The 115,343-nt window shown below is 36.7% G+C and carries 118 protein-coding genes and 1 pseudogene (2 of these 119 only partly in view); 76 read left to right on the forward strand and 43 right to left on the reverse strand.

Annotated features, from left to right (window positions below):
* From O7776_RS08050 to spoIIP, 4 genes are all read left to right on the forward strand, one after another.
* On the forward strand, positions 1-43 hold the 3' end of the coding sequence (locus O7776_RS08050) for a rhodanese-like domain-containing protein (RefSeq protein ID WP_274310081.1). It extends 326 nt beyond the left edge of the window; the window shows 43 of its 369 coding nt (coding positions 327-369); its start codon lies beyond the left edge, outside the window; the stop codon is at positions 41-43.
* Between the two features lie 11 nt (positions 44-54).
* The gene (locus O7776_RS08055; protein ID WP_274310082.1) at positions 55-792 is read left to right on the forward strand and encodes an alpha/beta hydrolase; all 738 of its coding nucleotides are present in this window, start codon (positions 55-57) and stop codon (positions 790-792) included.
* Positions 793-1,252: 460 nt separating this feature from the next.
* Entirely contained in the window at positions 1,253-1,792 is a 540-nt protein-coding gene (locus tag O7776_RS08060; RefSeq protein WP_274310083.1) for an RNA polymerase sigma factor, read from the forward strand.
* Positions 1,782-2,684 (forward strand): stage II sporulation protein P, encoded by a 903-nt coding sequence (spoIIP, locus tag O7776_RS08065; RefSeq protein WP_274310084.1) that lies wholly within the window; start codon positions 1,782-1,784, stop codon positions 2,682-2,684. The genes O7776_RS08060 and spoIIP overlap by 11 nt, the downstream gene beginning before the upstream one ends.
* Positions 2,685-2,807: 123 nt before the next feature.
* Here spoIIP and O7776_RS08070 read toward each other — a convergent pair whose 3' ends face one another.
* Both O7776_RS08070 and O7776_RS08075 read right to left on the reverse strand, forming a co-directional pair.
* Positions 2,808-4,223: a phospholipase D-like domain-containing protein gene (locus tag O7776_RS08070; RefSeq protein ID WP_274310085.1), complete on the reverse strand. Its 1,416-nt coding sequence runs from the start codon at positions 4,221-4,223 to the stop codon at positions 2,808-2,810.
* A gap of 215 nt (positions 4,224-4,438) precedes the next feature.
* Positions 4,439-6,121 carry a methyl-accepting chemotaxis protein gene (locus O7776_RS08075; protein WP_274310086.1) on the reverse strand — a complete coding sequence of 561 codons (1,683 nt, stop codon included), beginning with the start codon at positions 6,119-6,121 and terminating at the stop codon, positions 4,439-4,441.
* A 250-nt stretch (positions 6,122-6,371) separates the two neighbouring features.
* Between O7776_RS08075 and O7776_RS08080 the strand changes: the two genes are divergently transcribed.
* Complete coding sequence (locus tag O7776_RS08080; protein WP_274310087.1) at positions 6,372-7,382, forward strand: hypothetical protein; 1,011 nt, start codon at positions 6,372-6,374, stop codon at positions 7,380-7,382.
* 49 nt (positions 7,383-7,431) lie between these two features.
* On the opposite strand, the gene O7776_RS08085 is transcribed toward O7776_RS08080, so the two are convergent.
* Entirely contained in the window at positions 7,432-7,842 is a 411-nt protein-coding gene (locus O7776_RS08085) for a GNAT family N-acetyltransferase (protein WP_274310088.1), read from the reverse strand.
* A gap of 155 nt (positions 7,843-7,997) precedes the next feature.
* On the opposite strand from O7776_RS08085, the gene O7776_RS08090 reads away from it, so the two are divergent.
* From O7776_RS08090 to O7776_RS08105, 4 genes are all read left to right on the forward strand, one after another.
* Positions 7,998-8,855 carry a hypothetical protein gene (locus O7776_RS08090; RefSeq protein WP_274310089.1) on the forward strand — a complete coding sequence of 286 codons (858 nt, stop codon included), beginning with the start codon at positions 7,998-8,000 and terminating at the stop codon, positions 8,853-8,855.
* 11 nt (positions 8,856-8,866) lie between these two features.
* Positions 8,867-9,418 carry a ribonuclease FAU-1 family protein gene (locus O7776_RS08095; protein WP_274310090.1) on the forward strand — a complete coding sequence of 184 codons (552 nt, stop codon included), beginning with the start codon at positions 8,867-8,869 and terminating at the stop codon, positions 9,416-9,418.
* A gap of 177 nt (positions 9,419-9,595) precedes the next feature.
* The gene (locus O7776_RS08100; RefSeq protein WP_274310462.1) at positions 9,596-10,375 is read left to right on the forward strand and encodes an alpha/beta fold hydrolase; all 780 of its coding nucleotides are present in this window, start codon (positions 9,596-9,598) and stop codon (positions 10,373-10,375) included.
* 19 nt (positions 10,376-10,394) lie between these two features.
* On the forward strand, positions 10,395-10,598 hold the full coding sequence (locus O7776_RS08105) for a hypothetical protein (protein ID WP_193740390.1): 204 nt from the start codon (positions 10,395-10,397) through the stop codon (positions 10,596-10,598).
* Positions 10,599-10,801: 203 nt separating this feature from the next.
* Here O7776_RS08105 and O7776_RS08110 read toward each other — a convergent pair whose 3' ends face one another.
* Complete coding sequence (locus tag O7776_RS08110; protein WP_274310091.1) at positions 10,802-11,002, reverse strand: cold-shock protein; 201 nt, start codon at positions 11,000-11,002, stop codon at positions 10,802-10,804.
* 607 nt (positions 11,003-11,609) lie between these two features.
* Between O7776_RS08110 and O7776_RS08115 the strand changes: the two genes are divergently transcribed.
* On the forward strand, positions 11,610-13,205 hold the full coding sequence (locus O7776_RS08115) for an acyl-CoA dehydrogenase family protein (RefSeq protein ID WP_274310092.1): 1,596 nt from the start codon (positions 11,610-11,612) through the stop codon (positions 13,203-13,205).
* Positions 13,206-13,228: 23 nt separating this feature from the next.
* Entirely contained in the window at positions 13,229-14,719 is a 1,491-nt protein-coding gene (locus O7776_RS08120) for a class I adenylate-forming enzyme family protein (protein WP_274310093.1), read from the forward strand.
* Positions 14,720-15,130: 411 nt separating this feature from the next.
* Here the strand turns inward: O7776_RS08120 and O7776_RS08125 are convergent, their stop codons facing one another.
* Positions 15,131-15,694 (reverse strand): TetR/AcrR family transcriptional regulator, encoded by a 564-nt coding sequence (locus tag O7776_RS08125; RefSeq protein ID WP_274310094.1) that lies wholly within the window; start codon positions 15,692-15,694, stop codon positions 15,131-15,133.
* A 346-nt stretch (positions 15,695-16,040) separates the two neighbouring features.
* On the opposite strand from O7776_RS08125, the gene O7776_RS08130 reads away from it, so the two are divergent.
* Entirely contained in the window at positions 16,041-16,985 is a 945-nt protein-coding gene (locus O7776_RS08130; RefSeq protein WP_274310095.1) for a c-type cytochrome, read from the forward strand.
* A gap of 46 nt (positions 16,986-17,031) precedes the next feature.
* On the opposite strand, the gene O7776_RS08135 is transcribed toward O7776_RS08130, so the two are convergent.
* Entirely contained in the window at positions 17,032-17,718 is a 687-nt protein-coding gene (locus O7776_RS08135) for a response regulator transcription factor (RefSeq protein WP_274310096.1), read from the reverse strand.
* A gap of 915 nt (positions 17,719-18,633) precedes the next feature.
* Between O7776_RS08135 and O7776_RS08140 the strand changes: the two genes are divergently transcribed.
* The 10 genes from O7776_RS08140 to O7776_RS08185 all read left to right on the forward strand — a co-directional run bounded on the left by O7776_RS08140 (position 18,634) and on the right by O7776_RS08185 (position 28,825).
* On the forward strand, positions 18,634-20,244 hold the full coding sequence (locus O7776_RS08140; RefSeq protein WP_274310097.1) for a glutathione ABC transporter substrate-binding protein: 1,611 nt from the start codon (positions 18,634-18,636) through the stop codon (positions 20,242-20,244).
* Between the two features lie 79 nt (positions 20,245-20,323).
* Positions 20,324-21,247 carry a nickel ABC transporter permease gene (gene nikB, locus O7776_RS08145; protein WP_274310098.1) on the forward strand — a complete coding sequence of 308 codons (924 nt, stop codon included), beginning with the start codon at positions 20,324-20,326 and terminating at the stop codon, positions 21,245-21,247.
* Between the two features lie 12 nt (positions 21,248-21,259).
* Entirely contained in the window at positions 21,260-22,153 is an 894-nt protein-coding gene (locus O7776_RS08150; protein WP_420802157.1) for an ABC transporter permease, read from the forward strand.
* 12 nt (positions 22,154-22,165) lie between these two features.
* Complete coding sequence (locus O7776_RS08155; RefSeq protein WP_274310099.1) at positions 22,166-23,152, forward strand: ABC transporter ATP-binding protein; 987 nt, start codon at positions 22,166-22,168, stop codon at positions 23,150-23,152.
* On the forward strand, positions 23,145-24,140 hold the full coding sequence (locus O7776_RS08160) for an ABC transporter ATP-binding protein (protein ID WP_420802158.1): 996 nt from the start codon (positions 23,145-23,147) through the stop codon (positions 24,138-24,140). The genes O7776_RS08155 and O7776_RS08160 overlap by 8 nt, the downstream gene beginning before the upstream one ends.
* Positions 24,141-24,152: 12 nt before the next feature.
* Positions 24,153-25,049: a sugar phosphate isomerase/epimerase family protein gene (locus O7776_RS08165; protein ID WP_274310101.1), complete on the forward strand. Its 897-nt coding sequence runs from the start codon at positions 24,153-24,155 to the stop codon at positions 25,047-25,049.
* On the forward strand, positions 25,046-26,122 hold the full coding sequence (locus tag O7776_RS08170; protein WP_274310102.1) for a Gfo/Idh/MocA family protein: 1,077 nt from the start codon (positions 25,046-25,048) through the stop codon (positions 26,120-26,122). Before O7776_RS08165 ends, O7776_RS08170 begins: the two co-directional genes overlap by 4 nt.
* Positions 26,100-26,984, forward strand: a complete 885-nt coding sequence (locus tag O7776_RS08175) for a sugar phosphate isomerase/epimerase family protein (protein WP_274310103.1) — start codon at positions 26,100-26,102, stop codon at positions 26,982-26,984. Before O7776_RS08170 ends, O7776_RS08175 begins: the two co-directional genes overlap by 23 nt.
* A gap of 15 nt (positions 26,985-26,999) precedes the next feature.
* Positions 27,000-28,157, forward strand: coding sequence for an ROK family transcriptional regulator (locus O7776_RS08180; protein ID WP_274310104.1), 1,158 nt, complete (start codon positions 27,000-27,002; stop codon positions 28,155-28,157).
* A 326-nt stretch (positions 28,158-28,483) separates the two neighbouring features.
* A complete protein-coding gene (locus O7776_RS08185; protein ID WP_274310105.1) occupies positions 28,484-28,825 on the forward strand; it encodes an ATPase in 342 nt (113 codons plus the stop codon).
* 289 nt (positions 28,826-29,114) lie between these two features.
* On the opposite strand, the gene O7776_RS08190 is transcribed toward O7776_RS08185, so the two are convergent.
* The gene (locus O7776_RS08190; RefSeq protein WP_274310106.1) at positions 29,115-30,224 is read right to left on the reverse strand and encodes an ABC transporter ATP-binding protein; all 1,110 of its coding nucleotides are present in this window, start codon (positions 30,222-30,224) and stop codon (positions 29,115-29,117) included.
* Positions 30,225-31,040: 816 nt separating this feature from the next.
* On the reverse strand, positions 31,041-31,940 hold the full coding sequence (locus tag O7776_RS08195; protein WP_274310107.1) for a PucR family transcriptional regulator: 900 nt from the start codon (positions 31,938-31,940) through the stop codon (positions 31,041-31,043).
* Positions 31,941-32,187: 247 nt separating this feature from the next.
* Here O7776_RS08195 and O7776_RS08200 point away from each other — a divergent pair, with 247 nt between their 5' ends.
* From O7776_RS08200 to O7776_RS08270, 15 genes are all read left to right on the forward strand, one after another.
* Positions 32,188-33,495: an ABC transporter substrate-binding protein gene (locus O7776_RS08200; RefSeq protein WP_274310108.1), complete on the forward strand. Its 1,308-nt coding sequence runs from the start codon at positions 32,188-32,190 to the stop codon at positions 33,493-33,495.
* 58 nt (positions 33,496-33,553) lie between these two features.
* Positions 33,554-34,453, forward strand: a complete 900-nt coding sequence (locus O7776_RS08205) for a carbohydrate ABC transporter permease (protein WP_274310109.1) — start codon at positions 33,554-33,556, stop codon at positions 34,451-34,453.
* Positions 34,454-34,464: 11 nt separating this feature from the next.
* On the forward strand, positions 34,465-35,298 hold the full coding sequence (locus O7776_RS08210) for a carbohydrate ABC transporter permease (RefSeq protein ID WP_420802170.1): 834 nt from the start codon (positions 34,465-34,467) through the stop codon (positions 35,296-35,298).
* A gap of 50 nt (positions 35,299-35,348) precedes the next feature.
* Positions 35,349-36,866, forward strand: a complete 1,518-nt coding sequence (locus O7776_RS08215; protein WP_274310111.1) for a DUF4127 family protein — start codon at positions 35,349-35,351, stop codon at positions 36,864-36,866.
* 41 nt (positions 36,867-36,907) lie between these two features.
* A complete protein-coding gene (locus tag O7776_RS08220; RefSeq protein WP_274310112.1) occupies positions 36,908-38,485 on the forward strand; it encodes an FAD-dependent oxidoreductase in 1,578 nt (525 codons plus the stop codon).
* Between the two features lie 16 nt (positions 38,486-38,501).
* Positions 38,502-39,680: an alpha amylase family protein gene (locus O7776_RS08225; RefSeq protein ID WP_274310113.1), complete on the forward strand. Its 1,179-nt coding sequence runs from the start codon at positions 38,502-38,504 to the stop codon at positions 39,678-39,680.
* Positions 39,681-39,735: 55 nt separating this feature from the next.
* Positions 39,736-40,443: an alpha/beta hydrolase gene (locus O7776_RS08230; protein WP_274310114.1), complete on the forward strand. Its 708-nt coding sequence runs from the start codon at positions 39,736-39,738 to the stop codon at positions 40,441-40,443.
* Positions 40,444-40,786: 343 nt separating this feature from the next.
* Entirely contained in the window at positions 40,787-41,482 is a 696-nt protein-coding gene (locus O7776_RS08235) for an N-acetylmannosamine-6-phosphate 2-epimerase (RefSeq protein WP_274310115.1), read from the forward strand.
* Positions 41,483-41,529: 47 nt separating this feature from the next.
* Positions 41,530-42,408, forward strand: a complete 879-nt coding sequence (locus O7776_RS08240; RefSeq protein ID WP_274310116.1) for an ROK family protein — start codon at positions 41,530-41,532, stop codon at positions 42,406-42,408.
* A 17-nt stretch (positions 42,409-42,425) separates the two neighbouring features.
* On the forward strand, positions 42,426-43,280 hold the full coding sequence (locus O7776_RS08245; RefSeq protein WP_274310117.1) for a MurR/RpiR family transcriptional regulator: 855 nt from the start codon (positions 42,426-42,428) through the stop codon (positions 43,278-43,280).
* Between the two features lie 524 nt (positions 43,281-43,804).
* On the forward strand, positions 43,805-44,599 hold the full coding sequence (locus O7776_RS08250; protein WP_274310118.1) for a hypothetical protein: 795 nt from the start codon (positions 43,805-43,807) through the stop codon (positions 44,597-44,599).
* The gene (locus tag O7776_RS08255; protein ID WP_274310119.1) at positions 44,596-45,159 is read left to right on the forward strand and encodes a hypothetical protein; all 564 of its coding nucleotides are present in this window, start codon (positions 44,596-44,598) and stop codon (positions 45,157-45,159) included. Before O7776_RS08250 ends, O7776_RS08255 begins: the two co-directional genes overlap by 4 nt.
* Positions 45,160-45,217: 58 nt before the next feature.
* Complete coding sequence (locus O7776_RS08260) at positions 45,218-45,742, forward strand: P-loop nucleotide/nucleoside kinase family protein (protein ID WP_274310120.1); 525 nt, start codon at positions 45,218-45,220, stop codon at positions 45,740-45,742.
* A gap of 200 nt (positions 45,743-45,942) precedes the next feature.
* Positions 45,943-46,698 (forward strand): glycosyltransferase, encoded by a 756-nt coding sequence (locus O7776_RS08265; RefSeq protein ID WP_274310121.1) that lies wholly within the window; start codon positions 45,943-45,945, stop codon positions 46,696-46,698.
* 189 nt (positions 46,699-46,887) lie between these two features.
* Positions 46,888-48,366 (forward strand): amidase family protein, encoded by a 1,479-nt coding sequence (locus O7776_RS08270; protein WP_274310122.1) that lies wholly within the window; start codon positions 46,888-46,890, stop codon positions 48,364-48,366.
* A 207-nt stretch (positions 48,367-48,573) separates the two neighbouring features.
* On the opposite strand, the pseudogene O7776_RS20310 reads toward O7776_RS08270, so the two are convergent.
* The 4 genes and pseudogenes from O7776_RS20310 to O7776_RS08290 all read right to left on the reverse strand — a co-directional run.
* Positions 48,574-49,116: pseudogene (locus O7776_RS20310) on the reverse strand (methyl-accepting chemotaxis protein); the annotation flags it as partial.
* Between the two features lie 722 nt (positions 49,117-49,838).
* The gene (locus O7776_RS08280) at positions 49,839-50,225 is read right to left on the reverse strand and encodes a hypothetical protein (protein ID WP_274310124.1); all 387 of its coding nucleotides are present in this window, start codon (positions 50,223-50,225) and stop codon (positions 49,839-49,841) included.
* Between the two features lie 166 nt (positions 50,226-50,391).
* Positions 50,392-50,715, reverse strand: a complete 324-nt coding sequence (locus O7776_RS08285) for a hypothetical protein (RefSeq protein ID WP_274310125.1) — start codon at positions 50,713-50,715, stop codon at positions 50,392-50,394.
* A 217-nt stretch (positions 50,716-50,932) separates the two neighbouring features.
* The gene (locus O7776_RS08290; RefSeq protein WP_274310126.1) at positions 50,933-51,175 is read right to left on the reverse strand and encodes a spore protein Tlp; all 243 of its coding nucleotides are present in this window, start codon (positions 51,173-51,175) and stop codon (positions 50,933-50,935) included.
* Positions 51,176-51,355: 180 nt separating this feature from the next.
* On the opposite strand from O7776_RS08290, the gene O7776_RS08295 reads away from it, so the two are divergent.
* The 3 genes from O7776_RS08295 (at position 51,356) to O7776_RS08305 (ending at position 53,806) form a co-directional block, all read left to right on the forward strand.
* The gene (locus tag O7776_RS08295; RefSeq protein WP_274310127.1) at positions 51,356-52,189 is read left to right on the forward strand and encodes an aminoglycoside phosphotransferase family protein; all 834 of its coding nucleotides are present in this window, start codon (positions 51,356-51,358) and stop codon (positions 52,187-52,189) included.
* 99 nt (positions 52,190-52,288) lie between these two features.
* On the forward strand, positions 52,289-53,050 hold the full coding sequence (locus O7776_RS08300; RefSeq protein ID WP_274310128.1) for a hypothetical protein: 762 nt from the start codon (positions 52,289-52,291) through the stop codon (positions 53,048-53,050).
* A gap of 81 nt (positions 53,051-53,131) precedes the next feature.
* A complete protein-coding gene (locus tag O7776_RS08305; protein WP_274310464.1) occupies positions 53,132-53,806 on the forward strand; it encodes an HAD family hydrolase in 675 nt (224 codons plus the stop codon).
* Positions 53,807-53,867: 61 nt separating this feature from the next.
* Here O7776_RS08305 and abc-f read toward each other — a convergent pair whose 3' ends face one another.
* The 6 genes from abc-f to O7776_RS08335 form a co-directional block, all read right to left on the reverse strand.
* Positions 53,868-55,328, reverse strand: coding sequence for a ribosomal protection-like ABC-F family protein (gene abc-f, locus O7776_RS08310; protein WP_274310129.1), 1,461 nt, complete (start codon positions 55,326-55,328; stop codon positions 53,868-53,870).
* Positions 55,329-55,685: 357 nt separating this feature from the next.
* The gene (locus O7776_RS08315) at positions 55,686-57,071 is read right to left on the reverse strand and encodes a HAMP domain-containing sensor histidine kinase (RefSeq protein WP_274310130.1); all 1,386 of its coding nucleotides are present in this window, start codon (positions 57,069-57,071) and stop codon (positions 55,686-55,688) included.
* Positions 57,068-57,742 (reverse strand): response regulator transcription factor, encoded by a 675-nt coding sequence (locus tag O7776_RS08320; RefSeq protein WP_274310131.1) that lies wholly within the window; start codon positions 57,740-57,742, stop codon positions 57,068-57,070. The genes O7776_RS08315 and O7776_RS08320 overlap by 4 nt, the downstream gene beginning before the upstream one ends.
* A 32-nt stretch (positions 57,743-57,774) precedes the next feature.
* Entirely contained in the window at positions 57,775-58,455 is a 681-nt protein-coding gene (locus O7776_RS08325; protein WP_274310132.1) for an ABC transporter ATP-binding protein, read from the reverse strand.
* 1 nt (position 58,456) lies between these two features.
* Complete coding sequence (locus tag O7776_RS08330) at positions 58,457-59,488, reverse strand: ABC transporter permease (protein ID WP_274310133.1); 1,032 nt, start codon at positions 59,486-59,488, stop codon at positions 58,457-58,459.
* 146 nt (positions 59,489-59,634) lie between these two features.
* On the reverse strand, positions 59,635-60,573 hold the full coding sequence (locus O7776_RS08335) for a phosphotransferase (protein ID WP_274310134.1): 939 nt from the start codon (positions 60,571-60,573) through the stop codon (positions 59,635-59,637).
* A gap of 297 nt (positions 60,574-60,870) precedes the next feature.
* Between O7776_RS08335 and O7776_RS08340 the strand changes: the two genes are divergently transcribed.
* Entirely contained in the window at positions 60,871-61,419 is a 549-nt protein-coding gene (locus O7776_RS08340; protein WP_274310135.1) for a GNAT family N-acetyltransferase, read from the forward strand.
* A gap of 97 nt (positions 61,420-61,516) precedes the next feature.
* Here O7776_RS08340 and O7776_RS08345 read toward each other — a convergent pair whose 3' ends face one another.
* The 3 genes from O7776_RS08345 to O7776_RS08355 are packed head-to-tail and all read right to left on the reverse strand — an operon-like array spanning position 61,517 to position 63,692.
* The gene (locus tag O7776_RS08345; RefSeq protein WP_274310136.1) at positions 61,517-62,005 is read right to left on the reverse strand and encodes a GNAT family N-acetyltransferase; all 489 of its coding nucleotides are present in this window, start codon (positions 62,003-62,005) and stop codon (positions 61,517-61,519) included.
* Positions 61,995-62,816 (reverse strand): DUF2785 domain-containing protein, encoded by an 822-nt coding sequence (locus tag O7776_RS08350; RefSeq protein ID WP_274310137.1) that lies wholly within the window; start codon positions 62,814-62,816, stop codon positions 61,995-61,997. The genes O7776_RS08345 and O7776_RS08350 overlap by 11 nt, the downstream gene beginning before the upstream one ends.
* A 9-nt stretch (positions 62,817-62,825) precedes the next feature.
* On the reverse strand, positions 62,826-63,692 hold the full coding sequence (locus O7776_RS08355) for a GNAT family N-acetyltransferase (RefSeq protein WP_274310138.1): 867 nt from the start codon (positions 63,690-63,692) through the stop codon (positions 62,826-62,828).
* A gap of 167 nt (positions 63,693-63,859) precedes the next feature.
* Between O7776_RS08355 and O7776_RS08360 the strand changes: the two genes are divergently transcribed.
* Genes O7776_RS08360 through O7776_RS08370 form a run of 3 tightly spaced genes read left to right on the forward strand, consistent with a single transcriptional unit; the run spans position 63,860 to position 65,462 of the window.
* Positions 63,860-64,597: a DUF2087 domain-containing protein gene (locus O7776_RS08360; protein ID WP_274310465.1), complete on the forward strand. Its 738-nt coding sequence runs from the start codon at positions 63,860-63,862 to the stop codon at positions 64,595-64,597.
* A gap of 11 nt (positions 64,598-64,608) precedes the next feature.
* Positions 64,609-64,956, forward strand: a complete 348-nt coding sequence (locus O7776_RS08365) for a DUF6176 family protein (protein ID WP_274310139.1) — start codon at positions 64,609-64,611, stop codon at positions 64,954-64,956.
* 44 nt (positions 64,957-65,000) lie between these two features.
* A complete protein-coding gene (locus O7776_RS08370; protein ID WP_274310140.1) occupies positions 65,001-65,462 on the forward strand; it encodes a GNAT family N-acetyltransferase in 462 nt (153 codons plus the stop codon).
* 217 nt (positions 65,463-65,679) lie between these two features.
* Here O7776_RS08370 and O7776_RS08375 read toward each other — a convergent pair whose 3' ends face one another.
* The 4 genes from O7776_RS08375 to O7776_RS08390 all read right to left on the reverse strand — a co-directional run bounded on the left by O7776_RS08375 (position 65,680) and on the right by O7776_RS08390 (position 68,463).
* On the reverse strand, positions 65,680-66,141 hold the full coding sequence (locus tag O7776_RS08375) for an NUDIX hydrolase (protein WP_274310141.1): 462 nt from the start codon (positions 66,139-66,141) through the stop codon (positions 65,680-65,682).
* Between the two features lie 64 nt (positions 66,142-66,205).
* Positions 66,206-67,195 carry a S66 family peptidase gene (locus O7776_RS08380; protein ID WP_274310142.1) on the reverse strand — a complete coding sequence of 330 codons (990 nt, stop codon included), beginning with the start codon at positions 67,193-67,195 and terminating at the stop codon, positions 66,206-66,208.
* A gap of 18 nt (positions 67,196-67,213) precedes the next feature.
* Positions 67,214-67,693 (reverse strand): GNAT family N-acetyltransferase, encoded by a 480-nt coding sequence (locus O7776_RS08385; protein ID WP_274310143.1) that lies wholly within the window; start codon positions 67,691-67,693, stop codon positions 67,214-67,216.
* Between the two features lie 14 nt (positions 67,694-67,707).
* Positions 67,708-68,463, reverse strand: coding sequence for a CPBP family intramembrane glutamic endopeptidase (locus O7776_RS08390; RefSeq protein WP_274310144.1), 756 nt, complete (start codon positions 68,461-68,463; stop codon positions 67,708-67,710).
* 222 nt (positions 68,464-68,685) lie between these two features.
* On the opposite strand from O7776_RS08390, the gene glsA reads away from it, so the two are divergent.
* Positions 68,686-69,597 (forward strand): glutaminase A, encoded by a 912-nt coding sequence (glsA, locus tag O7776_RS08395; protein ID WP_274310145.1) that lies wholly within the window; start codon positions 68,686-68,688, stop codon positions 69,595-69,597.
* 40 nt (positions 69,598-69,637) lie between these two features.
* Here the strand turns inward: glsA and O7776_RS08400 are convergent, their stop codons facing one another.
* The 4 genes from O7776_RS08400 to O7776_RS08415 form a co-directional block, all read right to left on the reverse strand.
* Positions 69,638-70,087 carry a hypothetical protein gene (locus O7776_RS08400; RefSeq protein WP_274310146.1) on the reverse strand — a complete coding sequence of 150 codons (450 nt, stop codon included), beginning with the start codon at positions 70,085-70,087 and terminating at the stop codon, positions 69,638-69,640.
* A 10-nt stretch (positions 70,088-70,097) separates the two neighbouring features.
* Positions 70,098-70,772 (reverse strand): hypothetical protein, encoded by a 675-nt coding sequence (locus tag O7776_RS08405; RefSeq protein WP_274310147.1) that lies wholly within the window; start codon positions 70,770-70,772, stop codon positions 70,098-70,100.
* Positions 70,765-71,286 (reverse strand): sigma-70 family RNA polymerase sigma factor, encoded by a 522-nt coding sequence (locus tag O7776_RS08410; protein WP_274310148.1) that lies wholly within the window; start codon positions 71,284-71,286, stop codon positions 70,765-70,767. The genes O7776_RS08405 and O7776_RS08410 overlap by 8 nt, the downstream gene beginning before the upstream one ends.
* A 374-nt stretch (positions 71,287-71,660) precedes the next feature.
* Entirely contained in the window at positions 71,661-72,968 is a 1,308-nt protein-coding gene (locus O7776_RS08415; protein ID WP_274310149.1) for a helix-turn-helix domain-containing protein, read from the reverse strand.
* 178 nt (positions 72,969-73,146) lie between these two features.
* On the opposite strand from O7776_RS08415, the gene O7776_RS08420 reads away from it, so the two are divergent.
* The 6 genes from O7776_RS08420 (at position 73,147) to O7776_RS08445 (ending at position 79,782) form a co-directional block, all read left to right on the forward strand.
* The gene (locus O7776_RS08420) at positions 73,147-74,400 is read left to right on the forward strand and encodes an MFS transporter (protein WP_274310150.1); all 1,254 of its coding nucleotides are present in this window, start codon (positions 73,147-73,149) and stop codon (positions 74,398-74,400) included.
* Positions 74,401-75,870 carry a M20 family metallopeptidase gene (locus O7776_RS08425; protein ID WP_274310151.1) on the forward strand — a complete coding sequence of 490 codons (1,470 nt, stop codon included), beginning with the start codon at positions 74,401-74,403 and terminating at the stop codon, positions 75,868-75,870.
* 195 nt (positions 75,871-76,065) lie between these two features.
* On the forward strand, positions 76,066-76,584 hold the full coding sequence (locus O7776_RS08430) for a GNAT family N-acetyltransferase (protein WP_274310152.1): 519 nt from the start codon (positions 76,066-76,068) through the stop codon (positions 76,582-76,584).
* Between the two features lie 30 nt (positions 76,585-76,614).
* Positions 76,615-77,457, forward strand: a complete 843-nt coding sequence (locus tag O7776_RS08435; RefSeq protein WP_274310153.1) for an alpha/beta hydrolase — start codon at positions 76,615-76,617, stop codon at positions 77,455-77,457.
* A gap of 449 nt (positions 77,458-77,906) precedes the next feature.
* Positions 77,907-78,596: a hypothetical protein gene (locus tag O7776_RS08440; RefSeq protein ID WP_274310154.1), complete on the forward strand. Its 690-nt coding sequence runs from the start codon at positions 77,907-77,909 to the stop codon at positions 78,594-78,596.
* 697 nt (positions 78,597-79,293) lie between these two features.
* Positions 79,294-79,782, forward strand: a complete 489-nt coding sequence (locus tag O7776_RS08445) for a VOC family protein (RefSeq protein ID WP_274310155.1) — start codon at positions 79,294-79,296, stop codon at positions 79,780-79,782.
* 28 nt (positions 79,783-79,810) lie between these two features.
* Here the strand turns inward: O7776_RS08445 and O7776_RS08450 are convergent, their stop codons facing one another.
* Positions 79,811-80,152, reverse strand: coding sequence for a hypothetical protein (locus O7776_RS08450; protein WP_274310156.1), 342 nt, complete (start codon positions 80,150-80,152; stop codon positions 79,811-79,813).
* A 209-nt stretch (positions 80,153-80,361) separates the two neighbouring features.
* Between O7776_RS08450 and O7776_RS08455 the strand changes: the two genes are divergently transcribed.
* The 3 genes from O7776_RS08455 (at position 80,362) to O7776_RS08465 (ending at position 82,330) form a co-directional block, all read left to right on the forward strand.
* Positions 80,362-80,823 carry an NUDIX domain-containing protein gene (locus tag O7776_RS08455; RefSeq protein ID WP_274310157.1) on the forward strand — a complete coding sequence of 154 codons (462 nt, stop codon included), beginning with the start codon at positions 80,362-80,364 and terminating at the stop codon, positions 80,821-80,823.
* A 173-nt stretch (positions 80,824-80,996) separates the two neighbouring features.
* Positions 80,997-81,647 (forward strand): hypothetical protein, encoded by a 651-nt coding sequence (locus tag O7776_RS08460; protein ID WP_274310158.1) that lies wholly within the window; start codon positions 80,997-80,999, stop codon positions 81,645-81,647.
* 26 nt (positions 81,648-81,673) lie between these two features.
* The gene (locus O7776_RS08465) at positions 81,674-82,330 is read left to right on the forward strand and encodes a Type 1 glutamine amidotransferase-like domain-containing protein (RefSeq protein ID WP_274310159.1); all 657 of its coding nucleotides are present in this window, start codon (positions 81,674-81,676) and stop codon (positions 82,328-82,330) included.
* A 125-nt stretch (positions 82,331-82,455) separates the two neighbouring features.
* Here the strand turns inward: O7776_RS08465 and O7776_RS08470 are convergent, their stop codons facing one another.
* Positions 82,456-83,019, reverse strand: a complete 564-nt coding sequence (locus O7776_RS08470; RefSeq protein ID WP_241370522.1) for a nitroreductase family protein — start codon at positions 83,017-83,019, stop codon at positions 82,456-82,458.
* Positions 83,020-83,607: 588 nt separating this feature from the next.
* Here O7776_RS08470 and trxA point away from each other — a divergent pair.
* Complete coding sequence (gene trxA / locus O7776_RS08475; RefSeq protein WP_274310160.1) at positions 83,608-83,922, forward strand: thioredoxin; 315 nt, start codon at positions 83,608-83,610, stop codon at positions 83,920-83,922.
* Between the two features lie 154 nt (positions 83,923-84,076).
* Positions 84,077-84,676 carry a class I SAM-dependent methyltransferase gene (locus O7776_RS08480; RefSeq protein ID WP_274310161.1) on the forward strand — a complete coding sequence of 200 codons (600 nt, stop codon included), beginning with the start codon at positions 84,077-84,079 and terminating at the stop codon, positions 84,674-84,676.
* Positions 84,677-84,802: 126 nt separating this feature from the next.
* Here O7776_RS08480 and cydC read toward each other — a convergent pair whose 3' ends face one another.
* Together cydC and cydD are read right to left on the reverse strand one after the other, a co-directional pair.
* Entirely contained in the window at positions 84,803-86,467 is a 1,665-nt protein-coding gene (gene cydC, locus O7776_RS08485; RefSeq protein WP_274310162.1) for a thiol reductant ABC exporter subunit CydC, read from the reverse strand.
* The gene (gene cydD, locus O7776_RS08490) at positions 86,436-88,166 is read right to left on the reverse strand and encodes a thiol reductant ABC exporter subunit CydD (protein WP_274310163.1); all 1,731 of its coding nucleotides are present in this window, start codon (positions 88,164-88,166) and stop codon (positions 86,436-86,438) included. Before cydD ends, cydC begins: the two co-directional genes overlap by 32 nt.
* Before the next feature lie 222 nt (positions 88,167-88,388).
* Here cydD and O7776_RS08495 point away from each other — a divergent pair, with 222 nt between their 5' ends.
* From O7776_RS08495 to O7776_RS08525, 8 genes are all read left to right on the forward strand, one after another.
* Positions 88,389-89,423, forward strand: a complete 1,035-nt coding sequence (locus tag O7776_RS08495; RefSeq protein ID WP_274310164.1) for a sensor histidine kinase — start codon at positions 88,389-88,391, stop codon at positions 89,421-89,423.
* Positions 89,416-90,051 carry a response regulator gene (locus tag O7776_RS08500; protein WP_274310165.1) on the forward strand — a complete coding sequence of 212 codons (636 nt, stop codon included), beginning with the start codon at positions 89,416-89,418 and terminating at the stop codon, positions 90,049-90,051. Before O7776_RS08495 ends, O7776_RS08500 begins: the two co-directional genes overlap by 8 nt.
* Before the next feature lie 359 nt (positions 90,052-90,410).
* On the forward strand, positions 90,411-91,745 hold the full coding sequence (locus tag O7776_RS08505) for a cytochrome ubiquinol oxidase subunit I (protein ID WP_274310166.1): 1,335 nt from the start codon (positions 90,411-90,413) through the stop codon (positions 91,743-91,745).
* Positions 91,742-92,770 (forward strand): cytochrome d ubiquinol oxidase subunit II, encoded by a 1,029-nt coding sequence (locus O7776_RS08510; RefSeq protein ID WP_274310167.1) that lies wholly within the window; start codon positions 91,742-91,744, stop codon positions 92,768-92,770. The genes O7776_RS08505 and O7776_RS08510 overlap by 4 nt, the downstream gene beginning before the upstream one ends.
* Positions 92,771-92,782: 12 nt before the next feature.
* Entirely contained in the window at positions 92,783-92,878 is a 96-nt protein-coding gene (gene cydS, locus O7776_RS20315; protein WP_408641627.1) for a cytochrome bd oxidase small subunit CydS family protein, read from the forward strand.
* A gap of 181 nt (positions 92,879-93,059) precedes the next feature.
* On the forward strand, positions 93,060-93,488 hold the full coding sequence (psiE, locus tag O7776_RS08515) for a phosphate-starvation-inducible protein PsiE (protein WP_274310168.1): 429 nt from the start codon (positions 93,060-93,062) through the stop codon (positions 93,486-93,488).
* A 131-nt stretch (positions 93,489-93,619) separates the two neighbouring features.
* Positions 93,620-94,045, forward strand: a complete 426-nt coding sequence (locus O7776_RS08520; RefSeq protein WP_274310169.1) for a hypothetical protein — start codon at positions 93,620-93,622, stop codon at positions 94,043-94,045.
* Between the two features lie 78 nt (positions 94,046-94,123).
* On the forward strand, positions 94,124-94,390 hold the full coding sequence (locus O7776_RS08525; RefSeq protein WP_274310170.1) for a hypothetical protein: 267 nt from the start codon (positions 94,124-94,126) through the stop codon (positions 94,388-94,390).
* Between the two features lie 211 nt (positions 94,391-94,601).
* Here O7776_RS08525 and O7776_RS08530 read toward each other — a convergent pair whose 3' ends face one another.
* On the reverse strand, positions 94,602-95,462 hold the full coding sequence (locus O7776_RS08530) for an AraC family transcriptional regulator (RefSeq protein ID WP_274310171.1): 861 nt from the start codon (positions 95,460-95,462) through the stop codon (positions 94,602-94,604).
* Between the two features lie 853 nt (positions 95,463-96,315).
* Here O7776_RS08530 and O7776_RS08535 point away from each other — a divergent pair.
* A complete protein-coding gene (locus O7776_RS08535) occupies positions 96,316-97,974 on the forward strand; it encodes an S-layer homology domain-containing protein (protein WP_274310172.1) in 1,659 nt (552 codons plus the stop codon).
* An 84-nt stretch (positions 97,975-98,058) separates the two neighbouring features.
* Here O7776_RS08535 and O7776_RS08540 read toward each other — a convergent pair whose 3' ends face one another.
* Entirely contained in the window at positions 98,059-98,754 is a 696-nt protein-coding gene (locus tag O7776_RS08540; RefSeq protein WP_274310173.1) for a response regulator, read from the reverse strand.
* Positions 98,751-101,441 (reverse strand): sensor histidine kinase, encoded by a 2,691-nt coding sequence (locus O7776_RS08545; protein WP_274310174.1) that lies wholly within the window; start codon positions 101,439-101,441, stop codon positions 98,751-98,753. Before O7776_RS08545 ends, O7776_RS08540 begins: the two co-directional genes overlap by 4 nt.
* Positions 101,442-101,780: 339 nt before the next feature.
* Here O7776_RS08545 and kdpA point away from each other — a divergent pair, with 339 nt between their 5' ends.
* Genes kdpA through O7776_RS20320 form a run of 4 tightly spaced genes read left to right on the forward strand, consistent with a single transcriptional unit; the run spans position 101,781 to position 106,509 of the window.
* The gene (gene kdpA, locus O7776_RS08550; RefSeq protein ID WP_274310175.1) at positions 101,781-103,598 is read left to right on the forward strand and encodes a potassium-transporting ATPase subunit KdpA; all 1,818 of its coding nucleotides are present in this window, start codon (positions 101,781-101,783) and stop codon (positions 103,596-103,598) included.
* Positions 103,599-103,652: 54 nt separating this feature from the next.
* On the forward strand, positions 103,653-105,674 hold the full coding sequence (gene kdpB, locus O7776_RS08555; RefSeq protein ID WP_420802171.1) for a potassium-transporting ATPase subunit KdpB: 2,022 nt from the start codon (positions 103,653-103,655) through the stop codon (positions 105,672-105,674).
* A gap of 35 nt (positions 105,675-105,709) precedes the next feature.
* On the forward strand, positions 105,710-106,315 hold the full coding sequence (kdpC, locus tag O7776_RS08560; protein ID WP_274310177.1) for a potassium-transporting ATPase subunit KdpC: 606 nt from the start codon (positions 105,710-105,712) through the stop codon (positions 106,313-106,315).
* Between the two features lie 23 nt (positions 106,316-106,338).
* Positions 106,339-106,509, forward strand: coding sequence for an S-layer homology domain-containing protein (locus O7776_RS20320; RefSeq protein ID WP_420802159.1), 171 nt, complete (start codon positions 106,339-106,341; stop codon positions 106,507-106,509).
* Between the two features lie 117 nt (positions 106,510-106,626).
* Here the strand turns inward: O7776_RS20320 and O7776_RS08565 are convergent, their stop codons facing one another.
* From O7776_RS08565 to O7776_RS08575, 3 genes are all read right to left on the reverse strand, one after another.
* Positions 106,627-106,989 (reverse strand): hypothetical protein, encoded by a 363-nt coding sequence (locus tag O7776_RS08565; protein WP_274310178.1) that lies wholly within the window; start codon positions 106,987-106,989, stop codon positions 106,627-106,629.
* Complete coding sequence (locus tag O7776_RS08570) at positions 106,986-107,345, reverse strand: hypothetical protein (protein WP_274310179.1); 360 nt, start codon at positions 107,343-107,345, stop codon at positions 106,986-106,988. The genes O7776_RS08565 and O7776_RS08570 overlap by 4 nt, the downstream gene beginning before the upstream one ends.
* Positions 107,346-107,496: 151 nt before the next feature.
* Positions 107,497-107,691 carry a hypothetical protein gene (locus O7776_RS08575; protein ID WP_274310180.1) on the reverse strand — a complete coding sequence of 65 codons (195 nt, stop codon included), beginning with the start codon at positions 107,689-107,691 and terminating at the stop codon, positions 107,497-107,499.
* Positions 107,692-107,906: 215 nt separating this feature from the next.
* On the opposite strand from O7776_RS08575, the gene O7776_RS08580 reads away from it, so the two are divergent.
* Positions 107,907-108,542 carry a pentapeptide repeat-containing protein gene (locus tag O7776_RS08580; RefSeq protein ID WP_274310181.1) on the forward strand — a complete coding sequence of 212 codons (636 nt, stop codon included), beginning with the start codon at positions 107,907-107,909 and terminating at the stop codon, positions 108,540-108,542.
* 15 nt (positions 108,543-108,557) lie between these two features.
* The gene (locus O7776_RS08585; RefSeq protein WP_274310182.1) at positions 108,558-108,725 is read left to right on the forward strand and encodes a hypothetical protein; all 168 of its coding nucleotides are present in this window, start codon (positions 108,558-108,560) and stop codon (positions 108,723-108,725) included.
* Positions 108,726-109,005: 280 nt separating this feature from the next.
* On the opposite strand, the gene O7776_RS08590 is transcribed toward O7776_RS08585, so the two are convergent.
* Together O7776_RS08590 and O7776_RS08595 are read right to left on the reverse strand one after the other, a co-directional pair.
* Positions 109,006-109,713, reverse strand: coding sequence for a class I SAM-dependent methyltransferase (locus O7776_RS08590; RefSeq protein ID WP_274310183.1), 708 nt, complete (start codon positions 109,711-109,713; stop codon positions 109,006-109,008).
* Between the two features lie 205 nt (positions 109,714-109,918).
* A complete protein-coding gene (locus O7776_RS08595) occupies positions 109,919-110,485 on the reverse strand; it encodes a DUF5412 family protein (protein WP_274310184.1) in 567 nt (188 codons plus the stop codon).
* A 119-nt stretch (positions 110,486-110,604) separates the two neighbouring features.
* Here O7776_RS08595 and O7776_RS08600 point away from each other — a divergent pair, with 119 nt between their 5' ends.
* The 5 genes from O7776_RS08600 (at position 110,605) to O7776_RS08620 (ending at position 113,367) form a co-directional block, all read left to right on the forward strand.
* On the forward strand, positions 110,605-110,928 hold the full coding sequence (locus O7776_RS08600; protein ID WP_274310185.1) for a hypothetical protein: 324 nt from the start codon (positions 110,605-110,607) through the stop codon (positions 110,926-110,928).
* A gap of 196 nt (positions 110,929-111,124) precedes the next feature.
* A complete protein-coding gene (locus tag O7776_RS08605) occupies positions 111,125-111,604 on the forward strand; it encodes a hypothetical protein (RefSeq protein WP_274310186.1) in 480 nt (159 codons plus the stop codon).
* A 51-nt stretch (positions 111,605-111,655) separates the two neighbouring features.
* Positions 111,656-112,150 carry a hypothetical protein gene (locus O7776_RS08610; protein ID WP_274310187.1) on the forward strand — a complete coding sequence of 165 codons (495 nt, stop codon included), beginning with the start codon at positions 111,656-111,658 and terminating at the stop codon, positions 112,148-112,150.
* Positions 112,151-112,171: 21 nt separating this feature from the next.
* A complete protein-coding gene (locus O7776_RS08615; RefSeq protein ID WP_274310188.1) occupies positions 112,172-113,014 on the forward strand; it encodes a DUF1835 domain-containing protein in 843 nt (280 codons plus the stop codon).
* On the forward strand, positions 113,011-113,367 hold the full coding sequence (locus O7776_RS08620; RefSeq protein WP_274310189.1) for a hypothetical protein: 357 nt from the start codon (positions 113,011-113,013) through the stop codon (positions 113,365-113,367). The genes O7776_RS08615 and O7776_RS08620 overlap by 4 nt, the downstream gene beginning before the upstream one ends.
* A 70-nt stretch (positions 113,368-113,437) precedes the next feature.
* Here the strand turns inward: O7776_RS08620 and O7776_RS08625 are convergent, their stop codons facing one another.
* The gene (locus O7776_RS08625; protein WP_274310190.1) at positions 113,438-114,718 is read right to left on the reverse strand and encodes an RNA-binding domain-containing protein; all 1,281 of its coding nucleotides are present in this window, start codon (positions 114,716-114,718) and stop codon (positions 113,438-113,440) included.
* A 236-nt stretch (positions 114,719-114,954) separates the two neighbouring features.
* Positions 114,955-115,343, reverse strand: partial view of an AAA family ATPase gene (locus O7776_RS08630; RefSeq protein WP_274310191.1) — the 3' portion only. Its footprint extends 172 nt past the window's final position; the window shows 389 of its 561 coding nt (coding positions 173-561); its start codon lies beyond the right edge, outside the window; its stop codon occupies positions 114,955-114,957.

Here is a 115,343-nt window from a genome sequence, read left to right on the forward strand (position 1 = left end):
TGGCATTAGTGCGTACAATGAGCGCGGGTTGGACGATAAATAAGGAGTTTTTACATGCAACAGGTTGAAGATATTTATAAACATAACGGTGAGCAGGCCGTGTTATTACTGCATAGTTTTACGAGTAACGCGAAAGAAATGAAACATTTAGCGCATATTCTTTTTGAAGCGGGCTACACGGTCTACGCACCAAATTTAGCAGGTCATGGTGCCGCGCCAGAGCGATTATTCGCTTCGTCAATGGATCAAATCTGGCAGGGGGCTAAGCAAGCATTTGAACATCTAGTAGATGATGGATACAAACAGATTGCCGTCATTGGGCAATCGCTTGGTGGCGTGCTAGGAATGCGCCTTGCGAACCGATACATGACGTGTAATGCATTGGCACTCCTATCATCACCTGTTTTGGAGCGTCCGATTGCCGGTCTAGAAAAGCGTGTAGAATTCTACTCACAGCGTTACCTCCAAAATAATGGGGCAACGGAAGAGGAACTTGAAAATTTTCTAAATGAGCATTTCCCTCGCCCAACAGAAAAAATGATTGCCCTGCAGCAGTTTATCGTCGGCTCACAGCGCGAAATGAGTGAACTTAAGCAGCCATTGTTTTTAGCAAAAGGGATGCTGGATGAAGTCGTATTTCATGAAAGCATTGACCTGATTGCCAGTGCCGCGCAAAGTGACCGAATCGTAAAGATAAGCTACGAAAAAAGTGGTCATTTAATAACACTTGGTAAGGAACGCGAAAAGATTGCGCAGGATTTACTTGATTTTTTAGCGAATAGGAAAAGATAAATATTTTCAAGGAAATCTACATATGAAAAGACATCATTTCGCGCTGTATGGCGCGGAATGTATTTTTTTAAGCGATGCTGTTAGGGAAGTCAATCATACAAGCGAAGCAATCACCTATATCGTTTTCACAAAAACACCAAAATAATGGCTCATCTTCGAAATATGGGCTTGATTTTCCAAGTCGGCTTTAATACATGCTTTGGAGGACTAACGCATAATCGGAGTGCGTGGATACGTGCGATTTTTCAGGTTTTATGTGCGAATTCACGCAAGATACGTGCGAATTTTAGAGGTTTATGTGCGAATTCAGGGCATTTGCGTGCGATTTCCCCCAAAAAAGGAGCACTGCACTTACTTTTCGGTAGAAAATTTACTCATTGTTAGTGTCAAAACAAAATAAGTGTAACCTTTTTAATGCTTCATACGAATAATAAGTGAATACAGAATAAGGGGGGACAGCGTGATTGATTTAAAGAACTTAGAGTCGAGTATTGTTGCTATTTACAATGAGCATTATTTAGACGTGTATCGGTTTCTCGTTTGTTTTTCAGGAAATCAAAACGATGCAGAGGACATGACCCAAGAAGTGTTTATTCGAGTATTAAAAAGCTTACACAATTTTCATAACGGAAATAGTATAAAAACATGGATTTTCTCTATAGCAAAACATGTAGCAGTGGATCATTATCGAAAAAAGAAGTTTGCTTCCGTTTTTAAAGACGGATTTTTTAAATTATTGGAATCGAATGACAACACGCCCGATGAAGAGTTTGAAATTTCGGAAACTAAACAGATTGTACATGGAGCGATTTCTAAGTTAAAGCCGAATTATCGAGCGGTCGTAATACTACGTGGAATAAATGAATTTTCCATCAAAGAAACTTCCGAAATTCTACAATGTACGGAATCAAAAGTAAAAGTTGATTATCATCGCGCATTAAAAGAACTCAAAAGAAAACTCAATCTTGATGCCGAGGAGGTTTTGATCAATGCAAAATGAAAAGGATTTGTTTGAAACGATGAAGGAGACCTACCCTCAAAATCCGAGTAAAGATTTCATCGTATCAACTGAAATGAAACTAAGACAAAAGGCGCGAAGCATGAACCGAAAAGGAATGATTAAAAGGATAACGGCCATTTCAAGTGGCGCTTTACTTTTTGTCGCTGCATTTTCATGGTTCTTCTTTTTTAGTGAAAAAGAGATAATGACTGAAGTTCAAAGTAACATAGGAAATCAATCATTCGCTTCGGCTGTTGAAGAACAAGATCCATTAGTGTTCATTTATCATTCGCATAATACGGAGTCGTTTATTCCAGAGCTTAACGAAACCGATCCTAGAAAAGCATTTAGCGATTCAAAAAATGTAACATTAGTAGGGAAGGAATTCAGTGAAAAGTTAAAAGAGCATCATATTAACACGATCTTAGATGATAGCGATATATCAAAAATCTTAGAGGAACGGGGATTATCATTTAAAGATTCCTATGTCGTATCAAGAGAGAAATTACAAGAAGCATTAACTGAGTATGAGAGTATAAAAATGGTATTTGACATACACAGAGATTCACAAAAAAGATCAGATACAACGATCAATATTGATGGAAAAGATTATGCCAAAATTGCATTTGTTGTATCAACAACATCCAATAATTATGACCAAAATAGGGAATTCGCGACTCGCCTTCATGATAAATTAGAAGAATTATATCCTGGACTATCTAGAGGGGTATTTAAAAAAGGTGAAAATCCACAAAACACATATAATCAGCATCTTCAAAACAATTCTGTGCTATTAGAAATTGGCGGCGTTGAAAATACGTTGGAAGAAACGTTTAGAACTACGGATGTTTTTGCTAAAATCGTTAAAGAAGTTATTGAGAAGGAAAAATAAACTAAACAGGTTAGTATAGTCATGCTGAAATGTTTCGCGCAGCTTACATTGGAAGAAGGGTTAGGAATGAAATTTAAATAAGCGCGGTTTTGTATTTTGTACAAAACCGCGCTTTACATCAAGTTAAAATGTAGAAAGCCCCGTCGTTTCTTGAATGAAATACGGGATTTTTTTCCATAGTGCAGGATCTTCATACACTTCAAAATCAACCGTATATTGTCCGTTTTCATTCAGCCATAGACGCTCAAAATAAGTTTCTACCGTTGTCGCTAGCTCGCTTGATGCCGGCATTTTCATATATAAATTGGTTTCTAGGTTATAGTCTGCAATATTTCGTCGAGTGAAGTTGGCTGAACCACCTAGCAGCTCGGCTTGTTCACCCGATTTTACATAAAGAAATTTACTATGGTATTGCTCACCTTGTGTGTTATAAAAACGAATCTCGGCGCCACTTTTTTTAAGCTCTGCAGCGACTTGACGATTTGGAATCCCGTTTTTTTCTAAGCCAAATGCGTCCTTGTTAGGGTCTACAATTACCTGGACAGTAGCACCTTCTTTTGCTGCTTTCTTAATCGCCTTTACGACATCACGATCTGCTAAATAAAACACACCGATTTTAATTTCACTGTTTGCATCTGCGTCATCGAGCATCGTAAGCATCGTTTTTTTTATTTTACCCTCTGTTACAATTTTCGTCTGAATATCAGATGCCTCGTTTGTATAGTTCCAATCAACATCTTGAAGTGTAATGTTTGATAGCTTTGCAACTGCTTGCTCAGAGGCGTACAAATCTTCTAAAATCGCACCTGTTACAACAAAGCCAATATTCGAGTGATAGCTACTTCCATCATGTGTAATGTTAGCAGATGTTACAAGTGCCTGCTGCTCATTTAACACAATTTTGCGGTGATTTGCTTTAAAGTTGAATAAATCGAAATATGAGCCAAAGGAAGCCTTTGCACCGTCTGGGTTAAAGGCATTTGGTAAAAAGCCATTTTGTGACGTCGGCCACCATTGTAAATACGAGCGCCAAATGCTTGAGTACAATGGATTTGAATCAGGAAGTGGCTCCATATTGGTGAAAATCACTTCTGCACCAGCCTCTTGTAATTTAGAAAAGTTTTCAGGTAATGTCGAGCCATACACTGTATTAATAGCGTCGGTGATGATTGTGACATTTAATGTCGGATTTTCATCGATGGCAGCTAGCACCGCGTTCGTAATATCATGGGCGCGCGTTGGATAGTCACCTTTAGAGCGGTCGTAATCATCGTTGAATAAAAACATATCGATGACAAGTGTATGCTCTGCTTCATCAATAATTCTCAGCATTTCATCATATAAATGCTGTTCCATAACGCGACCGTTGTTGTCATACGTTAAATCATACACGAAACGTACATCACTATCCGTATGTAGCTCGCCATCGACCGAAACGCCATTTGGCATTGGTTTTTGCGCATAAATAATACCAACAATAAGTGGGATGATAAGAAGAAGTATAATGAGTGCAAATAATTTTTTTCTTAATCTTTTCAAAAAGTTCCCTCATTTCAAAATAAGTAATATCTATTAATATTTGGAATTAATACCTACTACTAAAATACGTATGAAGACGGAAAAAGTTTCATAGTTTGCTAAAATTATTATTTTCGAATAAAGAAGGGGACGTCAGAACAATAATTCTGAAACGTCCCCTAAGGAGCCTATTGAATGAAAAAGTTTCTACTTTTTGCGCAGCTCCTAATGCGTGATTACACGCGGAATTGTTGAATTTGTGTTTGTAATTCCTGTGAGCTTTCTGTTACAGAAATCGCAACATGGTTTACTTGCTCCATGCTTGCCGATTGCTCTTCCATTGCTGCGGCAATCATTTCGACGCTTTCTGATGCTTTGTTAGCACCGATGGCAATTTCATTAACTGATGCGGTAACTTCCTCAGCACTTGCTGATAATTGCTCGGAAGTTGCCGAAACATCCTGAATTGAATTTTTCATTTCTTCTACGTCTAACTCAATTTGGTTGAATGATTTGCCAGCTTTCTCGATAATCAAGACGCCTTCTTTAACAGAGGCTAATGAGTTTCGAACAGCTTCTTCTACATCTGCTGTGTCACGCTTAATTTCTTGAGTAAGCGCAACGATAGATGTTGCTGAATTTTTCGACTCCTCAGCAAGCTTTCGAACTTCATCTGCTACGACTGCGAAGCCTTTGCCATGTTCACCTGCACGCGCCGCTTCGATTGCAGCGTTTAATGCTAGTAGGTTTGTTTGATCGGTAATCGCAGTAATTACTTGTGAAATACTGCTGATTTCTTCTGTTTGTTTAGCGAGTTTCGTCACTAACTCATTGACAGTGACAGTCGAACCATCGATTGTTGTCATTTGATCTTTAGCTTCGGTAATAATTTTACGACCACTAGCTGCCGCTTCACTTGCCGTTAACGCTTTACTGTGTAATGTTTGTGTTGTTTCGGCAATGCGTTGTACGCCAATCGCTGTTTCTTCCATCGCTATTGCACTATCTGAGGCAATTTGGCTAGAGCTTTGTGCGGCTTCTGCTGTTTCTAAAACGCGATGTGTGACATCATTAGTTGTTGCTGTTATTTCCTGTGTACTTGCAGATAATTCTTCTGAAGCGGCACTTAATTGCTCTGTATTTTGCTGTACATTAAAGACTAAATTACGTAAGTTTGAGCGCATTGTATTGAAGGTATTTGCTAAGTTGCCGATTTCATCCTTAGAGATTACCTGGATGTCCTGACCAGTTAAATCGCCGTCTGCAATTTTTGTCGCCTCATCTGAAACTTGAACAAGTGGTTTTATAATGCGTTTGCGAATGTATAAAACAGCTGCTGCGCTAATTATCAAACTTATGATTAACACAACAACCGATGTAATTTTTGAAACACGGATGTCGTTAGCAGTTTCCACTTTAATGTCTTCTAAACGTTGCTTTTCAATTTTCTCCATTTCTAAAGCTGTTGTTAAAATACCGACATTCGCCGTTTGTAGTTTATTATTTACGATATTTTTTGCCTCAGCAGCATTCGTTTTATAGTTTGCAATTACTTGTTCAGCTTGCGCATTAAAGTCTTCATTGAATGCGCTTGCTTGCTGCACGAGTTGCTTCATTTCATCTGTGTCGGCATGTTCTTGCATGTAGGTGATACTGTTATCTAAATTTTTTGCATATTTACGTAAATTTTCTTCGTTTGCTTGACTTGGGTCAACAATGATGGCACGTGCGTATAAGCCCTGCATCGCTAAATTAAAGCGAATATCATCAATCATAGCCACCTGTGTCATACGATTATCCATCGCTTCTTTCGTACTTTTTTGAATGTTGTTATAACTGTTAAAACTAATAACTGTTGAAAGTGCAATGATTGCAATTAAAATAGAAAGCATTGTATTCAATTTTTTTCCAATACTCATAAATTCACCCTATCTTTTTAAAATATCATTTAGAATTATGACAGATTTGTGTAGTTTTTTGTCGGAAAATATAGAAAAATAGGGAATGCAGCGATTAAATAAGGGATTTGTTATTTGAAGCAGAAATTTACTGAAATGGGTAGTATTTTTGTGTCAAATAGCAAATGTCACTGTTTTGGTAATACAGGGGAAATATAACAATAATTATAGTATAATAAGAATATATTGAGTTGAAAATGGGGGAGAAAAGTTGTTTGTTGAAAAGTTAGGGCATAATAAATGGCTCATTACAGCTTTTATCATTTTACTAGCTAATATTACAGCCTACCAACTGTCATTTATCGATACCTTATCAGTAGAGCAAGTACGCGGTATGGTTGTTGGCTCATTGGTAGATTGTGCCATTGTGGCACCAGCACTTGTATTACTTCATACGAGAAACTGGTCAATAAAAAGGGCGATTATTTTTGCAGCTGGTGGCATTGTTATCGCACGCATCATTATTCCAACAAGTTTTATTGAACCATTTCGCTATTTAACATGGTCAGCTTTTGCGGTTGAAGCATGTTTAATCGCGTTTGAGCTCATGTTACTTATTATTGTTGTGAGATATGTTCCAACAATCATTAATACGGTCAAAGGGCAGCACGAGCAATTACTTTTTGCATTTCCAAGGTTAGTAGCTGAAAAAGCAAAAGGCAATCCCATTATTCAAGTGCTGGCGTCGGAAATGCTTGTATTTTACTATGCCTGCTTAAGTTGGCGCAAAAAGCCTGATACGGAAGGGTATACCGTTTATAAAAATACGATGTATATCCCTATGCTTATCATGATTTTTCATGCGGCGACGTTTGAAGCGGTCGCGTTCCATTGGTTTTTCCATGATCGCATGCCAATACTTGCATGGGGACATACGATTTTGTCGATATACGGGATCATTTTTTTAATTGCTGATGCACGAGCGCTTATATTAAATCCAACAAAAGTGGATGGACAAAAGCTCTATCTTTCAAACGGCTTGATGAAGCGTACGAATTTTTACGTGGGGCATATTGAAGCGATTCATAATGAGCTTGACTTGGATGAAGTCTATCATATGAAGGTACTTGGTAATACCGATGAAAAGCCCGCATTTGTATTGGAGTTTACGGTGCTACAAACGATTCATTTTGTAGGTGGCTTTGAGAAAAAGGTAAAGTATTTAGGTGTGTATGCGGATGATGCGCACGGGTTAAGGAAGCAACTTGAAAGTTATATGTAGATAAAAAATCCAGCAAGCACGCAAGTTTGTGTTTGCTGGATTTTTATATTTAGATTAGTTTACCTGACTGCATTTTATAATTACGCTTTAACATCGCATTACCTTTAAACATACCGAAGTTTTCATAATACGGTACTAAATCTTCGTCGCAGCACAAATCGATCATATATATGTTTTGAAGCTGTGCTAGCATTTGCTCAACTAATTGTTTGCCAATACCTTGATTTTTGTATGCTGGTAATACTTCAAGCAGCGGAATATAAGCACTTAGCACGCCATCACTAATTGCTGTAATAAAGCCAACAACTTGATTTTTAGCTTCATCAATTGCTAATACAATATGAGCACTATTTTGTAATAACGTTAAATGCGTTTCTGCACTTGGCGGACTTGGCCAATCGACAAAAAAGCCGTTTAACATCGTTTCTGTAATACTTTCAGTGTTTGTTTGAAATTTCATTTGCTTTCAGCTCCTTTTTGAATGTGAGGTTGAAAGCGTTTTTCAATTATAAAGTAACATCGTACGTTACCTCCTGTTAAAGTTATTACAATTTTACCATATTTTATAATATTTTTCATTATATAATTAGAATAAAAGTTTTTGGGGGAGATATGATGGAAAATGTATCGCTTCAACAAGTAGATTCACTAGAGGATGTGCAGCTAAATGCATTACTAATAGAGCCATTACAAGCAGTAAAATGGCGAATTGATGCACGACACTTTATCGAGCTGTTTATTGTAAAAGAACAAAATCAAGTGGAAGGCATCGGCATCAGCTGGACGAATCCAAATCATCCAACAGCGAAATATATTCAAATCATCGCAACAAGCTATATGCCCAAATTAATGAAAAAGTTACTTCAAAGCATTACGCCATACAATAAAACTATATTATCGTGCTGGGAATATGAAACAGAAAAATTGGCCTATATGAAAAACTTTGGCTTTCATTTATTTCGAAAAACGTATATAGAAAGCTATGCGATCAATGAATTACTCCAAAAACTGCAACATATTAAGGAAATATCAAATAGCTATTCATTACAGCAAATTACCTCGAATTCTAGGCTAGAAAAGGAACTGTTTTCATTCGTTAAAACAAATTATGAGCAGACACATTTACATAATGAAGCAAAGAACAAAAGCTGGGAACTTTGGCGTGATACGGTCATAGAGGATACACCTGATATGAAAGCACCGTGCATTATTGTCGATGAGGATAAGATATCTGCGTATATGTTTGTGCATCCGGTTGGAGAGAATCATGTAGAAATCGGTTGGATGGGAAAAGCCAATCATGTGGAAATGCAGCGCTTATTAAAAACTGTGTTGCTCTATTTAGTAGAAGCGTCTGTTGAAACAGTAGAATTTGAAATTGATACGACTGACTATTTTGCTTACGAATTAGCAGACTTACTAGAGCTTGAAAATAAAGCAAGCTGGCATTCTTATATGTATCATCAAAAATAGGGGGCAATAGTATGTTGAAAAAACGTTATTTACATCGAAATGATTGGAGGAGAATAACCTGTCGTCATTATTCGCAGAAGTGGGTAGAGGAACCGGGTTTTACAGGCTATATTGCGCTCATCGTAATGAATGAAGTAAAGGAGCCACTTGTGACATCGCAAGCGGGACAAGAGCTACGTATTGTAGACAAAGATTACTCATGGCTACAGCAGCTTCCAATGAACGAGCACTATGTGGTAACGACAATGTTCGATGACAAAGGGGAAGTTGTTCAGTGGTATATCGATATAACCAATGTGAATGGTGTCGATCAAGGCGAGCCCTATATGGAAGATTTGTTTTTAGATATTATCGTACTTCCAACAGGGGAAGTAATAAAAAAGGATGAGGATGAAATAGAGCAGGCGCTAGAGAACGAATGGATCTCAAAAGCACAATATGACCTTGCTTATGCGACGTTTTATAAGCTGCTAAAACAGATAAAGCAAGGGGAGTTCGAACTTTTAGCAAATAGTAAGAAGCATCGGGAATATTTGTTTCAAAATCATCCCACACCAAAATAGTTTAGCGACAAATAAATGAAAGCAACAAGGATGTTCTTAATGAGTTAACTGACTGGAGAGTTCAATAAATCCCGTAATTTTTCGTTTCTCTAACCTACAAATGGGATGGGTACTCATCTATATTTACCAAGATGAATATCTTATTGTTGAAACCATATTAACTAGGGAGGAATCCTAATAGGCTATTTTGTTCCTGTAGAGCCAGGTGTGAATTTATATGTAGAAGATATTAATCCAGGTGGAAATAAGACCATCGTGTTTTTACATGGCTGGCCGTTAAGTCATAATCAGTTTGAATATCAGTTTAATGTTCTTCCTGCTATGGGTTATCGCTGTATAGGTATTGATTGGAGGGGCTTTGGTAATTCGGATAAACCAATGAGTGGCTATACGTTTAACAGACTGGCAGATGATATTCGTACATTGGTTGGAACACTTCAATTAAACAATTTTACGCTCGTAGGTCACTCAACAGGTGGGTCTATCGCAATTCGATACATGTCTCGCCACAACGGTTTTGGGGTATCGAAGCTCGTACTTGTTGATGCGGCAGCTCCAACTGGATTTACCGCGGAAACTGCTAATAACTTTCTAAAAGAAACCTTAAATGACCGTCCTAAGATGATGCAGGACGTAACAGATGGCTTTTTCTTTCAGTATATAACTAAACCGTTCTCGGACTGGTTTTTACAAATGGGATTACAAGCAGCAAGTTGGTCGACAGCTGCGATAATAATTACATTAAGAGATGAAAATTTGCATGCGGATCTTCCACAAATTAATGTCCCTACTTTAATCATTCATGGTATTCATGATAAAGTTATTCCATTTGCACAAGCTCACGAACTCAATGAAAAAATAAGAAATTCACAGCTTGTTCCATTCCAATATAGTGGGCACGGTGCTTTCTGGGAAGAACGAGACAAGTTTAACCAGCTATTGACACAATTTATTTAGTGAAAACAGGGGGCATTTTATGATTAAGTCGTTAAAAGGGCAATTTATCTTGTCTATATTTGTTGCTATTGGCTTTGTTTATGTTAATTTTTCTAGTATTGAGTTTATTGCTGACAAGAGGGATCCAACCGTTCGGGTAATATTTTTTTTCATCATGATTTTATCGGTGTTTAATGCAGGATTATTGACAGAAAAATACATTCAAACAAGAAAGAAGAAATAACTTTATCCAACTAACGGGGGCTTTAGTTGAATATTCACATACCGGAATAATCAAATTTTATTCAAAAGCTACATTAATCTGAATTTCTTCTATTATAAGATCAACGTTTATAGCCAATTTTTATCAAACTTTACTTCAAACAAATAACAAAAAGAGGTTCTCTAATGAAAGAGAACCTCTTTTGGTCGTTACTTCAATAAAAATTAAAGTTTAACGATGTTAGCAGCTTGTGGTCCGCGTTGACCGTCTTCTACTGAAAACTCAACTTTTTGACCTTCTTCAAGTGATTTGAAACCTTCACCTTGGATAGCTGAGAAGTGTGCGAATACGTCTGCTCCGCCTTCAACTTCGATGAAACCGAAACCTTTTTCTGCGTTAAACCATTTAACTGTACCTTGTGCCATAATAAATGACCTCCATATTCGAATATTTATTTAATAAGATCATTTACTACTAAAAAGAAGAAAATTCACATATTGCAAAAAGTACCAACTAAAACGCGAATACTCTTTGTAATAGGTGAATTAATTATTTTTTGTAATTTGACTTATTGATATCAGTATACATTGAAATATTACAAATGTCTACTATAAAATAAACATTATTTTTGTAAGGGTTACTTTATACAATGTTTAAATTTTTCTCCGTGAAAAATAACTGTCCCACATTCAAATTCTGTTTAATCCAGCTAGGTAACGATTCGATTGCCAAGCGATCTTAGAACATACCAACGCTTTTTTGAATTGCATCAATTGTGCACGAGAAATCAGTGATGAAATTTGAGCTTTTAACGGCTGTTATTATTTACAGTGTAACTACATAGTTGTTTTCAAGTAAATGTGAAAATATTGTAACGAATTCGTCTCTTATAGTCTAAGTGATAATAGCGATTTTTAGTTTATTTAACGATAAAACTAATTTAAATAGAAAAATAAGTATAAATAAAAATAAACACTGTTTACTTTTGATGGTGCTATTGTTAGAATATTTTTAAAATAGGGGGTGCATTAAATGGAAATGGTAACGAAAATAAATGAATATTCTTTTCAACAATTTATTAAATTACGAAACAATTTGAATGATTGGGATAATCCTTTTTTGCAAAAAATGTTTCGAAAACTACTGCAAAATGATTATGAACAACTTGAAGCAGAGCTAGAGCCATACACAAAAAAATTATCCTCAACATGGCGAAGTGCTACAAATGAAATTGCGCGACCTGAAAATGCACCAACGATTCGCCAATATAATGCCTACAATGAACGAATAGATCGAATTGTACGTCCGTTAGAGGCGATTCAGTTAACAGAAGAAATTTTTAATGATGGTTTATTTAGCGCAAATCAACAGCCATTTAAGGGTATAGTGAAACGCTATTTTTTACATGGCAATGGGGAAGCGGGAATAACGTGTCCACTTGCATGCACCGATGGACTGATTGCATTGATTGAAATGTTTTATGATGAAGTGCCTCAAGCGGTTCGAGATATTTATGAACATGCGAAAAATGGACGGAATGGACAATTTGCAATTGGAGCGCAATTTATGTCTGAAATTCAAGGTGGATCGAATATCCCAGCAAATGTATTGCGCGCGGTTGCGCATGACGACCATTATTTATTATATGGTAATAAGTTTTTCTGTTCCGCTGTTCATGCAGACTATTCTGTTGTAACTGCACGAATCGAAGGAACCGATGATATCGCCGTATTTGTTGTACCGACTTGGTTACCGGGAGATAAGGAACACGAGCGACGCAATCACCATACGGTTAATCGTTTGAAATGGAAGCTTGGAACAAGTGAATTGCCATCAGGGGAAATAGATTATAATGGGGCAATTGCTTATCGTATAGGGCCACAAAATCGAGGGGTTGCGCTTGCGGTAAGTGTTGTTTTAACACGCTCTCGTTTAGATATTGGTTTTTCGAGTGCGGCCTTTGTGATGCGAGCAGCACGTGAAGCTATGTTGTACGCGCGATTCCGTCAAGTATTTGATCGAAAAATTGACGAGTTTCCAATGGCAGCAGCTCAGCTAGAAGATTTACAAGATGCGGCAAAGCGTATGGCAGCAACAGCTTTTGCCGTATATGAGCGCTTTTTACAAACGGACAATGAAGATGCCGTTCAAGCTTTTGCAACACGTGAAATTATTTTACTACAAAAGGTTTTTGCCTCAAAAGAAGCAGTTGATAAATTACGTCTTGCCATTTCCATTTTTGGCGGGCACGGTGCAATTGAAGACTTTTCTTCGATTCCGAGATTATTCCGAGATAGTATGGTCAATGAGTTATGGGAAGGACCGCGTAATGTATTGCTCGCACAAATTTATCGAGATTTACACAAAATGACGAAAACTGTATCATTGCAACGTATTTTACAAGCCATGTTTCCAAATGTATCATTGGAGCAATTACAAGTAGCTCAGCAAGAATTGCAAAGTATTATGCAAATCGATTTAACCGCATTGCCTACAATGGAAAACCGACAAGCAGCACGAAGATGGGAGCAAATTTGGGAAGAGTTATTTTTTACCTATCAACAAAATATAGTAGGTAACTTAGAAGAAACAACGATATTGCCAGACCAATTGTTAGCACAAATTTAAATTCATTAAAGGGGTGTCTTTAGATGGGAATTAATATTGGACAAATTTTAGCAAGTCGCGCTTCATTAACAGGTGGAAAAGTTGGGTTTATTAACGGAGAAAATCACATTACATTTACTGAAATGAACAATCGTGCCAATGCGTTTGCGGCATATTTGCAACGACAAGGTTTACAAAGCGGAGATAAAATAGCGCTTCTTTGTAAAAATAATGAAGATGTGATCGCAACATTTTTCGGAGCTGCCAAAATTGGGGTAGTTACGGTCGTAATGAATTATCGTTTACAAGCACAGGAACTTGATTATATTTATTCGCATAGTGATGCGCAGTTGTTAATTCATGATGTTGCGTTTCAAGAGCTTGTCGATCAATTAACAGTTGTGTCTCAAACAATTTCCCATCAATCAACGCCAAGTTTAACGGAGATTTATGAAGAAGTAGCGGTTGAACCAGTTCAGCATACCTTTGCAAATGATCCGATATTAATGATGTATACTTCAGGCACTACTGGTCGTCCAAAGGGTGCGTTAATTTCGCATAACAATTTACAGGCGGCTTCAATTGGCTTATCACATACGATTGATTGGTGGGAGCAAGATCGCTTTTTAATGGTTGCTCCATTTTTCCATATTGGAGGTTTCGCCCCATTAATTACGAATGTGCATATTGGCGCAACAATGGTATTAATGGAAGATTTCCATCCAGTTGAAGCTTGGAAGCTTATTGAAAAAGAAAAAGTTACGACTTCAATGACCGTTCCTGCAATGCTCGCATTTTTACTACAAACGTATCCAATGGTGAAATCAGATATTTCGTCGTTGCGCTATATTACTTGTGGCGCTTCTGCCGTTCCAGCTCCACTTATTTTAGGCTGTCGTCAGCTTGGTATTCCAGTGCAGCAAGTATATGGCATTACAGAATATACTGGGGCCGTTTCGTTTTGGAAGCCGAGTCAAGGGGAAGGAAAATTCGACTCGATGGGCAAAATAGTGATGCAAGGTTCGGTACAAATTAAAGATTTAACAACGAAAGAGGTATTACCAGCAGGGGCAATTGGTGAAATAGTATTAAAAGGTCCACAAATTTTTGTTGGCTACTATAAAAATGATGAAGCATATCATACTGTTATTGAAAACAATGAATTTTACACAGGGGATGTTGGCTACTTAGACCAAGACGGATTTTTATATGTAGTGGACCGCGTAAAGGATATGATTATTAGCGGCGGCGAAAATATATATTCGGCAGAGCTAGAGCTTGTACTTGCGCAACACGAAGCAGTACAAGAGGTTGCTGTTGTTGGTAGACCTGATGAAAAATGGGGGGAAGTACCTGTTGCATATATTGTGAAAAAGGCAGAGAGTGAAGTAAACGAAGAAGACATTGTTGCGCATTGCAAATCTAAGCTCGCTTCCTATAAAGCAGTGAAGGATGTTGTGTTCTTAGAAGCTTTACCGCGCAATGCAGTAGGAAAAATTTTAAAAATGCAGTTAAAGGAATTACAAAATATTTGATACTGAAGGGAATGTCCGAGAAGTAATTCTCGGACATTTCCTTTGCGCCGAGGATGGAGGCTAGCACGATGCTAGTCATGAATGCGTTGTCACAGGATGTGACGGTTTTAGCATTCGTTCTTTAATTCTGACCACCGCAGAAGCACCGCCTAAAGCGGATAATTAATACATGAGGAGGCATCTGTCTAAAAAGTTTTGACTTTTTAGACAGACCCTTTGCACCGAGGATGGAGGCTAGCACGATGCTAGTAATGAATGCGTTGTCACAGGATGTGACAGTTTAGCATTCGTTCTTCTATGACCACCGCAGAAGCACCACCTACAGCGGATTATTAATACACGAGCCGAGCACTGTCCAAAAAGAACTTTTTTGGACAGCACCTTTTATTTTCATGAAAAAACTCTTCCATATTATTTTGTAGGGATTTTTTGAAGTGAATGTTCCACTAACGATAAAATGAGTGCCAATGATTGCTCTTTTGAATATTGCGGTAAGTTTTTATAAGTAATCAGCAGACCATTTAACGTTGAAAATAACAGTTGTGTTTCGACTTGAAGCTGTTCTTTTGATGCAACTTTTGATAGTGCTTTTTTGAATATCTGAAATAACTTTGAAGTTTCCTCAACGAAAATTTGTGATGTTTCATAGCCCTTTGGTTGAAGCATAAAGTGTGACATCATTTGGAACAATGTATCATGCTCGAAAAAATAGGTGATATAGCCTTTCGCTACATCATCAATTGTTGAGTATTGCGAAAGCTCCTGTAATAACTTTGAATTTTCATGTTGCATTGCGATTAAAAATAAATGTTGCTGATCATCAAAATATTGATAAAGGAGCGCGGGAGAAACATTCGCCTTTTTTGTAATGTCACGCACACTCACTTCTGAGAACGGTTTTTTACTAAATAGTTCAATTGCAGCCTGAATCATTTGCTGGCGATTTTGTTGTTTTTTTAACGCACGTTTTGACATCTAGTTCACCTCATTACGAGCATTATAGCAAATATTTGAAATGCTAGTAGATGAATTTATGTCTATACCGACAATGCAAATTGCAGTAAGAAAACAAACCGAAAATTCGATGCAATGTAATTAGGAGTTAATAATAGAACGAAATTATTTAGTATTTCAAATGGGGAAATAGTAGAGGGAATTTCAGCGTATCTAAAAAACAATACTCCCTTAATGTGAAAATATGATGAAAATTCCGTTATTGAAATAACATTGTAATATTCTCTTGAAAGCATTGCGACGACTTAAAAATTTTGCCCCTTTTTGTTACATCGTTTCGTAAACTATGGTCAAAGGAGGGAGCGCAATGAAAAGTGTAGTTGCAGCTATTATAGGTATATTTATTTCCATAGGGTTAGGTGTAGGAGTGTACAACACATTTATTAGCGTTGATCCGGCACTAACTACTGAGCTTGTAGAACAAAAAAATGCAATGGCATTGGCACAAGAAAGAGAACCAAAATTCCCGGAAATTAATATGGCAGACATTCCAAAAGATCATGAAAATTTAGATGAAATTATTTACGGTTATAATTTAGTGAATGAGACTCATGTTTATGCGGAAGACAAGGTAGGCGCGAATTTATCTTGTACGAGCTGTCATGCGGGTGCAGGGTTACAGGAAGTAGCATCATTAGTTGGGGTACAGGCTGATTATCCAAAATATATCGCACGCGCAGGGGATATTGTGACAATTGAAAAACGAATTAATGGCTGTATGGTGCGTAGTATGAACGGTAAGCCATTTGAAGCGGATTCTAAGGAATTAGAAGCAATGGTCGCTTACTTTGATTATATTTCTGAAGATGTAGAGCTAGGGCAAAAACGTCCATGGGCAAAATCAGTCGATATGAAGCAAGTACCAACACCGAATGTACAAGACGGGGAGCAATTATACAATAAATCATGTATTTCATGTCACGCAGCAGATGGTTCAGGTATTGGTGCCAATGCAGGTCCGGCACTTTGGGGCGAAACATCCTTTAACGACGGAGCAGGCATAGCGCGTATGTCGAAAATGGCAGGCTTTATTCAGGCTTATATGCCAGTTGGTCAGGAGATGACATTAACAGATCAAGAAGCATCGGACTTAGCGGCCTATATTTTAACGCAAGACCGTCCAGAGTGGGGCAAGCATGATAAAGACTGGCCAAAAGGGGATAAACCGTCAGATATTATGACGAAGGAACGCCGTGAGCAAGCACAAAATGGCACGATTGATTGGGCAGAAGTTTTAGTAGATTATCAATAAAGAAAATAAAGGCTGTGCAAATCGAATTCGTTTGCACAGCCTTTTTTTATTCATCTGGTATGTATTTATAGCCCTCACCACGAACGGTTACAATGCGTTTGGGCTGTTTGCGGTCTACTTCAATTTTGGCACGCAATTTTTTAATATGTGCATCGATTGAACGTTCGAAAATTTCCTTTTCAATATTCGGATATAATTGTTCTATTAACGCCTCACGTGAAATAATCTGATTAGGATGGTCCATTAAATAATATAGAAGCATAAATTCATGTTTTGTTAACTGAATCGGTGCGCCATTTAAATACACCTCACCTTTGCGTGGTTTGATGCACAGCCCATTGTGAATAATTTTTTGGCAAAATAAACCGGTACGGCGTAGTACAGCATGCATATGTGCCAGCAATTCCTCTAAATACACGGGCTTTGTTAAATAATCGTCTGCACCAATTGTTAAGCCATTAATTTTATCTTCCACATGATTTTTTTCGGTTACCATAATAATCGAAACATCGGCTGTTTGATTGGCACGAATCCACTTACAAAACATCTCGCCCGAACCGTTTGGCAAATTTAACTCCATAATAACCATGCAAGGATAAGATTGATGGAATATTTTCATCGCCTCTTCGGCAGAGGAGGTAATGATGACAGTAAAACTATTTTCACTTAAAAAAGCCGCTAACTTATCCGTCCATTGTGTATTTGGATCGACAAGTAAAATCTGTTGTTGCATTAAAATCCCTCATTCATTTCAGACACTATTTATAGTCTAACATAATAATTATTAAATTTCCTAAAAGAGTTAAAATTAGGAATTACCAAATGGTACACGAAGAAATATAACAAAAAATAGATTAAGTTCAGTATTATTTTTTTTTGCGGGCTACGGCATGACAGCATTACGGCCACGTGGTACGTGACCATACTACTGTCTTTAATGCCGCATGCAAGGCCCGCCAAACTAAAATTTTACTTTTCCCTATGTAGTTAAGAGCGTAAAATGCTGCCGCTTGCGCTATCGCGAGGCGGCGGTGATGAATAAAATATTAGGCTGTTTTCTATGATATTTCTATCAATCAAATTAAGCAGTGTAATCAAATTGGCTACTTTGATTGTGTCGAAAGTAAAATCATTTTTATTCTAATATTGACTTCATTTCAACAAAAGTGATTGAATCAGCACACTTTATTCAAATTCTTTGTATTAGAAACCAATTTTAACTTTATAGTTTAGTGCAGCGAAGTGAAGGGGGCGACTCCTAGAGGATTAAGCGTGTGCGGAAAATCCACTTGTATGTGCCACCGTAAGAGGCACATACAAGTTAGTTGTAGCCACGCCCTCAGGAAAGCGTCCCCCGTAGCGTAGCAGAACGGATTTTATTAGATAAATGCACTTGGTTCCAGATTTTTTATTTAAATGTGCTCATTATTTATCATACTTATTAATTTTAAAGGTTTTTAAGTTGAGATATGTATAGTGAGAAAACTATTAATTTTAAATATTCTAAAAATAGTTGATATTCTGTTTTTGTTATGCTAATTTATTGTTAATTAATTATTTTCTTCACTGGAATAAATTAATATTAGGTATTTATATTTCTGCTTTACGTAGGAATATTTATATAAAATTACTAAGGGGTGTAGGAGAAATGAAGTATGTAAAAAATTTAGCATGGCTACTTGTTGTAATGTTATTTTTAGTTGCATGTTCTTCTGATGACAGCAATAGTGCATCAAATGATAGCTCTACTGATTCAGGCACAAACAGTGAATCAACTTCTTCTAACGATACAACTTCAGGCGAGAATTCCGATGAAATTGTTATCGCAGTGAATGAAAATTTCATTTCAATGGATCCACATAACACAGGGGATACGAACTCTAACTCAGTTCAAAGTGCGATGCTAGAGGGCTTACTTGGTTATGATGGCGAAGGAAATATTATTAACGTGTTAGCTACTGAATATAATGTAAGCGATGATGCATTAGAATATTCATTCAAATTACGTGAGGGCGTTCAATTCCATGACGGTGAAGCATTCAATGCAGAAGCAGTAAAAGTGAACGTGGAACGAATTATGAATGATGAAAAATTACGTTTGTATTCACGTGGATTTAATATTGTAAAGTCAGTGGATGTTGTAAGCGATTACGAAGTGAAAGTAACGCTAACAGAACCATACGGACCGATGATTACGCGCTTTGCTGCAGCGAAGATGATTAGTCCGAAAATGATAAAGGAACAGGGTGCTGAAATTCCAAAGTCAGTTGTTGGAACAGGTCCATACAAATTTGTTGAATGGATTCAAGGGGATCACTTAACAGTTGAGCGCAACGAAGATTATTGGGATGGCGCAGATCGTGTGTCAAAAATTACGTATAAACCCGTACCTGAAAATGGTTCACGTGTAGCAATGTTAAAAACAGGTGAAGCAGATGTTATTTATCCTGTACCACCTCAAAATATCACTGAATTAAATAGCAACAAAGATGTTGAAATTAATCAGGTGCCTTCAACAATTGCACGCTATGTATCTTTAAATACATTTAAAGAGCCATTAAATAATGAAAAAGTGCGTCTTGCTTTAAACTATGCTGTGGATAAAGATGCCTTTTTAAAAGTAGTAAATTCAGGCTTAGGTTTACCTTTAGATTCAATTATTCCATCAAAAACGATTTTCTATAAAAAGCAAGAAATGTATAACTTTGATATTGAAAAAGCGAAATCATTATTAGCAGAAGCTGGCTATCCAGATGGTTTTGAAATCGAAATCTGGGGCAATACCAACTCGGATACGATGAAAGGTATGCAATTCATTCAACAACAATTAAGTCAAATTAACGTAAAAGTTGAGATTAAATCAATGGAGGAAGCAACATTATCAGACGAAATTTATGGTGCACAAACACCAGAAGAAGCAAAACTGATGATGTGGTATGTAAGTTGGTCTGCTTATCCATCTGATGTGACAAATGCAACAAAACCATTATTCCATAGTAGCTCGTTCCCTCCTAACAGTGCAAACACTGCATATTACAACAATCCAACAGCAGATAAGCTAATGGATGAAGCAAACTCAATTTCAGATCAATCGAAGCAAGAAGACTTGTATGGACAACTGCAAGAGGAAGTTTATGCTAGTGCACCATGGATTTTCTTAGGGGTTGATGAAATTGTCTATGGAGTACGTTCGGATGTAAGTGGCGTAATTGTGAATCCTGGCGGTGGCTTAGACGTTCGAGATGCAAAAGTTAAATAGTCATTAACGTTTAAAGGAGGCGGTAGCAGTAGCTTCCGCCTCTTACATACACAGCTAGTAAACAAGGGGGGGATTATCGGTGCTTAAGTTTATTTCTCGAAGATTGGTAGAGGTTATTCCAATTTTAATTGTTGTGTCTATTGTGACATTTTTATTTATTCATTTAATTCCTGGGGATCCGGCACGTTTAGTAGCTGGAAAGGATGCCACGCTTGAAGAAGTAGAAAATGTTCGACAAGAATTAGGCTTGAACGAACCAATTATTACACAATATTTCGACTTTATGAAGAACATGGTTACGGGCAATCTTGGCACATCTTTAACGACGGGCTTACCTGTAATTGACATGTTTAAAACAAGATTTATGCCGTCTGTTTATTTAACATTTTTCGCAATGATTTGGGCAACGATATTTGGGTTGTTAATCGGTGTATTAACGGCTGTATTTAAAAATAAATGGCCTGATTATTTGGGGATGATTGTAGCTGTATCCGGTATTTCTATTCCAGGGTTCTGGTTAGGGTTATTATTAATTCAATTTTTCTCAGTGCAGTTAGGTTGGCTACCGACTGGTGGAATCGACAGCCTAAAGAGCTATATTTTACCCTCGATTACATTGGGTGCAGGTATTATGTCTATGATTGCCCGTTTTACTAGGTCTTCATTATTAGAAACATTACAAGCGGATTATATTCGAACGAGCCGTGCAAAAGGCTTATCTGAAAAAACAGTGATTTTTGGTCATGCATTACGAAACTCTTTAATTTCCGTAGTAACGATTGCTGGTTTACAATTCGGCTTTTTATTAGGTGGTTCCGTTGTTGTTGAAACCGTATTTAGTTTCCCAGGAATGGGACGTTTATTAATCGATTCCATCGCATTCCGTGATTATCCTGTTATCCAGTCTGCGTTATTATTATTTGCTTTGGAATTTATTTTAGTGAACTTAATTGTAGATGTACTCTACAAAGTTTTAAATCCGAAAATTCAGTTGAATTCATAAGGAGGCTTACTTGTGTCAACTACTATTATAGAAAATCAAGAACGCCAACAAAAGGTAATAAAATACTCACCTGTGAAAGAATTTTGGAAAAATTTCCGACAAAAAAAAGTAGCATTAATCGCAAGCAGCTTCATTTTATTATTGATAGCCATTGCTTTTATTGGGCCATATGTAGCGCCATATGACCCGTACGAACCAAATTACGATGCAATTTTAGAAGGTCCGAGCATAGCTCATTTTGCAGGGACTGACGAATATGGGCGCGATATTTTCAGTCGCCTTATTGTCGGGTCAAAAATTTCACTTCTTGTCAGCTTTAGTGCGGTATTTTTAGGCTTAATCTTAGGGACAATTATTGGATTAATTAGTGGATTTTTCGGTGGATGGGTAGACAAAATCATTATGCGTTTTTGTGATGTATTGTTCTCATTCCCGGATTTATTATTAGCCATTGCCATCGTAGCCATTTTAGGACCAGGCATTAACAACGTAATAATTGCCGTAATGATTTTTAGTATTCCGTCCTTTGCGCGATTAGTGCGTGGGGCTACATTAAATGCAAAAGAGAATGTCTATGTAGAAGCGGCACGTTCGATGGGTGCTTCACGAACACGGATTATTTTTAAGCATATTTTTCCAGAAACAATAAGTGAGCTAATAATATTTGTAACAATGCGTGTAGGTACAGCTATTTTAGCAGCATCAAGTTTAAGCTTTTTAGGTTTAGGCGCAAGCCCTGAAACACCTGAATGGGGTGTGATGCTAAGTAGTGGGCGAGATTATTTAGGAACGAATACTCATCTTGTCTTAATGCCGGGAATTGCCATCTTTATAACTGTTTTGGCATTTAACTTAATAGGTGATGGCCTACGTGATGTACTAGATCCTAAAACAAAGAATAGTTAAAGGAGGATGCAAATGGCACAATCTTTATTAGAAGTTCAACAATTAGAGACATCCTTTCAACGTGATAAACAACAAATCAAAATCTTACGTGGTGTCAATTTTTCGATTCGAAAAGGTGAAGTGCTTGGCTTAGTAGGCGAATCGGGTAGCGGAAAAAGCATTACATCCTTATCAATTATGCGCCTATTTCATGGTACAACCGGAAAGATAAACAAAGGCTCGATAAAATTTGACGGTCAAGAACTTACTACCTTATCAGAAAAGGAAATGCGAAAACTTCGTGGGAAAAATTTATCAATGATATTTCAGGAGCCGATGACGTCATTAAACCCTGTTATGAAAATTGGTAGACAACTAACAGAAGTCATTCAATTGCATTTAGGACTAAGCAAAAAGGAAAGTGAGCTCCATGCGATTGATATGCTTAAAAAAGTGGGTATTGGGCGTGCAGAGGAAATAATGAATGAGCACCCTCACCAATTATCAGGGGGGATGAGGCAGCGTGTAATGATTGCCATTGCAATGGCATGTCATCCAAGCTTGCTAATTGCCGATGAACCAACAACGGCTCTTGACGTAACGATACAGGCACAGATATTGCAGTTAATGCGAAATTTAAAGGATGAAAATGAAACTGCCATATTATTAATCACGCATGATTTAGGTATTGTTGCTGAAATGTGTGACCGTGTAGTTGTCATGTATGCAGGTGAAGTTGTAGAAGAAGCAAGTGTATTTGAGCTTTTTGCTAATCCAAAGCATCCGTACACACAAGGGCTCATTGCATCTGTGCCAAAGCTAGGAGAGAAAAAGGAAGAATTAGATTCCATTAAAGGCCAGGTTCCATCACCGATGAATATGCCAATGGGCTGTAAATTTGCACCACGCTGTGACAAGTCAATTGAAAAATGCTTAAAACATGAGCCCCCCGTGTATAGCGTAGGCAGCGATGCGAAGTGTGCATGCTGGCTCTATGAACCAAAGGATGTGAATGGTTAATATGACGAATATTATTTCAGTTCAAAGTTTGAAAAAGCAGTTTCAAGTGGCAGGGGGATTATTTGAAAAGAAGGAATTCGTCAATGCTGTATTAGATGTATCCTTTGATATTAAGGAAGGGGAAACGTTTAGTTTAGTAGGCGAGAGTGGGTGCGGTAAATCCACGACGGGTCGACTGATTACTAGATTGATTGACCCAACAGAAGGTAAAATTTTCGTAAACGGCAATGATATCGCCAATGCAAAATACAGTGAGCTAACACAACTACGTGAAACGGTGCAAATGATTTTCCAAGATCCGTATGCGTCATTAAATCCGCGAATGAAGGTAAAGGATTTAATTGCAGAGCCATTAGTAATTCATACGAAGCTGAATAAGCAAGAACGAGAAAAGCTGGTCTATGAAATGCTGGAAATCGTTGGGCTGAATGTAGAACAGGCAAATCGTTATGCCCATGAATTTAGTGGAGGTCAGCGTCAGCGTATCGGCATTGCACGGGCACTAATTACAAAGCCGAAATTAATTATTGCAGATGAACCTGTTTCAGCGCTTGATGTGTCGATTCAATCACAAATATTAAATTTATTAAAGCGCTTGCAGCAAGAATATAATGTTTCCTATTTATTTATCTCCCATGATTTAAGTGTTGTCGAACATATTAGCCATCGTGTAGGAGTAATGTATTTAGGAACAATTGTGGAACAAGGGGATAAGGAAGCGATATTTAATAATCCACTTCATCCCTACACAAAAGCATTATTATCATCTGTTCCAATCGCAGACCCAACATTGCGCCGAGAAAAAATCATTTTAACTGGGGATATCCCAAATCCAAAAAATCCACCACCGGGTTGTACATTCCACACGAGATGCCCATATGCGATGGATATTTGCAAAAGTAAAGTTCCGGAAATACAGCAAGTAAATTCACAGCAGGCGGTTGCTTGTCATCTAGTTAATGAACAGAAAGCACAAATTACAAACTGAGGAGAGAGAAATATGAAAATTGGATTAAGTACTTACAGCATGGTAAAAAAAATGCGCTCAGGAGAAATGAACGTAATCGATGTTCTACATTGGGTGAAGGAAAATGGCGGAGAGCATGTTGAATTAGTGCCATATGAATTTACAGTAGTTGATAACTATGAATTAGCAGAGCAAATTAAAGATACAGCTGCAGAGCTAGGTTTAGAACTATCAGGCTATTCATTACCAGCTAACTTTGTACATGATACAGAGGAAGCGTTACTTGAAGAAGTAGAACGTTTAAAGAAACATATCGATGTTATTAATTTCATGGGCATTAAAGTACTGCGCCATGATGTGACGTTGTTTACAATTCCTAAAGAAGATACATCCATTCATTTTTACAATAAGCATTTTGATAAAATGGTACGCGGTAGCCAATTGCTGGCTGATTATGCGAAGCAATTTGGCATTACAACGACAATTGAAAACCATGGCTTCAATGTGCAAACAAGCGACCGTGTGCAATCATTGATCCACGCAGTCAATCGCGATAATTTCAAAACAACGCTTGATGTAGGAAATTTCCTATGCATTGATGAAGAACCGTTAGTAGGTGTACAGAAAAACATACCGTATGCAGCACGCGTGCATTTTAAAGATTTTTACATCCGCCCATATTATGAAAATCCAGGTGGTGGCGAATGGTTCCATACTGTACAAGATAACTATATTCGCGGCGCAATTATCGGTCATGGGGATATCAAAATGCGTGAAGTGATTAAAATTGTAAAAGGTTCAGGCTACGATGGGTATTTAACAGTTGAATTTGAAGGAATGGAAGATTGCGCGCTAGGTTCAAAACTTGGCATGGAAAACTTAAAGCGTTTATGGAATGAATGTGTAATTGCGGAGGAAGTGAAGGCATGAGTAAATTAAAAGTTGCAGTAATCGGTACGGGTTCGATTTCAGATTTTCATTTAGGGTCTTATGAAAAAAACGAAGACGCTGAACTATTCGGTGTTTACGATGTATCCGTTGAACGAGCAAAAGAAAAGGCACAGCAATTCGGTGCAACAAAAGTTTATGAGAGTTTAGATGAATTGTTTTCAGATGAAGCACTTCAAGCAGTTAGCATTTGTACATGGAATAATACGCATGCAAACTTGGCCATTCGCGCGTTAGAAAGCGGTCTCCATGTGTTAGTCGAAAAGCCACTCTCGATGACATATGCCGAAAGCTTAGAAATTCAAGCGGCTGCGCAAAAGGCACAAAAAGTATTCCAAGTTGGCTATGTACGTCGATTTGCAACAAATACAAAAGTGTTGAAGCAATTTGTTGATGCGGGAAGACTTGGAGAAATTTATTATGCAAAAGCAACTTGTACACGACGTTTAGGTAATCCGGGTGGCTGGTTTGCCGATGTCGAAAAATCGGGTGGCGGACCGTTAATCGATTTAGGTGTCCATATTATTGATATTTGTTGGTACTTAATGGGGAAACCAAAAGTAGCAAAAGTTTCTGGCAACACGTATAAAAATTTAGGTAACCGAAGCAATGTCAAAAATCTTTCGTTTTATAAGACAGCGGATTATGATGCCTCAAAAAATTCAGTTGAGGATTTGGCGAATGCCATCATTACGTTTGAAAATGGTGCATCGTTAATGGTCGATGTTTCCTATACATTGCATGCAACGCAAAATGAACTTAGTGTGAAATTATTCGGTACAAAAGGTGGAGCCGAGCTAGAGCCAGAGTTAAAGATTGTTGCGGAAGAATTCGATACAATATTAAATGTTCATCCACAAATCGATTATTTATCGTTTGACTTTAACGCGGCATTCCAAAGTGAGATAGATAGCTTTGTTAACGCAATATTAGAGAACAAACCTTCTGAAGCACCGGTGGAAGATGGAGTAGAAATTATGAAAATTCTTGAAGGCATCTACACTTCAGCACAAACAGGGAGGGAAGTATATTATGAGCTTGAAACTTCAAAATAAAATCGGTGTCATTGTTGATAGCTTACAACTCCCTCTAAAAGAAGGTTTACAAGCTGCAAAAGAAATGGGTGCGGATGGTGTTCAAATTTATGCAGTAAGTGGTGACTTAGATCCAGATGTAATGAACGAAGCAGCGCGACTTGAATTAAAAGCCTATATCGATTCACTAGAATTAGAAATTTCTGCACTATGTGGTGATTTAGGTGGTCATGGTTTTCAAGATGCAGAAGCTAATCCAGAAAAAATTCGTAAATCGAAAAAAATATTAGATCTAGCAATTGATTTGGGAACAACAATTGTCACAACGCATATCGGGATCATTCCAGAAGATGAAAATGACCCAATTTATGCAACAATGTTAGCGGCCTGTGAAGAATTAGGAACATACGCAAACGAAAAAGGGGCTTATTTTGCAATTGAAACAGGTCCAGAAACAGCGCAAACATTGAAAAAGTTTTTAGATAAGCTATCGACAAAGGGCGTATCGGTAAACTTTGACCCTGCCAACATGGTTATGGTAACAAAGGATGACCCAGTTGCAGGCGTGAAATTATTAAAGGATTATATTGTGCATACTCATGTCAAAGATGGCATTCAACTAAAGCCAACGAACCCAAAAGATGTATACGGCTATTTGCATAATGATGTCGAAACATCTCATGAAAATATAGCAGAAATGGTAGCAAACGGTGACTTTTTTAGAGAACTACCATTAGGCCAAGGTGATGTGGATTTTCAAAAATATTTTGCGATGCTAGAGGAAATCGGATATACAGGGTATTTAACAATCGAACGAGAAGTGAAAAATAACCCTATACAGGACATTTCGGAGGCAGTAAAATTTATACAGATGTATAAATAAAGAGGTGACGCAACAATGTTCAAGCATGATCAAGTACAAATGAAAAAACAAAATCGAAAAATTGTACTTGATAGAATTCGAAATCATGAACCGATTTCTCGAATTCAACTAGCCAAAATAACGAAAATGAGTCCAACAACAATTACGCGTATTGTCCAAGAGCTAATTGAGGAAGATTATATTATCGAAGCAATGAGTGAAGAAACTGCAATTGGCAGAAGACCGACGTTAATCAATGTTAACCCAGAAGCTCGGTACTCAATCGGTGTAGAAATAGACCGTTCAAAGTTACGAATTGGTTTATTAAACTTCATTTGTGAACTGGTAGATTTTGTTGAAATTCCATTAATGCGTAGTGAAAGCTATGAATTGATTATTGAAAATTTAGTTCTAGAAATTCAAAAACTTATTTTGAACAATCAAATCTCTCAAGAACGTTTACTCGGAATTGGTATTGGTATACCGGGGCGAATCGATCAGGAGCGCGGTATTGTAATCATTTCAGAACAATTTAATTGGAAGAATAAGCATGTTAGGGACGATTTGGCACAGCATTTTCAATGTACAATTGCAATCGACAACGAATTAAAAATGCAAATATTTGCGGAATCCGGTAAGATATATAAGCCAATTCAAAGAAACAGTATATTAATTGGGGTCGGAAGTGGTATTGGTGCAGCGATTATTTTAAATGGAGAAATTTACCGAGGAATAAAAAATAACGCCGGTGAAATTAGCCATTTAACAATTAATCCGTTTGGCGAACAATGTAGCTGTGGCAATCGTGGCTGTTTATCGAATTATACGCGCGAAACTACATTACAACAATTTATTCCAGAAGCACAAAGGTCTGAATACAACACACTTGAAAAAATTGTGGAGGGAATACATGCAAACGAAGAGTGGTCGATTCCACTCATCGATCATATTGCCACGTATTTAGCGATTACAATCAATAACTTAATCTGTATCTATGAGCCAGACGAGGTCATTGTAACCGGTGAAGCATTAGAAAAAAATATTAAAATACAAAACGTCGTGCTTGATAAATGCGAAAAGCACATATGGCGTGAAATAGGAACAGAAATTCAAATTAAATTTTCCGAATTAAATGAAACTGGCGTCGTAAAAGGGGCAGCCATGTTTGTACAAAAGGTTGAAATGGAAATTTAATTTAACATTTTAGCCATTTATCTATTATTGGATAAATGGCTTTTTTTTTATTGCCCATAACTATAGTTGAAAGTATTTGAATACTGTTCAGTTGCCTAATTTACTCTTACCAGATTAGGTGTATATACTACGGTAATATGTCTTGGTATATTCGCTCACCTTTGTTTACAGATTTCCATTGATACATTTTCTACTAAACAAACCACAAATTTTTATTTTTTATAAAAACATGAGTAATAAGACTAGAGTATGTAACAAAGTACTGCATACTATGAAAATATAATCTGCAGATTATGAACCTTTACTTTTGAGGAGGTGAATTTAACATGCCTTTAACTACTGGTCCAATTGAAAATCAAGGAAATCAACCAGCTAATGCGACTAACGTTCGTATCAAAGTTCTCAATCTCACTGGAGGGTTGCTTACTGGAGTAGTCCGAGTTTTTAGACTTAACGGAACAAGACAACTAGTATCTACAACACCATTTGCTGCAAATGCAAATGCTTCTACTTTTGTAACTCCGGGTGTAGGAGGCGCATTTCAATATGAAGTTGAAATTGTTCCGAACCAAACTGGCGGATTATATAGCGTTTACGGTCGAACAGCTTCAGGAGTTATTATTGAAGCCCAACGGTTTGTGCACTCAGAATTAACACCGATTCTTTAATTTTTTATAGATTTTAACAGTTAAAATCTTGAAAGCCTTATACTCAAGTATAAGGCTTTTCGTTTATAACGAATCCCCCTACCGTGCAATTTACATACCGGCAATTTCTTCGACTGTAGTATTTCTTAAACGTGTAACAACGCGAATTACATCACAAAACGCCTGATAAAATAGAATGATTGCTAATAACAAAAAAATCCCCTTCTCTAATTTTTAGAAGGGGATTTGCTATAGAATTAAAAAAAAAAATATTAACTTAACTGTTTATTCACAAGTTCTCTCATATTTTCTAGTTTTGATCTAAATGTATGCGATTTTCTGTTTCTTTATCAAAGAAATGGGCTTTGTCCATATTTATTGCCATCGTAAGAGCTTCGCCTGGTTTAACATCTATGGAAGCGTCGACACGCGAGATAAATGGTTGTCCCTCGATGTCGGAGTAAAGAATTGTTTCTGCACCGAGTAATTCCGCTACATCGATTTTTACATCAATTTTAGAATCTGGAGAACCTTCTATGAATGAAAGTTCAGTATTGAAATCCTCCGGGCGAACCCCCATCGTAATTTCTTTGTATACATAACCTTTCTCACGTAAATAGTTCATTTTTTCTTTTGGGATGGAAAGTGAAACATTACCAATAGTGAATTTCCCGTCTAAAAGGGTACCCGTAAAGAAGTTCATTGCAGGTGAACCAATAAAACCACCAACAAAAACATTATTTGGTCGTTCGTACACATCTTTAGGCGTCCCAACTTGTTGAATAATACCGTCCTTCATAACAACAAGTCTAGTTGCCATTGTCATCGCTTCTGTTTGGTCATGCGTTACATAAATAGTAGTTGTTTGTAATCGCTGATGAAGCTTAGTGATTTCGGCACGCATATGTACACGAAGCTTTGCATCTAAATTTGATAATGGCTCATCCATTAAGAAAACTCTTGCATCACGAACGATTGCACGTCCTAATGCAACACGCTGACGCTGACCACCCGATAATGCTTTTGGTTTACGGTCTAAGTATTGCTCAAGATCTAAAATTTTGGCAGCTTCCTTTACACGACGATCAATTTCTTCTTTTGGTAGCTTTCGTAATTTCAGACCAAATGCCATATTATCGTAGACACTCATGTGTGGATAGAGGGCATAGTTTTGGAATACCATCGCGATATCGCGGTCTTTAGGCGCAACATCATTCATTCGTTTGCCATCTATTATTAATTCACCTTTTGAAATTTCCTCCAAACCAGCCACCATACGCAGTGTAGTCGATTTACCACAACCTGATGGACCAACGAAAACAATAAACTCTTTATCTTTAATTTCAAGGTTAAAATCTTTTACCGCAGTTACATCTTTTTCATAAATTTTATAAATATTTTCTAACTTGAGTTCAGCCATTATCAATATCCTCCTTAAAAATGAAAGCGTTTTACATAGTTTAGTGGAAATGAGTGGGAAATGTAAATATTCAAATTGCACAAAAATTTCTGATAATTTGTAGGGCAATGTGTACAAAATTGGCTCCTCAGTCATTTCAGTAGCTAGCAATGAGTTTAACGCCTTTACTCATAACGAGTATTTTTCAAGATAAAATTTGGAATCAAGTATATTTAATAAAATTCGTTCTGCTACGCTACGGGGGACGCTTTCCTGAGGGCGTGGCTGCAACTAACTTGTATGTGCCTCTTACGGTGGCACATACAAGTGGATTTTCCGCGCACGCTTAATCCTCTAGGAGTCGCCCCCTTCACTTCGCGGCACTCTACTAAAAAGTAAAAATTGGTTTCTATTACAAAGAACCTGATTAAATGTGCTGAATCTAGCTCTCTGTTATTGAAATAAAGTAATAATTAGTCTATGAATGGTTTTATTTTGACGCAATAAAAGTAGCTAATTTTATCGCTGTAGCTAACCTTTAATCAAAGTTTTAATATTAAAACAGAGCAATAAATTATTCAGCACCGCCGCCTCGCGATAGCGCAAGCGGCAACATTGTATTCTTTTACCTTTATTTAAAAGTAACATTTTAATTTGGCGGGCCTTGCATGCGGCATTAAAGACAGTAGTATGGACACGTACCACGTGGCCATAATGCTGTCATGCCGTAGCCCGCCGAAAATAAGTAACACTGCACTTAAACCATTTTTTGTTAGTAAATTCACTCAATGCAACTCTTTTACTTAATGGTGGTTTCACCGGCTTATTGCTGAGTAATTAATCGATTCTCTTGGTCATTAATGGAATAACAAGCGCTAGAAATGCTGCATTTGAGAACTCTCGACAGTCAATACCTGTTTTATTGATTAATTTATCCAAACGGTATTGCAAGCTATTTCGATGAATATGCAACCTTTTAGCGGCTAGAGAAGCATTCAAATTATATTGTAAAAACACTTTTAACGTATGTAGCATTTCTCCGTCCTGTAGACTTTCTATTAAATGGTTGGAGAGTATTTTTTGATCGATTGAATGTGCTGATGTAACTAGAAGCATAGGGAAAGCTTCATAAAATAGGACTGTTTTTTCTTGTTCAACATAAAAGAGAAGTTCTTGAAAACATTGTTTTTCTAGACTAAATTTTTCTTTTAACAATAAATCTGCTTTATGTAATTGTCCGATAAAACTATAAATCACAACAAGAAAGTCACTTGTTAATGTGTCGCTTAACTGAATGAATTCCTCTTTATCTAAAATACTTTGCGGTTTTTCTTCAATGATAATTCCATACATATTGTTAATCCATAGAACGATCGGTTGCTGGAAAGCCCCTTTAATAGCTTCTTCAAAGTTAATCGGGTCAATGATTGGTTGTTTTAAACGAAAATAAAAAAAACGAATGGATTCAACATCTTCCGAAAAAGGTAAGTCGTTTGAGTGACCAAATAAAAATTGCTGCCATTTCAAATCAACAATTGATTTTTTTGAATTTGTTTCTGTGTCTTCAATTAGAAGAAATAATGAACGTAATAGGCCCAGCTCAACTTCTGAAAGAGCTGTTTTTAATATGCCAAAAATTTGCCCGTCTTCTGTTTGGAACCAATAGTTGTTTGTATCTTGAAGTGTGAATTCGGTAGTAAAAGCCATTTGGAAATGGTTCGCTAGTTTTTCAATCATATGCGCTGCTCCTTCTACTAGAAAATAATTCTCATTACTTGTTATTAATTTGCTTGAAAAGGATAGCTTTGTCAATGGAAAGGGGTTGTTAGGTTTTTTTGTAAATAATTTTCTAAAATTAAAAATATTTAGAAAATTATTTACATATCCTAAAGTGTAGTTTATGATTACTTGTAAGCGTTAACAAGAAAAAACTGGGAGGTAAGGTAATTAGTAGAAATGCATAAAATGATGGAGGGAGAAAGTTATGAGTGGACTAAAAAAAGTACTATTAGTAGCAATGATGTTTATTTTTGTTTTAGGTATTTTAGTTGCGTGTAATGAGGAAGAATCCGGAAAAGAAGTTGATGCTCCGGAAGAATCCGGTAAGGAAGTTGAAGCTCCGAAAGACAAGGTGGAAAACACGTCTGTCGAGTTTTGGACGATTTCTCTTCAACCAACATTTAATGATTACTTTAATGAATTAATAGCTAATTATGAGAAAGAGAATCCAGGTGTAAAAATTGATTGGAAAGACTTCCCGTATGACGCAATCCAAAATAAATTATTAACAAGCATTGCGAGTAAGCAAGCACCGGATGTTGTCAATTTAAATACTGAATTGGCAAGTCAAATGGCTTCAAAAGGTGCATTAACAGACTTTAATAAACAATTAACAGAAGAACAGCGAAGTATTTATTTTGACGGAATCTACAATTCTACAGTAGTTGATAATGGTGCATATGCATTGCCTTGGTATACAGGAATTCCAGTGCTTTATATCAACACAGACTTAGTAGAAAAAGCTGGACTAGATATTAATAATCCTCCACAAACAAAAGCAGATTTGGCTAACTGGGGTAAACAAATTCAAGAAAAAACGGGTACTTTCGGTTATGTTTTCACGATGGAAACGCGCTCTATTCTTGAAGAAGGGTTCAAAGTGGCTGAAGGAGGAAAAGCTGCATTTAATAATGATGAAGTAAAAGCGTATATCCAAAGCAATATAGAGCTAATTAAAGCTGGGGTTATTCCTAAGGATATTCCTGCATTCGCCCAACAAGTTCAACTATTCGGTAGTGAGCAAGTAGCGATGATTATCTCGAGTTCATCATTTATTAATCAATTAAAAACGGCTTCACCAGATGTATACAAGAAAACGATTGCCGTGCCAGCACCACTTGGAAAAGCAGGGATTCGCTTTACGAACTCTATGAATCTAGTTGTACCAAATGCTTCTGATAATGTTGAAGCAGCAACGGCATTTGCACACTATGTAACAAACGATGCAAATCAATTGGCATTCTCTAAAGTAGCAAGTACACTGCCTTCGACGAAAGCAGCTGCAAAGGATGAATTCTTCTATAAAAACGATGGAACATTAGAGGGGCAAGCATTAACAGCATCTGTTGAAAGTTTAGATAAAGCGTCGGACTTTTACCTAGGTATTGAAAATGCGAATGATGTAAATAAAGCCTTTAATAAGCGCCTGCAAAATATCTATATTAATGAACAAGATCTTAATGCTGAATTGGATGCAGCTGAAAAAGAAATTAACGATATTTTAAGTCGCTAAAGACTAAAAACGAATGGGCAGATGCATTTCTGCCCATTTTCGATAGGAGGGAAGTCCTTTGAAACAGAAAAGAGTTGCAAAATTAAGTAGATTTTCAGAGGTCCAAACAGCATGGTTATTTATGGCTCCAGGACTCATATTGCTCGCTCTTTTTACCTTTTGGCCGATTATTTATAGTGTCCCTCTAGCCTTTACAAATTATTCGGTTATCGGCGAAACAAAATTTGTAGGGTTTGAAAACTTTAAACGGGCATTTTCTGATGTCAATTTTATTGCGTCTGTTAAAAATTCCCTGTTTTATATGATTATTGTTCCTTTTATTCAAATTATATCGATACTCATGGCGATCTTAGTCAATCGAAAGATAGCGGGGATTAAATTTTTCCGAGCTGCCTTTTATATTCCTGTCGTTACTTCGATGGTTGCGGTTTCGATTATTTGGGGTTGGTTAATGAGTTCAAATGGGGTTTTGAACTACATACTACTGTCTATTGGTATTATAAATGAAAAAATCAGTTGGTTATCTGATAAGGATACGGCACTTTGGGCAGTAATGTTTATTACCCTGTGGAAAGGGTTGGGCTATTATATGATGATTTATCTTGCAGGCTTACAGGCAGTTCCGACAGACTGTATTGAGGCAGCGAAGATAGATGGGGCAAGCAACTTCCAAGTCATTAGAAAAATCACCATTCCATTATTAAAACCATATGTGTTTTTCTGCACATTGATTTCCCTCATGTCAGCGATACGTGTGTTTGATGAAGTATTTGTCCTGACATCTGGAGGTCCTGGGAATGCAACGTTAACGAGTAGCCTCTATATTTACGAACAAGGATTCGAAGTATTTGAATTTGGATATTCATCAGCATTAGGGTTAATTATTAGTTTTATTATTATGTTCTTTAGTATTTTCATCTTCCTATTTAATAAGAAGGGTGGTGTAAATCCATATTAATGGATAAAGCGATGAAAAATAGAAAACTACTAAAAACCATTCAAAATAAAGTCCTTATTTATATACCGTTAATGCTATTTGCTCTTTTAATGATGGGGCCATTCCTTTGGTTACTAAGTGTTTCACTGATGCCTGGGAAAAATATATTTGCTTTTCCACCTGCTATATTTCCGACATTTATTGATTTTAAAAATTATGTAGATGTTTGGCAGTATATGGATTTCCTTAAATACATATGGAATACAGTCATTATCACATTTTTTGGTGTGGTATTCAGTATTTTATTATGTAGTTTAACCGCATATCCATTAGCTATATTCAAGTTTAAAGGGAAGAATATTATTTTTGTGGCGTTGATTGCTACGATGATTATCCCTGCTGCCGCGGGTCTAGTTGTCAATTATTTAACAATAAATAAGCTTGGTTTAATCAATACATTTACTGGCGTGGTACTTCCAGGCTTAGTAACCGTTTTTAATGTATTTCTATTTAGGCAGGCATTTATGGGGATTCCTAGCGACATTAGGGATTCTGGAAAGATGGATGGTGCCTCTGAATTACGTATTTGGTGGCAACTGATGATGCCGATGATAAAACCAGCGATTGCAGTTGTTGCCTTATTCGAATTTATGGCAAGTTGGAACAGCTTTTTATGGCCAATTATCATATTGAATACAGACAAGTATCCATTAGCTTCTGCTTTAAGTACCCTAAATGGACAGTTTTCTTATAACTTTGGATGGATAGCAGCAGGGACGGTTATCTCTGTTCTTCCTATTATTATCGTATTTTTATTAACCCAAAAATACTTTATGGAAGGCATTTCAGGTGCTATAAAAGGATAGATGGTCTGCTTCTGCTACTTTTAAAACGTCGATTACGAAGGGGTGTATACATGCAAAAAATTGTTTATGTTCCATTAGATGAGCGACCATGTAATTATTCTTTTCCAAACCTTTTAACCGACCAAACGGAAGTAAATCTCGTACGCCCTAGTTTAAATTTAATGGGGGAAAAAAAGAAACCAGGGGACATAGAACAACTATGGGATTGGTTATATAAGGAGTCCATGGATGCAGATGGTCTTATTCTTTCAATAGATACATTATTATTTGGCGGAATTATCCCTTCAAGACTGCATCAATTGTCGTTAGAGGATTGCGAAAAAATACTAAACAAACTTTCAAGAATTAAAGCGGGTAACTCAAACGTAAAAATATATGCTTTTAATCTCATTATGAGATGTCCTCAGTATTCTAGTAATGATGAAGAACCCGATTACTATGAGTACTGGGGAAAGGAAATTTTCCGATATGGCGAACTTTCACATTTAATAGCTGCTAACCTCGCATCAGAAGAAGATCAAAAGGAATATGAAGCATTAAAGTGTCAATTGCCTAAAGAGCATGTTGAGGATTATTTAGCTAGAAGAACGATTAATGTCGGTGTCAATCAACTTGTACTCGAATATGTGAGCAAGGGAATCATTGATTTTCTTATTATTCCGCAAGATGATTCGGCTCCCTATGGTTGGACCGCTATGGATCAACAGGCAGTAAGAGGAGCTATTGCAGCCCATCATTTAGAACTAGATGTCTATATGTATCCAGGCGCGGATGAAGTTGGTTGCACTTTACTTGCCAGAATGTTGAACGCTTTTAAAGACAAGAGACCGTTGATTTATCCGGTATTTTCGAGTAGTCAAGGACCTGCAGTTACGCCACTATACGAAGACAGGCCATTATTGGAGACACTTAAATATCAAATATTAGCTGCGGGGGGACTGATGACGACAAATATGCAAGAAGCGGATCTTGTTTTATTTGTAAATGCACCTGTAGAACCAATGTTAGAGGCTTCCTGTCAAGGGGACCTGAGTACAACTTATCAAGTGAATCGAAATCTTATTGATTTTGTTGAGCAGCTTGAATTCACGGCGAAGAAACGAACTATTCCTTGTATCGTAGCGGATGTAGCTTTCGCGAATGGTTCAGACTTAGAACTATTAAAATTAATGAAATTTAAAAACATTCTTTTCTCATTGGCTGGATATGCAGGTTGGAATACAAGTTCAAATTCATTAGGTACATGCATAGCGCAGGGGATGTTTTACAATATTTTTGGGGAATCACAAGCCCATCGCAATTTTTTAGCATTACGCTATGTAGAAGATGCGGGATATTGTAGCTATGTAAGGAATGATGTAACGAATAACAGATTACCTGAGCTAGGTTACAATTACTTCCGTGTGGATGGCAAAAAAGGGGTCGTTGCTAACATTGTGCAATCACAACTAACCTCATTTATACAAGAGCATCTGATCGATGATGAAAATAGCATACACATCAAGGAATGTACGATGCCATGGAGCCGGATGTTTGAAGTTGGCTTGACTGTTGAACATATCAAATAGGCAGGGAATGAGAAAGCTAGTGACTAAAGGGGGGCTTCTATATGATGAAACAAGAAAATTCGGATGTTATTGTAATAGGTGGAGGCCTAGGAGGTTGTATGGCAGCATTAGCGGTTGCCAAAATGGGCTATCAGGTTATTATGACGGAGGAAACAGATTGGTTAGGTGGACAACTTACTAGTCAAGGAGTACCGCCAGATGAACATCGATGGATTGAGCACTTTGGCTGCACGAGCACGTACCGAGAATTTAGGAATCGAGTGCGTCAATATTATCGTGACAACTATCCACTTACTAAAGAAGCAAAAGAAAATGATTTATTGAATCCTGGCAATGGCTGGGTGAGTAGGCTGGCACATGAGCCTAAAGTTGCGCTAAATGTAATTTCCGATATGCTAGCACCCTATGTAAATAGTGGGAAAATAAAAATTTTATATAACTATAAACCGATAGAGGCAACAAAGGACGGAGATACGGTACAGTCCATCACAGTTGTACATGTCAATGAGTTGGCAAAAATTGAATTGAGTGGGCACTATTTTTTGGATGCAACTGAATGTGGTGATGTCTTACCAATTGCAGGGGTTGAATATGTAACAGGTGCTGAATCTAGATCAATTACTGGGGAACCTCATGCATTAGAAGAATCAAATCCGAAAGATATGCAGTCCTTTACTTATGTTTTTGCTGTTGACTATATAGAAGGTGGAAATTTTGTTATTGAAAAGCCAGAGCAATATGATTTTTGGCGTAACTATATACCAAAGTTCTCGCACCTTCCTTTATTTAGCTGGTATGCAGTAGATGCAGATGATACGACAAAATTAAAGGAATTCACATTATTCCCCAATGAACAACAGATACCCTCTTTGTTTACATATCGGAGAATACTGGATACTAATAATATTGATGGAGCGCTATATGAGGGTGATATATCACTTATAAATTGGGCGCAAAATGATTATTTTCTAGGGCCAATTATTGGAGTTTCTAATGAGGAAATTGAGAAGAACTTAAAAAATGCTAAACAACAAAGCTTATCCCTCTTATACTGGCTTCAAACAGAGGCGCCAAGATTAGATGGGGGAAAAGGTTTTCCTGGTTTAAGACTTCGAAAGGACGTTATGGGTACAGAAGATGGGCTAGCAAAGTATCCATATATTCGAGAATCGAGAAGAATTAAAGCCATGCATACAATAACAGAGCAAGAAGTTAGTAAGGAATTAAGGGGTGACAAAGGCATTTGCACCTATTTCGATAGTGTCGGTGTTGGTAGCTATCATTTAGATCTACATCATACGACGGTAACGAACCGAAGCTTTTATATACCAAACTATCCTTATGAAATCCCGTTAGGTGCCTTACTGCCTATCCGCGTAAAAAATGTCATTCCAGCTTGTAAAAATATTGGCACAACACAAATTACAAATGGCTGCTATAGGCTTCATCCAACAGAGTGGAATATTGGTGAATCCGCAGGATATTTAGTGGCATTTTCTTTGTTGAATCAAGTTACTCCTCATCAGGTAAGACAAGAACAAAAGTATTTGAAAGAGTACCAAACGTTACTTCTTGCTAATGGCGTTCAGCTTCATTGGCCAGAGGATATTGACTTATAAGGAAAGGAAGAACTAAATGGAACAATCGAATATTTTATGGGTAGATTTTTTAGCAAATGCTACTAGATTGCTAGATGCTAATAAAATGAAAGAGTTAATCGAACATGCCCAAAATTGTAAAATAACGCATTTAGTAGTTGATGCGAAAATTCCATATGGATTTACAACATATCCAAGTCAATTTGCCTTCCATGTAAGCGAAATGAAAGATGAACAATATAAGAGATGGGAAGGCCGAGATTTTCTTCAAGAGATGATCGAACATGCCAAAGGGACTGGTTTGAAGGTTATTGCAAATGTTGATGTGTTTTCAGAAGGCAGTGGCATCAATAAAGAAGGAATGGTATATAGCAGACCAGAGTGGAGAGTTACGCACTATGATGAGTCATTTTCTGATATGCCGACAGCTATGGAAAATCATAATGATCCGACCATTTTCGTCAATCCAATTCACCCAGAAGTGGAAGCATACGAATTATCTATTATTCAAGAAATTATTAATCATTACGAAATCGATGGTGTCGTATTAGATCGATGCCGTTATCCGAATATTTATGGCGATTTTAGTCGTTTAAGCAAAGAGAAATTTGAAGCTTACATTGAACAAAAAATAGAAAATTGGCCGACAGATATTATGACAGTGGAGCATAAAAAACCTGTTTTTGGTAAGCTGTTCCCTAAATGGGCAGAGTTCCGAGCAAATAATATTAAGAATTTTGTTAAAAAAGCAAGGAATGTAGTGAAAACAAAAAACACAGATTTAATTTTTACTGTATATGTTGGTTCGTGGTACCCACTTTATTACAATGAAGGTGTCAACTGGGGCAGCAAAACGTATCAGCCATCTTTCGAATGGGTTTCTGATACATACTGCACAGCAGCGTATGCAGAGGAATTTGATTTTATCATGACAGGCTGCTATTACCCAGAAGTCACGATAGAAGAGGCTAAAAACAATCAAAGACCAGCCAATTGGTACAGCGTTGAAGGTGCAATTGAAATGAGCAAAGAAGTGATTAATGGACAAATACCTGTTATCGCTAGTTTGTATTTGAAAGATTATCAAGATAATGTCGAGCAATTTTTGAAGGCTGTAAAGTTATGTAAAGAACAAACAAATGGGGTTATGTTATTTGACACGATCTATTTAGAGGATTATCAATGGTGGGGCGAATTTGAAAGGTTCATAAAATAAAGCACGCAGATAATGAATACGTATATTGCCACGCTGCTAGAAGGAGCTAAATGTATTGAATAAAAGTCATCGTGTGTTCAATAGTTTGCATTTAAATAAAGCGATAAATTATACAGTTCTCACGATGTGTAATGATATTAAAAATGCGTATATAGTATATGTTCAGGACGGATTTGACTATTTGGAATTGGGCAATTTAGAACAAGCTATGCTTCATTTAGTACGTGACAATCCTGAACTAGCACAGCACCTTGTATTTGTGTGCATTCATCCTGGAGATTCGTTTGAAAGATGGGCATCATTTAGTAGCAAGGGTGCGCTATTTCCGCACTATATTCGCTTTATGAACGACGAATTTATCCCCACTTTCGAGAAAAGTTTACAGGTTGAAGTGATTTTAAAAAGAGGGCTATTAGGAGATTCGTTGGCAGGTAATATTAGTTTAAATATTGCATTGGACAACCCGGATCGATGGACGCATTTAATGCTACAATCTCCTGCGGTGTCAATAGAGGATATAGGGCGAATAGGGAACCTGAATCTTTCGGGGTGGCATGTATATCAAACTGTTGGTATTTACGAAGACGAATTTATTACCCCCATGTCAAACGAAAAATTATATATTTTGACGAGAAACCGTCAATTGTATAAACGCTTTCTTTTACACAGCGCAAATGTGAGCTATAAAGAAACGCAAGACGAACATCTTTGGCGTGTTTGGGAAAATGATTTATTTAATGCATTAAGATTTTTTGTCATGTAGGCTTCTGTGTTGAGCTGTTTTTACCGGAAATTATGCTCCTCAGCACTGATTTCGGAATTTCAATTTTCCAATTGTTAAAAATGTGTATTTTAATTATGCAAAATACAGTCGGTGTTTGTTTAGCCATAATAATTATGAGGAACATTAGATGAAGGTTAATTTGGCAATCGGCAACCTCAACCTTAACCTCAACAAATTAAGACAGCTCTATATATTGAATAAAATAACTGTCTTTTTATTTTCATCGAAAATACGTAAGGCCGGGAGTAAAGCACCTGCTTTACTCCCGGCCTCTTTAAGAGACGCGGAAGATGTAATATTTTTTACGTGGAGATGTATGTAAATGAATAAAAAACAAAGAATTTTTAGTCGTATTCATGGACAATTAATCGTTTCATGTCAGGCGCTTCCAGAAGAACCCCTTCATAGCCCTTATATTATGAGTAAAATGGCTTACGCTGCAATGCTTGGAGGGGCAAAGGGGATTCGAGCTAATAGTGTGGAAGATATTAAAGAAATGAAAAAGGTTGTTGAACTGCCGATTATTGGCATTATTAAGCAGGTGTATGAAGGGTCGGATGTATTTATAACACCGACAAATAAAGAAATTGAACTTCTTTACGTGGAAGGTGTAGATATTATTGCACTCGATGCAACGAAAAGGATTCGACCTGACGGAAAGACAATCAGTGAAGTATTCCCTGAAATTAGGAAAACGTATAAAGAGCAAATTTTTATGGCGGATTGCTCGACCTACGAAGAAGCGAAAGAGGCTTATGAATTAGGGTTTGATTGCTTAGGTACAACATTGAGCGGTTATACCGAATATACAATGGGGCAGCAATTACCCAATCTACCGTTAATGGAAAAATTAGTACAGGATTTCCCGATCCCTGTCATTGCGGAAGGGGGAATTTGGACGCCGGAGCAACTGAAGCGCGTTTTCGAAGTAGGCGTTCATACAGCTGTCGTTGGCACAGCGATTACGAGACCTATGGAAATTACCAAAAGATTTATTTCTGCCATAAAAGATGAATAAAAAGGGTAATATTCTGCTAGAAAAGATAGTTGTAGAGGATGACGGAAATGAAAATATTAGCAGCTGATATTGGCGGAACATCTATAAAAGTTGGTATCTCAAATAAAGAGGGTAAGATTGAATTATTGAAAGCGTTCGACACGGAAAGTGAAAAAGGTGGAAAATATTTAGTTGAAAAACTAATTAAGATAATAAGTGAATACGAGGACTTTGATGCGATAGGCATTAGCACTGCTGGGCAGGTTAATAGTATAGAAGGTTCGATCATTTATGCGAACGACAATATTCCAAACTATACCGGCACACAATTAAAGAAAATTTTAGAAAATCACTTTAAAGTTCCCGTTAAAGTTGAAAATGATGTATATGCAGCCGCTTTAGGCGAACAGCACTTTGGGGTTGCCAAGGAGTTTAATGATTTTTTATGTTTAACATATGGTACAGGTATTGGTGGTGCCATTGTACTGAATTCGAAATTATATAAAGGGTATACCGGTTTAGCAGCAGTGTTTGGGCATATCATTACCCACCCTTTTGGAAATAAGTGTAACTGTAGCAAGGCAGGTTGCTATGAAACATACGCCTCGACAACCGCTTTAATTAAAAAAGCACAGGAAATACATCCTGACGTAGTAAATGGTCGTCTATTTTTTGATCGATTAGCTGAGGGAGATAAAAGCCTCGCAAAAGTTCTTCATGATTGGGTTGAAGAAGTAGCATTAGGCCTCACATCCCTTATTCACATTTTTAACCCACCAGCAATTATTATCGGTGGCGGCATAATGGAGCAGGAAAGTGTTGTCAATATGGTATCAAGTAAAGTTAGAGAGTTGACGATGGAGTGCTTTTCAGATGTGAAAATTATGAAAGCCTCCCTTGGCAATAAGGCTGGACTTCTTGGTGCAGTGTCACTTCATCAAAATTGAAAATAAAGGAGTTCAACATGGGAAACCAAGATATTTTTTCACTCATTCATTCAAGGTATAATTCATTCACGAACACAGAGAAAAAAGTGGCTGACTATATTCTTGAAAATATGAAAGACGTTATTTACATGTCCATAACGGATTTAGCAGACGCATGCAATGTAGGGGAATCCAGTGTTTTTAGATTTTGCAAAACGATGGATTTGAAAGGATACCAAGAATTTAAAATTGTTTTAGCACATAGCATTTCCCTTGATGACGAAACCCCACAACTATCCAGCGTTATTACTTTGCAAGACACGATTGGAGAGTTAGCTTCTAAAGCATTAACCTCAAATGTAAATGCACTAACAGAGACGTATAATTTAATGTCAGAAATTGATATTTCCGATGCCGTTGAAAGTATGGTACAAGCGGAAAGGATTCATTTTTTTGGGGTAGGTTCCTCCTTAATGACCGCAATGGAAGCGAAAAACAAATTTATGAGGATTACGAATAAAACGGAATGCTCGATCGATTCACATCTTCAAGTAATGTCCGCTGCCTTAATGACAGAAAAAGATGTAGCAATCCTCATTTCCTATTCAGGTTCAACAAAAGATACGATCGAAGTGGCAAAAGTAGCAAAAGAACGCGGCGCAAAAATTATTTCCATTACAAGATTCGCAAAATCCCCTTTGACGAGCTTCTCGGACATTACTTTGCTTTGCGGTGCGAATGAAGGCCCACTTCAAGGAGGGAGTTTATCTGCAAAAATCGCGCAACTGTATCTTTTAGATCTTCTCTACTTTGAATATTTTAAACGAACGATTACGGAAGCAGTTCCCAACAAAGAACGAACTGCAAAGGCTGTTATTGAAAAAATGCTATAACGTAAAGATCTATAAAGTTGGTTAATTAAACTGTTACGAAAAGTCAGGACCATTTTGACTGATCGTAATAGTTGTAACTTGATACAGTAGAAGTCCCCCTGCTTCTACTGAATCAAGTTAAGGCCCGGCGAATTCGATTAAGGCGAAACAAAACCAGGTGTAAGAACAAATGCAATTTATTCAAGAACAATTCTTTCTAAATAAACGGGAAATTTAAAGAGGGCGAGATTTTTACGTAATATTACTTACAGTATAAATAAATGATGAGCATCTCCAAATAGGATCGAGTGATTCAACTAAGGAGATGCTTTTTTAGGTGGTAAAAAATACACTTCCGATTGTAATGGAGCCTGAAGATAAAAGGTATTATTAATGAGTATCATATATTGTAATTGGAGTGTGAAGGGAATTACTTGATTTTTTAATGTATGGATAACGATGCCTAATTCCATTTTTTGTTATAAAATAAAATATACATAGTTTTGATTTTATTCAATTACAAATAACTGGATAGGGGGAGAAGGTTGAAAAAATTATTGGTGATTCTTGCTGTTGTTGGGCTTTTCCAATTTGCGAGCATTGTTTATTATGAATCAAAAATGCTGGAGAAACCGATTGTGATAGCTACTGAAGTCAATGGTGATACGAATCAAATTAACATCTCGTATATTTCGAATTTGATGCGACCGAGTGAGTTGCAATCCATTGAAATTGATGGGATGCACTTCTATCCGGGGCAAAATGATTGGTTTATGTATAATCCTTCAATGCAGCCAATTCAAGACCAAAGCTACGCCAAGTATGCGTATTATGCGATTTTTGCCCCAACCATTGGGCTACAAACGAAAGAATTAGCCAATCAATTAGCAAACGCAACAGAGGGAACATTGTATTTTACAGATGGCTATTCAGAGAAAGTCACGCTAACACATCGAAAAACAGCGCATAACGATTTCTTTGAATTTATCAGAAGCTCAGCTGGATCAAATGGCACGGAGGCACGCTATCGGCTAAGTAAATCATTTACATTAACGGATGTGAACGTGGTGGAGGATAGGGTCGAACTGACAAGCTTCCAAATTAATAACAAGGAAGTGTCGCTACCTTTAGTGCAACCGATTGAATTAGATCGAAAAGATACGATTTTTCTTGCAACAACAGATGGTATGTCACGCTTTCAAATGGACCGTTTTACGATTAACTTAGTTGGATTAGATGAATATAACAATGAAATCATATTAACTCACAGCAATAGTTTAAATAGTCTTCCAAGTGCAGAGTGGGTAGAAAGGGTTGTTAAGGAGCGTGGGGAAAAATGAATTTTCATAGACGTATCGTAATAGGTGTGCTATTTCAATTAATTGATCTTAATATCAGTGGCATTGACATCATTCCCGATTTTATTGGCTATTTAATAACGGGATTTGCGCTTTCGAAGTTGAAAGTTCCTTACGCAGCAATGGGCATGTATTGCGCGGTGCTATTGACGGTGAGTTCATTTGTCGAACTATTTCTGCCAAAAACACAGGGTATGTATTTATATGAACCAGTCGCGTTCCCGATGCAAGTAGTAACGATTGCCATCGGATTACTTCATATTTTCTATTTAGCCTGCATTTTTAGTGTGTCAAAAGAAATTGTACCAACGAAAAAAAATGTTTTTCCGATGCTATTTATTGGCATGCATCTGTTGACACAACTATTAATTTCAGTAGGCATCCATTTGAATGTCAATGAGGTGGAAAATTATATTCCTATTTGGATCTTTATCTATCTACTTTTCTATGTCTTTTTCTTTGGCTTTTTATGGCGAAGGGAATATATAGAGCTGGAGCTTCAACAGAAAAACAAACAGCCTTTACCGAGTAACTCGTTGTAAGTGGCATGAATGAGAGTAGAAACGTCATTTTGGAATAACTTTGTAAAGGGGGAGTACGATGTTTTTTGTTCAAATGTCAGGGTTTCCTGGTTCGGGAAAGTCTACATTAGCGCTTGAAATTGCCAATCGAACGGGCTGTATTATTGTAGAACATGATGTTACGAAAACGGCATTATTACAGTCGGTGGTTGAATGCGAAATTGAAGAAAACGCTACCGGTAAAATTGCCTACAATACGGATTTTGCATTAGTCGATTTTTATTTAGCACAGGGGAGAAGTGTCATTTTAGATAGCCCCTGTTTATATAGTGAAATCATTGAGAGAGGTACTGCAATTTCTCGCAAATATGAAGCCAAATACAAATATATCGAATGTTATCTCGATGATTTTTTCGAGATAAATTGTCGTTTAACAAGTCGTCAAAAGCGATTAAGTCAAATTTCTGAGGTGAAATCAGTCGAGGTATTTCATAACGCACTTAAGCATTGTAAAAAACCGCTTAATAACGATTTCCTTACGGTAAATAGCAAAGAACCATTAAATTCTTATATAAATCAAGTAATGGAATATATTCATAAGTAAACTTGCTACAAAGTTAATCAAAAGGAACTTTGCGTTTATTGGATAAATAGTATGCTTAAAGTTTTAGTTATTGACATATTTAAGAAAATATTAAATTTCTATAATTCATATAATTATTTAAGGGGAAATCATTAACTCTTGTTTGTTTCAAGTTGCAGTTACGGAAAACAAATTATTTCATTTGAAGGGGGAAATATTGTATGAACGAAAAAGATAACTCTGCAGAAAATAAAGAGGATATAAAAATTTCAATTATAATACCCGCCCATAATGAAGAAAAGTATATTGGAAAATGCCTAGCATCGATTTCAAAAGCCTCAAAATTATTTGAAAATCAAGTTGAAATCATTGTTGTGTTAAATCGATGTACAGACAGAACGGAAGAAATTGCAAAATCTTATAACTGTATCGTAATAAGGAATGACGATAAAAACCTATCTAAGATTAGGAACGCAGGTGTTGAAAAAGCTAGAGGAGAAATCATCGTTACAATTGATGCAGATACACAGATGAACGAACATTTGTTGTCTAAGGTAGAAGAGAACTTAATGTCTGGAAAGTACATTGGCGGCGGAGTTACAGGGAAATTTGACAGAATGTCTTTAGGAATTTTTGTTTCATCTTTGTTATTAATTGGGCCACTATTATTTAAATACGGAGCAATTTCTGTGGGAATCTTTTGGTGCTACAAAGAAGATTTCAAATCGATTAATGGATTTAATGAAGATATGCTTATGGCAGAAGATGCAGATTTTGCTAAACGATTAAAAGAGTGGGGAAAAAAGAAGGGAAAAAAATTCGGGACGATTCAAAATGGGATGATCACTTCAACCAGAAAGTTTGATAAACATGGAGACTGGGTTTTGCTTAAACGTCCGAAAATGATCTTAGCTTATCTTAAGGGAAAAGACCAGAAATATGCAGATGAAGCATATTATGAAAATCAAGATAGGTAAAAATAGAAGTACCATTAGATTGTTCAAAAGTTAAACAGGGAAACAGATTGTGAAATAATGTACTTAACAAAGAAGAAGTGTTAATCAAAGAAGGATTAACGCTTTTTTACTGAAGTAACAAACCCTTTATACAAATACAACCATTTATAAAGGATTAAAATACATAAAAATAAGGACTGGTTAACTAGAATGGAGATAACTTTTAAAAGCTTTTTTAGGGAAGAACTGTCAGTAAAAGAGATTCAAGAAGGTATGGCTAAAGGAGAAATAACTTCAAAAGAATTAGTAATGTATTATTTGTATAGAATAGCAAAGTATGATCAGGATGGACCAAAAATTAATTCTATGCTTGAAATAAATCCTGATGCGATATTTATTGCAGAAGCACTAGATAATGAAAGGCAATTAAAAGGTGTAAGGGGACCTTTACATGGTATTCCAGTTGTACTCAAAGACAATATTGAAACGCATGATTCGATGCACACAAGTGCAGGAACTATTGCATTAGAAAATAATTTAGCTAATCAGGATGCATTTCTTGTAGAAAAGCTCCGAGAAGCAGGTGCTGTTATATTAGGAAAGGCAAACATGACAGAATTAGCAAATGGAATGTCCAGTGAAATGTGGGCAGGGTACAGTTCTAGAGGAGGACAAACATTAAATCCATATGGTGATTCTAAACTTTTTGTTGGGGGCTCTAGTTCGGGGTCGGCAGTCGCAGTTGCTTCAAATTTTTCAATGTTATCTGTTGGAACTGAAACAGATGCATCAATTCTTAGTCCTGCAATTCAAAACTCGGTAGTCGGAATTAAACCCACTGTTGGTTTATTTAGTCGAAGTGGCATAATTCCTTTTACATATTCTCAGGATACTGCAGGTCCCTTTGCTAGAACCGTTGAAGATGCTGCCATTTTATTAGGCGCATTAACAGGTATTGATAAGAAAGACGTTGCTACATATAAAAGTGAGGGTAGGTTACATCAAGATTATACAAGCTATTTAATTCCGAATGGATTAAACGGTGCTAGGATTGGAATTTATAATAATGCTCCAAAAGAATATTATGAATCCGGTGAGTATGACGAACATTTATTTGAAAAAGCTATTCAAGTTTTAATTGAACAAGGTGCAACCGTTATTAAAGACATCGAGATTCCTTCTTTCCATAGAAAATGGAATTGGGGTGTAACCTTATATGAATTAAAGCATAGTCTAGATAATTATCTTTCTAAATTGCCATCTCATATGCCGGTACATTCAATTTTAGAATTAATTCAGTTTAACAAAAGTATAGAAGGAAAAGCATTGAAATATGGGCAGGACAAATTGGAAAAAAGAGTGGAATTTCCTAAAACACTAAGAAATCCTGAATATTTAAATTCAAAAATTGAAGACTTATATTTTTCTCAGGAACAAGGAATTGATTATGCATTGAAAAAGTATGAATTAGATGCAATTCTTTTCCCTTCATACATTGGGTCTACAATTAGTGCTAAAGCTGGATATCCATCTATAGCTGTACCAGCTGGATATATGGATAATGGAAGGCCATTTGGTATAACTTTTTCGGGCACTTCCTTTAGTGAAGAAGTTTTAATAAAATTTGCATTTGCATTTGAACAAGCAACTAAGTTCAGGATGGCTCCAAAGTTGGATGAAAAGTGTTAATACCTTATCCACGTTGGGCGCGATTGTTCAATAACACTTAGATTTTCAAACGACTTTTCTACTTTTTTTAGGATAGTGAAGTATCTTCAATTAAAAATTAAACAATTAACCCCGTCCTAAATTAGAACGGGGTAAGCTTGTTTAATCTTATAAAATTAAACAACTTTATTTTCATTTCACAATTGTATTAATTAATATTGATAAAAATTAGTTTTCAATTGAATATTGCTTCACCTTGTCAACCGCATTTAAAAGCTTGACGGTCACAACATCCGATTCTTCGATATGCTGCATCAGGATGGTATTTGTTTCGTCAAAAATGGAAGTTGATCGCTTAAAATTATTAAGCACTTGTTCATTCGACTGCTTTTGTTTAGTAATTAAACTTAATAATGAGTGAATCTCAACCTGTACATTGTCAATCATGCCTAGTAAATGATCAATTTTATCAGATGTTTCAGAAGTTGTTTTCATACCTTGTTCAACGATGTGCATATTGCGACTTGTATTTTCCGAAACCTTTTCAATTTGTAACTGCGTGTCCTTTGTTAGACTTACAATATTTTCTGCGCTTTGTTTTGTACTTTCCGCTAATTTTCTCACTTCGTCTGCTACAACAGCAAAGCCCTTGCCATGCTCTCCAGCACGTGCAGCTTCAATTGAAGCATTTAACGCCAGTAAGTTTGTCTGGTTAGAAATCGTACTAATGACCGTTACGATGTCCTCAATTTCCTTTGAACGAATACTTAATTCGTTCATATTATGAGCCGTTTTTTTCGATTCTTGCCCTAATTCATCAATGATTGATTTGACGTCTGCTACGGCTTCGTGACTTTTTTGCGAAACGTCCACCATCACATTTGATACCTCAATTAAATTACTGCTTTTATTTAGCGCATCAATCGAAATTTCATTGGATTGATGCGTACTTTGTTCTACCTGATTAAATTCCGCAAGAATATCCTTCACCATTGCACCCAATGTAAGATGCTGGCTATTTACTTTGTCATGCTGCTCAATCGCTAAAATAAGCTCTTTATGTAGTTCGTTTAAAAAAATCTGAAACGCATGATCTTTTTTATCTAATTTGGAATTTAAATCATCAATTTTTTGCTTAAATAAATCGATATCCTCTTTTTTTGATGTGAAAATAGAAAGCATTGTCGTACCTCCATAAGATGTATTTACTATATATCTTTTTGGAAAAGTATAACATAAATTTCCTATAATGAGCGGATGTATAGTTAATTCATTTGAAAAAATTGTGACGAAATTAAAGTATTTCACAAATTAGCACTACTTTATTTCTATAATTGCTATTTCTTACGTACGTATTATGAATGTATAGAGCAAAATACACTAAAAAACTAATTCCATACGCTTAAAATTCGAAATTAAATAGAAAAACATACAACGCTTCTTTTCACAGAAGGGCTGTATGTTTATGTATTTGATGCTTATCAAATTAACAATTACTCATACCAAACCTCAAATTCGATTTCCTTTCCATTTTCAAAGATATGAATGGTTTCATATGCTTTATCTAATTTAAGGGCATAGACAATATCGTCAATTTCATCTGGTGTTTGATCGTCTTTATGAGTAATTTGTACATTTAAAAGATTGTCCGCTGGCTCTATCTCAACAGATACTGTACCAGTCGCATTTAATAATAAATAACTCGTACCGGTTTCGCTGTAAATAAACGACGCAAATTTATCATCTTCTGTTATATCAACTAATGATTGCACGTCCTCATTGACATTTTCAACCTTGTCAATCGTTGGACCTTTTGTTTCTTTTTCACTACATGCCGCAAGTAATACTATGGTTGTAAGTACTAATAGCCATTTATTCATTTTTGTCACCTACCTTAGCTTAACGCTACCATAACTCATTAAATACATGCCACTATAAACCATTCAAAATCAAATAGAAAAAAGGCATATGAAATACAGTAATTTCATATGCCAGGGTGAATATTGGTTTAAAAATACTTCTAGTCAGTTCATTTATTGTGTTAAATTAACCTCTAAATATGCTCATAATAGAACTGAATTGTTTGATCATATTAAGGCCATTATTAATTGTCCCCATATGACCTAAAATCGTATTTAAATGATCAGGTCTTTCTGTAGGACCTTGCATTGGCATTTGCTGATATGGCGAAAAAGGCTGCTGTCCCTGCCCATAACTATAGGGGTTTTGCGGATAAATTGGGTAATTAGAATTTCTTGGTGGTGGAAATGAATTTTGCATTTGATATCCAAATGGTTGTCTAGCAAAAGGGGGAGGCCCAAATTGCTGCCCGGGCATATACATTCTATTTTGTCGCGAATAATATGTCAAAGTGCTCACCTCCAATATAAAATAATTTTCAAAATAGTATATGTTGGTATGCTATTTCAACCTAGACGTTCAAAGGACTTTCAAATTCTAAAAAAGCAGCATAATTTTACTGTTATTCTTCTTCGTTTAAATTGTAATTAAAAAGCCTTCTATCTGATGATTCTCAAGATAGAAGGCTCTTTGTGACGCAGTTAAACAATTTTGGTCACAACGCAAGTTATTTATATTCATTTTTTCGGGCTTGTAATGCTTTTTTCTCCCTTAATTGCTTTTCCATTTGGGCAATTGCCGATTTGCGGTGCGCGTTTTTCTCCTCTAAATGTTCTAGTTCCTCGGGTGTTGCAAATTCCATGCTAATTTCTGCTTCTTGAATATTTTCCTTCGTATTATTAATCATTTTCCCTACACTAAGCGCATTTTTTGATGGCTTATTAAAGGTGTCGTGTCGGTCGTTTTTCAAATTTTTTTCCTCCTAAATGATAATTAATTTCTTTAATAGTTTGTTTTTCTTTGTAGTATTTATGCAGATAAAAAAATCTTCAATTAATTACTGTATATGAATCTCGCTTTTTAAAATTTTGCAAAACAAATCGTAAATGTTAAAATATTCCTTTGAACTAAATGTAGAAAGGGAGAAGGCATGAGAGAAATAAAACTCTATGATATTACTAAAGGCTTTTCAAAGGATAAAAAATACGTCGCGGAGATGAACGGTGAAAAAGTAGTGGTGCGCTTATTTGATAATCAGGAACGTAAAGAACGCGAATATGCGGTAATGGAAGAGGCATATGGACATGGTGTAAATTGTGGGAAGCCGATTACGATTGAGACGGGCAAAATGGTGTCATCTTTTATAGAAGGAATCGATGGGGAAGAAGCAATTCATACGCTATCCGCTCAGCAACAGTATGATCTTGGTGTTGCAGCAAGTGTAGACTTACGTAAAATTCATACGATTGAGGCGAGTGAAAATACTTGGTATGAAGGTCAGATTGCGAAATACCGCCGATACATAGCGCGCTATCAGGAACTGCCACTGAAAATTGAAGGGGATACGCAAATTATGCAGTTTATTGAGGAGCGAATCCATTTGATGAAAGACCGCCCGAGCGTACTACAGCACGATGATTTTCATTTACCGAATTTGATTGTGAATGATGGGCACTACAACGGCGTTATTGATTTCGGTAGATTTGATTACGGTGATCCAGTGCATGATTTTATTAAGCTTGGGATGTTTAGTGCGGAACTCAGTGTGCCGTTTTGCAAAGGTTTGCTTGAGGGCTATTGTAACGGTCAGCCGAGCGCAGCGTTTTGGGAGCTTTACGCGCTCTATTTAGCGATGGGTGTGTTTTCGGCCATTGTGTGGGGGCAACTGATGGAGGATGGAGCGAATTTATTGCAGCATGCCAAACGTTTTACTGCCGACCATGATGGATTTACGCGCGTAGTGCCGAGGTGGTATCAAGAATAAAATGGGACAAAGAGCTGATTGGAAGGAAGGGTAATTTAAATCATTTTTTGAAAACTTCATTATATTAATAAAAAAGATCGCGGAAGGATGTAATTTACATTGAAAAAAGATATAAGTGCGGTGTTATTGTTGAGTGCCGTCATGTTTTCAGGGTGTAATACAGATAATGGTGGAGATAACGTACAAAAACAAGATTTTAATGAGATATCAAGTGAACAACAAGTAACAAAAGGGGATATAATAGATGCCAAATTAATAGGATCATCTGAAAACAAAGAAGTAAAACTATATGAAAAAGCAAATGGCGTAAAACTTGTTATGAATGGTAAGGTAAAAGACTTTAACTGGGAAAACCCTGGTGATACAGGCACTGACCCACAAGTATTTTATAAAGATGTTACAGGTGATGGAGAGAAAGAAGCTGTTATTATTCTAAAAACAGGTAGCGGGACAGAGCTAAGTCTTTATGATATACATATCGTGGATAAGGATTTACATGAAATAAAGGTACCAAGTTATGAGGAAATTGTTGGGAATCATATGGAGTCAAAAGTTGTAATAAAAGATGGAAATACATTAGGGATAACAGTGAAAGCACAAGGGGAAGAACATAATTTTGATTTTGCTATTGATCCACAAACAGATTTAAAGTTAGAGCAGGATGAACTTTATTTCGGTGGTCAAGTCACTTATTTTTTAGAAAATCAAAAGATAAAATTGAATTTTGTAGGATCTGTTGGAATATACGCTTCACCAACATATGTGGTTGATATTATAGTTACCTATGAATTCGATGACACTGAGAATGAATTTATTGTGAGTCAACTAGATGTTAAACCTGTGCAAAATAATAAAGAATAAACATTTCATTGGATGAAGTAATGGACAAAGTAATAATCAAGAAATCAAAGGGAGGAAAGTTATTTGGGAAGATATAAAGCAATGATATTTGATTTAGATGATACCTTACTTGATAGGGATAAGGCAGTAGTTCAAATGTTTTTAGTAATTTTAGAAAAATGTTATGAAGGCGTTAATCATTCATTCAAAAACGAAATGCTACAAAAATTCAAAGAATACGATAAGAGCGTTTATGGTTACGGGGATAAAACCAAAATGTTAGAATCATTTTTTGATGAATTCCCACCTAAACATCGATTGCCTAGCGATAACATTCAGGATTTTTGGAATAATAATTTCCCTAATTGTTTTTCGATTAGCCAAGATACCCTAAAACTTTTAAATACTCTAAAAACTCAAGTAAACATTGCAATTATTACAAATGGTGTAACTCAGAGACAGAAAGCAAAAATAATAAATACTAATTTAAATAGTTGTTTTGATATAATACTTATTTCTGAAGAAGTAGGTTTTAGCAAACCCGACAGGCGCATATTTGAATTAGCGTTGAAAAAGCTTAATGTCCAACCAGAGGAAACTTTATTTGTTGGGGATGACCTTGAAAAGGATATAAGCGGTTGTCAAAATGTAAACATAAAGGGGATATGGTTCAATCCTCTTGGAATCGAGAATAATACCGAAATAAAACCGTATGCCGAGATTAATTCTTTAGATAGACTATTAGATTTTAAAATAATAGGTACACAATTGAAATGATCCATTTGTGTACCTACACGACAAAATTGCAAGTAGTTACCTTCTATTGCAAAACTACTATTTACTTTTCCACCTCAAGAGAGATTACCTTTGTTGCAACGGATTCTACGAACGTAATATCATGCTCGACAAATAACAACGTAGGCTTAAAACGTGTAATCATTGCCTCGATTTGCTGCTGATTAAACACATCTAAATAGTTAAGCGGCTCATCCCAGACATATAGTTCGGCAGGGGATCCTAGTGATTTTGAGAATTCTACCTTTTTCTGCTGGCCATTACTCAAATGTTCGATCGCGACATTAAATTCATCACGGCCAAAGCCTAAAATGCGTAAGTTATTTAGAAATAATGTGTATTCAATATTGTGCGCATTAACAAAATCCTTGAGCATTCCAACATTATCAAAATGCTGCTGACGAATTACACTTTGCGACAATCCTTGAGGCATATAAACTTCTCCATGTACTTCGCCCGTAAATGTACCTTGTAAAAACGATAATAGGGACGTCTTGCCGCTACCATTGGGCCCAACGATTGCTACTTGCTCACCTTGTAGCACTTCAAACGTAAGTGGTTTGAACAGGGGCACACCGTCATAGCTTAATGTAAAATTCCTTACACGTAGCACCGGGTTACGGTGGCTGAACTGACGGTTTATCGTTAAATCACTGATCGATTCAATATTCTTCAAGAGCTTCGTTTTTTCCTCGATTTTTTCAGTTGTACGTTTTTCGATGGCTTTGGCACGTTTATTCATACGTCTCGCAATTGCATTCCCAAATGGGTCATTGCCAGATGGTTTTTCACGTTGCGCCGCCCAATCAGATTTTTCACGCGCCGTTTTTTGCAAGCGGTCAATTTCAGATTTTAGCGCGCGGTTTTGTTCAAGCTCAAACGCGTCTTGTAGCTGTTTTTGCTGTTCGTACGTAGTGAAATTTCCTTTATATAAAGCAATTTGACTTTTTTCAATTACTAATAGATGATCGACCACCTCATCTACAAATGCGCGGTCATGGCTAACGACAATGAAGCCTTTTTTCTTTTGTAAATACTTCGCAACAGTTGCGCGCGCTTTTCGATCTAAATGATTTGTTGGTTCATCGAGAAGGGGAAAGCGGTGTTCCTCACAAAAGAGAGCAGCCAGTAATACCTTCGTTTGCTCACCGCCCGAAAGCTGTTCAAATGGTTGCCATAATAGTGCTTTATCAAGACCGAGCAACTGGCACTCTCGCTCAAGCTTCCACAGCTCAACAGGCGTCACTTCATCAATCGCATAATACGTAATGTTGTTCGGATCACGGATCGTTTGTGGGAAATATACAAATTCCTCATCACTAAAAATTTCACCGCGATACGATAATTTGTTCATAAGCATGTTTAATAATGTTGTTTTACCACGACCATTGCGACCGATTAAGCCGAGCTTCCAAGATGTATCCAGCGTTAAATTGACATCGTGAAATAACGCTTCATCTAATGTATCATAGCTAAAATGGACATGTTTGAATTCGATTGGCATATAGCATACCTCCAAATAAATAGATAATGATTCTAAAAGTTTGAAAGTATACGCATTGACACCTTTGAAAAAAACGGGATGTTTTTTTCAAGTAGGAGGATTAAATTGAATAGTGAATAGTTTTATGCAATAAAAAAATCCTCCTGAATAGTCAGAAGGATTAGTAAGTATACGTAAATAAGCCGAAAAAACGGCATTATCAAGGTATGATAAATGGGCAGACTAATCCTATTTTATGTGAAAATGCGTATACATTTTACGTGTAAAATAGAATTATAATTTCATCGGCCATTCATCGTCCCTTCAAATTAGATAGTGCTATTATGGCATGATTTTGGTGAAAATTCAAACATAATTTTACAAATAGTTATTCGCGTCATTTTGCGGAATCGTTACCGTAATTGTTGTGCCTTCACCTAGAGTACTTACTACATCAATGGTTCCGTTATGCAGCTGAACGATTTGTTGGACGATCGCTAAACCTAAGCCTGTCCCCTCAATTGTACGTGTTCGGGCAGAATCAACGCGGTAAAAACGTTCGAAAATTCGCTGTTGCTCCTGTTCAGGAATCCCAATACCGTTATCGTGAAAAATCACGGAAATTGCATCTGAATCTTGCTGTAATTGAATGCTAATCATACCAAATTCGTTTGTGTATTTAATCGCATTTGACAGTAAATTGTCCCACACCATATTTAATAATTCGCTATCGCCGTAAATAGTTGTAGCAGGTAGGGAATAGCTAGCCATGAGATCCTTTTGTTGAAATTGCCATTGGTATTGATGAATCAGCTTTTGTAGCTGCTCGTCTAACGAATAGTTTTTGAACTTTACGGTACGTTCCTGCTGATCCAATGTAGTAAGTTGAAGCAATTGATTTGTTAACGTCGAAAGTCGATTAATTTCAGCATTGATCGATAGTGCATACTGTTCTTTAATGGTATGTTCGTTTTCGATTAATGTCATAAATCCTTTAATATTCGATAAAGGGGACTGGATATCATGCGAAATGTTCGAAATGAATTCCTTACGCTTTTCATCGACATAAGACAGCTTATTTGCCATTTGCATAAAGCTTTCTGATAACTGGCCCAATTCATCATTTCGATGATCCAGTTGAATTTTATAGTTTCCATCGGCAATTGACGATGTAGCTGCTTTTAATTTTGTGATAGGATGTACGATGAATTTGGTACTGAGTAATACAAGGACAATACTTAATAAAATCGTAAAGACAATCAGCGCTGCAAATAAATAATGCATTTCATTGAAAGCAATTTTAACATTCGGCCTTAAAAAGAAGGCATATGTTTCATTGGCATAGTGAAGGGGCACACCGATCGAGTTTTTGAGCTCATTGGCAAAAAATCCAGTTACAAATGTTTGATGTGGAAATTCTGAGATACCGTGATAGATATCACCATTTAGTACTTTTTCAATAGTTGCCTGGTCAATGGCTGTATCGCGAAAAGGCTCGCCGAACATCTTGGTATTATTTTTGCTGTCAATTAGCATTATGTGATAACCGTTCGCTGCACTATGCTGTAAGTAATCTGGTAATGGTAGCTCCGGATGCTTTTCAATATATTGCACCATTTCAACTGCGAGCTTGGTTGTTTTCGCATCATTTTGAGGCTTTAATGAAGATTGATAGTACAAATTCGAAATGAAAAATGCCGTTAAACTACTAAAAATCATAATAACGATCGTTGTGACCACAAATTTTGTATATAATGTTTTCATTTGCTTACCTCAATCGAATAGCCGACACCGCGCACCGTTTTGATATGTAGATTAGGTGCTAATTGCAAAAGCCGTGCGCGCAATCGTTTAATATGCACATCAACTGTTCGTTCATCGCCAGCAAAATCAATATTCCATACTTCATCAATAATTTGCTCACGCGTCAAAACACGCCCATGATTTTTCACGAGATAGCTTAGTAGCTCAAATTCCTTCAATGGAAAGAGCAATGTTTGATCGCCGATTTGAATTTCATAACGATTCGGGTGAATACTAAGCGGCCCAAGTCGTAAGGTATCAGTTGGAGTCGTGTCATATAGGCGCAATAATGCCTCCACGCGAAATTGTAATTCTTTCGGATCAACAGGCTTCACGACATAATCATCCGTACCAGCATGATAGCCTTGTTCCTTGTCCTCGATTTGCCCTTTGGCTGTAAGTAAAATTACGGGCAAATTATACAGTCTTCGAATTTCCTTTACAACGTCAATGCCGCTTAAATAGGGCATCATAACATCGACAATCGCCACATCAATAGGAACGGTTTTTAGCGTTTCGAGCGCTTCAATGCCATGCTGTGCCGTTACAGTCGTATAGCCAATTTGCGAAAAATAAATGGAGATGACTTCCCGAACTTTCGGGTCGTCATCTACAATTAGGAGAGTTGTCATAGTTAAAACACCTCATCATATGAATTTGTACATTACGATTGCACAGGGGTTTGAATAATTTCTCCGTCCTGCATCGTTACAATGTTGTCTACAAAATGTAGCACTTCTTGGTCATGTGTGACAAGTAAAGTTGTTAAATTGAGCTCTTTTGTTAATGTTTGTAGCAAAGCCATAATATCTTCTGTTTTTTTCGAATCAAGGCTTGCTGTCGGTTCATCGGCAAAAAGAATTTCAGGCTGATGAATTATAGCACGGGCAATGGCTACACGCTGCTTTTCACCACCAGAAAGGGAAGAAGGGTAGGCATTTTTACGATGTTCCATACCAACAAGCTGTAATACTCGCGTAACTTCGGCTTTATTAATCTTTTTATCGGCAACATCTAACATGAGTGTAAGCTGTTCTTCCACTGTTAAAAAGGGAACGAGATGTGAAAACTGAAAGACAAAGCCGAATTTTTTGGCGCGAATGGCACGGATTTGTTCCGCAGATAATGCTGCTAAATCTTGGTTTTCAAATAAAATCTGTCCATCCGTTGCCTGTTGTAAACCGGCTGCAATCGTTAATAATGTACTTTTCCCAGAGCCTGATGCACCAACTAATGCTGTTAATTCGCCTTTATTTAACGATAAATCAATATTTTTTAAAATCACTTCTTCACGATCCTCAATGAAGAAGGATTTTTTAATTTGCTGTAATTTAAATGTCTCCACGTTACATCTCTCCTTGCTGAATCGCCTGAAGTGGCTGAATTTTTTTGATTTGTAAGCCCGATAAGGTAGCACCAATAAAGCCAATAATTAAGAAAATAGCTGCAAACACTAACGTCGTTTCAATTGTTAAATGGAACGGCATACCGTCTGGTGCAACTTGTTGGAACAGTTGACTTAAGCCGATAGATAAAGCAAGTGAAATCGCCGTAATAAATAGCATTTGCACCCACATCATTGCGAATAATGTTTTCGTTTTGACACCAATCGCTTTTAAAATACCGAAGAGACTTGTTTTTTGAATGTTCATCATGTAGAAGAAAATGGCAAATAGTAAGCCGCTAATGACAACTAAAAACCAAATAATCATGTTCAAGCTTAATTGCTCTGCAGAATAGCTTGGAATCGTGTTTAAAAATTCTTTATTCGTATAGGCAGTTAATCCATCAATTGAATTTGCTTCATCGCCAGGCATATAGATTAATTGTTGATCCAGTGTGCGATACATTTCTGCAAAATTATCTGGGTTAATAAAGGCTACGGCAGCGTGGTTAAATTTCGTTTGCTCTGAAAACCCAACGATTTTCCACTGTCCGCTATATTGATTGTTTGTTAAAATATCGCCAACTTGATATCCATCTTCTTGTAACGATTTATCAACGATGATTTCACCGCTTTTGACTTGAGGGAACTGCTCAGAATCACTTGTCGTTGCAAATGCTACACTTTGCTGTTTGCCCTCTTCATTATAAAAAATCCCCATTTGAATTGACAGCGCCGTTGCATCATCATATTGCTTTAAAATGCTATCCTGCTGTTCAGGTGAAATGGCTGACAATGCATAATTATCTTCCGCATCCGTCGTCATATAAAAGTGTCCATCCGGCATCTCTTTAATAAGTGCGGCATTGTCCTGTGACAGCCCGTTCGCTAATCCGGCAATCATAAATGTTAGGGTACTAATTAAAAAGACAATAGACCCGAAAATGAAAAATTTACTTTTATTTTTTTTCATTTCTTTTAATGCTAAGTTCATAGTAATACCTCCGTTAACTTGATGTACCTAGTATAAAAAATGAATATGAACGGAATATGAACGAGGGGCAGGTAATAAAAAAAGACCATTTCTTCTTAGTGGAAATGGCCTTTTTGGAATCATTTTTTCAAGCATATTGCTGTGTTTTATTTGATCGACAAGATGTCTTTCGTTTGTTGTAGAAATAGTTTATGCTGCGCGATGTTGGCAATGCCTTTATCGACGCGATCATAGCGAAATGCGCGGATAATCGCAAATAGATATGGGGCAAGATCGTTTTCTAATGATGCCCAAGGACGGAATTGCTGGTAGCCGCTTATAAATAATTGATATCTTTGCTCCGAAGAACGTTCACCTTCATATGCTACATGCCAGCAACAATAAACAGCTGCTGCAATACATTCATTTAATAAAATTTCGTCACCAGCTAAATTAAAATCAAAAATGCCGGTCATTTTATTATTTTCAAATAGCATATTATAGTAACAAAAATCACCTTGTGTCGCAGCCTTCGGTAAAGTTGACCAATTCTGTTTTAATAAATTTCGGTGCGCGTTATACAGTTGCTCAATGGCTGAAAAGGCTTCAAACTGCTGAAATGCTTCTTTAAAATTGAGAAAGCTTAATTCATTTTCATCATAGTCCCCAATCGCCACTGTTGCATTGCCGCCAAACATCGACCACGAAGTTGCTTTATGTAAGGATAATTTATGTTTCAATGAAAAGGCATGTAATTTGCCAAGCATCGCGCCAATTGCTTCAATTTGCGCATCGTTCAATTGCTGAATTTCAGCCCCGATACCTTTTTGTTCAACCGTATAAACAAACCCATCTTTTTCAGCAGCGAAAGTCGAATCTGTTGTTTGGAGATAAGGTGATATCGGCAGCACAGTTTGCAGGCTATTCGCAAACTGACAAAATGTCTCGACTTCCTGTAAAATTTGTTTTTCTCCTTTTACGATGTACGTTTGCATTGGTGTGATGATTTCAAAAATGCGCTTTTCTTGATTGCGGATAATTGTATAGTCTTGGAAAGTTATGTTCCATTTGTTTTCAATAAATGATTGCAGTTTCCGAAAATCCATGTAGTAGGTTCACTCCTTGATAAAAAATATTATAGTACATCATATGTAGGGGATTTCTGGACATTCGCACATATATTTATAAAACCGCACATTTCCACACAAAGCAGATAGGTCTTAGCTTTACAAAAGCTGATTGGGAAAATCAGTCCCAAGTTACAGTGGTGAGTTTTAGTATAACAAAAAATGGAATATATTTCCGTGGCAAATAGTATGATATGATAAACCAAATATCAAATTGTTAGTTACAATTGAGATCCAAAATTATTTGTATTTGACTTACTTTTTAGGAGGTATTACATGTTATCGATTCAGCAAATTGATGAAAAAACCTATCCTTTAGGGAAAAAAGTGATTTTTTCCTATCAATCAGAGAAGTATTATAAAATTCACTCGGAAAATAAAGGGCATCTGCAAACGTTTACGTTAACAGAAGAAGAATTTGAAATTCCTTTTATAAAAGAACGGGAAGAAGAAATCTTTGAACCGTATAAAGAAGGTTCGGAAGTTTATTTGGCACAGTTTAACAACGAAGAAGCAGCAATTATGGTCATCCAGAAAATGGAGTGGAATAATACATTATACATTCATGATTTATATGTGAACGAAGGATTTAAGCAAAAGGGCATTGGGCAAAGTTTAATTGAATTAGCGAAAAAGAGAGCAACAAAATTAGGCGTTAGAGCCATTGTATTAGAATCACAAACGTCTAATTATCCTGCGATTCAATTTTATTTGAAAAATGGCTTTCAGTTAGTAGGGTTTAATTTGATTTCCTATTCAAATGAAGATGTAAAAAATCATGAAGTTCGTATTGAATTGGGCTTTTTGTTAGAAAATCTTACATAAACCACTGTATTGAAATTGGGGAGTAAAGGGAAATAAGGGCGATAATCGTTTTATTGAAAACCGACCTTACCAGCTTGCTTATAATTTTAAGTTATTTTCATAATGAATGTAGCTTCTTTTTAAAATCCACCCGCAAATACGTTTTTTCATATGTCGTGCCATCTTCATTATAGTAGATGGCACTTTTTTCATATGGTTCACTAATGGCTACGTAGTAAAGTGTTGTCACAAGCCGTACCATTTTAGGGTTTTCAAACGGATCGACACTGACGAAAATTTCATCATAGCCGAGTTCAAATGCCAACTGCTCACGAAATTTGATGAGCGCCTGGCCAATACCTTGATGGCGAAATGCAGGCTTTACAAAAAGGTCACTCAGTTTCGGGATTAAAGGTCCAGTCAATTTTAATAAGCCAAAACCAACAAGCACATCTTCAACTTGTGCGACTGCTAGATAAGCTTCTTCGTCGTGCTGAAGTTGCAAGTATTTTAAAAATAGCGCTTCATGGTTACGAATGAGGCAAAGGGCATTTATGTCGTCACTATTTGCAAGTCGGATATGATATTTCAGCGTATTATTCCTCATTTTTTGGATGGTCTATATACGTTTTAAAAATCCAATTTGTGATGCCTATATATTGTTGCTTTCGAATGAAATGCACATATAACGAAAGCATGAATTTTTTAATATTCCAATGAACGCGATAATGTTTTAAGTATTCATCGTGTTGGAATTGGGATAGTTTTTCAAGCCAAGTATGTAGGTCGGCTTCGGATAATCCTTTTTCTAATAATGCATCAATGACAGGCATCATGCGTTCATCTTCTTCATCGATATAGGCATAATCGGTACATAAACATTTTTCTACTATTGTAAGTACTTCAGCTGTTGTAGCGACGTTAGAAAATAGGGGATGGGAAACCGCCCGAGCAAGCAGATCACTACCATGTGCCACACTATGCGCCCAGCCTTTATTGTCAATATAGCCCCGGTAATCGTGCTCGAACTTTAAATAATCAATACTCTTAGTAATGATATGTGCTGCCAATTGTTCCGTTAAAAATCGTTCGTTTTGGTCTTTGTATAAAACGAGTTGAATGGCAAGTGCCGAAAAGGAACGCGTCAGCACCGCATCACTTTGTAGTTCGTTAATGTTGAAATAGAGACGTTCATCATCACTGCAAGTTTTTGCAATTAATATAAGCTGCGAATCTGTTAGATGGTTGTTTAAAATAAGTTCGCAAAAGCCGCTGTAGATGAGGGTATCGCGAATGTATGAATCCGTATGACCGATATGTTCAAGCATAAAAACTAACAGCGCATCTAGTTGCTCTGGTTGTAAATGTGTAAACTTTTTTTCATGAATCTGCGTTAAAAATTTGATTGAATCGTTCATTTTATCCTCCTACACCTGCAATACATAACTCAAAAGCGCATCCTGCTTTTGGAAGCCTGTTTTGTAATACAGGCTATTTGCATGGGTGTTCGTATTATTTACCGTTAATGTTACGTGCGTAATTGCTTCATTCGCAAAAATTAGTGTTAATGCTTCGTTTAATAGCTGCTTACCAAGTCCTTGTCCACGGTACGCTGGCGCAATTGCGATAAATTCTAAATGTGTAGAGTGTTGCGCGTCATCGATTTCAAAGTAAGCATAGCCTTGTAAAGCATGATTTTCTTTCAAAACAATGAGCTGGTGCGCGCTCTTATGAAGCCTTTCTACAATTGTTTTTGCGCTATTGTACGTATTGGGAAATGCTTGTGAATGAATCGCTTCAAATTGTGCGAAATCCTGTTCATGATACGGTTCACTGCGTATAACATCAAGTGGCTGAAAGGTTTCCTTCATTCGTTTTAAATACAATTCGTCACTCGATTTTTTTGCATCAATCATTTGCATGAATTGCTGCTGAAATGTATTTTCTTCATTGATAAAGAATAAAAATTCCTTGACCTGATTTAACTTTGCAGTCGCAAAATGCCAAAACTGTAACTGGTTTTCAATCTGTTGCTCTCTTGAAAATGGTCCCCAAACTTCGGCCGTTCCGTCGTAAATGTCAAAGCCTACAAGTCCGGTAATTTCATCTGCGTTCCTCGTAACAAATATGTACACTTGATTATCTTCAACAAAATCCTCATGCAAATCACCTAAAATATCCTCTTTTTCCGTACCACAAAAGCCGATATGAAATTTCTTGTTTGAATTGAGTGCGGCAATATAAGCAGCTGCTTCTTCTAATTGCTCGACTGTTAGTTGTTCAAAAGTTGTCATTGTAACCCCCCTAATTATCATTAATGGATATTATAACAAAAAATGGAATATTAATTTAGGTTCGATATTTTGAAATGATAAACGAAATAACTATTTGTTTGTTGTAATGCTGACTAATTTTATTTTGTTTACAAATAAATAAACGTATAGTATAAATGTTTATAGAGGTGATTATTTTGGATATTCAAAATATTTCGGTAGATACATTGGTTAAGGGATATGAACTTCACGAAGATCGTTATGAATGCTTGTTTTGCTCGCAGCAATTTCAAGCACATGAAGTATTTCCAATGGAAGGACGCTTTTTTACAGCAGAGGGCATGATGAAAAACCATATCAAACAAGTACATACATCGCCATTTCATGCGTTGTTAGCGCTCGATAAAAAGGTGACGGGCTTATCCGATGTGCAGCTTGATATGCTTCAATACTTTTTTGAAGGAAAATCCGATCAGGAAATTGTCTCAGAAAGTAATTTGACGAGTGTATCAACTGTACGTCAGCATCGATTTAAGCTACGTGAAAAGGAAAAACAGGCAAAAATTTTTATTGCGTTAATGCAGCTAATGAAAAGCCCAGAGCATTACGCGATTCATAAGGGAGCGAGACAAGTGGACGAACGTTATAGTATTGAAGAAAAAGAACGTGAAAAGGTATTAGCAACTTATTTCAAAAATGGCTTAGACGGTGGGATTGACACGATTCCAAGTAAGGAAAAGAAAAAGCTAATACTATTGCAACATATTTTAAAGCGCTTTGACATGAGCAAGCGTTATCGTGAAAAAGAAGTGAATGAAATATTAATAACAGTAAATGCGGATTTTGTATCGCTACGCCGTCATTTAATAGAGTATGGCTTTATGGAGCGCAGTAATGATGGTTCGGAATATTGGGTGAAGAAGTAGGGGGATATTCTATGAATGTGGAATTGACAAGGTATCGTGTAAGGGCTGGTAAATCTTCTAAAGTGGAAGAATGGTTAAACTTTTTGAATGACCATATGGAAGATGTACTTGTTACACTTGAATGTGAAAGGATGTATGTTGAAACGATTTTTCATGAAATTTTGAATGGCGAAGAATATTTATATTGGTATTCAGTTCGTGGACAGGGTGGAGTGAATGTCGATGATTCGTCCCACTGGATTGATGTAAAACACCTGGAATATTGGGATGAATGCATCGATGAAAGCTTTGGTTCTTTCGATTTAACAACAAAAGTCGTAATGATTCCGAAAAAAGTCCGAGCAAGTATGGATTTTTGATTTAGATTGTAGTTCACATAGACCATAGACAGGAGGATGATTGATTGACGATTGTAAGATTAGCAACTTTAGAAGATATAGATGCTTTGGTTCAAATGCGTTGGGATTTTTCTGAGGAAGATAATGGTGTTAGTGCAGTTCGTTTTGAGGAGTTCGATCTGATTTGTCGTAAGTTTTTGATGACAGCATTGGAAAGTGGAGACTGGTATATTTGGGTGGCAGAAGCGGAAAAGGAAATCGTTTCACATATGTATTTACAGCTGATACATAAAGTACCCAGACCAGGGAAAACGTCAGATCCATATTACGGATATGTGACGAATGTCTATACACGCCCGGCGTATAGAAGCCAAGGTTTAGGAAGCGAGATACACGCTGCTATGGAAAAATGGTCAAAAGAAAATGACGTTGAATTTCTAATCCTTTGGCCGAGTAGTGATAGTGTGCCGTTTTACGAAAAGAACGGATTTGCTCGATGTGAAGAAGCGATGGAAAAACATTGGTGATGTCATAGTTGTTATTCATAGTGATCAATTTTCATAACAAAATTTGGATTCAAATGTATTTATCTAATACAGTCCGTTCTGCTACGTTACGGGGAAGCTTTTCTGGGGGCGTGGCTTCAACTAACTATATGCTAGCCACTACGGCGGCAAGCATATAGTAGATTTTCCGCACACCAACGTTGCACATAATCGCTTTTGGTCGCGTGTTTGTCGTTTATCAACCATTTTCTGAATCGCGCTCTAAATATTTACGAATCACAATTTTATCTGGCGGGCTAATATGCTCCGGCAGCGAATCTAATCGAAAGAACTGTAAATCTTTCGCTTCTTCAGGATCACAGCGCAAGTCACCGCTATAGTCAGTACAAATATATGCTGTTGAGACGTTATACACTTCATCGCCATGCGGATATTGATAGTAAAAATCTTTGCCAGAGAAAATATCAAATAGCGATAATTCATGTGCAGTGAGGCCTGTTTCCTCATACATTTCACGTAGTGCAACGTCTTCTAACGTTTCACCTAATTCCATCGAGCCGCCTGCTAATCCCCAGCAATCATTGTCAATTCGGTGCTGCATTAAAAGCTCATTACGCTCATTAAAAATCAAAACACACGCACCTACCATAAATATTGGGTCAGTCCCAATTTTTTTTCGTAAATTCATGATATAACCCATAATCACAACTCCTTTTGTCTATTATTTACAAAAGACGTTTTGCGAAAGAGTTAGTTCCTTATATTTACAGCCAACTCTCAATACATGTAATCGTTTTTTCAATCGTATTGACGCGAATTTTTTTACCGATTGCAAGTGGGAACATGGGATGTGTATGTGAACAATCCACTTCTGCTAATATCGGAATGGGTTTGCCATTAAGCTGCTCTAAAAGTAGGTCAAGCGGCGTTCTACCAGTGCCCTCATCATCAAAAAGTTCATGCTTACCGAGTACAATTGCACTTACCTTGTCAAAAATCCCGTGTAGCTTAAGCATGGCAATGTTTTTTTCAACGGTTGAAGCATCTTTAAGTGAATCTTCAATGAGCAAAATGTCACCATGCTTGATTTCAGGGAAATAAGGTGTACCGATAAAGCCGTACATCGTATTGTTATTTCCACCAATTAAGCGTCCTTCGACTATTCCTTCATTAACCGCAATCCACTCATTTTTATAAAGCGTTTTTGGCTTTTCAAATTCAAGCCAGTTTAGCATCTCATCTGACCAAACGGCCGACTTTTTTAACGTATACGGTAGAGTAGGATTACAAAAATAGTGTTCGAAATAATCGTACGTATCCTGAACAAGTGGCTCAAACTCACCAAAAGAAGGGATAAGTGCAGGACCATAGAATGTTGGAATATTCGTTTTCGCAAAGAGTGCTAGTAAAATCGTAGTTGTGTCTGAATAACCAACGACAATTTTAGGTGCGTTTCGAAATGCCTCAAAATCGATATAGGGCAGTATACTGTTTGAGTTTGTCCCACCAATCGTTGACATGATCATCTTGATGGAAGGGTCACGCAAAAGGGCATTCAATTCTTCGGCGCGAGCCTTTGGAGTACCAGATCTATAGAAATCTTCCTTCCCAGTTAAACTTCCTTCAACAATTTCAAAACCCTTATTCTCCAAAAAAGCTTTCGCGCGCGTGTAACGTTCCTTTGCAATTACCGTTGCAGGATACGAAGAAGAGAAAATGCCAATTTTATCACCTTTTTGTAGTGGTTGGAACATATGAATCACCTGAATCACCTAACTTTCTTTAAATGTTGACATGACTTTTTCATATTCAAATAGTGTTAATTTATCCGAAATTTTATGCTCGCCGATTTTGACATAGCCTAATTTTTCATAAAAATGATGATTGCGCGTGTTCAAATGCGGGGTATTAAGCGACCAGCTACGCGCATCAGTGAATTCATTCTCAATAAGCTGCATAATTTGAGAACCGAGGCCTTTATTTTGAAAAGCATCTGCAATAAAAATTCGATTGAGACGATAATGGTTGTTTGGTAGCTTGCGTATATCAATACCGCCAATGATTTCCTCATCAAACCAAATTGTAAAATGCTCGAAATGAGCTAGTTTATACTGTAAACGTTCAATCGGTTCATTCACAGGGCTTGAAGTGACGTCTTCGTATGTTAATAAATCTGCTTGAAATGCTTGTTTTTGAATTGCTAAGAGTATTGCTGCTTCATATTGGTTAGATTTTTTTAGCATTAAAGTCATCAAAATACCTCCAATTAAATTGAATTATCGAACGGCGATTTTTTGGTTAAGCGTAATAGGATGAAAAAGAACACGCATAATAAAATCAACTTTGTCACTTCGATTGTTTGCAAAGGTAATTGCATCTCTATCCCATCACCAAAGTAAAGCACATTCATTAATCCATGAAAAATTGCAGCTGGGATTACAGAACGGCTTTGTTCTCGTAAATACGAGAGGATGTAAGAGACAATAAATAAGATGGCGAGATAACTAAATGTCCCGATTGCAATATTTGTATAAGATTTATAGAAAAGTGCGATAGGTACATGCCAAAAACTCCATATTAATGCAGTGATGCAGGCCGTTTTGTGAAATGAATAAATTTTTCTTAATTGACTATGTAAGTAGCCACGCCAGATGATTTCTTCTAGTAGTGCTGAAAAGGTAGCAATGGTAAGTCCAATTAATAGTAAAGGTAATAGCTCTGAAACCTGTTCAAATAAGAAAATGCCTTTTTTTGAATAATAGAACACGCCATTAATTAATAATCCTAAGAGAATAGGGGTAAAAATGGATAATAGTAAATCTTTTTTTCTTGGTAGTTGTAATGCTAAGTCTTGCTTGATTGGCTTCTTAAATAATATGATATGGATTAATAAATACGAAAATAGGGGAATCGCCATTAACAGCCCTAAGTTCGGATTATTCATTTGAGCCATTGTAATATGAAAAATCAATGAGAAGAAGAAAATAATAATGACTAGCCATTTTACTTCTTTTGAAATCACTCAATCACCTCAATTCAGTTTTTAGTTATTTGTTAAAATTATACAATATTAGGTGAGGCGAGGTGGAAAAAATATCATATAAAAATACTTTCGCTCTTTTTGCAAAATATCTTTTATATTTTCTTTTACTAAAACAATTAGACTGCTTTAAAAACGCTCAAGTTAAAAAAATTGCGAGGGGGAAGCTAATTATTTCGATTAGCTAGAAGATAGATGAAAAACATGCAAATAATATATGAAGACGCAAAAAAAATGACTCAAAAGGGCAAGGTTGCATCCTATATTCCTGCTTTAGCTGAAGCAGATTCTACTGCATTTTCGGTAAGTCTGATGTCAAGGGATGATCAAATCGAGCTTGGAGATTGCACAAAAACGTTTACGCTTCAAAGTGTTGTCAAGGTGCTAAGTTTCATGGTGGCTGCGCATCATCATGGTATAGAGGAAATCATGCGTTATGTAGACGTCGAGCCAACAGGGGATTCGTTTAACTCAATTGTGCGCTTAGAAAGTAACAATAACAAGCCGTTCAATCCGATGATTAATGCAGGAGCCATTACCATTGCATCGTTATTACCCGGGCAATCAATGTTTGATAAGGTGAAGTCTGTAACATCTTTCGTTGAAAAAATATTAAATAAACAAGTATCGGTAAATAATGAAGTGTATATGTCAGAATATCATTCGGCTGATTATAACCGTGCCATTGCCTACATATTACAAGCGAATGGCTTCTTAAAATCCGATGTTGAGGAAGCGCTACAAGTATACTTACAGCTTTGTTCGATTTCAGTGAATTCTTCAGATATAGCGAAAATCGCACTATATTTAGCGACAAATGGTCAAAATTGTGAAGCCGCGTGCAGCAAAAAAGTTATCAACATCGCTAAAGCGTTAATGATGACATGTGGCATGTACAATTTTTCGGGAAAATTCGCCGCATTCGTTGGTCTGCCAGCAAAAAGCGGTGTATCAGGTGCCATTATTGCTGTTGTAAAAGAGGGGGAAATCGAGCATTTAAAGGGTTCAATAGGGATAGGACTTTACGGACCAGCAATTGATGATGTTGGAAATAGTGTTGCTGGCATTGATTTTTTAGAGAAGTTATCAATGCAGTACGATTTGTTTTGTTTATAAAAAGAAGCCTGCTTAAATATCATGAGCAGGCTTTTAGGTGTTATTTTAGTGTTACTTCAATTATTTTCAATAAATTATCTTTCATTTCATCGCGTTCAAAACGCAGAGCAAAAATTTGATCATCAATTTTTAACCCAATAATTAAGTTTTCCTCATCATAAAAAGATAGTTCAAAATTGGCAAGCGAAAACGCGCTAAAGTGCATCACGTTAAGCGTTGTTCCATTCGTAAATGTTAAGGCATTGTTCGAAGCGTCAAGCCTAGTGAGTGTATGGACCTCTTGTGTGGCAAGTTCAGTATTATCACTTGCCATCGCACCGGCGAAGTTAAGCGCAGATTCTACAAGGCGCATCATTAAAATGTCATTATAAATCGGCATATCCTTCGATTCTTTTGTGACAATTTGACCCTCGGCAAACGGAGCATTCATCATGCCAAATCCAGTCACAACAAAGGTTAGCGCAATGAGTGTAAGTATCAGTTTTTTCATGGTACCCCTCCTAACTATTCCCGAGAATTTGGCTAATGCGGTATTCGTCGTTGGCATTTAAATCTTTGGACAGCATAATTTCATATGAATGATGATCAATTCGGAAAATCATGAAAATATTATCCTGCTCCGTTAAAGAAATGGTCAAAAGCTCTAGATCGGTCGCAGAAAACGGTTGGAAAAAAGCTTTTTCAAATGAAAATTCTCCATCATGACGAAAAATAATCGTTTCATTTTGCTCATCAAGCGTTGCCTCTGAATGTAGAAATTGTTTCGTCGTAGCAAAGTCACCTGTAGAATAAGCGGTCAAAAATTTCAGTGTTTTTTCAACGACTTGTAACGCTAATGCACCATCTTCAAACGTTGAGCCATTCGTGCCATTACCAAGGCCGTAGTACGACTGAGAAAGGTCATTCACCAAATTGATTTCTTGTACGGGATTTTCGGTCGTAACATTTGGTGCCTCGGTTGGTGTAGCAGAAGTTAGTATGAAAAACAGAGCAATTCCGATTAGAGCAATGCCTATAATTGCGGAGGGGATCCATTGTATTGGGAAGCGCTGTTTTTTCGAACGTGTCTTTGCTTCACTACGAATTTTTTTACGAAGATCGGGTGTAAAAAGTACACGTTTGCCGATGACTGTATCTATCCCACGTTGGACATCTTTTTTCGTTAACTTATCCAATCGAATCACCTTCCATTCTTAACACATGTTCCTTTAATTGTGCCTTCGCACGACGCAGCCTCGTATAAATTGTATTCTCCGAGTTTTTTAATAAATCCGCAATTTCCGTAATCGAATAATCCTGATAATAGTGTAGCACGAGCACTTCACGATACTTTACTGGTAACGCTAATATTTGTATACCAAACTCATAATCTTCTTCAAAGCGAATGATTGTATCCTCAGCGCCGATTTCAACACATAACTCATGCGTAACATTCGTAAAAAACAAATTTCTAAACGACCAGCTTCTTAAATGATCCTTACAGCGATTAATCGTCATGCGATATAAGTACGTTTTAAACGAAGCATCCCCTCGATACTGGTCGTGAAGCTCATAGGCTTTTAAAAATACATCTTGAATAATGTCCTCGGCGATATGCACGTCCTTCACATAGGTATAGGCCAGTCGAATAAGTGCCTCACCGTATTGTGTCATCGCCCATTCTAGCCTAGACATTTCTTGATTTGACAACTGTTTCGCCTCCTTTTATCAATTACGCCTCGGCGTAATTGCGTCCAGATTTTTTTCGAGTTTAGGACCACAGGACGTGGGTTAGTCAGCCGTTGTCACACGATGTGACGTTTTTAGGCTGACTTCCTCTTTAAAACTCCTCTAAAAATCTGTTACATCCGCCGGGGGATTTACTTGTTTCAGCCGGGGTTTGATCCCCCGCTGAAGCAAGTTAAAACTTTTCTACTTTATAGACGAATCAACAGTGCCATTTTGTTCAAATTTTTCACAAATTATTAAAGTAATTATTCTGTTATAAAAAAACTGCACCTCCCTTGTTAGTGGGGGTGCAGTTTATTTGATCATATATTGCTGAAATTCGTATTACGGTTGGCTTAAATTGAAACTTTAAATACCTTTTTCGGTCGACCTCGTTGTTTTTCGTGCTTTGTAGAAATGGTATGTGCAATGCCTTTTGCCTCTAGTTCATTAAGCATGCGATTGGCGCTTCTTACAGTAATCGCTAAATGAGTTGCAATATCATCAGATGTAATTTCGTTGCTGCCTTTTTTATTGATGACGAGTAATAATTTATTAAGAATCAATGCTGAAATACCAGTTTGTTCACTTAGCTTTTGTACAGCAGGGTTATTTTCGATAACAACTTCCTGCTGTTTCTCGCTATTTAAATAGATGAATTGATCTGTGTTATTGATGATAACAGAGCATTTCTTTTGAATTTTGGCTTCGTGGTTGGCAAGGTGAGCTTTTCGATGCGCCTCCTCAATATTAAAATCAATGCCCCAGCCGACAAAAATATTGAAGGATAGGCTTTCATTTAGTGCTGCTGCTACGGGATCTGACTTTAAGTTGTGCGAAAGCATCATCAGCTCGCTGTGCGAAATCAAAATTTCGATAAAGTTTGCATTTTGTTGAATGATAAATTTTTGCTTATATTTACGTTTGAATTCATGTAGCTCTGAAATGGTTAAGTTAATATTATAGCCCGCGTTGAGATGGTAATCAGACGCATTAAACGCATCCGAAGTAATTTTTCCGACAACGATTTTATTGTCGAGTAGCTTTTGGTGACTTACTTCCAAAATAATTTTTTCTATAAATTGAACTAAAGTCTCCCGAGAAGGCGTAATTAACTCAGTTGGAATATTGGCTTTTACGAGTTGGCTGTAAATATTGCTGAATGTCGTAACAGATAGGGTAGCTTTCCCGCTTTTATGGGCTTGTATATGCTTGTCTAAAATTCGATTATAAAAATTACTTTGCCATTGATCATTAATAATATTCGCTTCAAAAATAGTTAGAAATTGCTCATACATCTCATTTGCTAACTCATTTGGCGAAAAATTTGTAATCATATCATAGTCTAAAAATACAGTAGATAAATCAATATTGCGATAGGTAAGACTAAGGTTAAAAAGCTTTTTATATACATCTGTTTCACTTGGAATATAGGAATAGGTAGGTGTATTAAATTTGATGCCAATGCGCTGCAAAATCATAGTGGAGAGTTGATTGATAATAATGGCGTCATGCAATAATTCCGATTGTAAATAAAGTGCTTGAATTTCGGACGTGTCTTTATATGTATAAAATGTAAATTCATTTTTGTCATTTACTATATCTTTTAATTGAATAAAATCATTTAATGCACTTTCAGCAAGTATAATCCCGATACGTACCATGTTGCACTTCCTTTCTCTGTTTAAAGTATAGGAATTAACTGTTGGTAATGCAATTAAATAATATAAATAAGGTGATTCTAAAAGAAATTTCTGAAAACTTATTGCGCTTTTTTATAGTGTGTGATTATAATCTTTTTAAAGACGTCTTTAATACGTCTTAAATAAAGGGGGATTTTGTTTGAGTAATGAAGTATATACAAAGCGGAAATATGTAGTGTTAGTAGCGTTATTTATAACTTGGATTGTTAATTATTTGGACAAGCTTTCGATGAACGTAGCGATTATTCCAATTACAGAGGAATTTGGTTTAACGACATCGCAGGCGGGCATGGTACTAGGGGTATTCTTTTTAAGCTACGCGATTATGCAGCTAATTGGCGGTTATTTATCTGACCGATTTGGTGCGCGAATTGTTATTATTATTTCAGTTCTTCTTTGGTCGATTTTTACAGTTATTACAGGTTTGGCTTGGTCTCTAGCATCTTTAATTATTATTCGTTTCTTCTTTGGTTTAGCGGAAGGAAGTTTCCCGTCAGCGAGTACGCTGTCAATTGCAGAAAATTTCCCTAAAAAAGAACGAGGCCGTGCGAAATCCGTTTTAACTGCTGCTACAACAGTGGGGGCTATCGTTGCGACATTATTATCAGCGGTATTAATTACACAAATGGGCTGGAGAAATTTATTCTTTAGTTTTGGGGTAATGGGTGTAGTTTTAACAGTTATTCTTGTGTTTGCTCTAAAACCGAGTAAGTCAAAAGTTAAAGAAAAAGAAGAAAAGCCAAAAGTGTCATTGAAGAAAGTATTGACAGCACCAATGGTATTTCAATTAATGCTGATTTATTTTGGCGTAAGTATGACAAACTGGGGGCTAAGTTCTTGGATGCCTACCTACTTAGTAAAGGTTAAAAATCTTGAAATGATTGAAATGGGGTCTCTAGCAGTTATTCCAGGGTTAGCGGGTTTAGTAACAGCGTTATCTATTGGCTTACTTTTAGATAAAATAAAGCCAGGTTTAGAAAAGTTCGTTATTGCAGCGGGAACAGTCTTTGCAGCGATAAGTTTATATTTAATGACAACAGTCGATGCAATTGGACTAATCGTTACTTTTCAATCTTTAACGACTGTTGGAACTATGACAGCAGCAACTGCCGTATTAATCATGCCATTAAAATATTTCTCACATGAAATCATCGGGACTTCAACAGGGATTGTATATTTTGGTGGGCAAATGGCAGGAGCAGTTGCACCAACCGTTATGGGCTTTGTTATTTCAATCTTTAACAATTCATATAACGCAGCTTTCTTATTCTTAATGATTATGATTTTAATTTCTACAGTAACTGCATTCTTTGTGAAAATAAAACCAGAAAATAAAGATCAACAAGAACGATCTAATAAAGACATACAAAATGAACTTGCGGAGGTAAAATAAATGCTGCAGGAAAATACAATAGAAGCAAAAATTTCAGATTATATTGATCGTAAAAGAGACACATATATTCAGATTTCGGATGAAATTTGGAATTATGCTGAAATTCGATTTCAGGAGCATCAATCAGCGAATTTGTTAAAACAAGCACTGATTCAAGAGCAATTTACAATTGAAGAAAACATTGGTCAAATGGAGACAGCATTCATCGGTTCTTGGGGACAAGGAAAACCGGTCATTGCGATTTTAGGGGAGTATGATGCCCTATCTGGATTAAGTCAACAAGGTGGAGTTGCACAACAAAACCCAATTGAAGTGAATGGCAATGGTCATGGCTGTGGTCATAATTTGTTAGGGACAGGTTCGTTAGCAGCAGCCATTGCAACAAAGCAATATATGGAAGAACATCAGCTAAGCGGTACAATTCGTTATTACGGCTGTCCTGCTGAAGAGGGTGGTTCTGGTAAGACTTTTATGGTGCGTGCAGGTGCATTTGATGATGTAGACATTGCCCTTTGTTGGCATCCGGCTGATATGAACGGTATTATGGGGGTCGGAACATTAGCAAATATTCAGGCAACATTCAAATTTAAAGGACGTGCTTCTCATGCGGCAGTCGCTCCGCATCTAGGGCGAAGTGCATTGGATGCTGTTGAGTTAATGAATGTAGGTAGTAACTTTTTACGTGAGCATATAATTCCAGAGGCACGCTTACATTATGCCATTACAAATTCAGGAGGTATTTCACCAAATATCGTCCAGTCAGAGGCTTCTGTCTTGTACTTAATTCGCGCACCAAAGACGACACAAACACAAGAAATTTATGAAAGAATCATTGATATTGCAAAAGGTGCTGCGCTTATGACGAGTACAGATGTAGAAGTGATTTTTGAAAAAGCATGCTCCAATGTGATTCCAAATGATACGGTTCAGCAAATTATGTACAATCAATTTGAACAAATGGGTGTGCCAGAGTTTGATGATGTAGACAATGAATTTGCACAAAAAATTCGTGATACGCTTTCTGAACATGATAAAAATAGTAGTATACTTGGAAAATTGCCAGCGTATAGAACAATAGAAGCAAGTCAAAAAAACAATGCGTTATTTTCAGCACTACTTCCTTATGATCAGAATTTAATGCGTCTAACAATGCCAGGCTCAACAGATGTAGGAGATGTAAGCTGGGTTGTACCAACAGCACAAATTGTAACGAGTTGTCATGCAAGAGGTACACAATTACATTCTTGGCAGGCTGTTGCGACAGGAAACACTCCTATCGCGCATAAAGGTATGCTTCAAGCAGGGAAAGTAATAGCATCTACAGCAGTTTACTTATTCGAAAACCCTGATCAAATTATGATTGCGCAACAAGAACTAAAAGAGGCTTTAAGTGGAGAGGTTTATGAAAGCCCAATCCCACAAGATGTACTGCCTTCTATATTAAAAAATCAAATTACAGATGTAGATTAATTGGTAATGATACGAGTGTTAGGATGTAAATTATTTCATTTATAAACACTGCCTTAATCCATTTATAACAAGTAACCGCAAAAACTGATGCCAGCTTTTTGCGGTTTTTTCTATTAATAGAAATGGACGAAATTGAACAATCAGCGATGCATATATTCCTGAAAAATGTAATAATGGTAAAAGGAGGGTGTTAATATGATTATTCGAATAGCACAGTTAGAAGATGCAGCTAATATTGCTAAGGTACATGTGGATAGCTGGCGCACTACCTATAAAAATATTATTCCACAAAGCTTTTTAGACAAGCTAAGTTATGAACAACGCACAACGCTTTGGCAAAATAATATGGCCAATCTTGATAGAAATATTTTTGTTGCAGAAACAAACGATGAAATTATCGGCTTTGTTGTAGGAGAAAAGCGCGACACAAATACAGAGCCGGGTGCAACTGATTTATCGGCCATTTATTTATTTGAACAATGGCAGGGGAAGGGTGTAGGAAAGCTTTTGTTAAAACAAATAATGCATACGTTTAAAGAACAAGGCTTTCACAAAGTATATGTCGAGGTACTAGCAGACAATAAGTCACGTGAGTTTTACAAATACTACGGTGCGGAGTATGTGAAAACCATCCCAATTACAATCGGTGGGGTAACGATCGATGAAGAAGTATATGTGTGGAACAGTGTGGATACTGTTTTAGAAAAGTTTTAGTATTTATTTTTTTAGAAAGAAGGCGAGCCTATGTGGAAACAGCATGTCATTGAAACAAAGCGTGGAACATTTGAATATTTTACAAAAGGGCAGGGTGCACCACTTGCAATTTCGCATTATTTTTTACAATTTGATGCGCGTGGTAATCTGTTTGCCAATCCGTTTACAGAACACTATGAGGTATTTTTAATCAATGTGCGCGGTGCAGGAAATTCATCACCAATTACTCAAGATGAACAAATGGCTTTTTCAGAAATCATTGCAGATTTAGAGGCGATTCGTGAGGCATTAGGCTTTGAAAATTGGGCATTTGCAGGGCATTCAACAGGCGGCATGCTGGCATTACAATACGCGGTGTTAGCACAACATTCCTTAACGAAAATAATTGCGGGCTGTACAGCGGCGAGTAAGGCTTATGCAAGTCACCCTGAAAGCATGTACTGCGCGGACAATCCGAATTTTGCACGAATCATAGAAATCATGGAATTATTAAATAACCCTGCTACAACAGTGGAAGAGCGCCAAAAGCTATCATATGAATGGTCATTAATGTCGTATTACGATGAGGAAAAATTAAAGTTGACAATATCATTACCGAACAGTGGCAAAACAAACGGAAAAGCGCTTGATTATTTTAGAAAAGTAGAAGTGAAGAGTTATGATGCTCGTACAGCATTAACAAACATTACGATTCCCAGCTTTATATTTGGCGGGCGCTATGATGCACAATGTCCGATTGAGTTTACATATGAAATGGCAAACCTGATCCCAGATGCGCATGTAATGGTGTTTGAAAAATCCAATCACAATCCATATATTGAAGAGCTTGAGAATTTTGAGGCTTTTGTGAAGGAGACGATAGGTGTCGTATGAGGCAAAATGTCCAGAGTAAATCTACGTTCAAATCGCTATTTGAGTATACGAAAGAGCCGATAGAATAATGAGTGCATCTGGTGCTCTCTAGACATTAATTAGAAAAAATCGAGCATGAGTGGTATAGCATCCATCACCATATTGAACCTGGAGAGTGGGTAATGGATGCTATCTCACATTTTAAGAGAGTACCGTATATCGTTTTTTCAGCAATCGTAATAAAAATGAGGATAAATATGGACTATACTTACAAATAAAGTTATTAAATGAAGGTACGGAATTCCCCATTCAATTGATTGAGGGAGATTTTGGTTGCTTATGAATGTTATATTCCCTAATGACGATTAGGAAGCTTTACATATAATTTTAAATAGGTTTATAAATAATCTGGATAGATATTAAGAAGAGTGTGGTTTTTATCGAATATTAATTACCGAAAGGAGAATTTTATGCAAAATATTTTAGATAGAATTTCAATAACATTAACATTCGAACGGTTAAAAAAATATTGGGATGGTTTTAAGCCAGTTGCCTTTGCGATTTTTGACGATAAAGATGTCTTCTTATTTAACCATCCTAAATTCAAAGAAGAGCAGTATATCAAATTAGTAAAAACGGAAGAATTTCATGCTTGTACTTGTATACTATTTGAAGATGTGCCAACAGCTATTGTAGATACAACAATATATGATTCGTTTGAGGTAATCTACTCTTTAGTTGTACATGAATCGTTTCATGTGTTTCAACACTTATCAGAAGAAAGCCGTTATCCAGATGAAATATTAGGATTCAACTATCCGATTGATTTTAATAATATTCATTTGCGCATTTTAGAAAGAAAAAGACTTTACGAAGCTTTTGTATCAACAAATCTAATAGAAAAACAGCAAAAAATAAAAGAATTTATCGCACTCAGAGATAAAAGAACAGAACTATTTCCTGATTATGTAGAATATGAAAATTCAGTTGAAACGATTGAAGGGCCTGCATTTTATGTTGAATATCAAGCTTTAACCGATATTAGTTCCAATGAAGAAAATGTGATCGGTAAATATGCAGAACAATTATTGGATAATAACTTATCGCACATAAATATCCGAAGTAGCTGCTATAATTCGGGATTATTTATTTGTCTATAATTAGATGACATTTCAAAGGACTGGAAAGTAAAATTTACAAAATCAAAGTTAAACTTGTATCAGTTTTTCAAAAATACCTACCCTAACTACACGCCTATTGAAGTACATGTTCCTAATAATTCAGACGAAGTTTCCCAAATAATAAACAAAGCTAAAACAACTAAATTAACAGCATTCGAAAAATTTTATAAATCCGAAGGCATAAAACTAACCATTTCAGGTGCCATAAAATTAGTAGGCTTCGATCCAATGAATATTACCCAATTAAATACACAAGCATTACATCACAATTTTCTAAGCATGAAAGTAATGAATCAAGGATATTTTATTGAACAACCTGTTTGTACCACGTTTGAAAATAATTTCAGAGATGTTCTGTTCCTATACATATTGAAAATCGCCTTATAATTGCAAATGTTGGGGAAATTGAAGGTAGGATTATTTCAAAAGAACCTAATTCAATTCATATAGTTGTTTAATCTTACTGAAATTTAATTTTGTATAGTTCTTGTATGAACATTATTCATACAGCCTTCTATACAGGAAGTGCAAACGATTAATTTAGCAGTATTTATTCTTGTTTGCTGGACTAATTTGATTGATTTTTAATAAAATCAATTTTCCCCAATCGGGCAATTTTGTTTTAGAATCATAAGAAAAGGATAGTATAAAAAATAGTAAAAAAGGGGTATGCGAGATGAAAATCCATAGAATAGATCATGTTGGAATAATCGTAAATGATCTACCTGCTGCGAAAGCATTTTTTCTTGAATTTGGCCTTGAAATGCTAGGGGAAGGAAAAGTGGAAGGTGAGTGGGCGGATCGTATGGAGAGAATAATGGGGATTCAAGACAGTAAAGAGGAAGTTATAACGTCGCGAATGCTAAATAGTGATGCAAATATAGAATTAGTATTGTTGCGAACGCCTAACGGAGAAGTAAACATAGAACTATTAAAATTTCACACTTCAAGAGATGAAAATGTCATACAGCTTCCTGTAGTAAATAATCTGGGTATCCAGCATATTGCATTTGCTGTTGAAAATATTGAAGCTCTTGTAACCAAATTGAAAAACAAAGGCGCAGAACTTATTGGTGAAATACAAAACTACGAAAACGCGTATAAATTATGCTTCGTTCGTGGGCCAGAAGGGATTATTTTAGAGTTGGCGGAGAAAATTAAATAAATATAGTCTTTGCATACAACTGTTATCATTATGATTCATCAATATTTGCAATAAATAGTTTGTCATTAACTTGAATTGCAATAGCCTTTTCGACACTTATATCCTTTATCTTAAAAATTTTACTCGGATTTTTATATGGGTTTTGGGCTTCTGAGTAAGAAACAAGCACCTGAATCTGAGTAACCTTTCCTATTTGATCTTCAACCTCGTCAGTAGTTAAAATTTCTTCAGTCAAAAGATAAGTAACGTTATCCATCTTAATTTCGGCTGGTGTAATGTTCGTAAATTCAGCATCACTTAAATTGGGAGAATTACATCCTGAAAGAATAATCGAAACAAAAAATAAAGCAATTGTTATTGCATTTTTCAATGTATTCACCTCATTCTTTTTCATCTAAAATACTATCAATTAACTGAATTATTTTTTAATTGTATCATTGAATGGGAAGGGGAGAGGCTACTTTTGAATGATTCGTTGACAGTTGATTCTTTGGGGACCTTTTGAAATTAGAATGAGCAGGTATATTGAAAAAATATAAAAAGAAGAAAACGATACAATAATGATAAAGTAAGGTTTACATGAAAAAAATTATAGTCACTGGTGGGGCATTAATCAAAGATAGAAATGGAAGAATTTTGTTACAAAAAAGGTCGGATTATGGAAATTGGGGTTTACCTGGAGGAGCAATGGAACCAGGAGAGTCAATTGAAGAAACGATGATACGTGAGGTGAAAGAAGAAACGGGTTTAACTATTAAAGAGTATAATTTTCTTTCCGTTTATACTGGTAAAAGAATGATGTATACATATCCTGATGGTAATGAAGTGGTTTTCGTTATGTTTTTATTTGAAGTAAATATAGATACACAAGGATTACTGTTAAGTGATGGCAAGACATTAGATTATCAAGATGAACATAATGAATCACTATCTTTGCAGTTTTTCGAAGAGGCAAAAATTGATATTAATCAAATAAGTATTGTTCAAAGGCCAATATTTGAGGATATGAAAATTGGTGTGACGAATTTATTAAGAGAATAAACCTAAAACATATTCCTAACTCAAAATTAGGAAAGAGATCTAATATCCATAAAATATAAAGTGACCTCTAATAATAGACACATCTAACAATTGCTTTTGGGACTTTATTTGCTGTGATCTAAATCAATTGGTATATTTAGTTAAAATATTTAAATTTTAGGGGTGTAGATTAGGTGAAAAGAATAATAGGATGCTTGAGTCTTATGTTTATTCTCGTTGCTTGCTCAGATAATAATCGCGATAACTCTACAAATAGTGATGATATAGATGAAGTAAACGCTTCGACGCAGATTCTGGAAGATAAAACCACTCAAATTGACAAACTAGAAAAGCAGATTGAGGAACTTCAAGCTGATTTGTATAATATTCAAACTGATTTTAACTTTAAGAAAGAGGAAGCAGATTACTATAAGCAATGGATTGATGACCTTATTAAAGGCTATAGTAACGCTCAATTAAAAGATTTAGCAATTAAGTTATGGGATTATGAATTGGAAATAAACGGAATAACTGTTCCGACAAACGGTATAGTTGAAATACATGAATCTATCATTGAGATTTCTTTGATGGAAAGACAACCCGCCTACCTGGTATTACCAAATGAAATATTAATACAAGGACAAATAAATGGAAATTATACGGAGCACATCACAATGAATTCTGAACCTACTGAAACATATTTCACTGATGGAACAGTTGTTACTGGAATCCATCATAAATTTGTAGATGTAAAGGAAGGCTCAACTAATTCATTTACTATTACTGAAGAATTAAAAAAACGACTTGGATTAGAGACTACTCAGATTACAATTAATAATCGATGAACATTTCATTTTCTACGGGGGTACTTATGAAAACTCACTATTATTTAGGTTGGTTTAACGATTTTTTTCCTGAAAAACTAGGCAAGGTGTTACGGGAGGATATAGCTGATAGAAAATCACTCGCTATGATTAGCTCGAATCCATTTTCATATGAAGCTGATGGTGCTACTGAACGCTTGTGGCTTGATCAGGCCGGCATTATGTTTGATGAATATCATTTAATTAACTATCACGTACAGAAGGAAGATGCCCAAACCTTAATTCAAAATGCTTCAGTCATTTTCTTGTTGGGTGGGGATACTCTTAAACAAAATGAGTTTTTAATGGAATATGAATTGTCGGATGTGATTAAAAAAAGCGAAGCCGTTGTGATGGGGGCAAGCGCTGGAGCGATCAACATGTCCGCTAAATGGGTATGCTCGAAAAACTTAGGCTATAATGTTGAAAAAAGCTCTGTTTACAATGGAATCGGCTTGAACGATTTTTCCGTCCTGTCTCACTTTGATCTTGAAAACAACATTGCTTTGGTTCAAGACGAACTGTCGGCCTTATCGGAAGAAATGATTATTTATGCTTCGAACAAAGATTGCGCAGTACGTGTAAAGGGAGACAAAATCGACATTATAGGCAATGTATTTTTAGTTTCCCACTCAAAGATTCAGAAATTGGATGAAACGCTTTAGTTGTGGGAAATGGCAATGGCATAACTGAATTTAATCTTTATGCAAAATTTCTCCTTGAAAAAGATTTCCTATTTTATTTGAAAAAAGCGATGTGAACAACAAGATTCACATCGCTTACAGCAATCTTATTTAAATGAACCTTCGAATACGATTTCTTCTAATGGACGGCGACCAGATGGTGTTTCACGTTGTTGTAGCTCAGGAGATAGCATTTCTTTGTCTCCTTTATAGCCGATTGCAATAGCTAAGTGAACATCAAAAGTTTCTGGAATGTTAAATGCTTCTTTTGCTACGTCTTTATAAATGCCGCTCATTGGGTGAGTGACTAAGCCCTCATTAGCAGCTTGTAATGATAAGAAGCCCCAAGCTGTTCCTGCGTCAAATTCATGAGAGCCCTTTGTATTATCAGATACAACTAAAACAAGTACAGGTGCATTTTTTGCCCAAACTAAATTACCTTCCATTAATACAGGATGGAACTTCGCTAAATCCTCTTCCGTTTTCGCAACGATGAAGCGCCAAGGCTGGTTATTACCAGAAGATGGGGCCCAGCGAGCTGCTTCAAAAAGACGGTTTAATACTTCCTCTGCTACCGGTGTGTCTGCGTATGCACGTGGTGACCAACGATTTAAAAATACGTCGGCAATGTCATGCTCCGCTGTACGAAATTCTTTTGCTTGAAATGTCATATGAAAATCCTCCTCATTGTATGTAAGTAATACAATACTTATTTTGATATAGTTACTTACTTTTTGCAAATAATATGATTACATAAAGTAAGTAGATAATTTATGGTTAGTGGAATATGCTGATTAATTCTTGCATATTTTTTCAAAAGGAAATAATTATATAAAAAATTATTTGATTACGGGCTTACTGTTAATAGTTGTATTTCGCAGTCGAAGTAATTCATTACCTTCAGATGACCCAGTTTTTCATTTTCGTAATTGACCGATTTTAAGAAAGTGAAAACACAATTACTGTCTAAGAATTTTGGACAAATCACTTGACTAAATACCTATAGGGGTATATGTTAATGGTGTAAGTTGCTTATAAAAAAACACGTAATGTTTGGAGAGTTTTAGTGGAAAATCATCATGTACTCCAATAGTTGGTCAATTGGACATACTGGACAAGGCTATCAAGTAATGTCGATCTCCATTACGAGACTGTTAGCCGCAGTCTGAAAAAAATGGTGCAAATGTGCGCTAAGTAAGAGAGCAAATATTACACCATTTAGTATGAATTAATTATAAAATTTTTAGGAGGCTATACGTATGGCTATTGTACATGCAACAGATCAAACATTTGAAAAAGAAATTTTAGAGGGAGTTGTGTTAGTCGATTTTTGGGCAGCTTGGTGTGGCCCATGTAAAATGATTGCCCCAGTCCTTGAGGAAGTAGATGCAGAAATCGGTCATGAAGTAAAAATCGTAAAAGTAGATGTGGATGAAAACCAGGTGACAGCTGCACAGTATGAGATTATGTCGATTCCATCCTTACTATTATTTGTAGACGGAGAAGTAAAGGCAAAAACAGCTGGCTTCATGCCGAAAGAACTGTTAATCGAGTTCATTAGCGACAACAAATAAAGGTGTGAAAGGTCGTATGCATTTTGTATACGACCATTTGCCTTTTTAGTGGATAAGAAAGTATAAGATTTTCAAATTAATTCACATAAGAAAAGACAGTAATTTGCGCTATTATGTGTTTTTCTAATTTTCGATATCGAAAGGAATGTTCAAAATGAACCAATGGGATGAAAAATTCAAATCAGATACGTATTATTATGGGACAAAACCGAATACGTTTTTAGAACAACAAGAGAAGATCTTCGGGCAAGCGAAAATGATTGCGTGTTATGCAGAAGGTGAAGGAAGGAATGCGGTATTTTTAGCAACAAAGGGGCATGATGTTACTGCATTTGATTACGCACAGGAAGGGTTACAGAAAACGATAACATTAGCGAAGTCACAGAAAGTACATGTAATAACAGAATTAAAAGATTTAATTAAAGACCCTTTTGAAGTGGGGCGCTATGACGGAGCGGTCATGATCTTTGGTCATTTTTCAAAAGTCGATCAATACGAAGTGTTAGATAAAATTGTTGGTTCATTAAAAGCGGATGGCATCTTTTTAATGGAAGTGTATGAAGATGCACAATTGCAATATCAAACTGGTGGACCAAAGGAAATCGACTATTTATATAACGAATCGGAGTTATACAATTGGGCAAACAAACATGACGTACTTCATTTCGCATGTGTAGAAGTAGACCGAGTAGAAGGAATTGGTCATAACGGGAGAAGTAAAGTGCTTCAATTGATAATGAAGAAAAAAATATAAAGTGATGAAATGTCTTTTCGTTACTGAGTCAGGACATAAGAAAAAGTGAAATCGTTGACTGCGATTTCACTTTTTTTTTTATTATAGAACTGTAATGAAATGAAAATAGGAAGCCATCTGACGAATTCATTTTTTGTGATACATCGAATAGTATAACCCTTGCTTAGCTAATAATTGCTCTTCGGTACCAGATTCTATAATTTGTCCTTGCTGCATGACATAAATGCAATCAAATTGGTCTAGATTTGATAGTTTATGTGTAACCATAATGAGCGTTTTATTATTTGCTTCGTTCATAAGCGTGTTAAATAAGGATTGCTCTGTTTGTATATCCAAGCTTGTAAATGGCTCGTCTATAATCCATAAATCACTTTCTTTTAAAAGAAGGCGAGCAAAGGCTAAACGCTGCTTTTCACCACCAGAGAGATTGCCGCCTTTTTCGAAGATTGGATCTTCTAAATTTTTTGCTAGGCAGGCTTTAGTAAGTGCCTGCTGTAATGTAATGTCTGCTGCTTTAGGATTAGCAAACAGTAAATTACTTTTAATCGTGCCAGAGAAAAAATGATTGTGCTGTAACATCGTACTAATATGCTCGTATAGAGAAGAGATACGAATGCAATCGATGTCATCATCTCCAATAAAGAATTCCCCCTGATTTCTTATAAATTCCTTCATGAAAAGCTGCAACAGTGTAGATTTACCAGAGCCACTCGGACCGATAATCGCCACTTTCTCACCCGCACGAATGTCCATTGTAATATTTTCAATGGCTAATCGTGTAGCTGAAGGATACTGATAGGATACATTCCTTAACTGAATGGATTGCTTTAAATCATTTAAATCTATTGAGCCATCTGTTACTTTTTTCGAGGTAATCTCTTCAAGTTGATCAATCGCTTTTTTCGTATGTTTTGCAAAAATAGGCACCATTGAAAGTGGTACAGCGGATTCGAAAACGGTTAACGATACGAGCACAATCATTGCTAAATACACACCTTCTAATTGCCCAATCGTAGTAAGGTAAGCACCGACAAAAACAACACTAAAGCCTGTAAGTAGGGCAATGAGCTGGTTCCATAAATAAGAAGTTTGTTCTCGGTCGAGCTCTTTTCTACGATTTGAGGCGTAGCTTATGTGTAATTTTGATAACGTCTTTTTACTCGCATGTAATTGATTATGAAGAAGCAGATCTCGATAACCATAAAAATATTCCGTTGCGTTGACAGTTAACTGCTTTTTTTCAGCAGTTGCTGTATGAAATGGACGACGATACAAAGCAAATGGAATGACAATACTTGTTAACACTATTCCAATTAGTAAAATGAAGGCAATCCATGGCGAAAAGAATAATGTAAATAAAATCGTTGCTAAAAATACAAGTAACGCAATGAAAGGTGGATACAGTACACGTAAAAAGAAGTTTTGCAGCATTTCAACATCACTTGTAATACGTGCCAGCAAATCGCCACTTTTATAGTGATTGAGTACATGTGCTTGCGGCAATAGTTTTTTGAAAAAATCCAGTCGCAAAATACTAATAAATTGAAACGTCACGCGGTGTGAAATATAGCGTTCAGCGTATTTACTCGCGGATTTTGTTACACCAAATAATTTTAAAAAGGCAGTTAAAATTAAGATGATGTAAAAGGGTGGCATAAGGGCTGCCTTTGAAATTAGTAGACCACTTTGCGCAAAGAGGGCAACCGCAGTTAAACCGCTCACTGTACCAGCTAATAAGGCAAGGAGCACATTTTTTTTATCAGTCCATATCATCTGTAATAACTGTTGCATGATTAAGCCCTCCTTTACGTAGGTTTTCATAAAATGGATGATTTTTTAAGGATTTCGGTGTTCCAGATGCTGTGATGTTGCCATCTTCTACAATATGAATAACATTTGCGAAACGTATGCTTTCATATTGATGAGCAGCGATAATAACCGTAGCAGTTTCACGTAATACACATATCGACTGCATTAATAATCTTTCAGTGATCACATCTAATCCCGCAGTTGGCTCATCAAAAAATACGATAGCAGGCTTTTTCACAAATGCTCGTGCAATCGCTACTCGTTGTTTTTCACCGCCTGATAAGCCAAGTCCACCTTCTCCAATTAGAGTTTCGAGACCCGTTGGTAATTGATTTAGCCAGTCGAGTAAGTGTGCCTTTTGTAGCGCTTCATATATTTCTTCGTCAGGCAGCTCAGGTCCCATACAAATATTTTCTTTTAATGTACCTGCAAAAATATAAGGATGCTGCGAAATATAACTTGTTTGTGCATACCAATCTTCAGCCCGATATGAACTACGTGGTGCGTCATTTAATAGCAGTGTGCCGCCATCTAGTTCAGTTAAGCTCGCTAGCATATTTAAAATTGATGTTTTCCCTTGACCTGTTTGTCCGATAAATGCGACCGTTTGCCCAGGGTGAATTGTCAAAGATAAAGGACCAATCACTGGACCATGTGAATAACTAAAGCGCGCATCGTGCAATGAGATTGTAGGTTGAATAGCTAAGGGAGCTGTACCCCATTTAACCGGCTTTTCGGGTTGTGTTAGCTGTTCCTCAATTAATGCTGCTGCCCCTAGACTACCTCGACCAGTGTGAAATGCAGCGCCCAATTCTTTTAACGAATTATAGTACTCAGGTGCCAGTGTCAAAATAAAAAAAGCAGGTGCAAAAGTGAGTGTTTTAAAAACAATCATTTGGAAGCCTATTTCGAGTGCAACGAGTCCGATGCCAAGTGTGGCAATTAATTCAATAAAGAGCGTAGAAGCAAAAGCTATTTTTAAGACACTTAGCGTCCGTGACATAAAGCCCGCGTTACTGTCAGCTAATATTTGCTCCTGCTGTTTACTTTGACCAAATAATCGAATCGTTTGCAAGCCTTGTAGTAAATCTAAAAATTTTCCGGAAAAGCGATTCAATGCATCTAATTGTTCTTCCGATTTTTTCTTAGTTTGTATCCCGATGATGATGTAAGTGATTGGAACAAATGGAGCGGTAATCAACATAATCCAACCGCTATTTGGATGAACGATAAAGATCGTAATTAATATCATGATTGGTACGATAATTGTTTTAATCACTTGAGGGATATATTCTCTGTAATAACTTTCAAGCTGGTCCACTGTATCAATTAAAAGCGTTACTTTTTCGCCGGTTTGAGAGGCGACGTGCTTTTCCATTGCTGTGAGAGACCAATGTTCGAATAATTTCTCTCGAATCGATTGTTTCACGCCTTCCGCTAAGAGCCCCCCAATTCTTCCCATTGTAAACTGCGCTACCAATCTTACAATAATCGCTAAAAGAAAGTATGCGAAGAACATATATGTCTGTGAAAAATCACCTTTTTCGATAAAAACATGGTTCACGATTTTTACGATGCTCATTCCTTGTAAAACAATGCTGCCCCCAATAAGAAATGAGAGAGAAATTAATATAAATAATTTAGATTTTTCTGCATGTATGAAATGCTGTAAAAACTGCATATCATCATCTCCTTTCTTATATAATAGGCTATTTTTTCTAAAAGAAAACTAGGGGTTTTCCACTAAAAACGTTTGATTTGATTAGCGGAAACCCCCTTTATAATTTATTTTTGCTTTATTTATGATAAGTTTGAACAATTCAGAGACATTTTCATAATGCAGGCAGTATTGTTTAAAAAAGAAGCTATAAGAAGGATAATAAATAAAGAGGAGGAGATTGACATGACATCTCGTTCACCAATTGATTATTTAAAAGATATTTATGAACACATTCAAGATGGCATTATTATAATGAAAACGAATCGAAAAATTATGATGATGAATCCAGCAGCCAAAAAATTAACAGGCTGGAAAATCGGTGACACTGTGCCGTTCTGTACATTTTGTATGGAAAGACAAAAAGAAGAGGGCGAGCCTACCTGTTATTTGATAGCAAATAGTGAAGTTCCTTCTTTTCTATCTCAAATGCCTACATATCACGGCATGAAAATTGACGTAGAAATGAGTACGGCTGCCATTTATTCGAATGATGAAACAGGTGAGACAGAATACTTACTTGTACTGCGTGATCAGGAGACATTTAAAAAGGCACAAGAGGTAGAAACAACCAAAAAAATGATCCGAGCCTTAATAGAAGCTAAAGAATCTGAGCATAAGCGTCTTGCTCAAGAACTACATGACGGGGTCGGACAATCATTATTCACCGTTTCAGTGGCCTTACAAGCCGTTGATTCATTTATAAAAGATAATGACAAACTAAATCAATATATTAAAGAGGTACAGCAGGAACTTCAAAAAGCGATGGATGATGTTAATGCCTATTCGCATCAATTACGTCCACACAGCCTAGATCAATTAGGTTTAGAACCGACGATTCGGATGATGATTGAAAACATTATGAAAAATCTACCTTCGATTTCAATAGAGCTTTCAACAAAAGGCTTAGATCGTTGTGATCCGGTTGTAGAAATCAATTTATATCGAGTTATTCAAGAAGCTCTGCATAACGTAGTAAAATATGCAAATGCCAATAAGGTTCAGATTCGCATTGTAAAGGATAAAACGCATATTTATATGAATATTCGGGATAACGGCAATGGATTTAATCGAGAAAATATACAAAGTGAGGGCTTAGGATTGAAGCATATGGAGGAACGCATTGATTTACTAAATGGAAAGTTCGACATTGATTCAACGATAGGAAATGGTACATCGATTGACGTCGTTGTACCTAGTTGGAGATCGGAGCATGATTAACGTTTTATTAGTAGATGATCATATTCTCATTCGTAAAGGCATTGCTTTATTATTAGAAAATCAGGGTGATATTTCTGTAGTAGGAGAAGCGAATGACGGTGAGGAGGCCATCCAATTAGCGTACCAAAAGAACCCAGATGTAATATTAATGGACATTTCGATTCCAAATGGAATTGATGGTTTTACAGCAACAAAGGAAATTAAAAAGAATCTCCCTCATATAAAAATCATTTTTTTAACAATGCATAATGAAGTTGCTTTTATCCAACAAGCAATCGAAGTTGAAGCTGATGGCTATATTTTGAAAAATAGCCAAGGTGGCATTATGTATGAGGCAATTCAAGCAGTGATTCATAACAAAACCTATTTCGAAGTTGGATTACCGCCTGAACAAATTGAAAAATTATTTAAAAATAAAGGAAAGCAAAAAAGTGATGTACTTTCTACACGGGAACAAGAAATTGTACGCCTAACAATTTTAGGCTATACCAATGTACAAATTGCGGAAAAGCTATTTATTAGCTCTAAAACCGTAGAAAGTCACAAGTCTAACATTATGCAAAAATTAAAAGTCAAATCTAAGGCAGAAATAATTCAATATGGCATAGCGAATGGCTATATCAAATAATATAGATGAAGCTCAATACCTACTAAGTGGTGTTGGGCTTTTTTTTATAGTTTTGTCCACAATCTGCTCAAATTTTTAAGCAGTTATAGTGGTAAACCCCTATATTTTAAGATGAATTATCTTACTATAATAATTTACATTAGTAAGATTGATCTTTTAAAAGAGGTGAATAAAAATGAAAAAAAGGTTTTTGATTGCAAGTTTCACATTATCGGCCATTGCAATGGTGGCTATTGTTTCAGCGATTTTCTAGTGGATAAGAGAATGTAACTTTTTTAAGGAAATCCCCATAAGAAAAGGCATCATTTTGCGCTATTTGGCTCGAAATGTGCTTTTCTAAGGAATAGGAGGCAAATAACATGGAGAACTCAGCCGTATTTTGGAGCAGAGCATTAACAGAACTAACTTTATCCTTCCATATACTATTTGCAACACTTGGTGTCGGTGTACCACTTATGATTTTAATTGCTCAATATGTAGGATATAAGAAAAATGATGAGCACTATACATTAATGGCTCGTCGTTGGGCACGGGGCTTTACGATCACAGTAGCGGTAGGTGTTGTAACGGGCACAGTAATTGGTCTACAGCTATCTTTATTATGGCCGCAATTTATGGAGTTGGCAGGACAAATTATTGCACTGCCTTTATTTATGGAGACTTTTGCATTCTTTTTTGAAGCAATCTTTTTAGGGATTTACTTATATACTTGGGATCGCTTTAAAAACCCAAAGCATCATATGTTGTTACTTATCCCAGTAGCGATTGGTGCTTCGATGTCAGCTGTATTTATTACGGTGGTCAATGCCTTTATGAATGCACCACGTGGCTTCGATATCGTTGGTGGTGAATTAATTAATATCCAACCAATTTTAGCAATGTTTACGCCAGCGATGCCAACAAAAATTGGGCACGTATTAACATCAAGCTTTATGACGGTTGCCTTTATACTGGCTGCAATTGCTGCGTATAAGTTATTAAAGGGTGAGGAACAGGTATACCACAAAAAAGCACTTTATTTAATGATGAAACTAGGAATTATTTTCTCAATCGCGACAGCTGTTGTTGGTGACTTCTCTGCGAAATATTTAGCAGAGTATCAACCTGAAAAATTAGCGGCAGCGGAATGGCACTTTGAAACAGAGGAAGGTGCTGATTTAATCTTTTTCGGTGTTTTAGATGGCGAGGAAGTCAAATATGAAATTCGAATTCCAAAGGTTTTAAGTTTCTTAGCGAGCGATGATTTTAATGCTGAAGTTACAGGGTTAAATGAGTTTTCAGAGGATGAAAGACCACCATTAATCATTCATTACTTCTTTGATATTATGGTGTCAATTGGTGTTCTGATGATTTTCCTTTCTCTAGCCTTTGTACTAGGGAAATGGAGAAATTGGCTATGGATTGAAGCTCGTTGGTTTAGATGGCTGATTGTCTTAAGTGGGCCGTTATCGCTTGTAGCCATTGAAGCAGGATGGTGGCTAGCAGAGCTAGGACGTCAACCATGGATATTATATGGATTAATGCGAACAGAAGATGGTGCTACGACAGCAACTGGTGTCGAATGGCTGTTCATTGCATTTGGTATTGTGTATTTAATTCTTGGAATTGGAAGTGTGGTTGTACTTCATCGAATGTTTAAAAATAACCCTGTTGAAAAGGAAATAGCTGCACGTAAAGGCGGTGTACATCAATGAGTTTAGAGTTATTAGGTATTTCCGTTCTTTGGATTTTCTTATTTGGTTATGTTATCGTAGCGTCGATTGATTTTGGGGCAGGATTTTTTAATGCATATAGTTTGATTACAGGTAAAAATCATATTTTATCGAAAGTCATCAAGCGTTATTTATCGCCGGTATGGGAAATTACAAACGTCTTTTTAGTGTTCTTCTTTGTTGGAATTGTGGGGTTCTTTCCGCAAACAGCTTATTACTACGGGACAATTTTATTAGTTCCAGCATCTGTAGCGCTAATTTTACTGACGATTCGAGGTAGTTACTATGCATTTGAATCCTACAGTGGTACGCGAGGTCATAAAGGCTATGCACTGGCTTATGGGTTAGCAGGATTATTTATTCCGGCATCGCTATCTGTTGTTTTGACGATATCTGAAGGTGGCTTTGTGATGATGAACGAAGCGGGTCCACAATTAGATTACGGGGCATTACTTACAAGTCCGCTCGCTTGGTCGATTGTAGCCTTAAGTGTGACAGCCGTACTTTATATTTCCGCTATATTTTTAACATGGTATGCACAAAAAGCTGGAGATCAAAAGGCGAGTGATTTAATGCGTAAATATGCATTAGTATGGGGGATTCCTTTAATTATCAGCGCATTTGGCATCATAATTGAACTACGATCTACTGACAATTGGCATTATGAGCAAATGATTGATTTATCATGGTTATTTATTGTGTCAGGAATCTTATTTTTAGCGACGTATTGGTTACTTTGGGCAAAAAGTAAGTATGGTTTAGCCGTGACCTTATTAATCTTCCAATTTGCGACAGCATTTTTTGCCTATGGGATTTCACATTATCCATACTTGTTGTACCCATATTTAACGGTTCACGATAGCTTTACAAATGAAACGATGGCCATTGCACTTGTTGTAGCATTTATTGCGGGACTTTGTTTACTTGTACCATCTATTTATTTAGTATTTAAGCTATTTATCTTTAACAAGGGTTATATTTCCGGAGAGGATGAAACGCATGTATAAGGAGATGACAACATGAGTGACTTTTTAATATTCTATGCACCATTTATGATCGTATTGCTAGCGATTATTGCAGCGTTCGTTGTCGCAACAAAAACAAAATCACATTAATCTATCTTGAAACAGGAGACACCTAAATGGTATTAGGTGTCTCTTTTTATTGAAGCATTTTTAGAAAAAATTAGTTCTTTTTAGCAATCCAAAAATTTTTTGAAATAGTAATCGCTTACAAAATTGACATCCTACAAATGATGGAATAATCTGAAAATATACCGTCTGGAGGTGCGTAATAATGAAGCGTTTAACGGATCCTAAGCCATTTAAGGAATTGATTCCGAAGGTTTTGCAAATGATTTTGAATGTCGGTTTAACGGTACTTGCGTTTGCTTTATGCGTCATGCTCATTATTGAAATGGTGGAGTTTTTAAAGTTTATCGTTGGCGGAGAAAAGCGAGAATACAAATATTTTTTAGCGAAGATTTTAGTATTCTTCCTTTATTTCGAGTTCATAACTATGATTGTAAAATACTTTAAAGAGGATTATCATTTCCCGCTTCGTTATTTTATGTATATTGGAATTACGGCGATGCTGCGGCTTATTATCGTCGAACATGATTCCGCGATGGATACGCTTATTTTTGCAGCGGTTATATTAGTTTTAATCATAGGTTACTATATTATTAACATTACCCCGAGAGAGCGACCACTGCGAAAATCGTAAATTTACGCCTACTTGTATGTCGCGAGTAGGCTTTTGTTAAGAGATTTAACTGATATACTATTATTGAGGGGAATTGGAATTTGAGTTAGTTATTATCATAAATATGTCAACGATATAAGAAAAGGTGTAAGATGAAAACTTTTTATCATAGTTTAATCATGTGGATACCATTTGTGCTGTTGTTTTCTTGTGCAGCATTTGGCATAGAATTAATAGAAGGAAATAAAATCAGGACTACGGAATATTTTGGATTGAATGATTTAGGCCCAGCTTTAGTATTCATTGAGACCTCTATAGTGATAATTTTATATCCGATTTCGTTTATGCCTCTAACATTCATCGTAAGTAAATATGTGAAAAAACCTGTATTCAAAATGATTATATTCACTTTGTTTGGCGGGGGAATGGGGACATTAGTTTTTAAAATCATCTATGATGCGCGATTTATAGAAGAATTTAATCTAAGAATTATTAGCCCAATTCTTCTTTTTAGTGTTGCCGGTTTACTCTTTGCATTGGTTGAAATTGCTATTAAGAGAAATATAAAATTTGTTTGATAATGGTGTTGTTAGTTTGAATATTAATCTTTCATAATCAAAAAACAGAATCCATTTTAATCACTAGAGGGTATACCATTGCCAGCAAATAAATTGTCATTTTTATGTGTAGCCTTCAATGTAACGTTAAGTATAATCAGTTTTTTAGCGGGCTATTTTGACGGTAATATTTTTCGGGTTTTAAGTATAGGTATCCTTTTTTTACCACCAATAGTGACATTTTGCGGCGTTCTTTTAGGAATAGGTGCAATTGTGTTAAAAGAACCTTTCATCAAATCAATTACTGCGATAGGACTAAATATTGTATTCATATTTGCATATAACTATGTTTTTACTAATTTTTAGATTGAATGTGAAGGAAGTTCACCCTATTTTAATGAGCAAAAACCATATCGCAATATATGAAAGCTTAGTTGGTAATTAATTAAACAACTGAAATTGGTAGTTCAAATAGTATGATGGTTGGAACTGCTTTAGGTAAAGTGCTCAAAAAAATCGTATGTGCCCATTAAAGGTTCACATACGATTTTGTTCACTTGAGAGCTGAAAATTGAAATTATTTTATCGGAATCCAAATTTCAGAATAGCAGTCAGGGCTAGATGGATCATCATCTGTATATACCTCTAACTCGGGTGTTCCGGTTGGTGTATAAGGATGGGCAGGGAACCATTCACTATAGATTTGCTTCCACGTATTTTGCATCGCATCTGGCATCGCTCCATGGACTTCAAACTTCACCCATTTTGATGAAGGAATCGTTAAAGTCTCAAAGTCATCTGAATGTGTAATAGACGTTGTCGCAATCCAATAGTCAATCATTTCTGTATGTGCATAGTCGGCATGGGCTACACAAACACCAAGTATTCCGTCAATGACCCCATCATTTTGCTTACTTAGCAGTTCCGTTGTGCCATTTGCATTGGCCTCGTCCCAAAATAACGGGATATTTTTTGTGTTTTCACCTGTTTTACAATTGTACGTGCGTTTTGAACCTAAAATTTGAAAGCTGTCTTTGTCAATAATTTGATAATTCATGGGTTCCGCTCCTTTCAAGCTCACATGTATTGTTAATGGGAGATAGCTCGTTATAGTACCTTCTTGCTTTCTCACCTCTGAAGGGGAGAGTTGATGCTGCTTACGAAAAGCCTTCGTAAAGGATTCAGGTGAATCATAGCCATACTTTAATGCAATCGTAATAATTTTTTCGTCTGTACTAATTAAATCCTGTGCGGCAAGCGTCATTCGTCGTTTTCGAATGTAGTCAGCAACGGTCATATTGGTTAAAATTGAAAACACACGCTGGAAATGAAATGCTGAGCAATGTGCCTCTCTTGCAATATCCTCGATCGCTATTTCTTCTAATAAATTCTTCTCAATATAAGTAATGGCTTGCTGAATCGATTGAATCCATGTCATTTTATCTGCTCCTTCTAAACACAGTATAACAATATGCAATGAGTAGAACCTGTCCATTTATGCGTTCTTTGGACAAGTAAAGATAGTAGTCTCATTCACAATTACAATATTAACTAACATTGAACAAATTTACTAACAAAAAATGGATTAAGTGTAATCTACTTATTTTCGGCGGGCTACGGCATGACAGCATTATGGCCACGTGGTACGTGTCCATACTACTGTCTTTAATGCCGCATGCAAGGCCCGCCAAATTAAAATGTTACTTATCCCTATATAGTAAAGAGCGTAAAATGCTGCCGCTTGCGCTATCGCGAGGCGACGGTGATGAAGAAAATGCTCGCTGTTTACAATATTGTATTTTGATTAAAAGTTAGCCACAGCAATAAATTAACTACTTTTATTGTGTCAAAGTAAAAACATCCTTAGACTTTATTTCAATTACAAAGCTTAAATCAGCACACTTTATTCAAAATCTTTGTAATAGAAACCAATTTTAAATTAATAGTAGAGTGGCGCGAAGTGAAGGGGGCGACTTCTAGGGGATCAAGCGTGTGCGGAAAATCCACTCATTTGTGCCACCGTCAGAGGCACAAATGAGTTAGTTGAAGCCACGCCCCCAGAAAAGCGTCCACCTTAACGTAGCAGAACGGATTATATTAGATAAATGCACTGTATTCCAAATTTTGTAATGAAAAATGCTCTAATGAGTTATTAATTTAATCGTATCCTTTTTTGCAATGGATTAAATACATTATTTTTGTTTGCTTGAAAAAATTACCTTATAAACTGCGGTTTCTTTCTCTAAATCTACTATGATAAAATGATAAATATTTGATATTTGGAGGACATGATGAAACCGTTTTTATATACACTTATGTTGCTTTTTGGTTTTTCACTTCAGGTGAATGCAGAGGAACCATTAAGTGATTATTTAAAAAATACAGCCTTTTGGCATGAGGGTGAGGTATTAACTGCACCTACTTCAAAATATTCATCAGGCTATGAAAGGTACGGTTATTATCGAATTGAAGTCGCGGAAGATTCGCTGTATACCTTTACCTTAGTAAAGGATACGAACATCAAGCTAATGTACGGAAGTCCGACAAAGCAGGGGGATATTATTTGGCTGAGCTCGAATGTAAATGACAGAGATCCTGAAAAGACCGTGCATCAAATTCAATTGAAAAAAGGGACATACGGTATTTACATTAGTAATTCACCTGAACAGCCATATGAGGCGAGCTATCAAGTGTCAGATTTAATCAGTCCTTATTATCTAGAACCGAATAATAGTCGTCAAGAAGCAATTGATATTCCGATCAATACGGTGATTGAGCAAGTGACAACAAGTGATGATTTGTATCAAAGTGATTATTATCGTTTTACATTAACGGTGCCAAGTCTCGTAAAAATTAATGGCTCTGTTGCCAATAAAGACTATAACTGGGTAAGCGTTTCAATTACGAATGCAGAGAAAAATGTGTATGATTTGGGGAGAGATTTAAAAGCTGGCGAGCAATGGCCTGCCAATAAAGGGCATGTGGTGGAAGTGTTACAGCCAGGAACGTATTACGTATCAACTTTTACGCAGAATCGTGTGTATGATCGTCAATATCGTTTTGAAATAGAAGCACAGCCAATTGAAAATCCTGAAACATTCAAGCGCGGTGATTCTGACACACCGATTATGCTCAATACAAAATATCGCGGTGTCATTTCTCGTAATGACGATTTCAGCTTTACACTACAGGAGTCAAAGAAAATAGGAGTAGTTGTCAATAGTGAGCTAGCGGAAGAAAATGGACTACAAATGCAACTTATAAAACGCGACCAACAGGATTTGTCGAAGAATATCTATATAGAATCTGATATTTATGCAAAGTCCAATCGCCTTCATTATACGTATAATCTCGAACCAGGGAAGTATACTATTATTCTAGGATCCAGTTTTGATAGACCGCAAATCGACTATACAATTTCGGCATATGATGTACCGTTTTCAGATATCACATCAAAAAATGCGTATGTTGAGGAAATTATGTATTTGACAGACAAAGAAATCATTAAAGGCTATGAGGATGGTACTTTCAAGCCAGCAAATTCGATTACACGCCGACAAGTATTCTTAATGCTTTCTCGCGATACAAATTTACAATTTGAAAAAATTCGTCCAATGACGTCATTCCAAGATGTAGCGGAAAATAGTGAGGACTATGCAATCATTACACCATTTTATGAAGCAGGGATTATTGATGGCAGCTACGGTAAAATGCAGCTGTCACAATCGTTAACACGTGCACAATTAGCGAAGATTTTAGTTAATGCATATAACTTAAAAATGCAAGCTCCAGTCGCCGATTTTAACGATGTCAGCAAAACACATTATGCCTATCATTACATTAAAATATTAGCATCAAATGGCATTTCAATCGGCTATAAGGGCAACTTTAAGCCGAATGACCCTGTAACAAGGGAACACTTTTCAGTATTTTTAGCTCGAATGCAGTAATATATTGCCACAATATATTTTCAAAAAAAACAGCCAAAAAACGTTGAGTTCACAACGTTAGTGGCTGTTTTTTTCACTAACTCATTAATTTTTCAACATGCGATAGCCGACACCGATATGCGTTTGGATATACTTTTGGTGATGATCTGATTCGATTTTTTTTCGTAAGGTAGCCATAAACACTCTAAGCGAAGCCACATTATTCTCCCAGCTATTTCCCCAAATTTCTTTTGTAATATAATTATGTGTTAAGACTTTGCCTATATTTTTGGAAAGTAGAACAAGCAATTTGTATTCAATGGGTGTTAAATGCAGTTCTTTTTCGTTTACATACGCACAACCACCAGCGTAATCAATGGTAAGTTCTCCATTAGTAAAGAGGGCATTTTGTTGTGTGTTTTCTATATTACTATAGTGAATACGTCGAATGGCCACGCGTAAACGGGCGAGTAGTTCCTCAACAGAAAAAGGCTTCGTTAAATAATCATCGGCACCTGCGTCAAGTGCATCAATTTTGTCTTGATCCGTACTTCTTGCACTCACCACAATGATGGGCATCATCGACCAAGAACGGATTTTTTTTATAATGTCAATGCCGTCGAAATCGGGTAAGCCTAAATCTAAAATGACAATGTCCGGATTATGCGAAACTGCTTCTAATATGGCTTGACTACCATTTCCAGCAGTATGAAAATGGTAGTGCTGTGTTTCTAATGTTGTTGCTATTAAATTTTTGATGGCTTCATCATCTTCTACGATTAAAATAAATGGCTTGATCATAGTTCAACCTCCTGTGATTGCAGCGTGAATCGGAATATAGCACCTGTTGGCAAGTGGTCATGGACTGTTAATGTGCCCCCATGTGCTTGAATAATGGACTTACATAATGCAAGGCCAATGCCCATTCCTCTTCGGCTATCCGCTATACTTTGCGATGCGGAATAAAACATATCAAAGAGATGCTCTTTTGCTTTGTCGTCTATGCCGCTCCCGTTATCTGCTACATCTACTACAATCCAATCTTTGTGTTTTTTAGTTGAAATCATAATTTCTGATCCGGCCGGTGTGTATTTAATCGCATTATCTACTAGATTGATGAGGACCTGAACAATGAGCCGCGTATCAACCTTTGCCATTAAAAAATTTTCGTTGTGTGCAACCTGAATGACATGTTCATCACGTTTTCGGTTAATATGTTTTAGCGCTTCTTCAATCACTTCATCAATTAGCTCTGCTTTCATCTGAATTTGCATGGTCCCATCTTCAATTCGTGTAATCGAAAGTAAGTTTTCAACTAAATGAATGAGCCACTTTGCATCATCAAAAATATCCTCGTATAATCGATTCTTTGTTTGTGCTTCAAGCTGCGTGCTGTTTGCTAAAAGAATGTCGGCATTTCCTAAAATCGTTGTCAAAGGTGTCCGTAAATCATGGGAAATAGCACGTAATAAATTCGCGCGTAATTGCTCATTTTTTGCCTGAGAAACGGCTTCTTCCCGTTGCCGAATAAAATGTTCTTTTTCAAGCGCTACTGCACATTCTCCAAGCATGGATAAAACTAGGCTTTTTTCGAAAGTATCAAGTGTTTCGCCTTGTTCTAGTGAGATGCCCATCACACCATAAACATTTAAATTTGTTCGTAGTGCCAAATACAAACATTTCGCATTACTTAATGTATTTGTTGATGCCCCGGCATGTTTACTGTTATTAAATACCCAAGACGCAACAGCATGTTCATTATCTGTAATCAATGTTTCGTGATCAAAACCTTGAGTCGTTGCAATCACGACAGGTTGTTGCAGCACATTATCGAGTACCGGATAGTATACGATCGACCGATTTACGAGTTTCCCAACTTGATGTGCAGCTGTATCCATAATTGCAATCGAACTGTTGGATTGCTGAAGCAATTGATTCGTTTCTAGTAATATTTTTGTTCGATAAGCAGTTTCAGCTGATATGTGCGCTTGTCTGCGAAGTTTACTTGCTAATGTTCCAATTGTAAAAGCGGTGATAAACATAATGATAAACGTCACATGATAACTCTGCTCGTATGCTGCAAGTGAATACGTTGGGTAGATAAAGAAGAAATTAAAGGCTAAGACACTGAGCGTGGCCATTAAAATACTACAAAAAAGATTCGCCGTTACAATGGCCGTCGCAAGAACACCGAGTATATAGAGATTAATAATATTGGTTTCGTTAAAGTCTAATCGCTTAAATAAAAAACCAAGGGCAGTGGTGATTGCTAGTAAGACCATTACTTTTGCTAAGTCAGACACTGAAAAAGAAGGCCTTTTTGCCCAATCTTTCTTAACTTTAAAAGGTTTCGTTTGTTGATCTGGAATGACATGTATATCTAAATTTGGTGCTAATTGTGTTAATTGTTCGGTAAAAGACTTTTTAATATGAAATAAAGAGCGCTTTGTATTGGTACGACCGATGACAATTTTTGTGACACTCGCATAGCGGGCGAATTCAGTAATTTGGAACGCTACATCCGCACCTTGAACTTTTTCAATGGATGCACCGAGTTGTTCGGCTAAGCGCATATTTTTACTTAATCTCGTTTTATTGGCTACAGTCCAATTGTTATAATCGGGTGTTTCTACAAAAAGTGCAGTGAAATGACCTTTAAATGCATGCGCCATTCGTGCGGCTGTTCGGATTATTTTTTCATTGGAAGGAGAGGAAGACAAACAAACTAATAGATGTTCTCCTGCATTTAAGTGATCTTTGTGCTTTGACTTCGTTTTTTCTGCTACATGATGTACACGGTCAGCGGTGCGTCGTAAGGCAATTTCACGTAATGCCACTAAATTTTCTAATTTAAAAAAACTTTGTACGGCTTTTTCTGCTTGCTGCTGCTTGTATATTTTACCTTCATTCAGCCTTTCTAAAAGGTCAGCTGGCTCAATATCAACGAGTGTTACTTGATCTGCTTCATCGAAAAAATGGTCTGGGATGCGTTCACGTACGATGACACCTGTAAGCGAGGCAACTAAGTCATTCAAGCTTTCAATATGCTGGACATTTACAGTAGTAAAGACATCAATACCAGCCTTTAATAGTTCCTGAATATCTTGATATCGTTTCACATGCCGTGATTGTTCGAGATTGCTATGCGCAAGTTCATCTACTAGTAAAAGCTTCGGTTTTCTAGCTAAAGCCGCGTCTAAATCAAATTCATGTAAGGTCATGCCTTTATGCTCAGTTGTTTGTGTTGGTATTTGTTCTAGTCCTTCTAATAAAGCGGATGTTTCAGGTCTTGCATGCGGTTCGAGATAGCCGACAACAACATCGACACCATGCGCCTTCATCTCATGTGCTGCTTTTAGCATGGCATACGTTTTACCTACACCAGCCGCATAGCCAAAGAAAATTTTAAGATGGCCCTTGTGCTTTTCTTTTTTAATCGTATAAATTCGTTTCAAAATCGTATCAGGATTTTCTCGCTCGAAATTCATCGTCATCCCTCATTTATTCCATTAGATTTATTCATAGTATAGCGTAATGCATGTTAATGAAAAATAAGAATCTACCTAAATCGTATTAAGATAGTATAAAGATTTTTCTCTTCTATTAATTAGTGAAAATCCTTGATGTATCCCCAAAATAGATCATCTTCATTCTTAACACAATCTTAATCCCAATTGTTGTTTTCCTAACACCGTCTTCATTTTGAATTTTGTATTGTTAGGTGAGAAGGGAGGAATGGTCATGCAATTCGTTGTAAATACCATTGGAATAAGTGCAATGATGTTACTAGTTTACTATGTTGTGATTTTGCTAAGGGGGGACCAAGCATGATGAATAGCATACTGCAGTACGGGTTGTACTTAGTGATTTTAGTACTGCTGGCAATTCCATTAGGCAAATATATTGGAAAGATTATGAATGGCGAGCGCGTGTTACTTTCAACAATCGTTTTGCCATTTGAAAAGGGAATCTATAAATTATTAAAAATTGAATCTACAGATGAAATGGACTGGAAGAAATACCTGTTTTCGGTGCTGATTTTTAGTGGGATAGGGTTTCTATTTTTATTTGCTTTACAGTTAGTTCAAGGCTATTTATTTGGAAATCCTCAAGGAATTGCGAATATGAGCTGGCATTTATCGTTTAATACCGCAACAAGTTTTATAACAAATACGAATTGGCAATCGTATACAGGGGAAGCGCAGGTTTCATACTTAGTACAGATGCTTGGCTTAACGGTTCAAAATTTTGTTTCAGCTGCTACAGGCATTGCTGTTTTGTTTGCCTTAATTCGTGGATTTATGCGTGTGAAAGATAAGGGACTCGGTAGCTTTTGGGTTGATTTGACGCGAGTGACGTTATACATCTTATTGCCGATTAGCTTAGTCATAACAATCGGTTTAATATCACAGGGGGTAGTGCAAAATTTAAAACCAGCACAAACTGTACAGTTACTAGAACCGATTGCCATTGACGAAGATGGTGCAATCATTGAAGGTGCAACGATTGAAGATGCATCTGGTGAAGTGATGCTTAATGGTGAAGTCTTAAATGGTGCACAAGTGATTAAGGAGCAATTTGTGCCAATGGGTCCAGCTGCGAGCCAAATCGCCATTAAACAGCTAGGTACAAATGGCGGAGGATTTTTCGGCGTTAACTCAGCACACCCAATCGAAAATCCAACAGCGTTTTCCAATTTACTAGAGTTAATTGCAATTTTATTAATTCCTGTGGCACTTTGCTTTACTTTCGGTTATAGCTTACTAGATAAGAAGCAGGGAATTGCCATCTTTATCGCGATGTTTAGTTTGCTAGTACTTGCCATAGCTGGTTTAGCAATCGTAGAACAAACAGCTACACCGCAACTCGCTCAACATGGGTTGGTCGATCTTTCGATGGATGAGCAGTCAGGTGGCAATATGGAAGGTAAGGAATCGAGATTTGGAATTGTGTCCTCCGTAATGTGGACGGCATTTACAACCGCTGCATCCAACGGCTCTGTCAATGCGATGCATGATAGCTATACACCGCTTGGAGGTATGATTCCGATGCTTTTAATGCAGTTAGGGGAGGTTGTATTCGGCGGTGTCGGAAGTGGCCTTTACGGCATGCTGTCATTTGTAGTGTTAACGGTATTTATCGCAGGACTATTGGTCGGACGTACACCGGAATATTTAGGGAAAAAAATTGAACCCTTTGAGATGAAATGGGCGGTGCTTTGCTGCTTGGCAACACCAATTGCGATTCTAGTTAGTGGAGGCATTGCTGCGATCGTACCATCCGTTATGAATAGTTTAAATGATTCGGGGCCACACGGGTTTTCAGAACTGCTGTACGTATTTACGTCAGCAGGAGCAAATAATGGCTCTGCATTTGCAGGATTTGCTGCCAATACACCGTTCATCAATATGGCTTTAGGATTATCGATGGTTTTTGCTCGCTTTGTTCCGATTTTCTGTACATTAGCGATTGCAGGAAGCTTAGTGCAGAAAAAAAGAATGGCTACTACAGCGGGTACGTTATCTACAAGCAATGGACTGTTCATTTTCTTACTGATTTTTGTTGTCCTATTGGTAGGTGCATTAAGTTTCTTCCCAGCTTTAGCGCTTGGGCCAATTGCCGAGTTTTTAATTATGTTGAGTTAGGGGGTAGTTAATTTGATACAAGAGACAAAAAATAGCTCGTTCGATAAACAAGTTATTATAAGAGCAGTAAAGGATTCCTTTGTGAAGTTCAGTCCGAAATATCAAGCACAGAATCCCGTCATGCTGCTTGTATATGTGAGCGCCATTTTAACGTCAATACTATGGGGATTGTCATTAGTTGGCATTCAAGATGCGAGTTCGGGTTACACATTGGCAATTGCACTTATTTTATGGTTTACCGTTTTATTTGCGAACTTTGCCGAGTCCATTGCGGAAGGAAAAGGGAAAGCTCAGGCGGATACTTTAAGGGCTGCTAAAAAGGATGTAGCAGCAAGTAAGTTAAAACGTATTGATGATTTAGATACGATTGAAATTGTTTCCTCGGCTACATTACAAAAGGGCGATTTTGTCATTGTCCGAATGGGTGAGCAAATTCCAGCGGATGGAGAGGTTGTGGAAGGTGCTGCCTCTGTTGACGAAAGTGCCATAACCGGTGAATCTGCCCCAGTAATCCGAGAAAGTGGTGGGGATCGAAGTGCTGTGACAGGTGGCACAACGGTAATTTCCGATGCGCTCATTATAAAAGTGACAAGTATACCCGGTGAAAGTTTCTTAGATAAAATGATTGCCATGGTGGAAGGTGCGCAACGGAAAAAAACACCCAATGAATTAGCACTTCAAATTTTACTTGTCGCGTTATCGATTATTTTTATATTAGTCACAATATCGCTTTATACGTTTTCAGCATTCTCAGCAAATTTAGCAGAGAAAAATAATCCTGTTTCAGTAACAACGCTTGTTGCATTACTTGTTTGCTTAGCTCCAACTACGATTGGTGCATTGCTCTCAGCCATTGGGATTGCAGGCATGAGCAGATTAAACCAGGCAAATGTTCTCGCAATGAGTGGGCGAGCGATTGAGGCTGCTGGTGATGTTGATATTTTAATGCTCGACAAAACGGGAACGATTACAATTGGCAATCGTCAGGCGACGGAGTTTATCGCGGTGGATGATGTAAAACCAGAAGAATTAGCAAATGCCGCCCAATTATCTTCATTGGCGGATGAAACACCGGAAGGACGAAGCATCGTTATTCTTGCCAAAAAGGAATTTGGAATTAGAGGGCGTTCGATGTCGGAACTGGCCTTGAATTTTATTCCATTTAGTGCGAGAACACGCATGAGTGGTGTCGACTTTGAAGGGCATGAAATTCGAAAAGGTGCAGCGGAAGTGATGAAGCACTATGTGGAACAACATGGTGGCACGTATAGTAAGTCATGCGAGGATGCGGTGAAGCGAATCGCTGAAAAGGGTGGTACGCCGCTCGTGGTAGCGCAAAATTTCAAAGTATTAGGTGTTATTTACTTAAAAGACATCGTGAAGCAGGGCGTAAAAGAAAAGTTTGCAGACCTTCGTAAAATGGGGATTAAAACGATCATGATTACGGGTGATAACCCGCTAACAGCTGCCGCTATTGCTGCGGAGGCAGGGGTAGATGATTTTTTAGCAGAGGCAACTCCCGAAGCTAAGCTTGAAATGATTCGTGACTATCAAAGGAAGGGCCATCTCGTAGCAATGACAGGTGACGGTACAAATGATGCCCCAGCCCTAGCACAAGCAGATGTAGCGGTTGCTATGAATACCGGCACACAGGCGGCAAAAGAGGCTGGCAATATGGTAGATTTGGATTCTTCACCAACGAAGTTAATCGAAATTGTGCGTATCGGGAAGCAACTATTAATGACGCGAGGCAGCCTAACAACCTTTTCCATTGCCAATGATTTAGCGAAGTATTTTGCGATTATCCCAGCGTTGTTTATCGGCTTATATCCACAATTAAATCAGTTAAATATTATGCATTTGCATAGCCCAGAAAGTGCGATTTTGTCAGCGATTATTTATAATGCCGCCATCATTATCGCGTTAATTCCACTAGCTCTTCGAGGCGTTAAGTACCGAGAAGTCGCAGCTGAAAAATTATTAGCAAGAAATATTCTTGTCTATGGCGTTGGAGGGATCATTACACCGTTTATTTTTATTAAGTTAATCGATATGTCACTGGCCATTTTTATGTAATGGTGTAGTGCATGCTTGAGAAAGGGGTTTTCAAAATGAAATGGTTTAAGGGAACTGTGTCTAGAGCGATATTAATTTTTGTTGTGTTTTCAATCATTTGTGGGGGCTTCTATCCATTGGTAATGACAGGGTTTGCACAAGTCGTTTTTCCCGAAAAAGCGAATGGTAGTTTAATTGAAATCGACGGCAAAATCTATGGGACAGAGCTTCTGGGTCAGCAATTTACAGAGGATACGCATATGTGGGGAAGAATTATGCAACTGGATACGACCACATATAAAGATACAAAGGGTAATGCGGTGATGTATGCTTACCCTGCAAATTTGAGCCCTGCAAGTCAGCAATTTGAAGCATTAGTAGCGGAACGAATTGACCGGATTCAAAAGGCGCATCCTTCAAAAGAGGGCGAAGCAATTCCGGTAGATTTAGTCACAAGTTCAGGCAGTGGTCTAGATCCAGGGATTTCAGTGGCATCTGCAATGTATCAAGTAGAACGCCTTGCAGAAACAAATCACTTATCAATAGAAGAAGTTGAAAGAATCATTGATGAATGTACGGACGACAAATTTTTAGGAATTTTCGGTGAAGCAACCGTCAATGTATTAAAAGTGAATTTAATGCTAGAGGGAATTTTAAAATAAGTTTCTTCTCGTAATCAATAAAAATGCAAGCGCCAGCCGCCGATTTTAACGATGTCAGCAAAACACATTATGCCTATAATTATATAAAAATATTAGCATCAAATGGCATTTCAATCGGCTATAAGGGTAACTTTAAACCGAATGACCCTGTAACAAGGGAGCACTTTTCAGTATTTTTAGATCGAATGCAGTAATTTTTTACGCCAATATATTCAAACAAACAGCCACAAAACGTTAATTTTACAACGTTAGTGGCTTTTTTTGTTTTACTAAACGTGTATTTTGGGGAATTATATATAACAATCATTTGTTTATTCCCCTGGCATAAAGCCAATCACTGTATTGGTAACAGGGTCTACAAGAATAGAAGGCGTACTAATTAGTACGTTATCCCTGTCTTCAAAAGTAATAGATAAAGCTTCTTTTCCTTCATCCGTTTTATCTAACAAATGATAGTTATTCGTAGCAATCACCTTTTTCACTGTCGCACTTTGCCAATCTCCCTTGGTAGTAGTCGTCCACTCGTTTTCTTCCACAAACGCCCAAGCCACTTGTTTAACCTTTGTATATTGTTCGGGATTAACCGTCTTTTCTAATGTTTCTTTATTTGTACAACCAACAATCAACCAAATCGATAGGATCGGGAGTATAATATATAGAAATTTTGGTTTCATTCCGCTTTATCCAAAGTTTGGTACCAAGCAAAAATGGCAGTTGGTAAACAAACCGTGAATAATATGCCACCGATCAATAGGGCGCTATTACGAAAACTGTTCAACATAAACAGAAAAATTTCCGTGTCTATACTGCCTCCAATTGATTGAAGCCATAAATTGCTGATTGACCTACCAATCCAGCCACTACACAAAATAAGGACAATCCCCACTATCGATAAAATCACGCTTAGCTTCATTAATCTCGTATTCTTCGTCACTTTTCCCTCCACCTTTTCAAAATTATTCTGTTGTAAAACTACACCGAGAGCTAGGGGGCGTTCAATAAAACTAAATACTAGTAATGTATTTTTCAATCTGCTTTTCCTTTTGAGCGACTAAGCCAGTTTTGGAAAACATGTTGAACTGTTCTTTATCTAGCGTTTTTGTTAACTGGCTCATTACCATTTCAATAACCATATCTTTCACGTTACTAGTGCCTTGTTCATTCTCATTTGATTTTGGTAATTATGTTTCTCTTAACATTATTTTTTCGCCATTTGCCTTCGTAACGTAATGGCGAATATAGCCGTTTTCTTTTTTTATTTCATAGGCTGCTTCAGATTTTTTGTTTTTATCTAAAAATAAAGCATCTGATAAGCGAATAGAACTCTCTTTTTTTATGGTGTTATAATAGTTATGACTTTCTAAATGTATATTCATCTCATGCCCACCTCTAAATATGTAAAATATTTACTTTTATTATCGGCAATCCTTTCAACTTTTGAACAGGATGTATTTTGTATATTCGGTAAAGTGAATAATAATCATAGAACCGAATGCATAAGACGTAATCGGTATTGAGGTAAATGAGCTATACTGTAGAAAATAAATGGAGAGTCATTACGTGAAAAATTGATTAAAAGAGGGCAGAGCTTATGAAAATTGATATTCCAAAAATTCCATTAGCGTTAACTGAAAAAAGATTCCATGATGTTTTTTATGAAGAGGATCCAATACTTGAAAATTGCATTATCACAGGGGCCGAGTTTTCAGATGAGTCTGTTGAGAGAGTTCAGCTATATCGTTCCGTATTAAAAAATTGCACTTTCATAAATACCAATTTTAGTAAAATGGACATTCTTGATGTACGATTTGAAAATTGCGATTTATCAAATGTAAATCTTCATAAATCGTCCATTCATCGAGCTGAATTTATTAATTGTAAATTGCTTGGGAGTAATTTTTCAGAATCCTCAATAGGGAATGTTAAATTTGAGAACTCGATTTTGAATATGTCTATCTTTGGAGATTCAAAACTTGAAAAAGTGGTTTATCAAGATGATTCTCTACAAAACGCGGACTTTTATGAATGCAAATTTAAAAAGGTTGAATTTAACAATTGCCATCTAAATGAAGCCAGTTTTGAGGGCACGTCACTTAAAGGCGTAGATATTAGTTCTTCTAGTTTTGATGCGTTAACGATATCGGTTGAAGAATTAAAAGGATGCATCGTATCAACTTCTCAAGCCATCCTATTTTCAACCTTATTGGGTTTAATTATAAAAGATTAGCAGTACGGGGAGCACTTGATCCATGATGAATTCCGCGTTGTGTTCAATGCAAAAAATATAACGGAAGCCGATTTGAGGGCTGCGCTTGATGAAACTTATTTAAATGTGATGTATGAAAATTTATCGGGTGATGTTGTAATAGAGAAGATTTATTTAGTGGATTATTTGGATTTTAATGATTAATTTTAAAGCTGAACTAATTTTTGCGATAGTTCAGCTTTTCCATGTGGTTATGCTTCTACTACGTGTAGAGTGTAAATTTGTGTACACTTTTTAATCCGATTTAACTCGATAAAAACCTCTGCAAAAAATGGAGTTTTTCGGTTTAATTTGAACAGGTTGATTAAAATCCATTTTTAACGTTTTTATTAAATAAACCCATACAAAAATAGTCAACCCGACTGAAAACGTTATGACAACAACACTTTCAGTCGGGTTTATAAATGCATGTATGCCTAGTAAGTTATTTTGTACATGCATAAACCCGATAGCTAATAATTCCTTGATAGTTAAGCATGATTTCTAAATGCTTTTTCATGACGTCGTAAAGCGCCGGGTCAATATCATTAGAATAATGAAAATCGGGTTCGGATTCTATTGTAGTGCGATTTTGGATTTGAATATTTTCAAAGCCAGCCTGTATTAATAATGCCTCCCAATCGCTTTCCATAAGAAGCGAGTCAAAGCCATAAAATTGCATGATTTCGAGTTCGTCAGCAGGAGCTAATCGTTCATTCATTGTTTGTTCAATGGCAATGAAGCGACCGCCATCTTTTAGTACCCGATAGATTTCACTTAATGCCTTTGGTTTATTAACAAATGAAAGCACCGATTCAGTAAGAATAAAATCAAAATGACTATCCAGTAAAGATGTATTTTCGATTGAGCCTTCAATGAATTCTACATGTAATTCATTGTTTTTCATTCTATATTTCGCCTTTTCTAACATCGTTGGGTTAATGTCGAGCGCAGTAACTTTTGCACGGAATGTCTGGGTTAAGTATGCGGCCGTTTGACCCGTACCACAGCCGACATCTAAAACGTGACACGAATCATTAATATGTTCGTGTTTAAAAATTTCTTTTGTAAGATTAATTCCACCAGGATGTGCACCACCAATACCAAGAACGGACAGGAGTTCTAAATACTTGGAGTTTTGTATTTGTATCACCTTCTTTATATTTTAATAGGGAAATAACATTCACACGGTATGCTAGAATCACTGTTGAAAATGTAAGCGTACAAGGAAAATTGTTCATTCTCGAATGCAGCTAACATAATGCAAATATTTCTTTGTATCATATGAATTAAAAAAACGATGGTTCTTACATGAGAATTTAAGCGGGTATTTCTAAAAGGACCTTATGTTTTTTTATTTAATCTTTATATTGATAGCACGTTTCAAAGCTATTACGTAATAACAAACTTTGGCAAGCTAAACCGTTCTCATGATATATTTCGCGTTCAATATTTAACTGTATACTTCGATTTGAATCCGTATATGTTTGGTCCTCATTGTTAATAAACAAAGAGGTTTCATCTATCCACTGTAGTGTTACTTGATTTTTCGCATCCGCGTAATATACGATTTTTGTCGTTTGCTTTTCGTTATCCGTCACTTCCACCCAAACGTTCACACCACCTAAAACCCCACCATACGGCTCATAGTAGACCTGTGCGGCATAGTTTTCCGATGGAGATAATACCGGCCCCGCTCCGATTTGCATATGCTCTTTACCGATGAGTGCAAACGTAAAGAAATATTGAATGTACACAAAAATCGCTAACAATACAAGAAATCCCGTAGAAGTTATGAGAGCAAGCTTTTTAGGGAAAGTTATTTTTCTAAAAAAGTACCGAATACATTGAATCACTAAAATAAATAACAAAATTGCAGTAATTAAAAATAGAAGCAATGCGATTGTGCGAATGCCAAGATTCATGGAATACCTCCAGCCTTTTTTAGTTACAACGACGAGATGCAAGGAATTGTTTCCGGTAATGGTATTATTCGGTTGTTTTTATTTGGTAATTAATTGACAATATAAATAGAGGTGATTCTATGAAGAAATTCATGTTTACATCATTAATTGCGCTGCTGCTTGTAGGCTGCTCGCAAAAAGAAAAAACTTTGGACGATGAACTGCAATTGGAGCTTCAACATTTGAATGAAGAAGAAGTAAAATTGTTAATACATAGGAATGGCAATTTTACAAAGGAAGAAATCGAACAATATTACGCGGTTGTGGTGTTTGATTATCGTGTTCGAAATGGCAATAAGTTTCGTAAGCTAGTGGTTCAACATGATTTCGACTGGGATATCTTGAGGGATCAGGTCAAGTTGGACTATGGGAAGAAGTATATGAATGGGAATGGACGCGGGTAGAATTTTAGAAATGGTAGCTTTGAACACGATTCAGATCGTTTTATTTTTTACGCAAAGGATTTCACAGCCGAGCAGTTACAGAACATTTTTGAAACCTATAAACTAAACATTTCATGGATCGATTCAGAAGGACGTTTCAAAGAGCAAACCATTTTTGCTGGCCAATATTTTCAGGATAAACGAGGAGAATAAAAATATGACATTATACACCGTATTCGTGGCAGACAAACAATTGAATGAAGTGGATTATACAGGTATTGACTATATTTCTGTAAGTGAATTGAAAAAAATGTATCCGATTTCTGAGCAATTTCCAGAGCAGCCATGGCACTCGATGGATGATGACGCGCAAATATTACATGCGCCAGATGAAGGGGCATTTGCCAAGCTACATGTTTACGAGTGGGGAAATCCGCCCTATGATTTAATAAATTATAATGACAAACCTTTCATCTATGGCGTCGATGGTAATTGGAATGAGGAATTTGTAAACGACTTATTGAACTATATTAAGAAACAGCTTTCCCCCGATCAAATTGTCCAGTTACTGCGCTTTTGGGCGGATGAAATCCCTCGACCAATTCTAAAAAAACGTACAATATCGATACAAGAAATTGAATTAACACAACTACATAATATCGCGCAAGAGCAATATATACGCGTTTCATTCGTGTAAATGAAACCTTATGTATGAAAATCCGTTTCCATTTCAAAGGAGCGTGTAGGTGTGAAAAAAGTGCTTATTTTCGGCAGTATAGGTGTGCTGCTCTATTTACTTTTAAGACCGTCGTTTGAGCCAACAATGCTTGAAATCGCGCAACGTTATGAGGAAAGATGGGGCATTGAATTGCCAGAGCCACAACGTTTTGAACAAGTTTGGGAGACAAAATATGCATCACATGGGGACGGCGAATGGTATTCAATCATGCATTTTGAACAGGAACTTCTTACTCCAAGTGATGCGGATTTGATTAAGATAACAGAAAAAAATGATACGATTATTTCGGGCAAGGTCAGTCGTTTTATAACCGATACCATTAATACACATTTAGGAGATACAGAAACACAAACAGCAATTCGTGAAGCATTTGACAAACACCCTATTGAATATTCGATCGGTGATTATTATTTTCATAAAGCTGAAAATTACGGTCAAGATTATGTAATTGGCGTGTATAGAAAGTCGCAGAGAAAAATCTACTTGCTGGAATGGCATCAGTAATGGAAATGAGAAGGAGCAGTTATGAAACATATAATTTTCGGTGAATCAGCAGCTTGTTCTTTAAAGTTTGCATTAAAAAAGGAAACAGCCCAAATCATTGCGTTCCCTGACTATTTAGGGGAGGGTCCAATTCAAGAGCTATTAACAAAAGAAGGATTGAAACAGCGGTCATCTTGGCTCGAGCATGCTTTTCGAATGGATGGCTCACAGTGGGGAAATAGTTTTGAACAGGCAATAAAGCAACTAGAAAAGGTGACTGAAGATGATTCGGTGCTTGTTTGGGCGAGTGAGAATGCTGCCGAGCAGTTTGGGCTATGTCTTATTTGTCATGTCTTACAGTTTAAAAATTGCCCAATTTATTTCTGTGATACCTATGAAAATATGCTGTATTTACACCCTCAGCATAATGTTCAGATGGAAATTCGTCATACAGGAGAGGTCAGTTCAGAGCAGTTTCGTCATATGCTCACGGAAAAGCTGTTTGAGCAGTTAGCACCAGAAGAGATAAGTGATTATGCTAAGCAGGCAGCGAAACTTATGCAGGGCAACTCGCTTCTTCGCACATGGCGCCGTGGTGAAATTTTAGAGGATGTCGAAACGCGTGACGATGCGCTGATTTTTCATTATTTACAAGAGCTCCAGCAGGAATCCAATGAAGAATATATTCGAGCACCACGCATCATCGGTCATGTGCTAGGCTTTAGTGTGCACGACATTCATGATACATGGATTGAATATCGTTTGCTTGCACTCATTGGGGAGGGCAAAGTGGCATATCGCGGAGATTTACGGACAATGCGGACGTATGAAGTGAAATACTATGATAGGGTGAATGAAAGTGTTTGGCTAGGGGCAAAATTATGAAAAAAAATATACCTCTTATTTTAGTTGTTTCCCTATTATGCGGACTTTTATATTGGGCACTCACTGCGCAACAATACACAGTGTCAAAAGGAAAACTGATTGATTTACTTGAACAAGGTGAAACGGTCATTGATTTAACCAAAGTCACGAATTTCGAATGGACACAAGTTGATGCATTCGGTCCATATACGACAACGGAGATGATGGAAGAAGCATTGGGAATTTCGATTGGCTTTGGTGGTGGAGAAGTACTGGAGTCGAACTTTAAAATTGTCTTTGCCAATGATGAAAAAAAGCTAAGCTCCATCACATTAAGTAGGGAATACGGTGATTATTCAGTGAAGGATAATTGATATTTGGTGGTGGAGAAAAATAGTGCTGCATCGCAATAACCTCACGTAAAAAATAACGTGAGGTTAGCATTCATTCAATAATTTGATATTTTGTTTTCGGCCCATATCCGATACGTTCAATTTGATTGGCTAGAATTAGCTTATCTATAATTTTACGCACAGTTGTCTTACTTTTATTTAAAAAGGTTTCGAGCTCTTTTGCTGAAAATTCAGGGTGATGGGTTAACCAAGTAGTTAAATGTTCATCTTCCATTGGTGCTGTTAGAAATGGTTTTTTAGGTAATGTCACAACGAAGGCATTCGGTCCGATTCGCCATGCAGGTGACACGGTGCTATCTTTGTAGCTTTCAACCATACATTGTAAACCTGTGCCGTACCTTTCAATCCATTTTAAACGGTAAAAAACATTCGCTAACTTTGCATTGCGGCTTTGTGAAATCCCCAGATCAATATCCTCGACCGTCAAACCGTTTACCAAACCACCAACAGAAATAATTTCAATTTCGTTTTGGAAAAGGTGAACGAGGATACTTCCACTATAGCTATAATCACGGTGTGTAACTGCATTGACTAACGCTTCACGTAAAGCATAAGAAGGGAAGATTTCATGTTCTTCGCTTTGTAAACCTTCAAGATGAGCGGATTTTTCATTATCGAAATTCAAATATTTTAAAGCTTGATCAACTTGGGTTAAAATGGATCCGCTAAACTCTTTGCGATTTTGAACTTCGAGTTTATCATTATCTAAAAAACGTGCGCATTTAATGGTATGTTCACATTGGTCGGAAATAAGTAAGGCTAAATTTGTAAAATAGCCGTCCTCTGTTAGCAAGCCAAGCTTTCGTTGCTGCTTCGCTGCAAACTTTATTCCCTGTTTTTCGAATACTTCTAAAGCATCATGGAACGTTAAGTCCTGTTGTATACTTGGCATTGTTTCGAAGTTTGTGCTATCTGTTTCGAGAATCATCTGACGGATATTTTCTTCAGAAGCCTTTATAACAGAAGTTCCCTCGCGAACAAATACGCCTGATGGGTTCATTCCTTTATTCTTCAAATAATAAGGACGTCCTGTACCACGTGACACGGAAATTTTTATGATTTCTTTTTCGTCAATTGTTTCAAGTTCTATAAAGGTGTGTACTGAAATGTCCGGTTGAACGCAGTCACGTAGCATATTAGAAACAGACTTTGATACTTTCTTGGCATTTTTTAAACCTAATACGGAGCCGTCATTGTCAATACCAATATATAACTCGCCTCCTAGAGTATTAGCAAATGCAATAACTTCCCGTTTTACATCCTTCGTTAATTTACGTTTAAATTCTACAGTCGGAGATTCTTGTTTATCCATAATTATCACCTCTACCGATTATTTATTTGTAATCAATAGGAATCGATTATAATCGATTAACCAATTCACAGCATCCTTATTAAATATATGTTTAACAACCTGATAAAATATCTCCACAACACAAAAAAGCGAGAGAAAATCTCACTTTTGCTCTAGCATTTCAATAAACGCTATTAATATATCAGTATTGATGACTGAAACATCCTGCAGTAAATCAAAGCTTCTTCCAATTATTGTCAAATGCCATCCTTCTTTTGTATAATCATTTCGATTTTACTTAATAACTGCTGCGCCGTAGTCTGTTCATCAACTGTCATAACATAATCGACCTCATCGCAAGTGGGGGAATCGATTTGTGGAAGCTGACTTTCTAGCAATTCCTCATATGTATAAGTTGAGTCGCGAAATAGTTTTGTGTCACGCAATGTGTTGTCAATTCGGGTTTGTAACACTTCTCGTGCAAAATCAAAGTGAATGTACACGCGAACAAATTGCTCAGCAGGGAAGAAGCGTGCCAATAGCTGCTGGCGCGGGGCTTTATGGATATTGCTATTACATAAAATTAAATTGTAACTAGTTTCTGCAATGGCATAGTGCAATAATGTTTCAGATAGAAGAAATTTCA

This window comes from Solibacillus daqui (assembly GCF_028747805.1).
GTDB classification, from domain to species: Bacteria; Bacillota; Bacilli; order Bacillales_A; family Planococcaceae; genus Solibacillus; species Solibacillus daqui.

Coding starts and splice junctions, on each gene's coding strand:
- O7776_RS08055 (WP_274310082.1), top strand. CDS start 55: ATGCAACAGGTTGAAGATATTTATAAACATAACGGTGAGCAGGCCGTG.
- spoIIP (WP_274310084.1), top strand. CDS start 1,782: ATGCAAAATGAAAAGGATTTGTTTGAAACGATGAAGGAGACCTACCCT.
- O7776_RS08075 (WP_274310086.1), bottom strand. CDS start 6,121: ATGAGTATTGGAAAAAAATTGAATACAATGCTTTCTATTTTAATTGCA.
- O7776_RS08085 (WP_274310088.1), bottom strand. CDS start 7,842: ATGAAATTTCAAACAAACACTGAAAGTATTACAGAAACGATGTTAAAC.
- O7776_RS08090 (WP_274310089.1), top strand. CDS start 7,998: ATGGAAAATGTATCGCTTCAACAAGTAGATTCACTAGAGGATGTGCAG.
- O7776_RS08095 (WP_274310090.1), top strand. CDS start 8,867: ATGTTGAAAAAACGTTATTTACATCGAAATGATTGGAGGAGAATAACC.
- O7776_RS08105 (WP_193740390.1), top strand. CDS start 10,395: ATGATTAAGTCGTTAAAAGGGCAATTTATCTTGTCTATATTTGTTGCT.
- O7776_RS08110 (WP_274310091.1), bottom strand. CDS start 11,002: ATGGCACAAGGTACAGTTAAATGGTTTAACGCAGAAAAAGGTTTCGGT.
- O7776_RS08115 (WP_274310092.1), top strand. CDS start 11,610: ATGGAAATGGTAACGAAAATAAATGAATATTCTTTTCAACAATTTATT.
- O7776_RS08120 (WP_274310093.1), top strand. CDS start 13,229: ATGGGAATTAATATTGGACAAATTTTAGCAAGTCGCGCTTCATTAACA.
- O7776_RS08125 (WP_274310094.1), bottom strand. CDS start 15,694: ATGTCAAAACGTGCGTTAAAAAAACAACAAAATCGCCAGCAAATGATT.
- O7776_RS08130 (WP_274310095.1), top strand. CDS start 16,041: ATGAAAAGTGTAGTTGCAGCTATTATAGGTATATTTATTTCCATAGGG.
- O7776_RS08135 (WP_274310096.1), bottom strand. CDS start 17,718: ATGCAACAACAGATTTTACTTGTCGATCCAAATACACAATGGACGGAT.
- O7776_RS08140 (WP_274310097.1), top strand. CDS start 18,634: ATGAAGTATGTAAAAAATTTAGCATGGCTACTTGTTGTAATGTTATTT.
- O7776_RS08155 (WP_274310099.1), top strand. CDS start 22,166: ATGGCACAATCTTTATTAGAAGTTCAACAATTAGAGACATCCTTTCAA.
- O7776_RS08160 (WP_420802158.1), top strand. CDS start 23,145: ATGGTTAATATGACGAATATTATTTCAGTTCAAAGTTTGAAAAAGCAG.
- O7776_RS08165 (WP_274310101.1), top strand. CDS start 24,153: ATGAAAATTGGATTAAGTACTTACAGCATGGTAAAAAAAATGCGCTCA.
- O7776_RS08170 (WP_274310102.1), top strand. CDS start 25,046: ATGAGTAAATTAAAAGTTGCAGTAATCGGTACGGGTTCGATTTCAGAT.
- O7776_RS08175 (WP_274310103.1), top strand. CDS start 26,100: ATGAGCTTGAAACTTCAAAATAAAATCGGTGTCATTGTTGATAGCTTA.
- O7776_RS08180 (WP_274310104.1), top strand. CDS start 27,000: ATGTTCAAGCATGATCAAGTACAAATGAAAAAACAAAATCGAAAAATT.
- O7776_RS08185 (WP_274310105.1), top strand. CDS start 28,484: ATGCCTTTAACTACTGGTCCAATTGAAAATCAAGGAAATCAACCAGCT.
- O7776_RS08190 (WP_274310106.1), bottom strand. CDS start 30,224: ATGGCTGAACTCAAGTTAGAAAATATTTATAAAATTTATGAAAAAGAT.
- O7776_RS08195 (WP_274310107.1), bottom strand. CDS start 31,940: ATGATTGAAAAACTAGCGAACCATTTCCAAATGGCTTTTACTACCGAA.
- O7776_RS08200 (WP_274310108.1), top strand. CDS start 32,188: ATGAGTGGACTAAAAAAAGTACTATTAGTAGCAATGATGTTTATTTTT.
- O7776_RS08210 (WP_420802170.1), top strand. CDS start 34,465: ATGAAAAATAGAAAACTACTAAAAACCATTCAAAATAAAGTCCTTATT.
- O7776_RS08215 (WP_274310111.1), top strand. CDS start 35,349: ATGCAAAAAATTGTTTATGTTCCATTAGATGAGCGACCATGTAATTAT.
- O7776_RS08220 (WP_274310112.1), top strand. CDS start 36,908: ATGATGAAACAAGAAAATTCGGATGTTATTGTAATAGGTGGAGGCCTA.
- O7776_RS08225 (WP_274310113.1), top strand. CDS start 38,502: ATGGAACAATCGAATATTTTATGGGTAGATTTTTTAGCAAATGCTACT.
- O7776_RS08235 (WP_274310115.1), top strand. CDS start 40,787: ATGAATAAAAAACAAAGAATTTTTAGTCGTATTCATGGACAATTAATC.
- O7776_RS08240 (WP_274310116.1), top strand. CDS start 41,530: ATGAAAATATTAGCAGCTGATATTGGCGGAACATCTATAAAAGTTGGT.
- O7776_RS08245 (WP_274310117.1), top strand. CDS start 42,426: ATGGGAAACCAAGATATTTTTTCACTCATTCATTCAAGGTATAATTCA.
- O7776_RS08255 (WP_274310119.1), top strand. CDS start 44,596: ATGAATTTTCATAGACGTATCGTAATAGGTGTGCTATTTCAATTAATT.
- O7776_RS08260 (WP_274310120.1), top strand. CDS start 45,218: ATGTTTTTTGTTCAAATGTCAGGGTTTCCTGGTTCGGGAAAGTCTACA.
- O7776_RS08265 (WP_274310121.1), top strand. CDS start 45,943: ATGAACGAAAAAGATAACTCTGCAGAAAATAAAGAGGATATAAAAATT.
- O7776_RS08270 (WP_274310122.1), top strand. CDS start 46,888: ATGGAGATAACTTTTAAAAGCTTTTTTAGGGAAGAACTGTCAGTAAAA.
- O7776_RS08280 (WP_274310124.1), bottom strand. CDS start 50,225: ATGAATAAATGGCTATTAGTACTTACAACCATAGTATTACTTGCGGCA.
- O7776_RS08295 (WP_274310127.1), top strand. CDS start 51,356: ATGAGAGAAATAAAACTCTATGATATTACTAAAGGCTTTTCAAAGGAT.
- O7776_RS08305 (WP_274310464.1), top strand. CDS start 53,132: ATGATATTTGATTTAGATGATACCTTACTTGATAGGGATAAGGCAGTA.
- abc-f (WP_274310129.1), bottom strand. CDS start 55,328: ATGCCAATCGAATTCAAACATGTCCATTTTAGCTATGATACATTAGAT.
- O7776_RS08315 (WP_274310130.1), bottom strand. CDS start 57,071: ATGAAAACATTATATACAAAATTTGTGGTCACAACGATCGTTATTATG.
- O7776_RS08320 (WP_274310131.1), bottom strand. CDS start 57,742: ATGACAACTCTCCTAATTGTAGATGACGACCCGAAAGTTCGGGAAGTC.
- O7776_RS08330 (WP_274310133.1), bottom strand. CDS start 59,488: ATGAACTTAGCATTAAAAGAAATGAAAAAAAATAAAAGTAAATTTTTC.
- O7776_RS08335 (WP_274310134.1), bottom strand. CDS start 60,573: ATGGATTTTCGGAAACTGCAATCATTTATTGAAAACAAATGGAACATA.
- O7776_RS08340 (WP_274310135.1), top strand. CDS start 60,871: ATGTTATCGATTCAGCAAATTGATGAAAAAACCTATCCTTTAGGGAAA.
- O7776_RS08345 (WP_274310136.1), bottom strand. CDS start 62,005: ATGAGGAATAATACGCTGAAATATCATATCCGACTTGCAAATAGTGAC.
- O7776_RS08350 (WP_274310137.1), bottom strand. CDS start 62,816: ATGAACGATTCAATCAAATTTTTAACGCAGATTCATGAAAAAAAGTTT.
- O7776_RS08355 (WP_274310138.1), bottom strand. CDS start 63,692: ATGACAACTTTTGAACAACTAACAGTCGAGCAATTAGAAGAAGCAGCT.
- O7776_RS08365 (WP_274310139.1), top strand. CDS start 64,609: ATGAATGTGGAATTGACAAGGTATCGTGTAAGGGCTGGTAAATCTTCT.
- O7776_RS08375 (WP_274310141.1), bottom strand. CDS start 66,141: ATGGGTTATATCATGAATTTACGAAAAAAAATTGGGACTGACCCAATA.
- O7776_RS08380 (WP_274310142.1), bottom strand. CDS start 67,195: ATGTTCCAACCACTACAAAAAGGTGATAAAATTGGCATTTTCTCTTCT.
- O7776_RS08385 (WP_274310143.1), bottom strand. CDS start 67,693: ATGACTTTAATGCTAAAAAAATCTAACCAATATGAAGCAGCAATACTC.
- glsA (WP_274310145.1), top strand. CDS start 68,686: ATGCAAATAATATATGAAGACGCAAAAAAAATGACTCAAAAGGGCAAG.
- O7776_RS08400 (WP_274310146.1), bottom strand. CDS start 70,087: ATGAAAAAACTGATACTTACACTCATTGCGCTAACCTTTGTTGTGACT.
- O7776_RS08415 (WP_274310149.1), bottom strand. CDS start 72,968: ATGGTACGTATCGGGATTATACTTGCTGAAAGTGCATTAAATGATTTT.
- O7776_RS08425 (WP_274310151.1), top strand. CDS start 74,401: ATGCTGCAGGAAAATACAATAGAAGCAAAAATTTCAGATTATATTGAT.
- O7776_RS08430 (WP_274310152.1), top strand. CDS start 76,066: ATGATTATTCGAATAGCACAGTTAGAAGATGCAGCTAATATTGCTAAG.
- O7776_RS08435 (WP_274310153.1), top strand. CDS start 76,615: ATGTGGAAACAGCATGTCATTGAAACAAAGCGTGGAACATTTGAATAT.
- O7776_RS08440 (WP_274310154.1), top strand. CDS start 77,907: ATGCAAAATATTTTAGATAGAATTTCAATAACATTAACATTCGAACGG.
- O7776_RS08445 (WP_274310155.1), top strand. CDS start 79,294: ATGAAAATCCATAGAATAGATCATGTTGGAATAATCGTAAATGATCTA.
- O7776_RS08455 (WP_274310157.1), top strand. CDS start 80,362: ATGAAAAAAATTATAGTCACTGGTGGGGCATTAATCAAAGATAGAAAT.
- O7776_RS08465 (WP_274310159.1), top strand. CDS start 81,674: ATGAAAACTCACTATTATTTAGGTTGGTTTAACGATTTTTTTCCTGAA.
- O7776_RS08470 (WP_241370522.1), bottom strand. CDS start 83,019: ATGACATTTCAAGCAAAAGAATTTCGTACAGCGGAGCATGACATTGCC.
- trxA (WP_274310160.1), top strand. CDS start 83,608: ATGGCTATTGTACATGCAACAGATCAAACATTTGAAAAAGAAATTTTA.
- O7776_RS08480 (WP_274310161.1), top strand. CDS start 84,077: ATGAACCAATGGGATGAAAAATTCAAATCAGATACGTATTATTATGGG.
- cydC (WP_274310162.1), bottom strand. CDS start 86,467: ATGCAACAGTTATTACAGATGATATGGACTGATAAAAAAAATGTGCTC.
- cydD (WP_274310163.1), bottom strand. CDS start 88,166: ATGCAGTTTTTACAGCATTTCATACATGCAGAAAAATCTAAATTATTT.
- O7776_RS08495 (WP_274310164.1), top strand. CDS start 88,389: ATGACATCTCGTTCACCAATTGATTATTTAAAAGATATTTATGAACAC.
- O7776_RS08500 (WP_274310165.1), top strand. CDS start 89,416: ATGATTAACGTTTTATTAGTAGATGATCATATTCTCATTCGTAAAGGC.
- O7776_RS08505 (WP_274310166.1), top strand. CDS start 90,411: ATGGAGAACTCAGCCGTATTTTGGAGCAGAGCATTAACAGAACTAACT.
- O7776_RS08510 (WP_274310167.1), top strand. CDS start 91,742: ATGAGTTTAGAGTTATTAGGTATTTCCGTTCTTTGGATTTTCTTATTT.
- cydS (WP_408641627.1), top strand. CDS start 92,783: ATGAGTGACTTTTTAATATTCTATGCACCATTTATGATCGTATTGCTA.
- psiE (WP_274310168.1), top strand. CDS start 93,060: ATGAAGCGTTTAACGGATCCTAAGCCATTTAAGGAATTGATTCCGAAG.
- O7776_RS08520 (WP_274310169.1), top strand. CDS start 93,620: ATGAAAACTTTTTATCATAGTTTAATCATGTGGATACCATTTGTGCTG.
- O7776_RS08530 (WP_274310171.1), bottom strand. CDS start 95,462: ATGACATGGATTCAATCGATTCAGCAAGCCATTACTTATATTGAGAAG.
- O7776_RS08535 (WP_274310172.1), top strand. CDS start 96,316: ATGAAACCGTTTTTATATACACTTATGTTGCTTTTTGGTTTTTCACTT.
- O7776_RS08540 (WP_274310173.1), bottom strand. CDS start 98,754: ATGATCAAGCCATTTATTTTAATCGTAGAAGATGATGAAGCCATCAAA.
- O7776_RS08545 (WP_274310174.1), bottom strand. CDS start 101,441: ATGAATTTCGAGCGAGAAAATCCTGATACGATTTTGAAACGAATTTAT.
- kdpA (WP_274310175.1), top strand. CDS start 101,781: ATGATGAATAGCATACTGCAGTACGGGTTGTACTTAGTGATTTTAGTA.
- kdpC (WP_274310177.1), top strand. CDS start 105,710: ATGAAATGGTTTAAGGGAACTGTGTCTAGAGCGATATTAATTTTTGTT.
- O7776_RS20320 (WP_420802159.1), top strand. CDS start 106,339: ATGCAAGCGCCAGCCGCCGATTTTAACGATGTCAGCAAAACACATTAT.
- O7776_RS08565 (WP_274310178.1), bottom strand. CDS start 106,989: ATGAAACCAAAATTTCTATATATTATACTCCCGATCCTATCGATTTGG.
- O7776_RS08575 (WP_274310180.1), bottom strand. CDS start 107,691: ATGAATATACATTTAGAAAGTCATAACTATTATAACACCATAAAAAAA.
- O7776_RS08580 (WP_274310181.1), top strand. CDS start 107,907: ATGAAAATTGATATTCCAAAAATTCCATTAGCGTTAACTGAAAAAAGA.
- O7776_RS08595 (WP_274310184.1), bottom strand. CDS start 110,485: ATGAATCTTGGCATTCGCACAATCGCATTGCTTCTATTTTTAATTACT.
- O7776_RS08600 (WP_274310185.1), top strand. CDS start 110,605: ATGAAGAAATTCATGTTTACATCATTAATTGCGCTGCTGCTTGTAGGC.
- O7776_RS08605 (WP_274310186.1), top strand. CDS start 111,125: ATGACATTATACACCGTATTCGTGGCAGACAAACAATTGAATGAAGTG.
- O7776_RS08615 (WP_274310188.1), top strand. CDS start 112,172: ATGAAACATATAATTTTCGGTGAATCAGCAGCTTGTTCTTTAAAGTTT.
- O7776_RS08620 (WP_274310189.1), top strand. CDS start 113,011: ATGAAAAAAAATATACCTCTTATTTTAGTTGTTTCCCTATTATGCGGA.
- O7776_RS08625 (WP_274310190.1), bottom strand. CDS start 114,718: ATGGATAAACAAGAATCTCCGACTGTAGAATTTAAACGTAAATTAACG.